General features: G+C 60.6%; 101 protein-coding genes and 11 pseudogenes (1 of these 112 running past the window's edge). 57 read left to right on the forward strand and 55 right to left on the reverse strand.

Annotation, left to right across the window (positions count from 1 at the left end; genetic code table 11):
- Positions 1–657: 657 nt before the first annotated feature.
- The 5 genes from CXQ96_RS11945 to CXQ96_RS11960 all read right to left on the reverse strand — a co-directional run bounded on the left by CXQ96_RS11945 (position 658) and on the right by CXQ96_RS11960 (position 4700).
- Complete coding sequence (locus CXQ96_RS11945; RefSeq protein WP_051317669.1) at positions 658–1389, reverse strand: AraC family transcriptional regulator; 732 nt, start codon at positions 1387–1389, stop codon at positions 658–660.
- Positions 1390–1892: 503 nt separating this feature from the next.
- Positions 1893–2747, reverse strand: coding sequence for an AraC family transcriptional regulator (locus tag CXQ96_RS11950; protein ID WP_024476689.1), 855 nt, complete (start codon positions 2745–2747; stop codon positions 1893–1895).
- Positions 2748–2796: 49 nt separating this feature from the next.
- Positions 2797–3486 carry an NAD(P)-dependent oxidoreductase gene (locus tag CXQ96_RS11955; protein WP_024476688.1) on the reverse strand — a complete coding sequence of 230 codons (690 nt, stop codon included), beginning with the start codon at positions 3484–3486 and terminating at the stop codon, positions 2797–2799.
- Positions 3483–3710, reverse strand: a complete 228-nt coding sequence (locus CXQ96_RS18640; RefSeq protein WP_197425747.1) for a hypothetical protein — start codon at positions 3708–3710, stop codon at positions 3483–3485. Before CXQ96_RS18640 ends, CXQ96_RS11955 begins: the two co-directional genes overlap by 4 nt.
- Positions 3711–3740: 30 nt before the next feature.
- Positions 3741–4700, reverse strand: a complete 960-nt coding sequence (locus CXQ96_RS11960) for an MFS transporter (protein WP_199732620.1) — start codon at positions 4698–4700, stop codon at positions 3741–3743.
- Between the two features lie 105 nt (positions 4701–4805).
- Here CXQ96_RS11960 and CXQ96_RS11965 point away from each other — a divergent pair, with 105 nt between their 5' ends.
- The 5 genes from CXQ96_RS11965 (at position 4806) to CXQ96_RS11985 (ending at position 10197) form a co-directional block, all read left to right on the forward strand.
- The gene (locus tag CXQ96_RS11965; protein WP_024476687.1) at positions 4806–5390 is read left to right on the forward strand and encodes a TetR family transcriptional regulator; all 585 of its coding nucleotides are present in this window, start codon (positions 4806–4808) and stop codon (positions 5388–5390) included.
- Between the two features lie 227 nt (positions 5391–5617).
- Entirely contained in the window at positions 5618–9073 is a 3456-nt protein-coding gene (mobF, locus tag CXQ96_RS11970; RefSeq protein ID WP_024476686.1) for a MobF family relaxase, read from the forward strand.
- 103 nt (positions 9074–9176) lie between these two features.
- Positions 9177–9413, forward strand: a complete 237-nt coding sequence (locus CXQ96_RS11975) for an addiction module protein (RefSeq protein ID WP_024476685.1) — start codon at positions 9177–9179, stop codon at positions 9411–9413.
- Positions 9410–9727, forward strand: a complete 318-nt coding sequence (locus CXQ96_RS11980) for a type II toxin-antitoxin system RelE/ParE family toxin (RefSeq protein ID WP_024476684.1) — start codon at positions 9410–9412, stop codon at positions 9725–9727. Before CXQ96_RS11975 ends, CXQ96_RS11980 begins: the two co-directional genes overlap by 4 nt.
- 44 nt (positions 9728–9771) lie before the next feature.
- Complete coding sequence (locus tag CXQ96_RS11985; RefSeq protein ID WP_231734932.1) at positions 9772–10197, forward strand: hypothetical protein; 426 nt, start codon at positions 9772–9774, stop codon at positions 10195–10197.
- Positions 10198–10405: 208 nt separating this feature from the next.
- Here the strand turns inward: CXQ96_RS11985 and CXQ96_RS18995 are convergent.
- Together CXQ96_RS18995 and CXQ96_RS11995 are read right to left on the reverse strand one after the other, a co-directional pair.
- Positions 10406–10537: pseudogene (locus CXQ96_RS18995) on the reverse strand (hypothetical protein); the annotation flags it as partial.
- A 46-nt stretch (positions 10538–10583) separates the two neighbouring features.
- Positions 10584–11033, reverse strand: coding sequence for an aldo/keto reductase (locus CXQ96_RS11995; RefSeq protein WP_024476682.1), 450 nt, complete (start codon positions 11031–11033; stop codon positions 10584–10586).
- Here CXQ96_RS11995 and CXQ96_RS12000 point away from each other — a divergent pair.
- The 3 genes from CXQ96_RS12000 (at position 11011) to CXQ96_RS12010 (ending at position 13179) form a co-directional block, all read left to right on the forward strand.
- On the forward strand, positions 11011–11364 hold the full coding sequence (locus CXQ96_RS12000; RefSeq protein ID WP_229382131.1) for an IclR family transcriptional regulator: 354 nt from the start codon (positions 11011–11013) through the stop codon (positions 11362–11364). The two genes, CXQ96_RS11995 and CXQ96_RS12000, sit on opposite strands and share 23 nt — an antisense overlap.
- Before the next feature lie 161 nt (positions 11365–11525).
- Positions 11526–12248, forward strand: coding sequence for an alpha/beta fold hydrolase (locus CXQ96_RS12005; protein ID WP_024476681.1), 723 nt, complete (start codon positions 11526–11528; stop codon positions 12246–12248).
- Positions 12249–12264: 16 nt separating this feature from the next.
- Complete coding sequence (locus CXQ96_RS12010) at positions 12265–13179, forward strand: alpha/beta fold hydrolase (protein ID WP_024476680.1); 915 nt, start codon at positions 12265–12267, stop codon at positions 13177–13179.
- Between the two features lie 1037 nt (positions 13180–14216).
- On the opposite strand, the gene CXQ96_RS12015 is transcribed toward CXQ96_RS12010, so the two are convergent.
- Complete coding sequence (locus CXQ96_RS12015) at positions 14217–14567, reverse strand: helix-turn-helix domain-containing protein (protein WP_024476679.1); 351 nt, start codon at positions 14565–14567, stop codon at positions 14217–14219.
- 71 nt (positions 14568–14638) lie between these two features.
- On the opposite strand from CXQ96_RS12015, the gene CXQ96_RS12020 reads away from it, so the two are divergent.
- The 7 genes and pseudogenes from CXQ96_RS12020 to CXQ96_RS12050 all read left to right on the forward strand — a co-directional run bounded on the left by CXQ96_RS12020 (position 14639) and on the right by CXQ96_RS12050 (position 19886).
- On the forward strand, positions 14639–15646 hold the full coding sequence (locus tag CXQ96_RS12020) for a zinc-binding alcohol dehydrogenase family protein (RefSeq protein WP_024476678.1): 1008 nt from the start codon (positions 14639–14641) through the stop codon (positions 15644–15646).
- A 47-nt stretch (positions 15647–15693) separates the two neighbouring features.
- Positions 15694–15915 (forward strand): annotated as a pseudogene (locus CXQ96_RS12025) (arsenic resistance protein); the annotation flags it as partial.
- Between the two features lie 26 nt (positions 15916–15941).
- Entirely contained in the window at positions 15942–16364 is a 423-nt protein-coding gene (locus CXQ96_RS12030) for an arsenate reductase ArsC (RefSeq protein ID WP_104118282.1), read from the forward strand.
- 26 nt (positions 16365–16390) lie between these two features.
- Positions 16391–17368 carry a thioredoxin-disulfide reductase gene (gene trxB, locus CXQ96_RS12035; protein ID WP_104118283.1) on the forward strand — a complete coding sequence of 326 codons (978 nt, stop codon included), beginning with the start codon at positions 16391–16393 and terminating at the stop codon, positions 17366–17368.
- A gap of 39 nt (positions 17369–17407) precedes the next feature.
- On the forward strand, positions 17408–18781 hold the full coding sequence (locus tag CXQ96_RS12040) for an NAD(P)-binding protein (protein WP_104118364.1): 1374 nt from the start codon (positions 17408–17410) through the stop codon (positions 18779–18781).
- A gap of 14 nt (positions 18782–18795) precedes the next feature.
- Positions 18796–19455 carry an arsenate reductase ArsC gene (locus CXQ96_RS12045; protein ID WP_104118284.1) on the forward strand — a complete coding sequence of 220 codons (660 nt, stop codon included), beginning with the start codon at positions 18796–18798 and terminating at the stop codon, positions 19453–19455.
- The gene (locus tag CXQ96_RS12050) at positions 19452–19886 is read left to right on the forward strand and encodes a low molecular weight phosphatase family protein (RefSeq protein WP_104118285.1); all 435 of its coding nucleotides are present in this window, start codon (positions 19452–19454) and stop codon (positions 19884–19886) included. The genes CXQ96_RS12045 and CXQ96_RS12050 overlap by 4 nt, the downstream gene beginning before the upstream one ends.
- A gap of 25 nt (positions 19887–19911) precedes the next feature.
- Here the strand turns inward: CXQ96_RS12050 and CXQ96_RS12055 are convergent, their stop codons facing one another.
- From CXQ96_RS12055 to CXQ96_RS12110, 14 genes are all read right to left on the reverse strand, one after another.
- A complete protein-coding gene (locus tag CXQ96_RS12055; RefSeq protein ID WP_258059092.1) occupies positions 19912–21045 on the reverse strand; it encodes an IS110 family transposase in 1134 nt (377 codons plus the stop codon).
- Positions 21046–21385: 340 nt separating this feature from the next.
- On the reverse strand, positions 21386–22420 hold the full coding sequence (locus CXQ96_RS12060; protein ID WP_104118286.1) for a DUF4192 domain-containing protein: 1035 nt from the start codon (positions 22418–22420) through the stop codon (positions 21386–21388).
- Between the two features lie 433 nt (positions 22421–22853).
- On the reverse strand, positions 22854–24275 hold the full coding sequence (locus tag CXQ96_RS12065) for a ParB N-terminal domain-containing protein (protein ID WP_104118287.1): 1422 nt from the start codon (positions 24273–24275) through the stop codon (positions 22854–22856).
- 333 nt (positions 24276–24608) lie between these two features.
- Positions 24609–25037, reverse strand: coding sequence for a hypothetical protein (locus CXQ96_RS12070; RefSeq protein WP_104118288.1), 429 nt, complete (start codon positions 25035–25037; stop codon positions 24609–24611).
- A 364-nt stretch (positions 25038–25401) separates the two neighbouring features.
- On the reverse strand, positions 25402–25851 hold the full coding sequence (locus CXQ96_RS12075; protein WP_104118289.1) for a hypothetical protein: 450 nt from the start codon (positions 25849–25851) through the stop codon (positions 25402–25404).
- Between the two features lie 163 nt (positions 25852–26014).
- Entirely contained in the window at positions 26015–27220 is a 1206-nt protein-coding gene (locus CXQ96_RS12080) for an IS110 family transposase (protein ID WP_104118290.1), read from the reverse strand.
- 458 nt (positions 27221–27678) lie between these two features.
- Positions 27679–28242, reverse strand: a complete 564-nt coding sequence (locus CXQ96_RS19060; RefSeq protein ID WP_219816130.1) for a hypothetical protein — start codon at positions 28240–28242, stop codon at positions 27679–27681.
- A complete protein-coding gene (locus CXQ96_RS12085) occupies positions 28239–29066 on the reverse strand; it encodes a ParA family protein (protein ID WP_104118291.1) in 828 nt (275 codons plus the stop codon). Before CXQ96_RS12085 ends, CXQ96_RS19060 begins: the two co-directional genes overlap by 4 nt.
- Before the next feature lie 1194 nt (positions 29067–30260).
- On the reverse strand, positions 30261–31937 hold the full coding sequence (locus tag CXQ96_RS12090) for a MarR family transcriptional regulator (RefSeq protein ID WP_258059093.1): 1677 nt from the start codon (positions 31935–31937) through the stop codon (positions 30261–30263).
- 371 nt (positions 31938–32308) lie between these two features.
- The gene (locus CXQ96_RS18440) at positions 32309–32455 is read right to left on the reverse strand and encodes a hypothetical protein (RefSeq protein ID WP_181036444.1); all 147 of its coding nucleotides are present in this window, start codon (positions 32453–32455) and stop codon (positions 32309–32311) included.
- A 725-nt stretch (positions 32456–33180) separates the two neighbouring features.
- Positions 33181–33552, reverse strand: coding sequence for a hypothetical protein (locus CXQ96_RS18890; protein ID WP_258059094.1), 372 nt, complete (start codon positions 33550–33552; stop codon positions 33181–33183).
- 227 nt (positions 33553–33779) lie between these two features.
- The gene (locus CXQ96_RS12100; RefSeq protein ID WP_104118294.1) at positions 33780–34883 is read right to left on the reverse strand and encodes a transglycosylase SLT domain-containing protein; all 1104 of its coding nucleotides are present in this window, start codon (positions 34881–34883) and stop codon (positions 33780–33782) included.
- A 47-nt stretch (positions 34884–34930) separates the two neighbouring features.
- Entirely contained in the window at positions 34931–36253 is a 1323-nt protein-coding gene (locus tag CXQ96_RS12105) for a hypothetical protein (protein ID WP_146070874.1), read from the reverse strand.
- A 110-nt stretch (positions 36254–36363) separates the two neighbouring features.
- Complete coding sequence (locus tag CXQ96_RS12110; protein ID WP_104118296.1) at positions 36364–36642, reverse strand: helix-turn-helix domain-containing protein; 279 nt, start codon at positions 36640–36642, stop codon at positions 36364–36366.
- A gap of 184 nt (positions 36643–36826) precedes the next feature.
- Here CXQ96_RS12110 and CXQ96_RS12115 point away from each other — a divergent pair, with 184 nt between their 5' ends.
- From CXQ96_RS12115 to CXQ96_RS12150, 8 genes are read left to right on the forward strand one after another with little or no spacing between them, the layout of a single operon-like run.
- Positions 36827–37399 (forward strand): DUF6668 family protein, encoded by a 573-nt coding sequence (locus CXQ96_RS12115; protein ID WP_104118297.1) that lies wholly within the window; start codon positions 36827–36829, stop codon positions 37397–37399.
- A 4-nt stretch (positions 37400–37403) separates the two neighbouring features.
- The gene (locus tag CXQ96_RS12120; protein WP_104118298.1) at positions 37404–37697 is read left to right on the forward strand and encodes a hypothetical protein; all 294 of its coding nucleotides are present in this window, start codon (positions 37404–37406) and stop codon (positions 37695–37697) included.
- 36 nt (positions 37698–37733) lie between these two features.
- A complete protein-coding gene (locus tag CXQ96_RS12125) occupies positions 37734–38501 on the forward strand; it encodes a hypothetical protein (RefSeq protein ID WP_104118299.1) in 768 nt (255 codons plus the stop codon).
- The gene (locus tag CXQ96_RS12130) at positions 38434–40266 is read left to right on the forward strand and encodes a type IV secretion system protein (RefSeq protein WP_146070875.1); all 1833 of its coding nucleotides are present in this window, start codon (positions 38434–38436) and stop codon (positions 40264–40266) included. The genes CXQ96_RS12125 and CXQ96_RS12130 overlap by 68 nt, the downstream gene beginning before the upstream one ends.
- Positions 40247–41764, forward strand: coding sequence for an SCO6880 family protein (locus CXQ96_RS12135; protein WP_181036447.1), 1518 nt, complete (start codon positions 40247–40249; stop codon positions 41762–41764). The genes CXQ96_RS12130 and CXQ96_RS12135 overlap by 20 nt, the downstream gene beginning before the upstream one ends.
- A complete protein-coding gene (locus CXQ96_RS12140) occupies positions 41764–43470 on the forward strand; it encodes an ATP/GTP-binding protein (RefSeq protein ID WP_181036448.1) in 1707 nt (568 codons plus the stop codon). Before CXQ96_RS12135 ends, CXQ96_RS12140 begins: the two co-directional genes overlap by 1 nt.
- The gene (locus CXQ96_RS12145) at positions 43467–45257 is read left to right on the forward strand and encodes a type IV secretory system conjugative DNA transfer family protein (protein ID WP_104118301.1); all 1791 of its coding nucleotides are present in this window, start codon (positions 43467–43469) and stop codon (positions 45255–45257) included. Before CXQ96_RS12140 ends, CXQ96_RS12145 begins: the two co-directional genes overlap by 4 nt.
- Positions 45258–45260: 3 nt before the next feature.
- On the forward strand, positions 45261–45665 hold the full coding sequence (locus tag CXQ96_RS12150; RefSeq protein WP_104118302.1) for a DUF4913 domain-containing protein: 405 nt from the start codon (positions 45261–45263) through the stop codon (positions 45663–45665).
- Here the strand turns inward: CXQ96_RS12150 and CXQ96_RS19065 are convergent.
- The 4 genes and pseudogenes from CXQ96_RS19065 to CXQ96_RS18895 all read right to left on the reverse strand — a co-directional run.
- A complete protein-coding gene (locus CXQ96_RS19065; protein ID WP_368783640.1) occupies positions 45662–46066 on the reverse strand; it encodes a DUF6640 family protein in 405 nt (134 codons plus the stop codon). The genes CXQ96_RS12150 and CXQ96_RS19065 overlap by 4 nt on opposite strands.
- A gap of 232 nt (positions 46067–46298) precedes the next feature.
- Positions 46299–46799: a flavin reductase family protein gene (locus tag CXQ96_RS12160; RefSeq protein ID WP_104118303.1), complete on the reverse strand. Its 501-nt coding sequence runs from the start codon at positions 46797–46799 to the stop codon at positions 46299–46301.
- Entirely contained in the window at positions 46796–47446 is a 651-nt protein-coding gene (locus CXQ96_RS12165; RefSeq protein WP_146070876.1) for a hypothetical protein, read from the reverse strand. Before CXQ96_RS12165 ends, CXQ96_RS12160 begins: the two co-directional genes overlap by 4 nt.
- A 564-nt stretch (positions 47447–48010) precedes the next feature.
- Positions 48011–48144, reverse strand: a pseudogene (locus tag CXQ96_RS18895) (Fe-Mn family superoxide dismutase); the annotation flags it as partial.
- Here CXQ96_RS18895 and fdxA point away from each other — a divergent pair.
- From fdxA to CXQ96_RS12195, 5 genes and pseudogenes are all read left to right on the forward strand, one after another.
- A pseudogene (gene fdxA / locus CXQ96_RS18900) lies at positions 48106–48395 on the forward strand (ferredoxin); the annotation flags it as partial. The pseudogenes CXQ96_RS18895 and fdxA sit on opposite strands and share 39 nt — an antisense overlap.
- A 455-nt stretch (positions 48396–48850) precedes the next feature.
- Positions 48851–49480 (forward strand): annotated as a pseudogene (locus tag CXQ96_RS12180) (leucine zipper domain-containing protein); the annotation flags it as partial.
- A gap of 773 nt (positions 49481–50253) precedes the next feature.
- Positions 50254–51708, forward strand: a complete 1455-nt coding sequence (locus CXQ96_RS12185) for an aldehyde dehydrogenase family protein (RefSeq protein ID WP_104118305.1) — start codon at positions 50254–50256, stop codon at positions 51706–51708.
- 194 nt (positions 51709–51902) lie between these two features.
- Complete coding sequence (locus CXQ96_RS12190; protein WP_104118306.1) at positions 51903–52907, forward strand: aldo/keto reductase; 1005 nt, start codon at positions 51903–51905, stop codon at positions 52905–52907.
- Between the two features lie 4 nt (positions 52908–52911).
- Positions 52912–53691 (forward strand): NAD(P)-dependent oxidoreductase, encoded by a 780-nt coding sequence (locus tag CXQ96_RS12195; protein WP_104118307.1) that lies wholly within the window; start codon positions 52912–52914, stop codon positions 53689–53691.
- 9 nt (positions 53692–53700) lie between these two features.
- On the opposite strand, the gene CXQ96_RS12200 is transcribed toward CXQ96_RS12195, so the two are convergent.
- From CXQ96_RS12200 to CXQ96_RS19070, 8 genes are all read right to left on the reverse strand, one after another.
- A complete protein-coding gene (locus CXQ96_RS12200) occupies positions 53701–54651 on the reverse strand; it encodes a Gfo/Idh/MocA family oxidoreductase (protein WP_104118308.1) in 951 nt (316 codons plus the stop codon).
- Positions 54648–55496, reverse strand: a complete 849-nt coding sequence (locus tag CXQ96_RS12205) for a class III extradiol dioxygenase subunit beta (protein WP_104118309.1) — start codon at positions 55494–55496, stop codon at positions 54648–54650. The genes CXQ96_RS12200 and CXQ96_RS12205 overlap by 4 nt, the downstream gene beginning before the upstream one ends.
- The gene (gene ligA, locus CXQ96_RS18905; RefSeq protein ID WP_104118310.1) at positions 55496–55894 is read right to left on the reverse strand and encodes a protocatechuate 4,5-dioxygenase subunit alpha; all 399 of its coding nucleotides are present in this window, start codon (positions 55892–55894) and stop codon (positions 55496–55498) included. The genes CXQ96_RS12205 and ligA overlap by 1 nt, the downstream gene beginning before the upstream one ends.
- Before the next feature lie 2 nt (positions 55895–55896).
- Positions 55897–56790, reverse strand: coding sequence for an amidohydrolase family protein (locus CXQ96_RS12215; RefSeq protein WP_104118311.1), 894 nt, complete (start codon positions 56788–56790; stop codon positions 55897–55899).
- The gene (locus CXQ96_RS12220) at positions 56787–57806 is read right to left on the reverse strand and encodes an amidohydrolase family protein (protein ID WP_104118312.1); all 1020 of its coding nucleotides are present in this window, start codon (positions 57804–57806) and stop codon (positions 56787–56789) included. The genes CXQ96_RS12215 and CXQ96_RS12220 overlap by 4 nt, the downstream gene beginning before the upstream one ends.
- Complete coding sequence (locus CXQ96_RS12225; protein WP_258059095.1) at positions 57803–58915, reverse strand: 4-oxalomesaconate tautomerase; 1113 nt, start codon at positions 58913–58915, stop codon at positions 57803–57805. The genes CXQ96_RS12220 and CXQ96_RS12225 overlap by 4 nt, the downstream gene beginning before the upstream one ends.
- On the reverse strand, positions 58912–59592 hold the full coding sequence (locus tag CXQ96_RS12230; RefSeq protein WP_104118313.1) for a 4-carboxy-4-hydroxy-2-oxoadipate aldolase/oxaloacetate decarboxylase: 681 nt from the start codon (positions 59590–59592) through the stop codon (positions 58912–58914). The genes CXQ96_RS12225 and CXQ96_RS12230 overlap by 4 nt, the downstream gene beginning before the upstream one ends.
- A 109-nt stretch (positions 59593–59701) precedes the next feature.
- Entirely contained in the window at positions 59702–60514 is an 813-nt protein-coding gene (locus tag CXQ96_RS19070) for an IclR family transcriptional regulator (protein ID WP_104118314.1), read from the reverse strand.
- Between the two features lie 381 nt (positions 60515–60895).
- Between CXQ96_RS19070 and CXQ96_RS12240 the strand changes: the two genes are divergently transcribed.
- The 14 genes from CXQ96_RS12240 (at position 60896) to CXQ96_RS12305 (ending at position 72801) form a co-directional block, all read left to right on the forward strand.
- Complete coding sequence (locus CXQ96_RS12240; protein ID WP_181036449.1) at positions 60896–61900, forward strand: ABC transporter substrate-binding protein; 1005 nt, start codon at positions 60896–60898, stop codon at positions 61898–61900.
- Positions 61897–62724, forward strand: coding sequence for an ABC transporter ATP-binding protein (locus CXQ96_RS12245; RefSeq protein ID WP_104118315.1), 828 nt, complete (start codon positions 61897–61899; stop codon positions 62722–62724). Before CXQ96_RS12240 ends, CXQ96_RS12245 begins: the two co-directional genes overlap by 4 nt.
- Positions 62721–63521: an ABC transporter permease gene (locus CXQ96_RS12250; protein WP_181036450.1), complete on the forward strand. Its 801-nt coding sequence runs from the start codon at positions 62721–62723 to the stop codon at positions 63519–63521. Before CXQ96_RS12245 ends, CXQ96_RS12250 begins: the two co-directional genes overlap by 4 nt.
- 182 nt (positions 63522–63703) lie before the next feature.
- Positions 63704–64321, forward strand: a complete 618-nt coding sequence (locus CXQ96_RS12255) for an ABC transporter permease (protein WP_258059096.1) — start codon at positions 63704–63706, stop codon at positions 64319–64321.
- An 82-nt stretch (positions 64322–64403) separates the two neighbouring features.
- Positions 64404–65060 (forward strand): N-carbamoylsarcosine amidohydrolase, encoded by a 657-nt coding sequence (locus tag CXQ96_RS12260; protein ID WP_104118317.1) that lies wholly within the window; start codon positions 64404–64406, stop codon positions 65058–65060.
- An 89-nt stretch (positions 65061–65149) separates the two neighbouring features.
- Entirely contained in the window at positions 65150–66295 is a 1146-nt protein-coding gene (locus CXQ96_RS12265) for an MFS transporter (RefSeq protein ID WP_258059097.1), read from the forward strand.
- Positions 66296–66370: 75 nt separating this feature from the next.
- Positions 66371–67234 (forward strand): aldo/keto reductase, encoded by an 864-nt coding sequence (locus CXQ96_RS12270; RefSeq protein ID WP_104118318.1) that lies wholly within the window; start codon positions 66371–66373, stop codon positions 67232–67234.
- Positions 67235–67365: 131 nt separating this feature from the next.
- A complete protein-coding gene (locus CXQ96_RS12275) occupies positions 67366–68826 on the forward strand; it encodes a Rieske 2Fe-2S domain-containing protein (protein ID WP_104118319.1) in 1461 nt (486 codons plus the stop codon).
- 2 nt (positions 68827–68828) lie between these two features.
- Entirely contained in the window at positions 68829–69428 is a 600-nt protein-coding gene (locus tag CXQ96_RS12280; RefSeq protein ID WP_104118320.1) for a 3-phenylpropionate/cinnamic acid dioxygenase subunit beta, read from the forward strand.
- Positions 69425–69763 carry a hypothetical protein gene (locus CXQ96_RS12285; protein ID WP_104118321.1) on the forward strand — a complete coding sequence of 113 codons (339 nt, stop codon included), beginning with the start codon at positions 69425–69427 and terminating at the stop codon, positions 69761–69763. The genes CXQ96_RS12280 and CXQ96_RS12285 overlap by 4 nt, the downstream gene beginning before the upstream one ends.
- Positions 69764–69779: 16 nt before the next feature.
- Positions 69780–69974: a ferredoxin gene (locus tag CXQ96_RS12290; RefSeq protein WP_104118322.1), complete on the forward strand. Its 195-nt coding sequence runs from the start codon at positions 69780–69782 to the stop codon at positions 69972–69974.
- A complete protein-coding gene (locus CXQ96_RS12295) occupies positions 69975–71207 on the forward strand; it encodes an NAD(P)/FAD-dependent oxidoreductase (RefSeq protein ID WP_104118323.1) in 1233 nt (410 codons plus the stop codon).
- The gene (locus tag CXQ96_RS12300; RefSeq protein ID WP_104118324.1) at positions 71207–71953 is read left to right on the forward strand and encodes a class II aldolase/adducin family protein; all 747 of its coding nucleotides are present in this window, start codon (positions 71207–71209) and stop codon (positions 71951–71953) included. Before CXQ96_RS12295 ends, CXQ96_RS12300 begins: the two co-directional genes overlap by 1 nt.
- Positions 71950–72801, forward strand: a complete 852-nt coding sequence (locus CXQ96_RS12305; RefSeq protein ID WP_258059098.1) for an IclR family transcriptional regulator — start codon at positions 71950–71952, stop codon at positions 72799–72801. The genes CXQ96_RS12300 and CXQ96_RS12305 overlap by 4 nt, the downstream gene beginning before the upstream one ends.
- A gap of 307 nt (positions 72802–73108) precedes the next feature.
- Here CXQ96_RS12305 and CXQ96_RS12310 read toward each other — a convergent pair.
- Both CXQ96_RS12310 and CXQ96_RS19075 read right to left on the reverse strand, forming a co-directional pair.
- Positions 73109–74256, reverse strand: a protein-coding gene (locus CXQ96_RS12310) for an IS3 family transposase (protein ID WP_104118370.1) whose coding sequence is annotated in 2 segments (ribosomal slippage) — positions 73109–73977 and positions 73977–74256 — 1149 coding nt in all. Because the reading frame shifts where the segments join, the coding sequence is not laid out codon by codon here.
- A 58-nt stretch (positions 74257–74314) separates the two neighbouring features.
- Positions 74315–75097: a hypothetical protein gene (locus CXQ96_RS19075; protein ID WP_368783641.1), complete on the reverse strand. Its 783-nt coding sequence runs from the start codon at positions 75095–75097 to the stop codon at positions 74315–74317.
- Between the two features lie 35 nt (positions 75098–75132).
- On the opposite strand from CXQ96_RS19075, the gene CXQ96_RS12315 reads away from it, so the two are divergent.
- From CXQ96_RS12315 to CXQ96_RS12325, 3 genes are all read left to right on the forward strand, one after another.
- Complete coding sequence (locus tag CXQ96_RS12315; protein WP_104118325.1) at positions 75133–76767, forward strand: FAD-dependent oxidoreductase; 1635 nt, start codon at positions 75133–75135, stop codon at positions 76765–76767.
- Between the two features lie 216 nt (positions 76768–76983).
- Positions 76984–77316 (forward strand): DUF485 domain-containing protein, encoded by a 333-nt coding sequence (locus CXQ96_RS12320; protein ID WP_104118326.1) that lies wholly within the window; start codon positions 76984–76986, stop codon positions 77314–77316.
- 2 nt (positions 77317–77318) lie between these two features.
- Positions 77319–78836 carry a cation acetate symporter gene (locus CXQ96_RS12325; RefSeq protein WP_181036452.1) on the forward strand — a complete coding sequence of 506 codons (1518 nt, stop codon included), beginning with the start codon at positions 77319–77321 and terminating at the stop codon, positions 78834–78836.
- 985 nt (positions 78837–79821) lie between these two features.
- Here the strand turns inward: CXQ96_RS12325 and CXQ96_RS12330 are convergent.
- A complete protein-coding gene (locus CXQ96_RS12330) occupies positions 79822–80313 on the reverse strand; it encodes a MarR family winged helix-turn-helix transcriptional regulator (protein ID WP_104118328.1) in 492 nt (163 codons plus the stop codon).
- Positions 80314–80502: 189 nt separating this feature from the next.
- Between CXQ96_RS12330 and CXQ96_RS12335 the strand changes: the two genes are divergently transcribed.
- Entirely contained in the window at positions 80503–81297 is a 795-nt protein-coding gene (locus tag CXQ96_RS12335; RefSeq protein ID WP_258059099.1) for an IclR family transcriptional regulator, read from the forward strand.
- Between the two features lie 670 nt (positions 81298–81967).
- On the opposite strand, the gene CXQ96_RS19080 is transcribed toward CXQ96_RS12335, so the two are convergent.
- The 5 genes and pseudogenes from CXQ96_RS19080 to CXQ96_RS18910 all read right to left on the reverse strand — a co-directional run.
- Positions 81968–82711 carry a class II aldolase/adducin family protein gene (locus tag CXQ96_RS19080; protein WP_104118330.1) on the reverse strand — a complete coding sequence of 248 codons (744 nt, stop codon included), beginning with the start codon at positions 82709–82711 and terminating at the stop codon, positions 81968–81970.
- A 644-nt stretch (positions 82712–83355) separates the two neighbouring features.
- Positions 83356–83538, reverse strand: a pseudogene (locus tag CXQ96_RS12345) (leucine zipper domain-containing protein); the annotation flags it as partial.
- A 519-nt stretch (positions 83539–84057) separates the two neighbouring features.
- Positions 84058–84440 (reverse strand): annotated as a pseudogene (locus tag CXQ96_RS12350) (IS982 family transposase); the annotation flags it as partial.
- Between the two features lie 268 nt (positions 84441–84708).
- Positions 84709–85677, reverse strand: a complete 969-nt coding sequence (locus CXQ96_RS12355) for a hypothetical protein (RefSeq protein WP_219816134.1) — start codon at positions 85675–85677, stop codon at positions 84709–84711.
- Positions 85678–87520: 1843 nt separating this feature from the next.
- Positions 87521–87980 (reverse strand): annotated as a pseudogene (locus CXQ96_RS18910) (IS30 family transposase); the annotation flags it as partial.
- A 238-nt stretch (positions 87981–88218) separates the two neighbouring features.
- On the opposite strand from CXQ96_RS18910, the gene CXQ96_RS19000 reads away from it, so the two are divergent.
- The 4 genes from CXQ96_RS19000 to CXQ96_RS12380 all read left to right on the forward strand — a co-directional run bounded on the left by CXQ96_RS19000 (position 88219) and on the right by CXQ96_RS12380 (position 91757).
- Positions 88219–89589 (forward strand): transposase, encoded by a 1371-nt coding sequence (locus CXQ96_RS19000; protein WP_104118333.1) that lies wholly within the window; start codon positions 88219–88221, stop codon positions 89587–89589.
- 54 nt (positions 89590–89643) lie between these two features.
- Entirely contained in the window at positions 89644–90117 is a 474-nt protein-coding gene (locus CXQ96_RS12370; RefSeq protein WP_104118334.1) for a VOC family protein, read from the forward strand.
- Between the two features lie 84 nt (positions 90118–90201).
- Positions 90202–90846 (forward strand): class II aldolase/adducin family protein, encoded by a 645-nt coding sequence (locus tag CXQ96_RS19085; RefSeq protein ID WP_104118335.1) that lies wholly within the window; start codon positions 90202–90204, stop codon positions 90844–90846.
- Positions 90834–91757: a fumarylacetoacetate hydrolase family protein gene (locus tag CXQ96_RS12380; RefSeq protein WP_258059101.1), complete on the forward strand. Its 924-nt coding sequence runs from the start codon at positions 90834–90836 to the stop codon at positions 91755–91757. The genes CXQ96_RS19085 and CXQ96_RS12380 overlap by 13 nt, the downstream gene beginning before the upstream one ends.
- Before the next feature lie 8 nt (positions 91758–91765).
- Here CXQ96_RS12380 and CXQ96_RS18930 read toward each other — a convergent pair.
- Positions 91766–91888 (reverse strand): annotated as a pseudogene (locus CXQ96_RS18930) (IS110 family transposase); the annotation flags it as partial.
- Between the two features lie 398 nt (positions 91889–92286).
- Between CXQ96_RS18930 and CXQ96_RS12385 the strand changes: the two are divergent.
- A complete protein-coding gene (locus CXQ96_RS12385; RefSeq protein WP_219816136.1) occupies positions 92287–93648 on the forward strand; it encodes an IS1634 family transposase in 1362 nt (453 codons plus the stop codon).
- A 22-nt stretch (positions 93649–93670) separates the two neighbouring features.
- Here CXQ96_RS12385 and CXQ96_RS12390 read toward each other — a convergent pair.
- The 7 genes and pseudogenes from CXQ96_RS12390 to CXQ96_RS12420 all read right to left on the reverse strand — a co-directional run.
- Positions 93671–93877: pseudogene (locus CXQ96_RS12390) on the reverse strand (IS110 family transposase); the annotation flags it as partial.
- Between the two features lie 452 nt (positions 93878–94329).
- Positions 94330–95367 carry an ABC transporter ATP-binding protein gene (locus CXQ96_RS12395; RefSeq protein ID WP_104118337.1) on the reverse strand — a complete coding sequence of 346 codons (1038 nt, stop codon included), beginning with the start codon at positions 95365–95367 and terminating at the stop codon, positions 94330–94332.
- Entirely contained in the window at positions 95364–96323 is a 960-nt protein-coding gene (locus CXQ96_RS12400) for an ABC transporter ATP-binding protein (RefSeq protein WP_219816137.1), read from the reverse strand. Before CXQ96_RS12400 ends, CXQ96_RS12395 begins: the two co-directional genes overlap by 4 nt.
- Positions 96324–96435: 112 nt before the next feature.
- Positions 96436–97287 carry an ABC transporter permease gene (locus tag CXQ96_RS12405; protein ID WP_104118339.1) on the reverse strand — a complete coding sequence of 284 codons (852 nt, stop codon included), beginning with the start codon at positions 97285–97287 and terminating at the stop codon, positions 96436–96438.
- Between the two features lie 42 nt (positions 97288–97329).
- Positions 97330–98283 (reverse strand): ABC transporter permease, encoded by a 954-nt coding sequence (locus CXQ96_RS12410; protein WP_104118340.1) that lies wholly within the window; start codon positions 98281–98283, stop codon positions 97330–97332.
- Positions 98284–98342: 59 nt separating this feature from the next.
- Positions 98343–99875 carry an ABC transporter substrate-binding protein gene (locus CXQ96_RS12415; protein ID WP_181036455.1) on the reverse strand — a complete coding sequence of 511 codons (1533 nt, stop codon included), beginning with the start codon at positions 99873–99875 and terminating at the stop codon, positions 98343–98345.
- A 90-nt stretch (positions 99876–99965) separates the two neighbouring features.
- On the reverse strand, positions 99966–100820 hold the full coding sequence (locus CXQ96_RS12420) for an alpha/beta fold hydrolase (RefSeq protein ID WP_104118342.1): 855 nt from the start codon (positions 100818–100820) through the stop codon (positions 99966–99968).
- Between the two features lie 73 nt (positions 100821–100893).
- On the opposite strand from CXQ96_RS12420, the gene CXQ96_RS12425 reads away from it, so the two are divergent.
- Positions 100894–101946 (forward strand): AsnC family transcriptional regulator, encoded by a 1053-nt coding sequence (locus CXQ96_RS12425; RefSeq protein ID WP_104118343.1) that lies wholly within the window; start codon positions 100894–100896, stop codon positions 101944–101946.
- 762 nt (positions 101947–102708) lie between these two features.
- Here CXQ96_RS12425 and CXQ96_RS12430 read toward each other — a convergent pair.
- Positions 102709–103189 (reverse strand): annotated as a pseudogene (locus CXQ96_RS12430) (IS3 family transposase); the annotation flags it as partial.
- A gap of 631 nt (positions 103190–103820) precedes the next feature.
- On the opposite strand from CXQ96_RS12430, the gene CXQ96_RS12440 reads away from it, so the two are divergent.
- Positions 103821–104015, forward strand: coding sequence for a hypothetical protein (locus CXQ96_RS12440; RefSeq protein ID WP_146070879.1), 195 nt, complete (start codon positions 103821–103823; stop codon positions 104013–104015).
- Positions 104016–104030: 15 nt separating this feature from the next.
- Positions 104031–105257 (forward strand): MFS transporter, encoded by a 1227-nt coding sequence (locus CXQ96_RS12445; protein ID WP_104118345.1) that lies wholly within the window; start codon positions 104031–104033, stop codon positions 105255–105257.
- A 334-nt stretch (positions 105258–105591) separates the two neighbouring features.
- On the opposite strand, the gene CXQ96_RS12450 is transcribed toward CXQ96_RS12445, so the two are convergent.
- From CXQ96_RS12450 to CXQ96_RS12460, 3 genes are read right to left on the reverse strand one after another with little or no spacing between them, the layout of a single operon-like run.
- Complete coding sequence (locus CXQ96_RS12450) at positions 105592–106356, reverse strand: hypothetical protein (protein WP_146070880.1); 765 nt, start codon at positions 106354–106356, stop codon at positions 105592–105594.
- Positions 106357–106358: 2 nt separating this feature from the next.
- Complete coding sequence (locus CXQ96_RS12455) at positions 106359–107900, reverse strand: relaxase/mobilization nuclease domain-containing protein (RefSeq protein ID WP_104118347.1); 1542 nt, start codon at positions 107898–107900, stop codon at positions 106359–106361.
- Complete coding sequence (locus tag CXQ96_RS12460; protein ID WP_104118348.1) at positions 107897–108316, reverse strand: plasmid mobilization relaxosome protein MobC; 420 nt, start codon at positions 108314–108316, stop codon at positions 107897–107899. Before CXQ96_RS12460 ends, CXQ96_RS12455 begins: the two co-directional genes overlap by 4 nt.
- 403 nt (positions 108317–108719) lie before the next feature.
- Here CXQ96_RS12460 and CXQ96_RS12465 point away from each other — a divergent pair, with 403 nt between their 5' ends.
- The 3 genes from CXQ96_RS12465 to CXQ96_RS12475 all read left to right on the forward strand — a co-directional run bounded on the left by CXQ96_RS12465 (position 108720) and on the right by CXQ96_RS12475 (position 110696).
- Complete coding sequence (locus CXQ96_RS12465; protein ID WP_104118349.1) at positions 108720–108941, forward strand: AlpA family transcriptional regulator; 222 nt, start codon at positions 108720–108722, stop codon at positions 108939–108941.
- 83 nt (positions 108942–109024) lie between these two features.
- Positions 109025–109309: a hypothetical protein gene (locus CXQ96_RS12470; RefSeq protein WP_104118350.1), complete on the forward strand. Its 285-nt coding sequence runs from the start codon at positions 109025–109027 to the stop codon at positions 109307–109309.
- Positions 109310–109361: 52 nt separating this feature from the next.
- Positions 109362–110696, forward strand: a complete 1335-nt coding sequence (locus CXQ96_RS12475) for a hypothetical protein (protein WP_146070881.1) — start codon at positions 109362–109364, stop codon at positions 110694–110696.
- A 47-nt stretch (positions 110697–110743) separates the two neighbouring features.
- Here the strand turns inward: CXQ96_RS12475 and CXQ96_RS12480 are convergent, their stop codons facing one another.
- On the reverse strand, positions 110744–115343 hold the 3' portion of the coding sequence (locus CXQ96_RS12480; RefSeq protein WP_181036456.1) for an SNF2-related protein. The gene runs 314 nt beyond the window's last position; only the last 4600 of its 4914 coding nucleotides appear in the window; its start codon lies beyond the right edge, outside the window; the stop codon is at positions 110744–110746.

The raw sequence follows: 115343 nt of genomic DNA on the forward strand, positions 1-115343 counted from the left end.
TCAGACATCTCCACTAAGCCCGGAGGTTCTCCCCTTTCACAAGACCGGAAACGCCACCAACCTCATGGCCGGGTACATCTAGTACCTGGCATCGAGTTGAGGTACTATATGCAGACTTATCCACAGGGAGCTACCTGCGACCGACCCCAAACGGGGTATGTCACGGGGGTGCCGATTCGGTACCCTCGTGAACCGGCTCAACGGTGCCGCAAATTTTGCGGCACCGTTCGCGCCCGTGACGGCCAGCCGAGCGGAGCGAAAGCGCAGGTCCGACGGTGGTGGCGATTCGACACCACCGTGAACGGTCGCGGTGAGGTCGCAGCGGATGCGGCTTGGTTCGCGGGGGCAACGGCGAAACTCCTGGTCGGACGGTGGTGCCAATTTGCCACCACCGTCACGAGAACCACAACGAGCAGCACAGCGGGCCGAGGTCGCAGGCTGGACGGTGTGGGAAATTTTCCCCGACCGTCGCCCCGCGAGTGTGGTGCCGCCGATTCGACGGAACCACCCCGGCCGGGAGTAAAAGCCCTGGTCGCACGGTTCCGGCAATTTGCCGGAACCGTCACCCCCACCCCGACATGCAGGCGCGCCGGAGCGTATCGCGGTCGCGTGGTGGCGGTGCTCATCGTCGGGTTCCTCCGGTCGTGTGGGCAGGTGTCAGTAGGTAGGTGCGCACCCGTTCCCACGGGAGTCGTCGGCGCGTGCGGTGGCGATGCCGACGCCCGGCCCCGCCCGGCTCGCGGACGGTGGGCCGTAGCGCCGGTACTCGATGGGGGTCACGCCCATGTAGCGGCGGAAGATGCGCGAGGCTTGCCCGCAGTGGTGGCACCAGCCGACCCGTTCGGTGATCGTGCCGATGAGCAGATCGGTTTCGCGGATCAGGCGCGCCATCTCCTGTACGCGCAGGATCGACAGGTACACCGGCGGCGTCACCCCGAACGAGTCCTTGAACACCCGATTGAGCTGACTCGGCGACAGGCAGGCGTGCGCGTCCAGTTCGGTGAGCGGCCACTGCCTGGCGATGTTGCTCTGCATGAGCGCCGCCGTGCGCATAATCTCGCGGCGCACCGGCTTGAACTCCCGCCACCGGGGAGGCGCGACCCGCACGGCCCGCTGCCGAGAGGTCAGCGGCGGCACCTCCACCGGCGCGTGACGAACCAGCGGCGCGATGGCGGCGAGCACCGTGAACAGCAGCGCATACGCACGGAAGTAGCCGCGCGGCGATTGGTCTTCGCCGGTGAGTGTGGCGAGTTCATCGAGGATCGGCCCGAGCCGTTCGGCCTGCGATTCTCCGACGCGCAGCACCTGCACCGGATCGGGATACAGGTGAGTTGCGAGGTCGCGTGCGGCTTCGCCGTCCGCGAGCACGTCGAGGTGCTGCCAGAACAACTGCTCGACCAGTAATCGGTATCCACTGCCACTGTCCTCACCGTGACGGTGCCCTCGGGTTCGTACCCGAACTCGACGTTCGGGGCGACCAGCACCACATCACCCACCGACGCCGACCCGCCCGCATCGGCATCGGCATCGGCATCGGTGAGGATGATCGAGCCGTCGCGCACGACCACGAAGCGCACACAGTCATAGGCGGTCGCCGCCAATATGCGACGGTGACGGATGCTGGTGACATAGACGCAACTCCACGGCTCGACCGGCTGCACTATCGCGGGGTGCGGCGACTGCGGCGTCCTTGTAGGCTCATGACCGGTCGGCGTGGTCGCCGGGCGTTCGAGTAGCAGCGACATGACGACCTCCCTTCTCTGACCACCCCCGAGCAACCAGGGGGAAGAACCGGCCTACCAAGCACCGGCGGTCGCGGCGAAGCAGGAGACGAGCAGGCCGGGCGTTTCCCGGTCACTCCGGCACTTTGCCGGGCAGCGCGACCGGCTCGGTCATGGGAGGTCGGTCATGAGCGGGCGCATGTCTCGGTAGCGGCTCGGTGTCACTCCGGTGTGCGCTGTGGATGCTTCTACCGCGCGCGACCGGCTCCGCCACCCCACCCGCTGCCCGGTGGCGGTGACGGTGATGTTCGTCTCGCGTAGGAGCCGCGCCATCTCTTGCACGCGGAGCATCACCAGGTAGGCGGTCGGGGTCTTCCCGAACGTGTCCGTGAACACGCGCACCAGGTGCTTCGGAGAGAGCCGCACCAGGGCTGCCAGTTCCGCGAGCGTCCACGGGTGCGTGATCCGGCTGTGCAGCGCGTCGCGCACCAGCATCGCCTCACGACGCAACGGTTCAGGCACCCGACTTCGAGCGGAGAACGGGCGAGCGCGGGCACGTTGCAGCCGGGTCAGCCGCACCGTCGAGACGCGGATGCACGGCGCGATCACATCGGTGATGAGGAACCAGAGCGCCTGCATCCGATGGAACCGTTCCAGGTACTTGCCCTCGACGGTGAGGGCGACCAGCTCGTCCAGCCACGGCAACAACCGCCCGGCTCGATCCCGGCCCAGGTGCAGTACCTGGGCAGGTTCGGTGTACACCTTTCCCGCGAAGTCGTGGGCGTCGAGGCGGTCGTGCAAGATCGCGGAGTGTTGCCAGAAGAACTGATCCAGCGCCATGTCGGTGTCGATGTAGACCGTCGTATAGGTGACCCGCCCCTCGGGTTCGACGCCGAACAGCACGCTCGGCCCCAGCAGCACCGCGTCGCCAAAGCTGACGGGTTGCTGTCCGAACTCGCTGAACACGATGGCCGTGCCGTCACGGATCACAACGAGCCGGACAACGTTGTACGCCGCCAGGCCCACAGGTCGATGCGTCGTCCGTGTCCGAGCCGACAACGGCGGGGAGATGCGCCTATCCACTCATCGGGTGCTTTTCTGTCAGTTCACTGGGCCATGCGATGAGTTGCGTGCGAGTGTCGTCCTTGGTGGAAGTCTCCGCGACTGCCGCTCCGAAGTCGGCATAACTGATCGCTTGTCGGGTGAACGCAGTCTCGTCTGTGGAAGGGGAGACTCGTTCCCAGCGTGCTGTCGTCGGCCCCTCCGGTTCGTAGACGGGCGGCGGGATCAGATACGCCCATTCTGATCCTGCGTTGCCCGCTTCGAGGTGGTCGCGCAGCATGGCGTGTGCTCTCCCGCGCGGCAGTGTGGGTTCTGGGAACCGGGGGTCTTGCCAGAACCGTCTGTCTCCAGGGAGTCGGAGTGCTCCTGCTCCGCCGACCGTGACGATCCGGGCCGGAGCGCCGTTGGCCTTGGTGCTTGCCTCGATGAGTCGATCATGTACGGCCACGAGTTCGGTCGGGGCGATGTCCTCACGCAGTCGGATCGCGTTCATGACGACGTCGATGCCGTGCATTGCTTGCGTGAGACTGGCGTTCTCAGCGATGTTCACGACCGTGGAGGTCAGCGATGCAGCAGTCTTGGCGAGCCGCGTGGTGTCTGCCGGATCGCGCAGCGCAGCGGTCGCCTCGATGCCTGCGGGGAGATGAGCGAGGATGGCGGCTCCGGTGCGCCCGGTCGCGCCGAGAATCAGGATGCGAGTCATACAGGTACCTCCGAAGCGGGCGTGCGGGTGAGTCGGGCGAACCCGGTGAGGCTGGCGACGGCGAGCACCATGAGCGCGGCGAGACTGACGAGCAGGATCGGGAAGTCCAAGCCCAGGTAGGCAGTGAGTGGGCCGACGCTGGCACCGAGGAACAGCACGAATCCGTTGAGCGCCATCCCACCGGCCCGGTTCGGGGCGGCGGTCTCGCCGAACAGGGTGATCATCGCGGGCACCGCGAGCGCGACCCCAGTGACTCACACGAGACTCGCCAGCGCCGTGCCCGCGAGGGATGCCGAGAGTGCGGCTTCGATCAGCAGCCCAATCGCGGCGAGGGCGAACCCGGCACGTGCAACCCCCGCGCCGCCGAGACGCTTCGCAATAGCGCCCGCGAAGAGGGAGGCGAACATGCCCGGCAGCCCGACGAGGCGGAGCCAGATCACCTGCGATGAGTCCAGGCAGAGGTCGGTCAGGTGCGGGCCGAGGCCGGTGTACATGCCGACGAACGACAACAGCAGCGTTAGGTGCGCGAGGCTCAGTAGCAGCACCGAGGGGCGTGTGGCGACCCTCCCGACTACGGCGAAGCGACGCACCAGGCTCGCATCGTCTCTGCGACTGTGCGGCTCGGTGACGAGCACGGCGACGCCGATCATGCCGAGGCCGAGCATGATGCCGGAGAGGATGAACACCCACTGCCAGCCCAACGTCAGGCTGAGCGCGGAGGCGAGTACTTGGCCTGCGATCCCGGCAACGAGGAATGCCGTCGACATGGCCCCGATCGCCGTTGCCCGACGCTTCAGCGGGGTCGCTTCGGCCAGATACGCGAGCGCAACCGGCGCGAAACTCGACGCCATCACCCCCTGCACCCCGCGCAGCGCAGCAAGCATCGGCACCGTGGAGGCGAAGCCGCAGGCGATGGTCGCGACGGTGAGATACACCAGGCCGATGAGCATGATCCGCTTCCGCCCGTACTGATCGGCCAACGGCCCCCAGATCAGGAACCCGACCGCATAGCACACGCTGAACACCGTCGAGAGCGCGAACGTCACATCAGAGCCGAGTTCCGCACCGATCGGGGCGATCAGCGGGATTGCCGCGTACAACTGCGTGAGCACCAGCAGCGCCGTGACCACGAGCAGCACGACCACGCCGTTCCCTGCCGGGTGCTCGCGCGCCTCGCCTGCTCCCGCTATCTGTTCCGTCGAGTTCGCAGACACCACCACTCCAAATCCAACGTTTCCGTTGGATTTGACTGTAGTAGGCTAACCGCGAAGACGCAACGTGAGCGTTGGGTTTACCGCACGAGACGGGAGGTGGGAACGATGGGCTGGGATGTTGAGGGCAGGAAGCGCCGCATCCTCGACGCGGCGGTGGCCGAGTTCGCCGCGCACGGGCCGCACGGCACGACCATCGAGCGCATCGCCAAGGCCGCCGGGGTGAACAAGGAGCGCGTCTACACGCACTTCGGGGGCAAGGACAGACTTTTCGCCACCGTACTGCGCGAGGAACTGGCGAAGGTAGCCCGCGACGTGCCCGTCGAATCATTCGCAACCGAGGACGTGGGCGACTACGCCGGGCGCGTCTACGACTACCACCGCGAGCACCCCGAACTCGGCAGGCTCATGCGCTGGGAAGGGCTCGTCTTCGACACCGAAGTACCCGACGAGGCCGAGCGGCGCGAATACTACGGATACAAAGTCGCCGCCATGACCGACGGACAGGCCAAGGGCACAGTAACGAGCGACCTCGACGCCGACCACCTGATGTTCCTCGTGCTCTCACTCGCCGGATGGTGGTCAGCGGTACCGCAGGTCGCCCGCATGATCACCGGAGCCGAGAGCGACGCCGAACACGCACGCCGCCGTGCCTCCGTCGTCACCGCTGCCCGAAGACTCATCGGGCAGTAATCAGGTCACGAAGTTCGCCGAGAAGACTAGTCACTTCATCGAACCGAACTCCGAAAGTTCCCTCGAACTTTGTGACGCCAACTCTTGCCAGCGACACTCTGTGCGACGCTCTCGCGCTGACGCTCGGCTCCATCAGTCATCTGCCCCCTATCTCAGTGAGGCACGTATTTTACGGCGGGGCCGTAGTGCGCACCTCTCTCACGAGACGACTCGTGAGGGAGGCCAGAGTGAAGGGTGGAGTGAAGCTGTTCCACGGCAGCGGTGCTGCCGCGCGCGCCTATGTCGAGGCCGACCGCTCCCGCGCTGACGAGTACTACCTCGGCGCAGACCAGGCCGTGGCCGAGTACGCCGTGATCGACGCGACCGGCGAGGTCACCGCTGCTCGGTCGCTGTCGGCGGATGAGTACGAAGCCTGGGTCGATTGGGTGAACCCGGACACCGGGGAGTCGATGGGTACCCCGCGCAAGCCGGGCAAGGTGCGTCGGGGGTCGCCGTTGTTCGCGGAGATGACGATCAACGCGCCGAAGAGCCTGTCGGTCGCCGCCGCACTCCACCCGGACGTGTCCGAGGCGTTGGACGCGACGCAGCGGGATGCGGCGCGGGAGATTCAGCACTTCCTTGGTCAGCATTCGGTCACGTTGGCGGGGCCGCGCGGCGCGCAGGAGGTGCTGCCGGTCGAGCACATGCAGACCGTCGCGATCACGCACAAGACGAGTCGTGCGGGTGATCCGCACCGGCATATCCATTTCCAGATTGGCACGAGGGTGTGGGCGGGCGGGAAGTGGCGGGCGCTGACCACGGCGGCGTTGTTCCAGCAGCAGGGCGCGATCCGTGCTCTCGGTACGGCGGTGATCGCCGCGCACCCCCAGCTCGCCGCCACGCTCTCCGAGCATGGCCTGACCCTCGACCCCGTAAGCGGTGAGGTTGTGGAGTTGGAGCCGTTCAACGCCGTCATGTCGAAGCGGTCGGCGCAGATCAGACGCAACCTGGAACGCATGGAGGCCGAGTGGCAAGCGAAGCATCCCGGCGAGACGCCCGGCCCGGTGTTGACCGCTCGGATGCAGGACGCGGCGTGGGCGTTCCAGCGGCCCGGCAAGAAACCGGCGGACTTGAAGAACGAGCAGTGGTGGCAGCAGGAACTCCGAGACGCCGGCTACCACCCCGAGAGCTTGCAGCACCCCGACACCGTTGCGCCGGCATCGCTGGATGACCTCAGCGTGCAACAGGTCGCCAGTCGTGCGCTGGATCGCTGCGCGGCGGCTGCATCGACCTGGACACCGCACACCGTGCGAGAGCACGTCACCCGCATCACCACCGAGGCAGGCGTGCAAGCGACCCCGGCGGAGTTGCGCGAGTTCATCGACCTCGCCACCGGACTCGCCGCCTCGGATTGTTTCTCGGTGCTGCCGCCGGGCATGGTGCAACCCGAGCACGTCGCCCACCTCACCAGCCTTGGCGTCGTCGCCGCCGAGACCGCACTCCGCGACCAACTCACCGCCGCGACGCCGGAACGGGAGCCGAAGCACCCCGACGTGACCGACGCTGCGCAAGCCGCCGGACTCGACACCGGGCAGACCGTGGCCGCCGCTGCCGTCGCCTCGACCAACCCGCTCGTGATTGTCGAGGGCGCGGCGGGCGCAGGCAAGACCACCATGCTCGGCGTCGCCATCGAGGTTGCAGCCGAGCACGGGCGATCCTCGCGGGTGGTTGCGCCGACGTTGCGTGCGGCGCAGGTCGCCCACGAAGAACTCGGCGTGCCCGCAACCTCCGTCGCGGCGCTCGTGTATGCGCATGGGTGGCGGTGGAACGAGGACGGCGTATGGACACGCCTCGCACCCGGCGACACCGACCCTGCAACCGGGAACATCTACACCGGCCCACCAAACGACGCCGTGCTGTCGCGGGGTGAGCGGGTGATCGTGGACGAAGCGGGGATGCTCGACCAGGACACCGCCCTCGCTCTGCTGACCGTCACCGCCGAGGCAGGCGCGTCGGTCGCGTTCGTGGGCGACCGGGCGCAGCTCCCGGCGGTCGGGCGCGGCGGGGTGCTCGACATGGCCGCCCAGATTCGTGGCCGTACCTACGACATGACCGAACTCCACAGGTTCACCGATGCCGAGTATGCGGCGTTGACGTTGGTCATGCGTGACCGGGAGCACCCCGGCGACGTGTTCGACCGACTCGCCACGATGGGCCTCGTGACCTTGCATGCCGACGAGGAAGCGGCCCGCGAGCACATCACCGCCCACGCCCACGACGGCGAAGCGATCACCGTCGCCACCAACGACGAGGCCACCGAGCTGAACGAGCACATCCGCGCCGGGCGGGTCGAGCGCGGCGAGGTCGACGACACTATGACGACGACCGGCAGCGACGGGCTGAGCATCGGCGCTGGCGACCTGATCCAGACCCGGAAGAACAGCAGCGACCTCGGCGTGGCAAACCGGCAGCAATGGATCGTGCAGCATGTGACCGACGAGGGCAGCGTCTACGCCCGCGAAGTCAGCGGCGGAGGCAAGCACAGCCGCACCGTCGCCCTCCCCGCCGAGTACGTGAGCGAGTGGGCGCACCTGTCGTATGCCGCGACCGCCTACGGCGTCCAAGGCGCAACCGTCGATGCCTCCCACACGGCCTTGTCGGAGGCGACGAGCGCGGCAGGCGTCTACGTCGGCATGACGAGAGGCCGCCAACAGAACCAACTCCACGTCGTCGCCGCTGATATGGCGGATGCGCGGGCGCGGTTCGTTGAGGCGATGGAACGCGACCCGGCAGACCGTGGCCTCGACCACGCCACCGCCCAAGCCATCGACGCCGTGCAAGGCCTCGTCAGCGATGGCCCCGTGCAGCTCATCACCGAAGAACTCGCCCGCCTCACCGCCGAAGCCGAACGAGCCGAACGTGCGGCGGAACGCTGGGAGCAGACCGCTGCCAGGTTCGACGCCCAGCGCGCAACACACAAGACCGAGGACGACGAGCACGCCGACGTGCTCCGCCACGCCGAGGACGAGGCGGCGCGCATCCGTGCCGAAATCGCGGAACCGTTGACGGTGCAGGCCGAGGCAGACGGCACCACCTATCTCGATGCTGTCGAGCGCGAGGCCGCCGCAAGCAGCCGACTCGCCACCGTCGGCAGGCTCGGCAGGCGCAAGGCCCGCGCGGAGCACCGCCAGACGAGCGAGCACACCCGGACGGTTCGGGCACGGGTGCGCGAAACATGGGGCGAACCACCCCGCACCACCGACACCCTGCCCGAGTGGGCGGCACGACAGGCCGAGCGTCGCGCCGAGGCCGATCCCCGCGTGATCGACGCCGCCCAGCACGTCGAGGCCGCGCGAGCCGACCGTGACGAGTTGCGGCAGCGGCACGAGCAGGAACGCCGGGCGTTGCTGGTCAGCGAGTACGGGCCGCAGGCGGTGATGCGCCACCGGGTCGGGATGCGCCTGCCGAACCCAGCACAGCAAGCAGGACAGGCGCACCAGCAAGCCACCGCGCTCCGAGCCGAGGCCGACTACCTCCGCGCGCTACCGATCCGCGACGCCGCCGCACGGATCGAAACCACCCGCGCCGAGCACGAAGCAAGGCAGCAAGCACTCGCCGAACGCGAACGGCAACTCCGCGAGCCGACCGAACGCGACCCGCGGCGCAACGACCCGCGACATGACGGGCCAGCACGCGGCCTATGAGCATCAGCAGCACGTCGCGTCGGCGTGACGTTCACAGCAGCCCCGCAACCCGAGCCACAGACGCCCAGCGCGATTGTCGGCCGTTCGACGTACACTTGAATACATGACACCCGACACCGCAACTCTGATCCGAGACGGCCTCGCGCTCGACGCCGATCAGCGCGCGGTCGTCGCTAACGCCCTGCTCGAAAGCCTCCATGATGCAGACGACGAGAGCGAGGTCGATGCAGCCTGGCGTGCCGAGGCTACCCGGCGACTGGCCGAGGTGCGTGAGGGTGCGGTCGATCTGGTGGATGCCGACGAGCACTACGAGCGTTTGCGCGCCTTGCTCACCGCATGACCTTGGCCCAGCGAGAGCACCCCGAGGCCGTCGCGGAGTTCGACGCCGCCGTGCGCTGGTACGAAGACCAGGAGCCAGGGATCGGCCTTGCGCTCATCGACCGAGCAAGGCAAGCCCGGAAAGACCTCGACCAATGGCCGAACGCCGCCCCACCATTCACGACCGCTGACGATGGCACCGTGATCCGCAGCAAGGCCGTTCGCGGATACCCGTACCGCATCGTCTACACGGTGGAGCCGGACACGATCCTGATCCTCGCCTACGCCCACGAGCGCCGCGAACCCGGCTACTGGCTCCACCGGCTGAACGACTGAACAGCACGCCGCCGGGCTCATGGCTCGGATCGGGTCTCGCGTACATTTCTGGCGCCGTCGAACCCGGTGGTGAGGTCAGCGAGGAGCAGCTCCGCCGTCTCATGGGGCACGGCCAGGACCCCAACACGAGCGAACAGTTGGGTCGTCCGTACCGCCGATTCGCAAGCACTGCCGAGCGAGTTGCCCGTCGGCTTGAGAAGCTTCCCGAGACCCTCGCTCCCGCTGATAGGGGTGCACAGGTGGCGTTGATCGAGGCGGAAGAGGCAGGGAAACCGACGGGTGTGTTCGGCGAAGTCGGTGAGGCGGGCGAGGTTCTGTCGGGTCTTGACGGCGAGGTAGCGGCCGTTGACTTTCCGGTCTTCGTTGATCTCAAGCAGGGCTTCGGCGGCATGCTGGCGGACGTAGGGGTCTTCGGCGTCGTCGGCGGCGATCTGTGGCCCAGACTTCGCGAATTCGGGCAGGGGTACTAAAGCCCACCCCCTGTTCCCGATCGGGCACACTGCAGAACTTACTCTCTCCCTCGCCGCCATCTGCAGTGCACGCGACTTCGCGATGGTTTGGACGCGGCTGTCGAGCGAGCCGAAGGTGAGGCGAGCAAGGCAGATCGCGCCTACGTTCGAGCCATCACCTTCGCCGCCGGTCAGTTGCTTCGCGCAGTCGCCGAAGTCCACCGGGCAAGCCTGGCGAGCCGTATTCGTCGGCGGTCTCGAGGCAGCGGTCGTGTGTGCAGCGCATGATGGCGGAGAGCCGGTCCTGCGTGTAGTCGAATGTCCAGGAGCCGCGCGAGGCGTTCTGCTGCGTCTCCAGAGCGCGCTGAATTTACCAGATCGGTGACGATTTTGGTGTTCTTGGTGGACTAATGACCGTTCTCGGGCAGGTCAGAGTCCCGCGCGGCGGCTTCGCCGTTGTCGAGGGACGCAAGCGTGGCCATCTGGTCGGTGCTAAGGCGGAAGTCGAAGACCGAGAGGTTCTCGACCAGGCGTTTGGGGTCTGACGATCTCGGCACCGGCACGAGGCCCTGCTGCACGTGCCAGCGGAGCACCACCTGTGCCGCCGTTCGTCCGACGTCCGCCGCGATCTGCACGATCGTCGGGTTCTCCCGCAGCTCGGGCCCGCGGCCGAGCGGGCTCCAGCTCTCGGTCACGATACCGAGCACCTCGTGCGCGCGTCGAGGAACGGTACGGGCGATGTCGGGGCTGAGCTGGATCTGGTTCACGTCGGGCACGACCCCGGTCGCGGAACCGACGACGGCGGTGCGAGTCGCTTCACGGTTGGGCAAGGAGATGCCGGCCCATTGCACCTCCACGGGAAAGGTTCTCCTGGCGCAGCTCCCGCGAGAACAATTGGACCGTCTCTACCCCGACGAGCAACTCTCACAGGTGACTCCGCAGTCGATCCGTACCAAGACCGAGCTCCTCGCACAACTGGATCTTGTCGCGAAGCAGGGCTATGCAACGAACCGGGAGGAGAGCGAGGAGGGCGTGGCCTCGGTGGCCGTGGCCGTTCCCTCGGCGAGCGGGCTGCGGTTGGCGATCAACGCATCTGCCCCGGTGTTCCGCTTGCCTCCCCGCAAGGTGAAGACCCTCGTCGCACTCCTCGATGAGGCAGCCGTACGTCTGGCCGACCTGACCTCCTGAAGGCTCGTCGTCTCTTTCCCCTGCGACCTGGTGCAGGGGTCGTTCGGCGCGTTCTGAAGAGAGCTCGAGCCATGCTGGACTGTTGGCGCCGCGCAAGCTATTGTGTCTTCTAGTTAGGAACAAGTTCTGCTCAGCAGATAAATATGCGAAGAGGATGATCAATGCAGATCGTACTGGTGCACGGCGGATGGGTAGGCGGCTGGGCGTGGGACGGCGTCGCCGACGAATTGCGCAGAATGGGGCACGAGGTGATCGCGCCGACGCTGCGCGGTCTCGAAGACGGTGACGTGGACCGCTCCGGCGTCACGATGAGCATGATGGCGCGCGATCTGATCGATCAGGTAAGAGAGCTCACCCAGCTCGACATCGTGCTCGTCGGTCATAGCGGCGGAGGTCCGCTCATCCAACTCGTCGCTGAGGCGATGCCCGAGCGCATCGGCCGGGTCGTCTTCGTCGACGCCTGGGTGCTGCGCGACGGCGAGACCATTAACGACGTGCTCCCCGATCCGTTGGTCGCAGCGATGAAGGCGCTTGCGAGTCAGTCCGACGACAACACCATCGTCATGCCGCCTGAGCTCTGGGCCGCGTCTATGCAGGACATGTCCCCGTTCGAGCAGCAGCAGCTCGCCGCGCTCGAGCCGAGGCTCGTCCCAACGCCGGCAGGCTGGTCCAATGAGCCGATCCGCCTCGACCAGTTCTGGGCGAGCAGCATCCCGTCAAGTTATGTGTTCCTCGCTCAGGACCAGGCCGTTCCCGCTGAGATCTACCAGGCCGCGGCCGGGCGGCTTGATAGTCCGCGCACGATCGAGATCGACGGAAGCCATTTGGTGATGCTCACGCATCCGGAGAGGCTCGCACGGGCCCTCGACGCCGTCATTGCCTAACAGGCCTGGGGAAGCTATGGATTCGATTTCACGCCCAGACGACGTCGCGCCGATCTCGTACACCGAACTGGCGCCGTCGGGTGCGCCTGCTCGGTGGATCGTCCTCGTGCACGGGGGTGGTGTCTCGAAGGAGTGCTATCTCGAGACGCCCGACGGCCGACAGGGCTGGGCGGCACGATTGGTATCGCTTGGCTACGGTGTGCTGGTGGTGGACTGGCTGGGGTTGTCCTATGAGGCGGCCCAACACGTCGATGATCGTGCGGCGTCTGCGCGGCTGGACTATGAGAGCGTGTGCCGAGGGATGGGCGTGTTCCTCTCTGGTCTCGGCCGGAACGTCGTGCTGGTCGTGCACTCGATGGCAGGTCCGATTGGCTTCCGCCTCCTAGAGACGCATGGCGATCTCATCGACGGGCTCGTAGCCGTCGCTCCGGGCCCGCCTGGAAATGTACAGGCGGTGCCCGAGATCGTGAGGGAGTCCGACCAGGAGGTCTCCATCCGTGGAGCGGCCATCGACTGGACCATCCCGAAGATGGGTTTCTGGGAACCCACAAGCGCCTTCGTGAACGACAAGGCCATCGGACCCAGCCGGCGGTTCCCCCGCGAGTGCATCGAGGTGTTCCGCCGCACCCTTCGGCCGATCCCGGCCCGGATGCTTTATCAGCGTCAGAACATCGGTGGGAGCCAAATGAGGATCGGGCCGACCGACGCGTTCACGAACAAGCCGATTCTCGTCTTCACGGGTGGAGCCGATACCGACCACCCCTCGCAGCTGGATCAGGACATCGTGGCCTGGCTCACCGATCAGGGCGCCGCCGTCACCTTCTGGTCGTCCGAACTGCCTGTTCTCGCTGGGAACGGCCACATGCTGATGGTCGAAGACAATAGCGACGAGCTCGCTGACGAGATCGCGCGGTGGATCACGGCGCTCTGACTCGCCACCGTATCGTCCCGGCCATTATTTCAGCCGACCCGACGTCCCCAACAGCGGAGGAGAACGCCAGTCGTTTCCTTCGTGTCACTCGAGGGAACGCTGTGCCAGCTCGTTGCCGACTACGACTTGGTCGATCGGGCCCTTGCTCGAACTCCTCATTTCATACGTCTGGCGATGGACTCAAGGGAGATGTTCGCCGACGGCCGCGTGCAACTCCAGGTCATCGGTGGACAGCTGAGGCGTCTGCCACGACGCATCGAGACGATCGGTTCGCAGCTCGAACGGAACGTTCGGGCTGAGCATAAGGATGTTCCGAGACCTCCAGGAACGCGGATGGATCGGTTCGTTGGTCGGGGAGCTGACGACCACCCTGGTTGGCGTGGCGCTTATCGTCGCTGCGGTGCTACTTTCGGTCTCGGGGGGTGGCCCCCAGCTCGCCCCGACGTCGCACTCCTACCGTTCCTAGGGGCGGGGTGGTCGGCCTCGCGGGCAGGCTCCTCGTGCTGAGGCCGCTGCGCACCTCCTTGATGCGCACCACGCTGATCGCCGGATCCTGGCAAACTATCCCGCGACGCGAATTCGCAGGGGGTGTCGGCGCGACTTTCGATCGACGTACAGTGCCGTCCGTTAACAAACGATCGGTTCGTGCGACCGAACTGTCGAACGCCTGTGCATCGCTGCGGCGAGTTCCTCATGGCGCAGTACCTGGGTTTCGCTTCCGGAAGAAGATTTCACGAACCCCAGCGACACGGTGTTGCGGTGACGTTCGACGAAAGAGAAGAAGGATGGCCCGGCGAATCCCAATCGCGCGAAGTCTCGCCTTCGAAATGACAGAAGCGCTCCTGTGCTCGCGCGTCGGTTACTTCGCACCTTCTAGGTGTGACGTTATCAATTAGGGTGATGACGACCGGTGACGGGTACCGGTACCTGCTGAACTCTGTCGTGTCCGGTGACGGCGACCGCGACGCCTCGTCTGTGTTGACGCGGTATTACGCGGAGGCCGGGACTCCTGGCTCGATGTAGCGCCGAGGGGGTCGCTACTGGTCGGTTCCGACGTTGTGTTCAACCCAGTCGCGCAGATGCTTCAACGGGGCGGCTGCGCTGTGTCCGAGGTCAGTAAGTTCGTACTCCACGCGAGCGGGAACCTCGGGGTAGACGGTGCGAGTGAGCAGGCCGTGGTCTTCGAGACGCTTGAGGGTCTGGGACAGCACCTTGGGGCTGACGCCTTCCAAGCGTCGTTTGAGTTGCCCGTTGCGTTGCGGCCCGTCTTCGAGCGCACCGATGGCCAGGGCGCTCCACTTGTTGGCGAGCAGGTCGAGCATGTCGCGGCACGGACACATGGCCGCGTACACGTCGTTCCGGTCGCACTCATCCACGGTCTGACTCATACGTTCATGGTATCCGATGGGTACTAGGTTGCCTTGACGGTAACCAGTAGGTCTGGGGAACCATAATTGGCATGACGGCTACGACTGCGATCGGATACGAGAAGAACCTCCCCGCCACCGACCCCGAGGCGCTGACCGCCCGCGAGGTCGAGGTGCCCGAACTTGGACCGCATGACTTGTTGGTCGAGGTCGAGGCGGTCTCGGTGAACCCGGTCGATGTGAAACTGCGGGAAGGCGCTCCTGCGAACGGGTTCAAGGTGCTCGGCTTCGACGCCGCCGGTACGGTGCGCGAGGTCGGCTCAGCGGTGACGCTGTTCGCTCCGGGTGACGAGGTGTACTACGCGGGCAGCATCGACCGGCCAGGTACGAACCAGCGCCTGCATGTTGTGGATGAGCGGATTACGGGGCGCAAGCCGCAGGTGCTGTCGTTTGCCGACGCTGCTGCGCTGCCGCTGACGGCGATCACCGCCTGGGAGACCCTGTTCGAGCGGCTCGCCCTTACCGAGGACTCGACCGGCACCCTGCTGGTGATCGGCGCGACCGGCGGAGTCGGATCGATCATGCTGGCACTGGCCGACGCGCTCCTGCCGAACGTCACCGTGATCGCCACCGCCTCCGACGATGAACGCTCCGCCTGGGTGCGCAACCTGGGCGCGGAGCATGTGGTGAACCACCGCGACGACCTGGCTGAGCAGGTGCTCGCCGTCGCGCAGGATGGCGTGGACTGGCTGTTCACCGCGCATTCCGCGGGGCAGATCGAAACCTATGCGCGGATCGTTCGAGCGTTCGGGCATATTGTCGCCATTGACGACGGTCCGCGCGACGTGTTCCCGCTCAAGGGCAAGAGCATCGCTTGGCACTGGGAACTGATGTTCACCCGCCCGCTCAGGCAGACCCCGGACATGATTGAACAGCACCAGCTCCTGAACACTGTCGCTGACCTTGTAGATCAGGGCCGCATCCGCACCACGGCCACAACGACACTCGCGCCGATCTCACCGACCACACTCCGCGAGGCGCACGAGTTGGTCGAGAACGGCCGCACAGTCGGCAAGGTCACCGTCCACAGATGGGAGTAGACTGAAACCGCGCGCACGCGCATGTTCACAGGCGAGTGCGTTTGCAGAACCTCGGCTACGCACGGACGACGACGCTGGCCTTCACCGCCGCAGGAAACAACTTCGAGCTGGCCATCGCGGTGGCGATCGGCACCTTCGGTGTCACCTCCGGCCAGGCTCTGGCCGGCGTCGTCGGACCGCTCATCGAAGTCCCAGTCCTCGTCGCCCTGGTCTACGTCGCCCTCTGGGCACGCAAACGCTTTTTCTCGACCTCTCCCCTATCCGTCTAGTTCACTTCCTCTTTCAGGAGACTCCCATGACTACAGAAGCCACCAAGAAGCCCTCCGTCCTGTTCGTCTGCGTGCACAACGCCGGCCGCTCCCAGATGGCCGCAGCCTTCCTCACCACCCTCTCCCAGGGCGCCATCGAGGTCCGTTCCGCCGGATCGCAGCCTGCCGAGAAGATCAACCCGTCCGCGGTCGAGGCCATGGCAGAAGTCGGCATCGACATGTCCCATGAGATCCCGAAGGTCCTCACCACCGAGGCAGTCAAGGAATCCGACGTCGTCATCACCATGGGCTGCGGCGATGAGTGCCCCTACTTCCCCGGCAAGCGCTACGAAGACTGGGTCCTCGAGGACCCGGCAGGCAAGGGCGTGGAATCCGTCCGCCCCATCCGGGACGAAATCAAGTCCCGCATCGAAGGACTCATCGAGTCCCTGACCCCCGCCGCTAAGTAACCCACCGGATATCGAGGAGACTGCCAGTGAGCACCGAACAGCTGATCATCATCGGATCCGGCCCTGCCGGATACACGGCCGCGATCTACGCCGCCCGAGCCGGATTGAGCCCGTTGGTCCTGGCCGGGTCCGTCACGGCCGGCGGTGCACTGATGAACACCACAGAGGTTGAGAACTTTCCAGGCTTCCCGGCCGGGGTGCAGGGCCCGGAGTTGATGGAAGGCCTGCAACAGCAGGCCGAGAAGTTCGGTGCCAAGGTCGTCTTCGACGACGTCACCGAAGTGGACCTGACCGGTCACCTGAAGCGGGTCACCACCGGTGCCGGCGAATCCCATGAAGCGCCTGCGGTGATTCTGGCGACCGGATCCGCGTACAAGGAGCTCGGCCTGCCCGAGGAGAAGAAGTTCAGCGGGCATGGGGTGTCCTGGTGCGCGACCTGTGACGGGTTCTTCTTCCGCGATCAGGACATCATCGTCGTCGGCGGCGGGGATTCGGCGATGGAGGAAGCGACGTTCCTGACCCGTTTCGCCCGGTCGGTGACCGTGGTGGTGCGCCGTGACGAGTTGCGGGCCTCACGCATCATGGCCCAACGGGCGAAGGACAACCCGAAGATCAGTTTCGCCTGGCACTCCGCGATCACCGCCATTCATGGGGAGGCCAAGGTTTCCGGCGTGACGCTGACCGATACCCGCACCGGCGAAACCCGCCATCAGGCCGCGACCGGGATCTTCGTCGCGATCGGTCACCTGCCCCGGACCGAGCTCGTCGCCGGGCAGGTCGACCTGGATGAGGAGGGCTACATCAAGGTCGACTCCCCCACAACGGTTACAAACCTCACCGGAGTCTTCGCCTGCGGAGACGCGGTCGACCATAGGTACCGTCAGGCCATCACCGCAGCCGGCACCGGCTGCGCGGCCGCACTGGACGCCGAACGGTATCTCGCCGCGCTGGAGGATGCCGACAGCATCGCGACCGCCCTGGTCGAGGAACCCACCCACGCCTAGACACATTCATTGCCCATGCCATTGCTGAAAGAGGACACCATGGATTCGCTGACGAACCTCCCGGTTGCCGTGATCGGTGCCGGACCCATCGGGCTGGCCGCGGCTGCCCACCTGCTCGAACAAGGCCTGGAGCCGGTCATTTTCGAGGCCGGGCCCACCGCTGGTGCCGCGATTGAGCAGTGGCGGCACATCCGCCTGTTCTCCCCGTGGCGATACAACATCGACGCGGCCGCAACACGGCTGCTCGAAAGCACGGGGTGGGAGTCTCCGCGTCCGACGGCGCTGCCCTACGGCGGGGAACTGATCGACCAGTACCTGACCCCACTGGCCACGACAGAGCCAATTGCTTCCCGCCTGCACACCGGTGCGCGGGTCGTCGCCGTCACCCGTCAGGGCATGGACAGAACCCATACCAGGAACCGGGAGAACACGCCCTTTCTGGTCCGGGTCGAACACACCACAGGGCAGACCAGCGACCATGTGGTGGCAGGGGTCATTGACGCGTCCGGGACCTGGTCGACGCGTAATCCGCTGGGCGTCTCCGGCCTGCCGGCCATCGGCGAAGACGCGGCCACCAGCCGGGTGTCCTCCCCGCTGCCGGACGTGAAGGACAGGGACCGGGCAGCTTTCGCCGGCCGCCGTGTTCTGGTCGTCGGTGCCGGCCACTCCGCGGCCAATACCCTGATCAGCCTCAGCGAACTGGCCAAGGACGAGCCCAACACCCGGATCCTCTGGGTAGTCCGCGGACCCTCCGCAGCCAAGGTGTATGGCGGTGGGGACCTCGACGGGCTGCCGGCCCGCGGGCAGCTCGGCTCGCGGCTGCGCCGACTTGTTGAATCCGGGGCCATCGAACTGCACACCGGATTCAGCATCAAAGCCCTCCACGACGGAACGAACGGTGTGACGGTGGAGTCGGTGGACGGCCGCACGGTGCTGGCCGATGTCATCGTGCCCTGCACCGGGTTCCGGCCCGATCTGGGCATCTTGCAGGAACTGCGCCTCGACCTGGACCCTGCCGTGGACGCGCCACGTGAGCTCGGCCCGCTCATCGACCCGGAATTCCACTCCTGCGGAACCGTCGCCCCGCACGGGGCGAAGCTGCTGGCCCACCCCGATCAGGACTTCTACATCGTCGGGATGAAGTCCTACGGTCGGGCACCCACCTTCCTCCTGGCCACCGGTTATGAGCAGGTCCGCTCCGTCGCGGCCGCGCTGGCCGGAGACCGGGAAGCCGCGGACACGGTGCATCTGGAACTACCCGAGACTGGCGTCTGCTCCTCCGACGCCGGCACCAGTTGCGATGCCCCGGCGCCGGCTGCGGAAAGAGAGTCTTCCTGCTGCGGGGCCCCGGAACCGGTCCTCATCGGCATCCCGACCGGACTGGCCCATGGCCGCTCCGCGGACAACAACTAGATCAGGAGCATGTCATGACTCATTCCTCCCGGGGCCTCGGGTTGCAGGACCATACCGAGGTCCTGCACCGGATCAGTGAACGCCTCGCTGAGCGTTTCACCGGAGTCTTCGCCGCCGAGACGGTCGAACGGTACGTCTTCGAGTCCTACACGGCACTTGCCAGGACCGCGACTATCACCACGTATCTCCCAGCCACCACCGAGCATTTCGCCGCTGACAGGCTCACCGCCCTGGCCACCTCAAAGGGCATCTCGGTGTCCGAAGCCCCGGAAGTGCTTTTCGTCTGCGTGCAGAACGCGGGACGCTCTCAAATGGCGGCGGCGCTGCTGACAGTGGAGTCCAAGGGCAGTATTCGTGTCCGCTCCGCCGGGTCCATGCCCGCAGCGGAAGTCGACCCGAACGTCGTCACCGTCATGTCGGAGATGGGCCTGGACCTGACCAGGAACTATCCCAAGCCCCTCACCGATGACGTCGTGCGTGCCTCCGATGTTGTGATCACCATGGGTTGCGGTGATTCCTGCCCCATCTACCCAGGCAAACACTACGAGGACTGGGACCTCCCCGATCCCGCAGGAGAATCCCTTGACCGTATCCGTGGAATCCGTGACGCTATCCACGAAAGGGTCAAAGCCCTCACCACTTCTCTCCTGGAAAAGGATCAATCGCCGGCATGAACCAGACACCCACTCCCCCGAGCGTGCTGTTCGTCTGCAGCAAGAACGGCGGCAAATCCCAGATGGCCGCCGCCCTCATGCGCCAACTCGCCCACGGCGGCATGACAGTTCACTCCGCGGGAACGAAGCCCGGGAAGGCGCTCAACCCGCAGTCCGTGGAATCCCTGCACGAGCTCGGTGCCGACGTGGAAGGGGAATACCCCAAACCCGTCACCAAAGAGCTGCTTGAGAACGTGGATACCGTCATCGTCCTCGGAACAGAAGCGAAAGTTGAACCACTCCCTGGACAACGCTTCGAAATATGGGAAACCGACGAACCCTCAATGCGCGGCATCGAAGGAATGGAACGAATGCGACTGGTCCGCGACGACATCAAACACCGCGTAGAGCAGCTACACACCGAACTGACCTCCCACGGCCAGGATGCTTAACCGCTCCTAGTGTCACCCCAATAAGTCAATTCCCATTCCCTCCTGCGAGATCCACCTCGCCAGCTTTAGATAGGATGCGGGTTGTTGCACTAGGGGTGAGATCGCGTTTCAGTGCGTAGTAAAGCTCGCGAGTGACGAACCGTTTGAGGCTGCGAATGGCGTCCGCGGAAGAGTGCCCCTGGGCGCGTTTACGGTCGCGATATGCCTGGGATCGCTGGTCGTAGCGCAACCGACAGATGGTCACGAGGTAGATCGCACGGTTGGCACGGCGGTTCCCGCCACGGTGCAGTCTCATCCGGTGAGTTTTGCCGGAAGACACGGGTATCGGGGCGACTCCGCAGAGCCGGGCGAAGGCTGCCTCGCTCGGGAAGCGGTCGATGTTCTGCCCCGCAGTGACCAGGAGTTGAGCCACGGTGACGGGTCCGACTTGAGGCAACGCTGCCGTTGTTGGGGCGACCGCTTCAACAAGTTTGGTGATGTGCTTCTCGGTTGCGTTGATTTCAGCGGTCAGGTTGAAGATGCGCCGACCGAGTTCTCGGAGCGTGTATTTCACCGCATGATTGGGCTCGTCCAGACGGGTACTGTCTGGGCGTAGCGCGCGGGCTTGAGTGGCTTTACCCTCGAGGGTCTTAGCGTCGAGCTGCTCACGCATGCCATTCGGAGCGGTGATCAGCACGTCGCGTAACTGCACAAGGGCCGCCGACCGTGATTTCACGGCTGAGTCTCGCAGCAGGTGCAGGTTACGGATAGCTTCGACCGCGCCGGTAGTGTCCTTCGCCGGTGAGGAGCATTCGCCCGACATGACTTTTCGCGCCGCGGCTTCAGCGTCGATGGCATCGTTCTTGCCTGAGCGGCTTCGGGTAAGGCGGTGTCCCCGATTCACTTCGACAACATCTATGCCGGCGGCTAACAAATGACGAGTAAGACCTGCCCCGTAGGAGCCGGTGCACTCAACGCCAGCGGCGTTGATGATGCCGTAACCGGCCGCCCAGTCCAGAAGCTGCTGGTAACCGGGAAGGTCAGTGGTGAATTGCTTGTCACCCAGGAGGACGCCGTGCTGGTCCAGCACGGCAGCGTGATGCAGCTGCGAGTGGGTATCCACGCCAATCGTGACGGCGGTTACCGGCTGGGTAGTCGTTTCAGTCGTTGCAAGGCTCATGCGTACTCGTTCCTGTCCATGAAAAACTTCGGCGAACACGGATGACCGGGCCGGGCGGACAAAGCACTGAAGAGCCCTAATTCGCCACGTTCCTATCAAGTCACACCCCGTCCGGCCCGGTCGCCATAGGTGGGCGGCAGGGAAGGCGAGCCGACAGCTCTCCACCTGGACAGTTCCGGCACCGATGGTGCCGGTCGTCAGCTAGCGGGTAAGTCAGGAACGCTCCCTGCCACCTGTCACCCATCCTGCCTCAGTGCGCTAGCGGGGGAGGCCGCCGCGCCAACTCGGACACCGGCCGGGGCAGGGAACCCTGTGCGGTCCCCTGCCCCATACTCGTTGCTTACGGTCGGTAGGCGGTCTTTTCGTTTTTGACGCATTCAGCGAGCTGGCCGGTGTTCACCAGTTGGGTGAGTAGGTAGGCGAGCTTGCTCGTGGGGTCAGCTTTGCGGGCTTTGGTGAGGTACTGGGCGGCGATGGAGGACCGGCCTTTGTACCAGTTGATCCAGCCGAGGAACGCGAACAGGGGTGCGCGGGCTCCGGAAGGGGTATGCCGGAGCAGTTCGATGATGAGTTCCTGGACGGCATCCACACGGTTCCAGTCCGGGGTTCCTGTGTACTTGCCGAGGAACACGTCAGCGAAGGTGCCCAGGTCATCGTCTGCGCTGATGGTGTCTGCAATGATCCGGTCCCGCAGCGCTGGAGTGTGCAGGGCGGCGATGAGCTGCAGGGCGGTTTCTTTGTCCGGTTCGGCACCGAGGCTTTCCTGCCACAGTGCCCGGTTCTCGGTCATGACCGGGGCGGTCCAGTCTGTGGGGTCCTCGATCACCCATCCGGTGATGATGTCCGCGACCCGGTCAACGTTCGTGTCGTCGCCGGTGTAGTCGGGATTCGCGGCTGTTTCCCGTGTGGTCGTGGAGCCTTCGAACACCATGTGAGCGCTGAGTGCGCTGTCGGTGATTTCTTCCAGCGAGCGGGAGGTGCAGCAGTCGTCGTCGTCGCAGAAGTAGGTCATCCACTCGGTGGAGGTCACGAGCCAGCTGTCTCTGATGGGCATCCCGGCGGTGTCCAGCAGCTCGTCAATCACATTGGCGTGGTCGCCGTAGGGTTTGGTGCCGTCGATGGTCGCTCGGTCGGTGTAGACAGCGAGCAGGACACCGTCAGCGTGGACGTCGTGGGACAGGTAGCCGAGGACCGTCTGGGCGAACAGTGCCGGGTCTGTGTCCTGCTGGGGTACGTCAATCCGCATGGTGGCACCGACCTGCTTACCGCGCAGGGTCAGGAACACGAACGAATCTGCGGGGGTGAACCCGAGGTGGTGCGGGATGTAGGCCAGAATGTCGGCTGCGGATGAGACGGAGATGGGTGTCTTGCGCATGATGTGTTGCTCCTTTTCGCGGTGGGGTGAGGTGCTTGTGGTGGTCCAGCAGTTGGTCTCTCCCCCGTTGTTTTTGCCTGCTGGCAAGCTTGCTTGCTTGGTCCCGACGGAGCCGGGTCAACCCCGCAGGGGCAAGGAAACAGAAAGTCCGGCAAGGAAATAAGCGACGTAGGAGCGCCGTCCGGAGATTCTGGGGCCGCAGCAGCGCAGCTGTTGACCTGGTGGAGCGGGGCCACATAATCCGTAGGACAGCAGCAAAAAACGCCGTAGGCAGATCAGCGGGGACGGACGCAACCGCCAGGGAGCGGCCGGCACCGTACACAGTCCGGAGCGCCAGCGCAGGACCGTTTGGGTGGGAGGGCAGGTGAGGCCTGCTACTGTCTTCGTCGGGTAGTGCCCCGTCCGTTTGGGCGGGGCGCCCTTCCCTTGTTGGTTAGCCGGCTTCGGCGTACTGGGTTTCCTCGGCGATCAGGTCTTCCTCGTCCAGGTGCACGTCCTCGAAGGTTTCCGTGTCTTCTTTTGCGGTGTTTGCTTTGTCGGTGGCCATGGCGTGGTCGGTGATGATGCTTTCGACCTCGCTGAGGGTGTAGCCCCAGTCCTGGAGTTGGAACAGGTAGTAGGCGGCCTGTTGACCGGGGCGACGCCATGAGTCGCGGCTCAGGTCGGATTCGTGGGCGGCGAGCATCATGGCCAGCACCATGGTGTCGGGGTTGGTGCTGGTCTTGTCTGTGAGTTCTTTGTAGGAGCGGTAGCTGGGCTCTTTGACTCCGGCTAGCCCTGCTGCCAGTTCCTGCTTCTGCGCGGTGGCTTTGGCAACACTGTTGCCGTAGTTGGCCAGCGTGGTCGCGGTGAACCGTGCCCAGCCTGTGGGTGGGTTCTTCCGGCTCAGCAGGATCATCAGCCACTGCTGGCGTACCTCGGTCGAAGCGTCCCAGAGCTTGTTGTTCTTAATGACCTGTCGTCGTTCTTCCTTCTGTTCCTCGGTCATCGGCCCTGACTGGGTGCTGCTGCTCGGCCCACCGTAATACGGCTGCAACGTGTACCCGCTGGCTTCCCAGTTGGCGATGACCTTCCGAACGCTGACGGCGTTGTTGTTGTAGGTGACGGTGAGGACAACAGCGTTCGCGTCCTCCTCCGTTGCCGGGGTTCCATCTGGGCGGATTAGTGCGTGGGGGTACTGGTGTTCTGGCATCTGGTAGCCAGCTGCTTCGACCACTATCGTCCCGGCCTCTCTGTGCTCGACCGTGGCTTCGGCGAGCAACCGGAAGGTTTCGCGTTCATTGCGCAGGTACTGCACGGTGTGATCGAACCGGGCGGGTTCTTGATCGAGGGTCTCCTGCAGGCGCTCCAGGGCTTCGGTGTCGTCGCTGAACTCCTCGAGCGCAGCTGACTGTTCCAGCGTCCAGCCCTGGGCCAGAGCTCTCGTGGCGGTCTCGTTGGCGCGAACCTTCAACGCGGTTTCCACGGTGGTTTTCTTCGCCCCGGTTTTCCGGGCGATCTGGGTTGCTGAGACGCCGAGCAGGGACAGCTGGTGGAACGCTTCGGCGCGGTCGTGGTCGGTGAGGGCTTGCCGGTGATCGTTCTCTACAACCTGCTTGGCGAGCCTGTCAGCCTCTGTGAGGCTCTCCCCCACGTAGACGGGGATCAGTGGCAGCTTGACCTCCACGGAGCCGATGGTGCGCCTCTGCCCGTACAGGACGTGCACTCCCCCGCTCTCGGTGCGGTACGCGACGACGGGCTGGAGGACGCCGTGCTCTTTCAGTGAGGCGAGGAACGGCTTGTCGAGCTGCATGTCAGCGCGGACGTTCGCGTCAACGGTCAGAGTGGCTGGGTCGAGCATTTCAAGGACAGTCACGATGTTGCTCCTTTTCGCGGTGGTGGTGAGGTGCCTGTGGTGGTCCAGCAGTGGCCCTCTCCCCCGTCGTTGTTTGCCTGCTGGCGGAGCTTGCGGAGCTGTGCCTGACGGAGCAGTGCTCAACGCCGTAGGTGCAAGGAGACTGGGAATGATGGAGGGAACAAGCGACGCAGGAGCGCCGGAATCATTAGTGGGCTCCGTAGCCGGCGTAGCCGGTTGACGCTGTGGAGCAGGCACGTACGATCCGAAGGAATCTCAATGATGTTGTCAACGCACTATTGGCCTGCCGGCGAGGTGTCCCGACCGGTTGTAGCCGGGACACCCTCAGAGTTGTTAGCTGGTCCAACCGGGGTATGGTCTGCGGTCCGCGGCACCCAGCTCGGCTGCCGTGGCTGGGAGGTTTCCGGGACCGTCGGACTGGCCTGCCTTCCAGTGGAAGAACACTTCCTCGGTGATGGCTTCAAAGCACGCATCTTGGGAGCGGAACCAGTGCGCGTTTGTGTCGCCCTCTACATAGGTTCCGTAACCGAACAGCTCTCCAGACTCGTCACGGGTGCGGGCCACAGCGAAGACGATCAGCGGCCAGGCGCCGGCATCCCAGCCGTCGGATCCCCAGTTCGGCAGGGCTGACCAGCCGGTGCCTTCGAGGGTTTCCATCCAGTCGTACCCGTCCCCCATCCGGTCATCGGCGGGAAGCCCAGGGGCGGCGACGGTTTCGTTGGTGTCTATGGTGGTCGTGCGGGTCATTGCTGCAACGCTCATGGGTTCGCTCCTTCGGTTCATAGGCAGGGCGGGAAACCTTTGGTGATCAGCGGTTCTGGTTCCCTCTCCCCCACCATGTTTTTTGCCTGCTGGCGGAGCATCGCGGAGCTGTGCCCGACGGAGGCGGAGCCAACCCGTGAGGGCAAGCGGGCAGAAGTTCGGTAAGGAAATAAGCGACGTAGGAGCGCCGAACCGAAGTCCTGGACGCGCAGCCGGCCGCAGGCCGGTTGAACCGCCGGAGCGGGCACGTATGATCCAACGGACAGCAGCAAAAGACAAAGAACGCTTTACTGTCCGAGCGGACGCGAGGCCCGTATTAGTACAGGCAGGCACCGTGCCGAGCAATAGCCGGCTTCTCGGCCTCTTACATCATTTGGGTGCTGTTCTCCGCCAGCTCACGCTTCAATCGTTTGTTCGCGCCGTAGGCTGCGAAAGTCGCTAGAAGGGGCAATGCGGTCAGCGACACCAACCCGATGTTGCCGTGGAATATCGCAGCGGCAATGACGATCCAGCTCAGAGCCGCCGCATAGTAGACCGGAACGACAGCAGTCCGCCCCAGCACAGACTCGGACGCAGCTTCGCTCCCCCGCGTTCCATGAACTTGTTTCCGGCTGTAACGTGCAGCCCAGGTTGCCAGGGCGGTAATGATGAGTGGGAAGCTCAGCAAAAGAAGGGCTCCGTCGGTAATGATTCCCAGCGTGGCAAGTACACCGAGCCAACACAACGCCGCAACGAAGCGCGTAATGACGACCAGTTGCGCGGCCATGTTTAGTCGGGTCGGCAGCGGAATCGTGAGGTCACCGGTCTCGGCCATGACAGCTCCTTCACCACACGAGTTCCCCCAGATAGGAAAACTCCGTGGACCCATGAGAACACGAATACCCCGGACACACTAGCCCGCAGAACCCCCAGTGTGAAACCGCTATGAAGCCCGAGGCTCTGCTTCATCGAAAGGGGGAAATTCCTCCTCCGATAGCTCACGCCACCCGCGCAGGTGGTGCGGGTTTGAGCTCATATGTAGTTCCGTCGCGGAGCATGGCCCAAAGGACGTTGAGCCGACGTCTGGCCAGGGAGAGTAGCGATTGAGTGTGGGTTTTGCCCTCTGCCCGTTTGCGGTCGTAGTACGCCCGTGACGCGGTGGAACTTTTGAGGCTGGACATGGCCGCCATGTAGCAGGCCCGCAGGAGCCGACGGTCGTATCTTTGCGGTCGGTGGTGGTTGCCCCTGATTCTGCCGGAATCCTTGGGCGCCGGAGCCAGACCAGCGACGCCGGCGAGCCGGTTCACGCTTTCAAAGATGGTCAGATCCCCACCTGTAGCGCCGAGAAACTCCGCACCGAGCAGTGGGCCGAAGCCGGGCATGCTCAGCATGATCTCGGCTTGGTGATGTTCACGGAAGCGCTCCGCGATTTGTATGTCGAGGGCATCGATCTGGCTCTGAAGCTCGAGCACCTCCTGCGCGAGCTCAGCGACCATCGGTGCACCAACACGCTGAGCCGGCACCGTCGTGTACTGCGATTTCGCTGCATTGATGGCTCTTTCGGCCACATCGGCGCTGCTACGGGTTCCCTGGCTCCTGAGCCAGCTGTGCAAACGCTTCTGCCCGAGCCGGCGCAAGGCGTCGGGGGTCTGATACCGGGTGAGCAGCAACAGTCCGGCTTTGGACCTGCTGTAATCGAAGGCCTGTTCCAGGGCTGGGAAGTATTCCAGCAGCTGTGCCCGTAACCGGTTGATCGCGCGGGTGCGGTCGCAGGCCTTGTCCGTGCGTCGGGCTGTGAGGATCCGCAGGTCAACACTGATGTCATCTCCAGTACGAACTGGTTGCAGATCCCGGCGCATGCGGGCCTGGTCGGCGATGACTGCGGCGTCCTTCGCATCAGTCTTGCCGTCCCCTCGGTAGGTCCTTGAGGCGTGATGTACCGTACGGCCCGGGATATAGAGCAGGTGTTGGTCGTGGGCTGCGAGCAGGGCAATCAGCAGTGCGGCTCCGCCGTGGTTCAGATCGACGGCCCAAACCACCTCTCCCCCGTCACCGAGCGCAGCAACGGTGCAGATCAGTTCCAGCAGGTCCGACTCGTCATTGGCAATTCGCTGAGACAACACACGGTTTCCCTGATCATCAATGACGACACAGTGGTGATGGGTTTTACCGGCATCGATCCCGGCCCACAATTTCGGCAACATGGTCTCCCTTCATCGGCGGATGTGAAACCCAGCAGATAACCGCGCCGTCGTGTCCTTATCCAGCGATCACTTGGTGTCGCGTCTCTCAATCAGCGGTCGAGTCATCATGGAAGCGACGGGCGGCCAATCCTTCGAAGCCATAACAACCGTCTGGCACAGCAGCAAGAGCCATACCCATCACCCCTGGGTAGCCAAGACACTACAACTGCCCTGCGAACTACCTGCTCAACAACATAAGGACAGCAGCAAAACAGAACAGGTTTCCTGTCAGCCCGAACGCAATGAGGTCCTAATCAGTGGCGCAAGAGCCCCCATCCGTGATGGGGGCTCGGGAACTTACCTGGTCACACGTTCTTCTGCGGAAGAGCGTGTGATGTGCCCTCGCGCACGAGGCAATGGAGCTGGCCATACCCGCCAGTTCCTCGCCCTTGGTGGTTGATGCAGTCGGCTTCAGCAAATCAGCTGCCCACGGGCCGCCCTCGGCGCACTCCGCGGGTACCCTTCCTGTACCGCTCACCACCGTTGTACTTCTCCTCCAAGCGTTCAACTTCACGCTCCAGCACGGCGCAGATGAAAGCCGAGAGAGATTCGTGGCCTTCGGCTGCGGACGTATCTACGAATGCAGCACGCATCCTCTCGCCGAATTCTGGCGGCTCCCAGTACCCAGTCTTCTTTAGCTTCTTTTGAGCATTCTCGGAGACAGGCGCGGCGAGCGGCTGTTGTGCAACCTCCGGCTCCGGATCTGGTCTGCCCGGTGGCTCAGGTGCTGCAATAGGCTGCACAGGCTGTCCGTGCTGCTGCGTCAACCTCTCCGGTTCAGCCGCCGGTTCAGGGACAACCTCTGGCTCGTCCCTGGTACTTCGCACAGCGTGGAGGGTGGGTGCCGGCGGTGGCGGTTCGGCAGCTGCACCCATCTCTTCGACAACACTGCGGGAGGGCGCCTTCTTCATACCTTTGGGGCGCAGCTTCGCCAGCGGGTCCACCTCCCCTCCCCTTCTGGGGGCGGGATCAGGGCGGCTCATTCCCCACTCCCCTTCCAGATCAGCTGTGCAAGCTGCTCAAGATCGGACCTGAGGATGTTCGCTGCGGACCCGAATGATCTGAGGGGCTGGGATGCTGCTTGGGACCTGGCGAAGATTTCGCGGTCGGGCAGCGGCGGATCCAGCACGAGGTCGCCGAAGTCGCTGCGCACCTTGTTGATCCAGTAGGTCTGATCGGACCGGCCCTTGCGCTCCTTGTTGATGATGACGCCGACCAGCTCGATGTCCTCGTTCAGGTTCTCCTGCACCTCGGCAATGGTCGTCACGATCTCCGACAGTCCTTCGACTGAGGAGACGCGCGGTTCGGTGACCAGCACTGCATGGCTGGCGGCGGTCAGCGCGTTCACGGTGAGGAGGCCCAATGACGGCGGGCAGTCGATCAACACGATGTCGTACTCGTCGGCCACTCCCTTCAGTGCGATACGCAGACGGTGCTCGCGGGCCATCATGGAATCGCGCTCCCGCGACGCCAGGTTCCGCTCAGAAGCTATGAGGTCAACCGTGGGGTAGTCCTCTCCCCTGTCCGCTCTGGCTTGCCATTCCTCACCGGCCGGGATGATGGCATCTCCGGCTACGCCAGGGGCAATCTTTTGGTTGTTGTCCGGATCCCCATAGAGGACATCGTTCAGGGTGAACTCTGGCTCCGTTACCCCCATCGCCGACGTGGTGTTCCGTTGCGGATCAGCGTCGATCACTAGGACGGATTTGCCGAGCTTCTGGGAGAATGACTCGGCGAGCCCGGTGACGACGGTGGTCTTACCGACCCCGCCTTTCTGGTTGCAAACTGCAATGATTCTCGCCGGCATCTGCCAGTACCTTCCGTAGTCGCGCTGCGGTCGAGCCGAGACTGACAGGAAGCGTCCTGGTCAGGGACGAACCGGGCCGGCAAGACCGATTTTTCTTCACAGTAGCGGTGGCCGGCTGTTCCCAGTTCGCGCCACGCGGGACGAGGGAGTAATGGTAGTCGAACTTCCATTACTCCCACCGGTAGCTTTGGAAGTGTTAGTACCGTTACTACCATTGGAAGTCTCGGGGGTAACGGATGCAATGTACCCGTTTTTCTATTGGAAGCCTTACTTCCAATGTTCTTTACTTCCATTACTACCGTTGGTGGCTCGCACCCTCGACGAGAATGGAACCAATGCTTCCAACGGTCACTTCGCTGCCAATACTTCCATTGCTACCGGGACCCGCTCCGGTTGGCGACAGTGAAACGGTAGCTATGGTTCCATTACGTGAAACACTTGGAATAGTGCGGATTGGGTCGTTCCAAGGCCGCCACTTCTGGCAAGGAATCCGGGGCATACGGACGCAAAACTTCCATTACTTCCTGCGGCGACTCGCGAAGCCATTTTGCCAACCTGGCTTGAGTCCCGCCCCCTGCATCCTCACCTCGAAGCAAGCAGGTGGTGCGGTCCAATTACTTCCGATACTTCTATGACTACCTTTACTACCGCCGGAAGTTTTGGAAGTTCCGGGAGTATTACTACCGCAACTTCTATTACTGGCTGCAACCACTACCAATGTGAGTAATGGAACCATTACTCCTCTCTGGTCACCCATCCGGCCAGCTGTTCAGACCGTACCTCGGCCCTTCATCAAGATTCCTGAAGGTGGCCGGCTGGAGGCTGGCGACAATCCGCGCTGGGCTCGTCCGGTCCACGATGAGCTTGGCCGGCATGTGCAGCGCGTGGCGTTTCACTGACCAGGCGTTGCCTCAGTGAAACGCTCATCCGGATCTTCGGTAGTAATGGAAGTCTCGGTGACAACCTTAAATAGGTGTAACGGGACCGTTGGTGCCAAAACTTCCATTTCACCGAATGGTTCCATTGGGTGCCGTAGCTCCATGTGGAAGCTATGTTCAGTTTCGGAAGCTTCCGAAGTAGTGGAAGTTTTCCGCCGGTTTCATCAGGCACGGTGCCACATCGCGAAGGCATAGTGGGGGAGTGGAACCAATGTCACCGTTGTCAACAATGGTGGTATCGGAAGTAACGGTAGTTTTATCCGGTCAGACGGAACGCCATCTCCGAGAGCTCCCAATCATCGGGAGGAGGCTCAGCGAGATGCCAAGGATAGGAGTCGCCGGGGGAGAGGAGCGGTTGACCTTCGATGGCGCGTCCAGCAAGCCAGGAATGCCAGGCTGCACGTTCCTCCCGGTAGTGGGTGATTTGGGCAGTCACGGCGTCGATGACGCCCAAGTACTCGGCGAGCCAGGCCAGACTGCCGGACGGGTCGATTAACCAGCCGCGGTTGTCTGGACCGCCCCGGGATATCAGCTTCCAGGAGGCGAGGATCTCCAGCGCCTCAGTAACCGCGGTCCGGCTCAGCGCCGTTGCCTCCACCAACTGCGTGGTCGATAGGGGAGTGGGGGAGTGCTCGAGCGCCTCGTACACGAACGCGGACGGTAAGCCGAGTTCTCTGAAGGCTGGCCGGAGCGAGTGGAGTTTGCCGGCACGCCAGGACATCGCTTCTGCAGCGCTCTGAAGATCTGTCGGAAGCGTGAGCATGTACTGATCGGCATGGGTTCCCTTGGCTTCGACGACCTGAGTGATGAGCGGTTCGGGTTCGTGGCGGAGTGCCCTGAGATGGGAGGCCACCGTGGTGTGGTCCATACCGGTAGCTACAGCGATCGAGCGAACACCGAATTCAATGAACCTGCTGCCTGTCATATGCGCTGCGGCGCCCATGGCACGAAGGACCATCCTGCGTGCCATTCCCTGACGGCTGCCTCGGTAACGTACTTCGGCAATAGCCAGGGCATTGCGCCAGACCCGGATGAATCTGTGCTCGTGATCTGAACCAACGATAGAAGAACCCAGTACCCCCCCCCGCTGTGTATTTGGCTGGCTTGTGGGGTATTTACGGACATTGTTATCACCGTCCTTGTGGAGCTTCTGATTTGCTCTGACGTGTCCGATGGCTTTGTCCCAGTCGCGCTTGAGCGCCGTCGACCGGTGGGACGGCGCGTACCGAGCAAAGAACTGCGCAAGCCCTGGCCAGAGCCCCTGCTTCATCCGTCGGTCAACGTCCGTCATGGACAGCCCAGCGGCCGCAGCCGCGACCAGTACGGCCTGGCGCGCCTCGGAGGGTGAGTTGTACCGCGCGGTGTCGTACATCCCCTTGGTGGCGATGTCGAGCATCCGACGAGACATCCGGTTACGCGGACCGTCGATCTTCGCTCCGTCGTCGTCGGGCCTCTCATAGGTCTGTTCGAGCCGGAGCGCGCGCACACCGGCTATCTCCGCCCGAAGGTTGTCCCTGAGCGACTGGATCAACGGAGCAGCGTTGGGCCGGCGTGCGATGTCGTAGGCCATGGACAGGCTCATATCGAGAATCTGGTGCCCGCCGCGCTTGTGTACGGCACCAGGGGTGCGCATACAGCCGCGGTCAATGCTCTGGTGGGGCGACTTATCCAGGCTTCGGTATCGGGTGCCTATGGCTTCGACAAGCTCTCGGGCCTCATGGAAGGGCAAGCGTTCAGCGAGCGGGACGTAGATGTGGCGGCCGCCGTTGGGGGAATGGTCGGCGATCCAGCGGATACCGTGCTTGTATAGCCAGCTGGTGAAGAGGTGAACCTCGGCGTCCACCCGGTCAATGCCATCTACGGATGAGTCGAAATCGAAAAAGAGCGCTCGGCAGGTCCCGTCCTTGCCGAAGATGCGTACCGCTGCCGGCATAGTAGGTGCTTTATCGGTTAGGTCCCGCTCGTTGTGCAGGGGGTAACTCCGGCCTCCGTCTTTGGAGATGCGGACGCGCGGTTGCCCGGCCAAGAGTGGCGCGAGTGCTGCAAAGACGGTCGCGGGGTCATCTTTGACCAAGGCGACACGCGGGGCGCCCGTTTCTGAATGTTCTGGGCGCTCGAAGATGCGCTGCTGTACGATGAGGATGTTCCTTCCGATGAGGGGGGAACAGATAAGCCCTCGGACTTATCTGACGCAAATCCCGTGAGGGATCTGTACTGGCTTTTCACCTGGTCGCCGGCAAGCATTTAGGTGAAAGGCTGCAACTTCGTCATAAGAGGCCCGCCATGTGCGGGCCTCTTCATGCGTTAAGAGGCCACTGCGATAGGCAGTTCCTCCTGGTTATCCCGTGCGGTCAGATCGACATGCTGCAGGCGCATAGCCAAAGCAGACTCTATGAAGTCGGTGATGGTCAGACCCTCGAGCTCGGCTGCTTGTGCAACCTGCTCAGCCATACGCGTGGGAATTTTGCCACCCACGAACTGACGAGGTCCCTTGCTTGGGCGCCCGCCTCCGCGGGGATGTCCTGATGTGGCCATCGTCCATCTGTCCTTTACGTCAGTGCGTCCCGCCGACCTGTAGCTGGCCGGTGATTCGCGGGGCGGATCCTCATGAGTTGAGCCCCGTATTGCATTCCCTAGAAGGGCTGAACCAATTACTGTTTTCAACTCATGAGCAAAGTACCAAAGTCTTTCGCCATTGTGTGGGACCTTCGACAGCTTCTCGTGTCCGGATACTCCTGACCCCCCTTCCCAGTGGTGGCGCGGTAGCACGGGCCTGCTTCCAGCAGGAACCGTATACCTGCCCGCAGGCTCGAGCGAGGTTCCAATGTTAGTAATGGAACCAATACTGAAAACAGATAAAGAAACCTGCTGGCGTCCTGTTATCCGCCGGGGAAGTCGTGAAGTGGAAGTAATGGAACCCTTCTCACCTCGCCTCACAGGTTCGGCGCGCAACTCAGGCACCGATCCTGACCAACATCTCGGAACGACGGATCCTCTCCCAAAATATTGCCGTCTTCGGCGTGTCGCCATCTGGATGGTCTCAGTACTTACAATCCGTTCGCGAGTGCAGCCACTGGTGCGAACGATGGTTGGGAATGGGAAGGCTTCGCCGCGGATATTGCTGGCTGCCTCGCAGGTCAGCTTCGTTTCAAGCAGTACTGCCCCAGATGCATAAGTCATTGGCTCATGTCCTGAAATTGGTGTCCTACGACGTACCAACGTTCGTCGTGTTTTTCTAGGTAGATTGTGACGATTCGCTGGCCGGTGGCGGTCAGCTTTTCTCCGTCTCGGCTTTCCCACCGCCAGCTGACGTCATAGGCGCGGATTGCTTTGTCCTCGGTGACGTCTTCGGAGACGTCGCCCGGCGCCGGAACGATGGAGGGGGAGCTGTATGCCTGGTGTTGGGCCGGTTCGAGCCAGGAACCTTGGGCTGCGTTACGTTCGGGTTCAACCTGCTGGGCGGCCCAGTCCTCACTCATCAGTGGTTTGGCGCGGACGGCAGCTGCCGTCTGGGTGCGGTCGTTAGTGGTGTCCCAGGAATGGAGCATCAGCGCTGCAATCTCTGCCGTTGAATCAGCGTCGGTGCGGTCTGCGTCCGACGCTTCTATGAAGCTCCCCCCGCCCGGTGTGGGCTGGGCAGTCGCCGGATCGGAGGTGGCCGGGGCAGAGGTCTCGGGGGTTGCTCCGGCGCGGTCCTCGCTGGCACCGCAGGCGGTGAGTGTGAGGGGCAGGGCTAGGCAGATACCGGCGGCCGATCGGTATGCGCGGGAGCCTCTCACTGGGGCCACGCTCCTTTTTCTTTGAGGATCGGTTCGGGGTCGATGTTGTAGCCCTCGTAGGGGAAGACGAGGTCGGGAGCGTCCGGCGCGTAGATCTCTAGGTGAAGATGCGTCGGGACGGCTCCGAGATCGGCTTTGTTGCCCTCGGTCCCGATGACGGCGCCCCGTGTGAGCTCGTCTCCTTTGTGGACGGCGTAATCGTTGAGATGGCAGAAGGCGAATCCGAAGTCTGGGTCGTCGCCGTTTTCTTTGGCGATGACGCATCCGTCTTTGTGGTTGATTCCGGTGATGCGTAGGTCGGTTGGGGCGATGACGGTTCCTCCGTCGCCATGTCCGGCGCCGGGTGTGGCGATGTCCACTCCGACGTGGTTCTGTGCCCAGTCCGGGAGCCCTGCTACGTTGCGTTGCCCGTACCCCGACGTGAATTTCCCTCCGGGCAGGGGAGTGGTCCACTCTCCGTCGCCGAGGTCGCCGTCCCATGTTCTTGCTCCGATGGGTGCCTTGCATTCCGCCGAGAAGCTGCCTTGCGCAGTGTCCAGAATGCTGTTGACGTACTGCTGGGTCTCCTGAAAGGGGGGAATTCCCTGGTGTTCTCGTACCGCGCCGGGGCCGGCGTTGTACGCGGCGAGGGTAAGACGCACGAGGAGGTCAGCGTCGCCCCCGGCCAACGTCTGGACGTCGTTCATCAGGGCGGCCATGTAGCGGCCGTAGGTGGGTATCGCATCACGTGCTGAGAATGGATCTCCGCCGTTGCCGTAGCTGGCCCAGGTTGCGGGCATGAATTGCGCGACGCCTTGTGCGCCGGCGGGGCTGCGGGCGTCCTCGCGCCACCCTGACTCCAGAGCCAGCTGCGCGGCGACCACGCTGGAGGGAAGGCCAGCCGTTTCGGCGGCATCTTCAACGAGGGGACCCCACCCGTTGGGCACTGTCGGAACGGAGCCGTTCCCCTCATCGGCGACAACGCACGAGGCGCGCTCCAGCTTCTGTGCTTCTTCCTCCTCGGCGACGCTTGTGGTGAGGAGGACAATCGCCATGACTGCGGACACGGGCGCAGCTACCAGTGCGACCGCACCGCAGCCGAGAGCTTTCCCCCTGGACATGACTTCCTAACCCGTTGAGACCGTTGAGTTGTGGCTTGTGCTCGGCTTTACAGCTGATCGGTGAGGTCAGCGGTGGCTGACTCGTACGCGTGCCGGGTGGCGGGGTTGAGGATGTCGTAGTTGAAGGCCATGCCTTCCTGGAGGGACCGGTCGAACGGGACGACGGCGATTGCGGCGAGGCCGATCGCTTTGCCGTACTCCTGGAGCCACGCCAGACGTTCAGCGTTGGGCTGCGCCGTGTTGGTGACCACGAGAATGGACCGGGAGAGTTTGTCGCCGTGTCCTTCTGCTTGGACTCCCTCGACGGTTGCCTCGAGGAGCCGGCAGTCGTCGGCTTTGTTCTGCGCGACGAAGACGAGGGAATCGGCGACGTCGACGGCGGCGCGCCAGGTCGATGCTTGGGCTGAGTTGCCGGTGTCGAGCAGGATCAGGCTGTACAGCGAGAGTAGGACATCATGTGCGGCCTTGACGGAGTTACCGTCGACCCGTCGCCTGTCGGCTCCTTCTGGTGGGGATGCGAGGACGTGGATCCTGTCATCGCCCTGTGGCCGGACATAGCGGACGAGGTCGCTGGTACGTCGGGTTACCGATCCCAGGTTTCGGATCAGGTCCAGCGTTGTCCGGTCGTGGGAGCCGGCGAGAGCTCGTTCCCCGAGTGTTCCTTGGTTCTCGTTGAATTCACCGGCGAGGATGTTGCCGCCCCGGATCCGCCCGTAGGTCGCCGCAAGGTGGTAGGCGACGGTTGTCTTGGTGGCCCCGCCCTTGAGTTGGACGACCGCGACTGTGCGGTGCGAGTCGAGGGGACGCTGGATGCGGCAGCGCCGGTCGCGGTTGGCCTGTTCCGCGGCCGTAGGTGCCAGGTTGGTCTTGAACGCCGCGTTCATCCAGCCACGCCATCCCTCTCGGGCAGGGGTGAGCGCTTTCTCTGCAGGAATCTCCGGCCGCAACCGGATGCGAGGGTCGCCGGGTTCGACCTGAATGGCAGCGGGCACAGCGGCTGGTGTCACTGATGGAAGTGGTTCGTGTTCAGTTTCGGCGGCGGCCACCATTGGTTCGTTTCGCGCCGGGTCCTCAACAGTGCCCTGCTTGGCGGTGGGGTACTCATCAGGGGTAGCCACGTCCACGGCGACGCTGCCTGCAGAGGAAGTGTCCGAGTATCTGGCGGGTGCCCCTGATTTGGCCGCCTGCGGCGTGCCGCGCCGCGCTGCGCGCTTGGCCCGCACGGAAGAGTCTTCCACCACTGAACCGTCGACGTCGACGATCAGGAAAGACTCCGGGTTGGTGGGGGAGGAAGGGTCGATGGCTGTCACTTTGAGGGGCCGGCCGAGGTCCTTGGCCGTATCGGCGAGGTAGGTGATCGCTTCAGGCATGGAATCGCACTGTCGTTCGACTCCATCGATCACCACCATGACGGTGTCATCGTCACCGATCGTTGCCGTGCATACTGGCCTACTCAAAGCTTCCGCCATCGCCTTTTCCCCTAAACGTCGTCTGGTGGAGTTCCTTCGATCGCCGCCGGTGCGCCTGATCGTGGAATGTTGTAGTGGCTGTTGAGGTGCTCTTTGACGTCGTCCCGCAGGATCAACCATGAACCGCCCAGCTTGATAGCCGGGACCCTGCCTTCTCGCAGCCACCGATATGTCACTTGCTTATCGGAGAGCCCGAGAAGGTCGGTGAGCTGTTCGATACTGAGCCGTGGCGGCAAAGAATCGAAGAGGTCGTCCAGTGCCTTAGACACTATGACCACCCCAACCTCCATGGTCAGGACAATACACGATATGATGTGGAAGTAAAGTAAAGTACTGTAAAGTAAACATTTAGTAGTAATCCGCCTCAGATCCTGTCTACTATGGTCAGGGTCGAGTCTATGGTCGATATGGGGGCAAAAGTAGATGGTTAATCGCTGGGGCGATTACGTGACGCAGGAGCCTGCTATCGCTCCGATGGTCACGGAAACCGAAATCCGAGACGCTGCAGAGGTACTCAGAGGTGTCGCCGGTCCGCAACAAGGCCTTCTCGGACTGGCCGCCGGCGAAGGTATGGCCAGATTCCTGACGGACAGTTTGGAGGTGTTCTGGCTCGGCGCACATGGCGGAGCCGGTGAGAACACTCTGGCCGATCTGCTTGGGGGAGTGCCGTGTCACCATCGCTGGCCCTCCCGCTCCGCTGCTGATCCGTCGGTCCAGCCTGCCCACGTCTTTCTGGTGGCCCGCCAGAACCACCGTGGCCTCAAAGCCGCCCAGCTTGCTGCCCGTGACTGGGCTGCCGGATCGCACCCGACCATCACATTGCACGGGCTTGTGGTGATTGCAGATGCCCCGGGCAAGACACCCAAAGCCCTGCACAACCAAACACGCATCACAGCCGGCGGTGTCCCACAGACATGGGTCGTGCCCTGGATAGAAGAGCTTCGCCTCGCAGGATCAGTTGACCCCGAGTCGCTGGCCCGCGAGCCAAGAAAAGTCCTCACCAATCTTCGTGAGGTCATCAACACCATCAAGACCAAAGGGGACTAGATCTATGGAACTGCTTTTTATGACCCAGGACGCCATCATCAACGCGGGCATCCTGCCCGACTCTGACCCGCTGGCACCTCCGGGCATCGGTGAAGCCTGGAACCGCATGGTGGGTGTCGGAAAGTGGATAGCGCTGGGCGTCTGCGTTCTTGGCTTGCTCGTCGTGGGCGGGAAGATGGCCTTCGACGCACGCCGCGGTGAAACCACGGAGGAAATATCCAGTGTCATCAAGATCGTCCTCGCAGTCTCGATGGTCACCGGTGGAGCCTCACTCATAACCTTCATCTCGGGCGCCTGAACAACCGACAACCAGTCTCACTAACAGGAGTACGCCATGGCGGGAACAGAAGAAGAAACCCACAATGCTTGGTGGACCAAACCCACCTTCATCATCTCCGCAATAGCCGTTGTCCTCTTGATCGGAATGGGCATCATCCTCTTCACCTTCCTAGGCAATAAAGAGGGACCAGAAGCTGCACCTCCGGTACAACCACAGACGAACTCACCCACCGCGACGGCATCGGAGTCAGTCCCCGGCGAGTCCGTGTGCGGCTTGGAAGCCACCGGGGGAACAACCCTGACCTCTGCGCCTGATGACGTGGAGTGGGAGTTTCTGGGCGGTGTGGCGGCCCCAAAGTCGGTCGAGCACGGGCCCGGGCTCGTCGACGAACAAACGGGAGTTCGCTCGTGCTACTCCCACACACCAGAAGGCGCTCTCCTCTCCGTAACCGGCATGCTCGCAGCAAGTGGAGATCCCGAGCTGCTGGTCGCAACTGCCAGGGCCCTGTCTCTGGAAGGGCCGGGTAAAGACTTGAACATGGAGCGGTATGAGCGACAGATCAATTCGACTGGCAGTGCTGCTCCGCCGATTAAATTTGAGGGTTTCCGTCTACTTTCCTACGACGAGGACCAGGCGACAGTCGAGGTTGTCGTCTCGGGCGACAGCGGTTCTGAACTCCTCTACCTCACAAGCTCTTTGATTGTGGAATGGCATCAGGGTGACTGGCATGTGAAGTACAAGGACGATGGGACCAGTGGCCCTGTGCAAGGTCAAATTTCGGACCTGTCCGGATATGCACCGTGGGGTCCTGACAATGGCTGAGGTTCCCGCGGACGAGAACTGCGGACCCGCCAGCATTGTCTGCGGAGTTCAAGACATCGTCGGCAACGCCGTTTCGGGCGCAGCGGGTAATGCACTGGAGGCTATTGCCGATGCTGTGACAGCTGCGCTCATTTCGACGATCGCCGAGCTTGGTGCTCTGTGGACGACGATTGAAGCTCCGGACCTGACAACGGCGGCCACAGGGCCGGCCGCGGTCCCCGCAGGTGGTGCCTTCAATGACCAAGTTGGGGCCTTCCTCGGATACGTGACGTGGATTGGCATGGGGATCAGTGCGATCGCCATCATCCTGCTGGCCATCACTCTGGTAACAAACGCCCGTCGTGGCGATGGTTCAGACCTCGTCAACAGGGCAACTCTTCTCTTCGGGGCGACGGCCCTCGTTGGTGGAGCTACTTCGCTCGCGGGGTTTGTCGTTCCGCAACGGGCAGCGTCTTCCGCTCCTGCCGTGGGCTTCATTCAGGATCAGACGTTCTATCTGACCCTCGCTTTAGCCGCGTTAAGCATGGTCGTTGCCGGCGTACGGATCGTATGGACCCAGCGCGGTGAGCCGGCGCAGGACCTTCTGAAGGGGCTGCTGACGCTAGCAATCGTGACGGCCTCCGGTGTTGCCTTACTGAACGTTCTGCTCGAGGCAACCGACGCACTCGCGGAGCAAATCATCGACGCAGGCATCGGCGATGACTTTCAAGCTGATGTCCAGCTGCTTCTCGGAATCATGCCGGGCGCAGGCGAGGCCGCCGTGTTTCTAGGCGGAAACCAGATGCTCATCATCATCGGTGGCATCATCGCGGTGTGCATCAACATCGCGCAAATCATGCTGATGGTGCTTCGGACAGCGATGCTGTTCCTGATCGCCGGGGTTCTTCCGCTCTCGGCGGCATTCATGAATACCGAAACAGGGAAAACCTGGTTCAGCAAGATCGTTGCGTGGACCCTCGCCTTTGCCTTCTACAAGCCCGCCGCCGCGTTGATATATGCAACCGGTGTCACTCTGACCACCTCCGGGCTTTTCTCCGGTCAGGGGCTTCTGCAGTTCTCCGCGGGGCTGATCCTGATTGCCGCGTCCGTCATTGCGCTCCCGGTACTCATTGGCTTCCTCAGCCCCGCCCTTGGGGCGATGTCGTCCTCGGGCGGTGGTGCCGGTGCGATGGGAATGGCCGCTCTCGGTGCAGCGATTCCTCAAGGTGCATCACGGCTGGCACGCAGCCGCCAAGGCTTCGGAAGTACCCCAACCCCGCAGCAAGGACCATCTTCACCGGAGGGATCGTCCTCGCAGGATGGGTCGCCCTCTGGCGAAGCCGAAGGGGCCTCCTCAACTGATGCCGCAGGCACAGGCGCTGGAGCTGGTGGCGCAGCTAAAGCAGTTCCCGCTGCTGGAGCCGCCGTAGCTGCCGCTGAGACAGCCGAGAAGGGCGGCGAAGCTGTCGCTGGAGCTGTCCAGGAAGGGGCTCAGCAAGGTTCTTCTGGCGGGGCCCAGGGCAGTTCGGGGAACCCAGCACCATCATCACCTCCGGCAGATGCCGGAACGTCAGGAACTGACGGGTTCGGGCCGGGGGTTGCGCCGCCCGGTGGAAGCGGTGCAAGCCCGTCTGGCGCGACGGCCGCTGGTGGTGCCGCGGGGATCGCTGGTGCTGCCTTGCAGCAAGGCGCCGCACAGATTCAGAAGCAGGCACAGCAGATGCAGAAGGAAATCTCGAGCAACACCGGAAACGAGGATCATCCCAATGGCGCAAACCGAAGCTGACACACTCAACGCTCGCCCGCGCGTCTATGGCAATTACCGGGTGCCGACCAGCAAGGGCCTTGCTGGCCTGTCGACTGCTGGGACCGTTGTCCTGGTCCTCGGCGTGATCGGCGGAGTCATTCTGATGATGCTCAACATGTGGGCGGCTGCTCTCCTGTTCGAAGCCATCATCGCCGTGGTTCTCCTGCTGTCATTGCAGAAGAACAAGCACGGCCGGACGCTGGTTGAGCGTATCTTCCGCCGTTTCGGGTGGATGAACGCCCAGTACACCGGAGCCGATGTTTATCGTGCCGGCCCTGTCAGCCGGGTACCGAGCGGGACGACCACACTGCCGGGCATCTCGGCGCGATCGACCATCAGCGAGCACGCCGACGCGTACGGGCGGCCCTTCGCCCTCCTGCACGTCCCACAGCGGAACCACTACACGGTCATTCTGGGCTCCGAACCGGATGGTGGCGGCATGGTCGATCAGGAGCAGATCAACCGGTGGGTGGACCGTTGGTCGCACTGGCTCGGCCTTCTCACCGACGAACCGGGTCTGACCGCGGCCTCGGTCACGATCGAGACAGCACCAGACTCCGGGTTCCGTCTCGCCCGCAAGGTCGAGAGCCGTATTGATCCGGACGCACCGGCGTTCGCCCGGGCCGTTATTCAGGAAACCGTCGCCGCGCTGCCTACCGGTGCGACGGTGACCCGGGCGTACATCGCGGTGACGTTCCGTGCCACACTGCGGTCCGGTGGGCGGATCCGGAAGGCCGAGGAGGTAGCAAACGATCTGGCGGCACGGCTGCCGAATATCACCGCGAGTCTGAGCAATACCGGCGCCGGCGTCGCAACGCCGCTCACGGCGCAGGAACTCTGCGAGACCATCCGGGTGGCCTATGACCCGGCCGAGGCGGTCCTGTTCGATCGCTCCCATGCGGAAGGCAAAGCGCCGCTGTTGAACTGGAGCGAGGTCGGCCCGCAGGCCGCCGATACGTTCTGGGACCGTTACCACCACAACAACGCGTGGTCGAAGTCCTGGGCGATGTCCGTCCCGCCCCGCTCCACAGTGCAGGCGAATGTCCTGCAGGCTTTGGTCGCGCCGAGCCCTGAGGTCGTTCGCAAGCGTGTCACCATGCTGTACCGGCCCATTGATGCAGCCCGTGCCGCCCAACTGGTGGAAAACGACGTGAACACGGCCACCTTCAACGCGTCCTCACGCAACCGTGCCACCTCACGCGATACCCGAGAGACCAGGGCCGCCCGCGCCACCGCCGAAGAGGAAGCCGATGGAGCGGGCCTGCTCAACTTCGCGATGATCGTCACCGCGACCGTCCGCTCTAAACAGGACCTGCCCGAGGCTGAAGCCGCCATCGAAAACCTCGGGGCATCCGCCCGGATTCGCCTCGAGGAGGCCTATGGCGCCCAGGACTCGACCTTCGCTGCCGGTCTCCCGCTGGGCATCGTCATCCCGGATCACCTGGCACTACCCAAGACCGTGAGGGACGCACTCTGATGACCGTTGATAAAGCAGCCCCCGCACAGGCAAGGTCTACCGATCCCCAGAACCCTGTCAAGAATGCCGGGAAGAAGCGTGTCCGCCGGAGCACGTCATCGGTGGTGAAGCGGCCGGGTCCGAGGGGTTTCAAGGGCAGGGGACTCGGTGAGGCGCAGCTGCTGCATCCTGTGCGGGAGATGCGCGGAACGAACTACCAGGTGTGTGGCCTGTACCCGTTCCCTATGGGCGGGGGAGCGCCGCTTGAGGGTGTGCCGCTTGGCCGGAATCTCCTGTCCAATGAACCGGTCTGCTGTGATCCGATCTCGTGGTTCAAGAACGTGCGGTTGATTTCGAATCCTTCCGCGTTCGTCATGGCCAATCCCGGACTGGGTAAGTCCTCTCTCTTGCGGCGTATGGCTATCGGTCTGTGCGCGTTCGGGGTGAATCCACTGATTCTGGGGGACATCAAGGGCGAGCACGTGGGCATGATCGAGGAGCTCGGAGGATCCGTCTTGCCGTTGGGGCGCGGGGTCGGGCACATCAACCCGCTCGATGACGCGGGCGCACTGGCGGCAACCGAGCTTCTGTCGCCGGCCAAGCGTGAGGAGCTATTGACGGAGTTGCATGCACGTCGGCGGGGAACCATCGCTGCATTGATCGCGATCCTCCGCAAGACCCCGCTCGATGAGCGTGAGGGGGCGATCCTCGACCGGTGCCTGCTCGTCCTGGAATCCCGGCACAATGCCGCTGGGACCATCCCGCTCATGTCGGACCTCCGCCAGGTCCTCAAAGACCGGCCCGTCGAAGTGCGGGAGGTCGCCCTGGACCGGGGCAACGACGAACGCTACGACTCCATCACCGAAGGACTCGAATCCTCACTGAACAGCCTCTGCGGTGCCGGCGCGTTCGGTGACATGTTCTCCCGGCCCTCAACACACCGGATCGACGCCAGCAAACCCATGGTGTTCGACCTGTCCAGGATCTCCCAAACGGAAACCGACCTGCGGGCGGCGACCCTCATGGCCTGTTGGGCGGCCGGCATCGGAACCGTCACCACCTCGAACATGCTCGCCGACGACGGTGTGATCGAACGCCAACGGTTCCTCATCATCCTTGACGAGCTGTGGAACACCCTCGCCGCCGGGCCCGGCATCGTCGACCAGGTCAACGCCCTCACCCGACTGAACCGCGAGTGGGGCGTCGGCCAGATCATGGCCTCCCACACACCCTCGGACCTCCAGGCAGTGAAAGACGAAGCCGACCGGCACAAAGCCAAAGGCATCATGGACCGCTGCGGCATCAAGATCCTCGGCGGACTCGCCCGCTCGGAAATGCCGCTGCTGACCCAGTCCGTCGAGCTCAGCATCCGCGAACAGGAGCAACTGGCAACCTGGCAGGACCCGCCGGCGTGGAACCGTTCCAAGGACGACAAGACGCACTACACCAACGACGACGTCTTCCAGCGCACCACCGAAGAAGCGTTCACGGATGAGGAGCTGACCGCGTGGTTGCAGGACGCCGATAATGCTGCCTGGTACTACGACGACCGCTCGACGGAGCCGCCGCCCGGCCAGGGGAAGTTCTTCATCAAGGTCGGCTCCCGCGCAGGCATCCCCTTCAGGATGGAATTCACGCCGAGTGAGCGCCTATCCCGCGTGCACGACACCGAAAAGAAGTGGCACGACGCCAAGCGCACCGCCGCGCAGGAGCGGGGTGAACTGTGAGCTCACTGGACCGCAAGCACAAGGGCGGATCCGCCGGAGAAACAGCACTGCTGGCCCTGCTCGTCGCCGCCCTCCTCGGCGTCCCCGCCGCCCTGTACGGGCTCAACACGCTCGGCCACCAGCTGGCACCACGGCCCGAGGGGATCCCCGCTGACTTTTGGGCACGGGCGCTGGGAACCTTCACCGGTGCCTTGCCGTGGCGCAGCACGGAATTCACCCTCCTAGCCGCGGTCGGCATCCTGCTGTGTGCACTGTTTGTTCTCTTCGTCGCCCGGAGCATTCGCAAAGGGACCAAGGCCGTCAAACACGATCGAGCCGCGATACGCATGGCCTCCCTTCGAGACGTCGGCCCCTTCACGGAGAAGCAGGTCCGCGCCAAAGCGGCCCGTTTCGGCGTCGAGACTCCCGGCGTGATGATCGGGCGCATGGTCCGCGGTGGAAACACACTGTACGCATCATGGGAGGACACCCTCCTGCACATCTGGGGCACCCGCACCGGCAAAACCACCACACAGGCCGCACCATCCATCATCGAAGCCCCCGGACCCGTCATCGCGACCTCGAACAAGCGCGACCTCTCCGACCTCACACGCGACATCCGCGCCGAAGAAGGACAGGTGTGGATCTTCGACCCGCAAGGTGTCGCCAACGAGGAACCCACCTGGTGGTGGAACCCGCTGACCTACGTCACCGACAGCGAACGCGCCGCCGAAATGGCGAACAACTTCGCGCTCGGCTCACGCGCCGTCGAAGCGAAAGGAGGCGACGCGTACTTCGACACCGCCGGCAAGGACCTCCTCGCCGGTCTACTGCTCGCCGCCGCCGTCGGCAAACAGCCCATCGAACGCGTACACACCTGGCTATCCCGCCCAACCAACGATGAAGCCGTCCGGCTGCTCGACCAAGCCGGATGGATCAAGGAAGCCGACTCAGTCGGCGGCGTCATCGCGGCCCCCGACAAGCAGCGCGAAGGCGTCTACGGCACCGCACGGCAGATGGCGTCCTGCCTCAAGAACGAGAAGATCGCCGCCTGGGTGAACCCCACCGGCCCCGGGGACCGCAGACCCCAATTCGTCCCGGAAGACTTCGTCCGGGGAAAGAACACGCTCTACGCGCTCTCGAAGGAAGGCGCCGGCACCGCCGGACCCCTCGTCACCTCGTTGACGGTCGCTACCGCGACTGCTGCCGAAGAATACGCCGTCACCCAGCGCGGCGGCCGACTCGCCCTCCCCATGGTTTGCGTGCTGGACGAGGCGGCGAACGTCTGCCGGTGGGGGAACCTGCCCGACCTGTACAGCCACTACGGATCCCGCGGCATCGTCGTCTCCACCTTCCTCCAGTCCTGGTCCCAAGGCGTCGACGTATGGGGCGAATCCGGCATGAAGAAACTCTTCTCCACAGCGAACGTCTTCACCTACGGCGGCAACGTAAAAGAGGAACAGTTCCTGAAAATGCTCTCAGACCTCATCGGCCAGTACCGGTACACATCCGTGTCCACCTCACGCCAAAAAGGTGGCAGCTCCAGCAGCCGTCAGGACTCCACCGACGACATCCTCTCGGTGGCCGACCTCGCCGCTCTCCCCAAGGGCAGGGCCGTGATGCTCGGATCCGGCGCCAGGTCCGTCCTGCTCCGCACCGTACCCATCAGTGAGCGTCCCTACGCCGACGAGGTCGCTGCATCAGAAGCCGCCCATAACAGCCCGCAACCAGTCACGGCAGGCGCGACGGAGCCGGCTGCTGCTGCGGCCGGTGGCTGCAATCGGTGGTCCGCGATGGTGGGGGAGTAGTCGGTGGACATCGGCATCGCCGACGAGGCGAACAACGACGTGACGGAGGAGGAACCGCGCCTGTACTACGCGAACGTGGAACAGTTCGTCACCCAGATGCTCGCCCAGCAATACCGCAGGCCCGTCGACCTTGCAGGCCGCGGCAACACCTTCACCTGGTGCAGCAAATGGTGGCTCCACGCCGAAGCCGTCAGCCGGCTCACCGCACTATGGCGGGCATGGGAAGCCTCACGGCTCGACCCGACCACAGGAATGATCGTCTGGTGGCGAGACCACGCCGACGCCACCATGCGCATACTCTTCGCCCAGGACGGACCCTTCGCCGGGTGCACACCCCGCGAACACAAACCCACAGGCATCCCGTTACCCCTTACTCCACCGCCAGCAGGGCTATTCGACCTGGACTAGCTGAACCCATGCTGCGGGTCATCCGCCTGTGGGCGGGTGGAGCCCGAAGGACAAAGCTCAAAGCCGTCCACCCTCGAGTAGTGCTGGCCACCGGGGGTGACGTTCCAGCTCAGCTCGCTGCCTTGGGCGTAACTGTTCCGGATGCTACTCCTGCCGCCTTCGTGCTGTTCACCGATCCGATCGATATGAATATAAAAACCGTGCTCAACACCCCGCGCGTCGCCGTGCGCCCACACTGGACGGCCGACTTGTACTGAGGTTATCGACATAGCATCGTGAAACCGAGCATGGGGCGGCCATTGTGGGTTGAAGAGATGAGTGCGGTTCCAATCCGCGATAAATCCTCCGACTGCGGTGGCTACAGCGATGGTGCGTAGGACAGTGCGTGCCGGTTTCATCATTCATCCACCTTTTCATTATCCGAACTGCCGACGTGGGTTCTTACCGCTCCCTTAACACGACCACGATGGGCTGTATCAAGGGGCGGGCCTTTCCTCGTACATCCGTTAACAAGGTTCTGCCACATTGTTCGGGGGGTGATTTGGCCAAGAGTAGTGGATCCGTCTCCGAAGGTCTCGACCACACCAAGTGGGTCCACCTTGATATTGCCGGTGAGGCGGACCTGGTGTTTTCTCAGACTGAGGTGATCTCGGTGGTGGTGTGGAAGTTGCGATTCCATCGCATCAGAGGTTGTGCTTCTGCTGAGCTGACAGCTTGAATGACGTCGCCGATAACCAGGACTTGATCGTGCACTTTGGTGGTGCTGTTTGTGGTGCACCAGTAGGTTGCCAGTGCATCTGGCAGCCATAGTGCGCCGGATGGGGACGGTTTTGCTCCCGCGCTGGTGAGTGCTGCTAGTCGCTGCTGTTGGGTGGTCGGTCCGGTGAGTTGTTTGACCAGCGGTAGATGTGCATTGGTGAGAACGGAGACAGCCCAGGGAGCGCCGGAGGTGATGGCTGGCAGGGCGGCTCGGTCCTGGCCTATCGAGATGGCCAGGGTGAAGGGGTTCACCGATGCTGTGAGGACGGAAGCGGCGATGAAGAAGTGGTCGTGGTCACCGCTGCGGACTGCGACCAGCGTGACGCCGCTGCCGTAGCGGGCGAAGGCCTCATAGTGCGAGGGATGACTACTCATACTGCCACCGCCTTTCCAAGAGCGAGAGCGGCCAGTTCCTCACGGTGATAGACATTGATTTTGTCGCGACCGATGTCCGCGCCGGTGTCCTTCTCATACTGATCTACTCGCAGCCATCCTTCCCAACCGATCCTTTCCGCCGATGTGGTGGAAAGAACCCTCTCGAGTGGGTCGCCGTTTGGGGGCGCGACGTGGTTCGAAGGCGATGCGTCTGTCTGGGCGATATTCGCCATCAGTTGGATTGACTGTCCCTTTACGGTTCTGCGTTGAGAATCGAACGGGACCCCGGGTATTGGTGAACTGGCGTACCCGACCGCGCGGTAAACCTGTCCGACTGGGTAGTGGCGCAACTCGCCTCTGCTTTCAACCGTTCCGTTGACCAAATGGCGGGTGCCGTCAACGGTGAGCCCTTCAACGTGGGTGACCTCTTCGAGGCGGGCCGGTGCTTGCATGAAGTGCAGATGGATCCGTCGGGATGCCGTTAGGGAAGGCATCTTCCGTTCTGAGAACTCCATCAGTGTTTCAGCGACCAGTTTGCGCTGCTTGGAACTGTTCATAATCTCCTTTGAGGAGCGGTCGAATACCATGTCCAAAGCATCGACGATGATGTCAACATCGCGTACATTATCCAGTTCCCGCATTTCCATCGGAGAGAATTAAGCCTCTGCCGGACCCGGTTGGGCGAATACATGGATGTCTGTGATGCGGCTACCGCGAAGCGCCTCGTAGACGTGATCGGGAATGTCAGTTGTCAGCAGGTCATGGGCGTGCTTTGCTAACATCCGTGCCACGTCCAGCGCGACGTTCCCAGCCCCGAGGATAGCAACATGCTCGGCGTCGAAGGACCACGGCTGCGGAACATCCGGATGCGCATCATACCACGAGACAAACCCGGAGGCACTAACTGCCTGCTATATCGACTCCCGGAATCGGCAGTGGCACATCGGCGTTGGCCCCGGTTGCCAGAATAACCGCGTCGTATGCAGCGCGGAGGTTTTCAACGCTAACGTAAATGTCGACGTCGACACCGGCAACCAGCCGGTGAAGATCCCGGCCGGTCCGGCGCCGACGCCGATACTGACACGGCGAGTGGTACTCACGTAAATTTCTCCATTCACCGTGGTCGGCTCCCTCACCCTGCATGAGGGCGACCGCCCATCCGGTCTGTTACTGGGGTCTCTTGTTACTGGGCCGGCTTCGGAGTTGCTGCCTGCTGCAAACCGGGAGGCGACGTTATCCCAGTTGACGATGTTCCAGAAGGCCTCCACATAGTCAGGCGCACGTTCTGGCAATCGAGGTAAAAGGCCTGCTCCCACATATCCAGCATCAGCAGCGGGGTAGTAGCGCCTGTATCGACGAATGCCCGGTGGACTGCATTTATGAGGGTGAACGCACGCTCTATATTCATCCGGATGAATGCGTCGACTGTGGGGCCTGGGAGCCGGTCTGCCCGGTGGAGGCCATTTACTATGAAGACGACGTGCCCGATGAGTTCCAAGACTACTGCCGGGCAAATGTGGAATTCTTCGACCAGGTCGGGGCGCCGGGAGGGCAACCAAAGTAGGGTCGCTGTCTTTCGACCATCCCCTGGTAGCGCCCTCCCGCCCCAGACATAAGATGACTGAGGCTAGTCATGGAACCTTTGACATCGGGAGATCCATCGGAGTTCAGCGATGCTGTCCTGCTGTGCCCCGCCGGCACGCCACGGTGCACGACGGGCGCCACTGAAAATTTGGATGGGCATTGGGCTAACTCGACCTGCTTGATGTCCTCGCCACTCCCAGCCACGAGAGCTACGCCGATCTGAAGGCCTGGGTGGGCTGGACCACCGGGCCATGGCAAGATTTCGACCCAGAACAGCTCGATATCGACTCCGTGAACAACGAACGCATGACGACACCTGCTTCTGGGTTTACGCCGTGGTAGAGCATCGCTCCAAGTTGTATTGACCACAGAGGTCGGTGACGGTGTGCGTGGCTGGGCGACATGAAGAAGACCTCCGGGTGGAGTGGGGCTTGTCTAGAGTCCATTTCGCACGCACGGAGGTCTTCATGTCCCTGCTCACTCCGAAGGGCCGGCTGTTATTGGCCCAGTGCGTTGTCGATGATGGTGGCCGTTGCGCCGGGCAGCAGAACGGTTCCACGTCTCGGTAACCACTGCTGCACGCTGAGCTCGCCGGTATCGCCAGCACGGATGCGCGGCGATGATGGACGCCTCCAGCCGACCACATCATTGCCCGCTTCGCACGCCGGCCAGGGCGGAGCGGCGGATTATCGGGATGCGAATCAACCGGCGTTGGGGACCGGTCCGGATCGGGTACCACCTCGGGGTGCATCCCTCGACGGTGCACCGAGTTCTGGCACGGTACGGACTGGCCAGGCTATGTTGGCTGGACCGTGCCACCGTCCGGGTGATCCGACGCTACGAGCACACCAAGCCGGGGGACCTGGTGCATGTGGACATCAAGAAACTCGGCCGGATCCTGACGGCGGCGGTCACCGCGCCGTCGGCAGGGGCGCCGGGACGGCAAACAAGACCCGCACCGCCGCCAACCGGCGGCCCGGCTATCACTACCTGCACAACGCGGTCGATGGCTATTCCCGGCTTTTCTACACGGAGATCCTCAGCGACGAACGCAAGACACCGCAGCAGGGTTCTGGGAACGGGCCGGAGCGTACTTTGCATCCTGCGGATCACCTGCGCAACGTGGCACAGGGCCTTGCATGGTGAAGATATGTAGCAACGTTCAGCAGCATTTGCGTTCACCTCGTGCAGTACCCCCGCTTCCGCTGTCGACGGTGAAGCACGCCGCATCAGGGTTAGCGCCGCGCAAGCATAACTTCTGCTCTGCAGAGTAATAAAAAAAAGTTCTATGAAAATCTCCGGAGATATTCTGTTAGGCAGAGAACTCGCTGGTAGACTTGGTACAAAGGAACACGAAGCCGTGAGAAGGAGGAGTTGCTGATGCTGTCCGGTCAATGGGCATGCCCGTGAGCAAGCTATCAATCCTGCTGCTCTGTAGAGGTCCGAGAGGGCGCTGCCTGAAGTGCAGTCGTAATCTTCTGGACCGTCTTCCGTCCCAGCTGAACTGCGCTTCATGGCAAATCACGCGACCACGGTCGATGTTGTAACGCATTCCACCGCTGTTGTAGGCAACGACACTTGTTCAACGGCATATCCGTCGGATAACTGGCGCACATAAAATTCATGTACCGCTCCCGGACTTTCGGTGAAATAGGACGATTCCAGGCCTTAGAGGTCGTGCTGTACGCATTGGGCGTTCTTGCCGCCGGTTATGTTCCCTCCGCCTGCCAGCCCTCAGGTCCATTCTCACAGGGGATGCCGACTTCGTCCGCTCCGGCCCTGCCTGACCTTAGCCAGTCTTGGTAGCAACTTGCGCAGTTTGGATCTCCTTGAAAGCGAATGACTTTGATCCCCAACCAGAGAAAGAATTATGAACCTGCAGGACATAAGTGCTAGAGCTTGGAACGTTCTTGTCGATGGCGAGGCACTTCCAGTTACCAAGAGCTATGAAATCGAGGATCCGTCTACAGGCCGGAGTCTTGCCAGCATCCCTGATTGTTCAGCGGACGACATTGATCGGGCGGTTCAAGCAGCGAAGACAGCGCAGCCAGATTGGGCTGGGTTGCCTCCACGCCAACGGGCGGTTACGCTGCGTGCGCTTGCCGCGCACGTGAAGGCTCATCGTGAGGAATTGGCGACCCTCGACGCTATTGACGGGGGCTTCACACTAGAGATGATGCGTCGCGACATCGATGGGGCTTTGGAGCTCATCGACATTTTCGCGGACATGGCCTTGGAACTAGGTGGAAGGACCATACCCGCAAGCGAGAACCTGCATTACACGACCCATGAACCTTTTGGAGTTGTAGCGCGTATCGGGGCTTTCAACCATCCCATTTTCTTTGCCCTGTCGAAAATCGCAGCACCCCTTATGGCGGGCAATGCTGTGATCTTGAAAGCCCCAGACCAGGCTCCGCTCTCATCACTAAGGCTTGCCGAAATCGCGGCCGAAGTACTCCCGAAAAATCTCCTCATAACCATTTCTGGGCGAGGATCCGTCGCAGGACGGGCGATCGTGAGGCACCCAGACATCCGCCGGATCGGGTTCATCGGTTCAACGGAAACGGGACGGATGATTCAGCGCGACGCTGCAGAAATAGGTGTGAAGCACATTTCTTTGGAACTCGGAGGAAAGAACGCTCAGATCGTTTTCGCCGATGCCGACATCGAAAAAGCCGCCCAGGGCGCGGTCATGGGGATGAACTTCACCTGGACAGCCGGACAGAGCTGTGGATCGACCAGCCGCCTACTCGTGCATTCCTCCATCGCCGCCGAGCTCACCGCGCGGGTGTGCGAACTAGTCGGGGACATCAAAGTGGGCCACCCCTTGGATGAATCCACTCAAATGGGACCGCTGGTCTCCGAAGCCCAGTACCGAAAATCCGAACAGGCAATCAGCAAAGCGACGACCGAAGGGGCCAGAATTGTTACCGGCGGGGGTAGGCCGACAACCGTCGGCAATTCAGGCTGGTACATCGCGCCAACCGTCTTGGTCGACGTAGCCCCTGGCTCCTACATTGAACAAACTGAGATCTTCGGCCCGATCCTGTCAGTCATTCAGTTCGACTCAGACGAAGAAGCCCTACAGATCGCCAATGGCGTTGAATACGGGCTCACCGCAACAGTATGGAGCTCGAATATCACACGTGCTTTAACCACCGCCAACAAGGTCGAAGCAGGATACGTCGTCGTCAACGGCGGCAGCCGCCACTATTGGGGACTGCCCTTCGGCGGCGTAAAATCCTCCGGCGTCGGTCGGGAAGAATCGCTCGAAGAACTGCTCTCCTACGCTGAAATAAAAACAACAACCGTACTCCTCACGTAACCCCAACCACCACAACAACACGGCTTACCTAGTCAGCATCAGAGGAGGCCATCATCGATGGCCGATGGTGACTGCGAAGTTGGAAAGGCGTAGATTCCTGCGGTGAAGTGTGTTCCCTCTTCGGCCGGGCGGTGGAATCCGACAGAATTGTAAGCAGTAGACCGGAGAAAGTTTCTGCAACCGAAAGGGTTCCTTTGCGATATATCAATCTTCGTGACCTCACCGTATCCGCAATCGGTTTAGGTTGCATGGGCATGTCCCACATCTACACCGGCCACAGGCAAGCTGAGAAGGACTCGATCCGTACGATTCATCGTGCAGTGGAATTGGGGGTAACGCACTTCGACAGCGCGGAGCTCTACGGTCCGTACAAGAACGAAGTGCTTCTCGGTAAAGCTCTGAAGGGTCGGCGTGACCAGGTCGTTGTAACGTCTAAATTCGGCATGGTTTCTCACGTCGGGAACCCTGGGCCTTTGGACAGCTCCGCCGAAAACATCCGGGCGGCGGTAGACGGCTCCCTCACCCGTCTGGATACCGACTACATTGATCTCTATTACCAGCATCGCGTCGACAGAGTCGTGCCTATTGAAGAGGTCATCGGCACGTTGAAAGAACTGATTAGCGAGGGCAAAATCCGTCACATCGGGCTCTCTGAAGCCGGGCCCGACACCATTCGCCGGGCGAACGCGGTTCACCCGATAACAGCGCTTCAGTCTGAATACTCACTATGGACGCGTGATGGTGACGACGGAACGTTGGAACTGCTGGAAGAGCTGGGCATCGGTTTTGTGCCGTACTCGCCGCTCGGTAGGGGCCTCCTCACGGGTAGGATCCGATCCCTTGATCAGCTGGATCAGGACGACTGGCGGTTGGGAAACCCCCGGTTCATGAACGGTGCACTGGAGAAGAATCTCCATGCGTTGAAGGATGTGCAAGCTGTAGCCGAAGAAACAGGAGCTACTCTTTCGCAGGTCGCGCTGGCTTGGTTGCTCAGTAAGGGTGATGACTGGGCGCCAATTCCTGGCACCATCCGTATCTCCCACCTTGAAGAAGATCTCCTCGCCGTGGATGTGAAACTCACCGCCGAGCAGATCGTGGCGCTTGATAACGTCACGCAACCCGTGGGTGGCCACCACACCGTGGCCCAGATGAAGCTTTTCGACCGTACGAATACGCATAAAGACCGACGTGGGAGCTAAGGTCATGGCAGCGCGTCCCAACATCACCATCATCGGTAAAAAGGGGGCCGGATCCCAGATTACCAATGGGCTCACGGAGGCCGGATACACGGTCAGCCTGTTCGATCCCGCTTCAAAGGGACCTGCCGATGGCCTGGAGCTGGCTGTGTCAAATGCCGACTTGGTCTTCGCCCTCGGTTCTTCGGCAGGTCCATCAAGAATCGCGGAGCGGCTTGTCGCCCTACTAAGGGAAGATGCGCTCTATGCGGATTTGAGCACCGGTACACCCGCAACCAAAAGGCAGCTCGCGGCACTCTTTCCCGATGGTATGTTTGCAGACGCGGTCATCGTGCAGCAGGATCCCGTGTCGGCCGATGGGCTCATTATGGACCTCGCCGGTCCCGCAGCCAGGCGGATGATAGAGCTACTCGAACCGTCTGGGCTGACCCTCAGGTATGTTTCCGAGGTACCGGGTGAAGCAACGGCGCGTAATCTCATCCGCAGTCTGCTGGCCAAAGGAATTGCCGCTGCTGTCATTGACTGTTTGTGGGCGGCCGAAAGCATGGGCATGCAGAGTTGGGCTTACCAGCAAATACTGGAAGAGTTCGAAGGCGGCTCAGCGGAGAGAGCCCAGCAGCACCTGTCCGGTACCGCTGAGCATATTAAGCGCCGCCAGATTGAAATCATGGATGTTGTAGCCATGCTCAACGAGTCCGGGTATGAGAGCACCATGCTTCCCGGGATCGAGTTCAACTACGGGCGCATCCTGCACGGAAAGAAGATTCCGTTCAGCAAGCGCCCGTAGTCCGGCGTTCTAGTACTCAAGCTGCTGCTGCAGGGCGTCGAGCACCACATAACAGGGTAGAACCTGTGCAACGCTCGAGTTAGGCTCGCGCTGTTCCTGGATGGCGGCCACGAACTCGCGGTCCTGTAGCTCGATGCCGTTCATCGATACCGCGACCTTGGAGACGTCGATGGCTGTTTCTTTGCCGTCAACGAGATCGTCATACCGGGCGATGTACGTGCCGGTGTCCCCGATGTAGCGGAAAAAGGTCCCGATGGGGCCGTCGTTGTTGAAAGACAGCGAGAGCGTGCAAATTTTGCCCTTCTCGCTCTGCAGCTGGATAGACATGTCCATTGCTATGCCAAGTTCAGGATGCTTCGGCCCCTGAACGGCATTGGCCTTTACGATCGTCTCGCCCGTCTGGTACTGGAACAGGTCGACCGTGTGGGCGGCATGGTGCCACAGCAAATGGTCTGTCCAGGACCGGGCTTGGCCTAAGGCATTGGTGTTGGTCCGACGGAAAAAATACGTCTGCACATCCATTTGTTGGATGGAAAACTCGCCCGTCTTGATCCGGTTATGGATGTACTGGTGTGACGGGTTGAAACGCCGGGTGTGGCCGGCCATCGCGATGAGGCCTGTTTCCTTCTGGGCCTCTACGATCTCCTGTACGCCGGCCAGTGAGTCTCCCATAGGGATTTCCACCATGACATTTTTACCCGCGCGTAGAGCTTCCAGGGTCTGAGCGTGGTGCATCTGAGTGGGAGTAGCGAGGATGACACCGTCGAGGTCATCCTGATCCAACAGCTCGGAGTAGCTGCTGAAGGCGCCTTCCGCCCCGTACTTATCGGCTACCTCCTTGGCTTTTTCCAGCGTGCTGTGGGCAACATACTGAATTTTGGCGTCAGGAATCTGAGTGATGGCATCAAGGTGCTTATGGCCGAAGGCACCCAGACCTACGACTGCGAGCTTGACGGTCATGCTACGTCCTTAGGTGTCAGGATCAGGTGTCCTACAGAGGTGTTGGAAGCCGGCACGTGGTTGAAGCGGTAGACCTCTTCGACTTGGTCGCCGAGTGCGCCGCGCATGATGAGCCACATAATAAGTTCAACGCCTTCGGAGCCCGCTTCCCTCATGTACTCGAGATGGGGCTTGTACTGGAGTACCTCGGGCTCGTTGATTAAGTCGTCCATAAACTTCTGGTCCCAGGGCAGATTTATAAGGCCTGCGCGGGCACCCTGGATCTGATGGCTCATGCCGCCGGTGCCCCAGATCTGAACATTGAGGCCTTCGTCAAACTCTGCCACCGCCCTTCCGATGGCTTTGCCGATGGAGAGGCAACGTTCGCCGGAGGGCTGGGGATACATCACGACATTTACGGCTAGTGGGATGACTTTGGTGGGCCATTTGTCCGGGGTACCGAACATGAGCGACATTGGCACGGTTAACCCGTGGTCCACTTCCAGCACGTTCAACACTGTCAGGTCGAAGTCATCAAGGATGAGTGAGGCCGCCAGATGGGTGGCCAGCTCCGGTGCACCTTCTACGGAAGGGACCGGCCGCGGCCCGTATCCCTCGTCGCAGATCTCGAACGATTCGGCCACTCCTACGGCGAAGGTGGGCATGATCTCCATGCCGAAGTAGGAGGCGTGGTCGTTGTAGACGATGATCGCCACGTCCGGGTTGTTGTCCTTGATCCAGTTCTTTGAGAACTCGTACCCCTCGAACATGGGCTTCCAGTAGTCCTCTTCTGTACGGCCCATGTCGATAGCTGCCCCTACTGCGGGCACGTGGCTGGTCGCGATGCCAGCGGTGATCTTTGCCATTACGCTTCGCCTCTTTCTTTCTTGGAGCGCCAGCCTTCGATGTTGCGGCCACCACTTAGCATCATTGCCTGGTACTCCTTGACGTCCATGTCGGTCATGGTGCTCACGGCCTGGACATACGACAGTCCTTCCGCCGCGAAGATTTTGGATAGGAAGTAGACGTTGCCGCCGCTATCGAGCATCTTCTGGAAGTCACGGGTGAGGACAGCTTGCTTCTGGTCTTCCGTCATCTCCCACTCGTCCAGGTAGGAGCGCTCGTCGGCAAGAAACCTTTTACGGTTTTCTTCCTTGCGGAGGCTCATGCAGAATTCGTTGAAATGAAAACCCTCACGGGCTTTTTCAATGGTGAAGATGGTCGTGCCGGGGAGGTCCTCGAATTGGTCGAAATCGGGCTTCATAATCAGCTCCAGTAGATATTGTTGGGGTTGGTGACGAGCAGTTTCTCCTGCAGGGCCGGAGTTGTTGCTACCGAGGGGACGTAGTCGACGAGGAGGCCGTCGTCGGGCATCTCTTGTTTCATGTTGGGGTGAGGCCAGTCGGTCCCCCACAGAACTCGATCAGGGAATTCCTCAACCACAGTTCGCGCGAACGGCACTACATCTGCATAATCGGGGGATCCGCTGTTCGTGATGCGGTCCGGGCAGCTGACCTTGGATGTGACGTTCGGGTTCTCCCGCATGAAGCGCAGGAATTCCGCAAATTCAGGGCCGTCTACGGGTTTGGCGACATCGGGGCGGCCTATGTGGTCAATGACAATAGGAACGTTCAAGGATGTGAAGAAGTCCCACCTTTCCCGAAGATCGGCTGGTTCGAAGTAGAGCACGACATGCCATCCCAGTGGACGGATTTTTTCGATGATTTCGCGGTAATACGCGTCGGGTTTGGGATCAACGAGACGCTTGACGTAGTTGAACCGAACGCCGCGTACGCCGAGTTCGTGCATCCCTGCCAGCTGTCCCGAAGAAACATCGGGTTTGACGGTGACCACGCCGCGGGCCTTGTCGTTCGAGTGCTCCAGGACATCCAGGAGAGCCGAATTGTCCGAACCGTGGCAAGTTGCCTGAACCACGACGTTCTTTTCGAAGCCGAGGAAGTCCCGCAGCGCGAACAGTTGATCCCTGCTGGCATCGCACGGAGTGTACTTGCGTTCGGGGGCGAAAGGGAAGATGCTGCCGGGACCGAAAACGTGGCAGTGCGCATCGACGGCGCCGTCCGGAACCCGGAACGTGGGCTTGCTCGGGTTGGGGTGCCAGTCGAGCCAGTCGGCATCTTTCACAAAGGTGGGTGTGTTCATCGGACCAAGGCCTCCAGCTTTTGCTTGAGGCGCGGAAAGACCGTCTGGGCATTGGTGGCGAAGATTCGCTCGCGCTCCTGATCGGTGATTCCGGCCGCGTCAATATAGCGCTTCGTGTCATCAAAGTACTGGTTGGTCTGAGGATCAATACCGCGGACGGCGCCGATCATTTCGGAACCGAACAGGATGTTTTTGTTGTCGATGACGTCAAGGAGGAGGTTGATGCCTGGCTGGTGGTACACGCAGGTGTCGAAGAAGACGTTGTTCATGAGGTGCGTATCGAGGTTGGGTTGCTTGAGCATGTCGGCTAGACCGCGGTATCGCCCCCAGTGGTAGGGCACAGCACCACCGCCGTGCGGGATGATGAACCGCAGTGCCGGGAAATCACCGAACAGATCGCCTTGGAGCAGCTGCATGAACGCTGTGGTGTCCGCATTCATATAGTGCGCCCCGGTCGCATGGAAGTTGGGATTACAGGAGGCCGAGACGTGGATCATGGCGGGAACGTCGAGTTCCACCATTTTTTCGTAGAGGGGATACCAGTACTTGTCGGTCAGTGGCAGTGAGTCCCATTTCCCGCCGCTGGGGTCGGGGTTGAGGTTGCATCCGATGAAACCGAGCTCGGTGACGCACCGTTCGAGTTCTTTGATCGATTCAGTCAGGTCTGCTCCCGGGGACTGCGGGAGCTGGCATACCCCGACGAATGTTTCGGGGAAGAGGTCTACGACGCGTTTGATCAGGTTGTTGCAGGCCGTAGTCCATTCGAGGCTGATCCGCTGATCACCCTCGTGGTGGCCCATGGCGGATGCCCGCGGGGAAAAGATGGTGAGGTCGATGCCGCGATCGTTGATGAGGCGCAGCTGGTTGGACGTGACGGAGTCGATGATGGTCTCGTCGGAGATATCAGGGTAGGCGGGGCTGGGATGACCTGACTTGAAGGCTGTCAGTTGATCAATCCGCCACTGGTTGTGGAGATCCGGGGCGGTTGTGTAGTGGCCGTGGCAGTCGAGAATCATGTGATCTCCCAGGATGATTGCGGGACGAAGATGGAGCCCGACATGAGCATTCGGGCGGTGCGAAGCAACGCGGATTTGGTGATGACGGGTTCGCCGGATGAGGTGTCGACGTCCATGTGGACCGTGAAAACGCCGGAGGGGTGCTCGACTTCAATTTCTACGCCGGCACCGGAATTGCTGAGACGTGCAGCCGGATCACCAGTCCGGGCAGCAACGCTGCCTTCGAGCATGCAGGCGGTGGCGACCGAAACGGCACCCAGCACACCGATTGATTCATGGACCCGATGGGGAATGAACGTGCGGGTGCTGACGAACGCGCCTCCCATGGCCGGTGCCAACAGGCTCATCTTGGGAACCGTCTTGTTGGTGACATCGCCCAGATTCATCAAGTGCCCCACGTCCAGACGAATCTCTTCAAGTCGTGCTTTAAGCCCGGGATTCGCCTCGAGTTCGGCCGGTGTCTCATAACCCGTGACGCCAAAGTCGGAGGCATTGAGACAAACCACCGGCATGCCGTTGTCGATACAGGTCACCTCCACGCCCTTGACGACGTCCACCACATTGCCGGTGGGCAGAAGCGACCCACAACTTGACCCTGCGACATCTTCAAAATTGATCATGACCGGTGCGTGCGTTCCAGGAACGCCGTCGATACGGGCCGACCCAGCGTAGTTAACGACCCCGCCCGGGGTCTCCACGAAGGCCGTAGCCTTCGAATCGGTGTTCACCATGTAGATAGAGACCGCCGTGATGCCATCAACGGCAAGAAGAAGACCCTGTTCCAAGGCGAACGGACCGACGCCTGCCAGAATGTTGCCGCAGTTCTGCTGGTCGCTGACCTCGGCGCGGTCGGGCCAGACCTGCAGAAAAAGATAGTTCACGTCGATCCCCGGGCGGCTGGAGCGGCTGACGACTGCCACTTTTGAGGTGAGCGGATGTCCTCCCCCCATGCCGTCAATTTCGCGTGGGTCCGGTGAGCCCATGGCCGCGAGAAGGAAAGCGTCCCGTACACCGGGGTCCTCGGGCAGATCCTCTGCTAGGAAGTACAGCCCCTTCGAGGTACCACCACGCATCACCGTACAGGGCACTGCCACCTGGGTACTGGTCACTTCGCGTAGTCCTCGTATACCAGACCCTTGGCAGCGAGCCTGTCGCGCATGTCGTAAATGTCAAGGCCCAGCTCGCCCGCTCGAAGACGGACCCGCTTCGCGGTCTCATTCGCTTCACGCTCACGGCCCTTAGCGAGCACAGTTGCCGCGTCCTCGCGTTGGACAACGCAAACACCATCAATGTCGGCCACGATCACGTCGCCGGGTCGAATGAGCTGGTTGGCAATGACGATGGGAACCTGTACGTTACCGACGGTTTCTTTGACCGTTCCCTGCGCGCCGATGACCTTTGACCAAACCGGAAATTTCATGTCGGTTAACGTGTCCACGTCGCGAACACCAGCATCAATGACAAGGCCACGCACGTCATGTGCAACCAGACTTTCTGCGAGCAAGTCGCCTAAATATCCATCGTTACAAGGGCTGGTTGGAGTCACCACAAGAACGTCCCCGGCCTGGGCCTGCTCAACAGCAACATGGATGGACCAGTTATCCCCCGGAGCCACCTCACAGGTGAGCGCATTCCCTGCGATTCTCGCCGGGAAGATGGGCCGAAGGCGGATGTCCAGCAGACCAGAGCGGCCTTGGGACTCATGAACTGTGGCGACACCCAAGTCAGCAAGCCCATCGACGATGTCGAGAGGGGTACGTGGGGTACCGCGAACTACTCGTGCCATAATTCTCCTTCGAATACTGCGGATAGCGCTGTAACCAGAGAACTTCATGCGGGCACGTTTCTCCAAGGGGAATTCCGGATACCGGAAGACGAGTAGAGGAGCGAGCTAGTCAGTGCTTTACGCGCGTTGTGTCACCTAGACCGCTCTCAACCAACTTTTTGGAAAGGGCAGCGGCTGTCACCTGCATCGTTGGGATCATAAGTGCTACATCTTTAGTTCGACTGGGGACAACAATGCCAAGAGCAGCGATGACCCTGCCGTCCTTGCCCCGCAAAGGCACAGCGAGAGACGTCGCGCCGTAGACAAGCTCTTCATCAGTTCGTGCAAATCCCTGCGCTTTGATCGTCTGCAACTGAGAGCTCAATCTTTGAGCATCTACTATCGTCTGGTCAGTGAAACGATCCAGCGAGTTAAGAACAGCTTCGTGCAAGTCTTTCGTTCCGAAAGCCAATAGCACCTTCCCCACCCCCGTAGCGTGTAGGGGAAGGCGGGAGCCTGGCTTACTTAGCACGGACAACGTTCGGGAACCAGCTATGCGCTCAACCACGAGGCACCTAAGGCCATCGAGTACCGCAATCTGCACAGCCCCATTGCATTGTTCGTAAACGTCTTCCATGTAGGGAAGCGCCACTTCACGAAGGTCAGCATGCACCGAGGCTAAGATCCCTAGGCGCCAGATTCTGCTGCCTATTTCGTAGTCTCCATCCCGACCCCGGATCAAGGCCGAATGCTCCTCTAGTTCGTGAACGAGACGGTGAACTGTGGTTAAAGGCAAATTAGATCTGCGCGATATGGAGGTAAGAGACTGCCTGCGGTGCTTCGTATCGAACGTGGCCAGAACGGCGATGACACGACCGCTTACCGATTTCACCACAGGCTCCTTCTTCGCCAGAGGGGCAGAGTTTACCGTACTACTAAACACTTGCAGCGATCCGGAATTCTCATAGAGAAGTTACCTTTTCCACGGGACGCGCCGTCTCGGTGGGTCTACCACGCCGGCGTTCCGAGGCCGGCGCCCGTATACATGATGCCTAACTGGTCTTGTCCCCATCCAACCAAGAAATGCCCAATTTTTGCAGCTCCGTTGTGGTGCCGGAGCCGGAGCCATGACGGTCGGCTTCTGCTGCTTTCGGCGCAAGCACTCCATGGTTACGACTGTTGCGGTGCCTCCTACAAGCCACTAAAGACCCGCAAGCCACTAAAGGCCCGGATGCTCTGTCTTCCAGAATATGAATCTGGACAGCAGCGATGTGATGTGCTTCACTGGGTCAACGGATCTGACACGAAGATGAGGGAGAACCGAATGAAGTTTGAAACGATAGGGCGCCGCGGATTTCTAAAAATCACGGCCGCCGCTGGTGGGACTTTATTTCTCGGAGGGTTGACCGGTTGCGGTCAAGACGGAGGGGCCAACGGTGGGGGTGATGGGGGATATTCGGGCGACGTAGCAGTCACCGGGCTGGCCAGCCTTATCCATTCCGCGCCTTTCTTCATCGCACAGGCGGAGGGCTATTACGAGGAAGAGGGACTGACCCTCGAACACATTCAGTTCCCGGGAGGACTGGACACTGTGCGAGGGATCGAATCGGGAATTGGCTTCGGCACCTCCTCCACTATCCCGGTCTTTATCGCGGCCGAAAAGGGTATGGATGTGAGAACCTTCGGTAACGTCTATACTGCGGCTTCCGTCGACTTCATTGCGCTGCCGACATCGCCAATTACATCTATTGAAGATGTTAGGGGGAAGAAGGTCGCGGTTAGCACGCCAGGGTCAAATTCCTCGTATTTCGCCGACCGCACGTTACGGGAGGCGGGCATAATTCCCGGCGAAGACGTTGAACTTATCAGCGTCGGATCAGCCAGCGATTCCTGGACTGCCGTCTCCCAAAACGTCGTTGACGTAGCTTGGACGGCTTCACCGCTCTCGGAGAAAATCGCTTCGGAAAGCGGGGCGAAGGTAATTTGGCGTTCCCGCGACTTCGTGACGGACTGGTCGGACACGTGCTTGGTGGCTACGGGATCATTCATAGATGAAAATACCGATGCACTCAAGGGCTGGGGCCGGGCGCTTAAGAAAGCGATGGACCTGATCACCAACGACCTCGAAAAGGCGGCCGAAGTCTATGGGAAGGCCATCGATTACCAGCCCGCGGTGGCGCTTGAGGCACTCAAGAACTCGCAAAACTTTTACAGCCTGGATTTCACGGACGCCCAGCTGGCGGCCGTCGTGGCTGCCGGTAAGGAACAAGGTCAGATTACGAAAGAGCCGGACATTGATGCCATCGTTATGAGGAACTTTTTTTCATGAGCCATATATCCCCGATCGATTCAGTGGGACACGACAGTGATGTCGTTTTCGACAATATTGGAATGACTTTCGGTACCGGGACAGGAAGCACTCAAGCAGTCGCTAACGTTTCAGGAGCGATACCTGAGGGGAAGTTCGTTTCAGTCGTTGGCCCCAGTGGTTGCGGGAAAAGTACGTTGCTTGACATGGTCGGCGGCCTGCTCAAACCCACGCAAGGCACGGTCAGCATAAACGGTGAGACTGTAACCGGCCCTCGGAAGGACACTGCCATGGTGTTTCAAGAGGACTCCACCCTGCACTGGCGCACGGTGCTGGATAACGTAGCGTTCGGCCTTGAGGTCAAAGGCCTCCCGAAGACCGAGCGCTATGAGAGCGCGCGTCGAATGATCGAGCTCGTTGGCCTCTCCGGTTTCGAGGACCACCGCCCGGGCCAGCTCTCTGGAGGAATGAAGCAGCGTGTTGCTATCGCTCGGGCCTTGGCAATGGAGCCCCGAGTTCTTCTTATGGATGAACCTTTCGGTGCTTTGGACCAGCAGACAAGGCAATTCATTGGCCGGGAACTGCTGCACATCTGGGAAAAGACACGCAATCGCGTGCTGTTCATCACTCACGATATTCAGGAAGCCGTTTACCTTTCCGATGAGGTTTGGGTCATGTCAGCCAGGCCGTCCGTTGTCAAGGAAGTGGTGACCATCGACCTGCCGCGGCCCCGACCCGAAGGAACCCATTCGCTGCCCAGATTCCGCGAATTGGAAGACCACTTGTGGGCGCTGGTAAAGGTTGAGGCGGAGAAAACGTTGGGACCAGGGGCGCGGTTAGCGTGAACGTCTTGACAAAGCCCGCGCTTGGGCAGCCCAAGCGGAAATTCGCTGATCTGCAGCGCGCTTCGATGGTCCGCTGGGCCATCATTGTTGCACTTGTTGCTGTTCTCGAGCTCACCACCCGGACAGGCATGATCAGTCAGTCGCTCATGGTGCCACCATCGGTGATTCTGGCTGAGTTAGCTTCCATCGTACCGACTGAACAGTTTGGGCAGGACGCTGCCCGGACTTTGACTACAATTCTGACAGCGTTCAGCATCGGACTTGTGTTGGGAGTCCCGCTTGGAGTTTTCTTATGGCGGGTACCGGCTGCAGGGCGCATCCTTGAGCCATTCATCGTCACGGGCTACGCAATGCCTACGTTGTTGTTCTATCCGGTTCTTTTGGCCGTGATGGGACTCAACGCTGGACCGATCATCGTCATAGCCGCATCTATGTCTTTGATTCCCATTGCCCTGACCACGATGGTTGCCCTTAACGCCATTAGGCCGATTCTTCATAAGCTCGCCAATTCTGTCAGCGCTTCCCCTCAGCAATATTATTTGAAGGTTCTCTTTCCGGCGGCGACGCCGCTTATCTTCCCTGGAGTAAAGCTGGGTTTTATTTATGCTGTTATTGGCACCGTTGCCATGGAGTTCATCCTTGCGTCCCAAGGAGTTGGTTTCCGGGCAGGCTTCTACTACCGGGAGCTGAATACGGCTGACATGTGGGCCTATATTGCTGTTGTCATCGTTCTTAGTGTCCTGGTCAATAGCGTTCTTACCTGGCTAGAGAAACGCATTAGAAGGGACATGCTGTGAGTACCGATGTAACGACTCCTTCGTCGCCCAGAGTTGCCCCGCCCCAAGGAGCAGGCAGATCCAGGGTTGTCTGGGATAATGTCTGGCGTGCTGCTGTGTTGGTAGCCCTGATACTTCTGTGGGCGCTGCTGTCTACGATGAGTGACCTCGTCGCTTCGCCCGCGGAATCCCTTAGTGCCCTTATGGACAGGTTCGCTGATGGCTCCATCTATCGGCACCTCAACGCAACCATGCAGGCCGTGGCTATCGGGTTCTTAATTGCGGCTGCCGTGGGCTTTCCGCTGGGTTACGCCATCGGGCGGAGCAAGTTTCTCGGCGCTGTTTTCGACCCCCTCGTGGCAGGCGCCTTCGCCATCCCACGCGTGATCTTCTTCCCCATTCTTTTGCAAATATTTGGAGTAGGCGTTGGAGCGCAGTCCGCAATGGCGGCACTGGCCGCAGTATTCCCGATCATGGTCTCAACGACAGCAGGCGTCCGCGCGATCAACCCGCTTCTGCCTAAGCTGGCACGCTCGCTTAGCCTGTCGCCCCTGCAAACCGTGACAAAGATATATGTACCGGCCATGGCACCATCGCTCATGGTCGGCATTCGTATCGGCTTCAGCATCGCGTTCATCAACGTGATCATCGCTGAATTTTTCGCTGCCCGCGCCGGGCTCGGGCTCTTGGCTCTGCGCGCATACGGCATGCTGGACCTGCCGACCATGTACGGCATCATCGTGCTCCTTGCCGCAATTGCACTGATTGGCAACCTGGCCCTGTGGGCAGTTGAACGGAGACTAGGGAACAAACAACTATAGCCCCTTGCCGAAAGGGGGCCCGTAGGTACGCCTGATTACCCACAGGTGTGTGACTACTAAACGTTCTAGGGAAGGGGAATGGATGTCTGAGACTGCTGCCCGAGAGGAGTATCAGAAGTTGAGATCTCAGTTCAGGGAAAAGGGATTGGGTGGGAGGATCGGGTTCGGAAGTCGGCCGGCATTGTTAGTAGTGGACCTGATTCGTGGGTTCACAGACGCGCGGTCACCATTGGCTGGAGATCTTGATGAACAGGTAAAAGCAACTCAGGAACTTCTGGAGCGCGCACGGACCGCGCACGTCCCGGTGATCTTTTCTACGGTTGCCTACGATTCCGACCTGCAGGAGGCTGGCAAGTGGATCCAAAAAATCCCGTCCAACAGTTGGCTGGTTGAGGGAAGTGAATGGGTCGAGCTCGACGAAAGACTAGCCCGTCAGGGCAAAGAGATGCTGCTCGTGAAAAAGTATGCATCCTGCTTTTTTGGTACTGATCTTGCGGCCCGACTGGTATCCAAAGGTATCGACACGCTGCTCCTTGTCGGATGCACCACCAGCGGGTGCATCCGGGCTACGGCGGTGGATTCCTGCTCATACGGATTTCACACGATCGTGATTGAAGATGGCGTGGGTGACCGGGCCGAGCTGCCGCACCTTGCGAGCCTTTTCGATATTGACAACAAGTACGGTGATGTTGTGGGACTGGAAGAGGCAAAAACTTACCTCGAACATGTCCGTGGTTAGGATCAGCGAGTCGAAGATCTCGCCGCACCAGCTCTATAAGCAGGCTCTGGTTCATTTGCAGCGCGTCCTAGCCCAGCAGAGGCAAGACTATGGGCTCGTCAGGGGCTGACCGATCCCTTGGCATTGCCGCAACTGCGTTGTTTTCTTTTGCCCTCGGAATCCTGGCAGTGGTGGTGCCAATACTGGCCATTGCTGTGGGATATGGCCCTGTCGAAGTCGGAATGATTGTTGCACTGGCAGCTGTCTCGCAGTTGGTGACGCGAGTATTCCTGGGGTTACTGATGCGCAAATTTCCCGACAAAACTTTTCTCGTGGCAGCGGCGTTCATGATCGCCATATCATGCGCTCTGATTGTCGTCTCGCATGCGCTGGTGGTATTCGTAGTGTCCCAGCTGGTCCAGGGCTCGGCCCGGGCCCTCTTCTGGACCAGCAGCCAAACGCATGCCATCCGGACGTCACCTTCGTCCGTCAAGGGATCAACTGATGTGAACCTCGCCGCCGGCCTAGGAGCGCTGTTGGGGCCAGCAATCGCAGGTTATCTGTGGCAACTTTCAGCTTCGCTGCCGTTGCTTGTGGCAGCATCGGCAGCATCGGCCGCCATTCTTCCTGCAGCCCTTCTCCGCAAACTCCCGGTCTTCGCTCCGGTTCATTCCGCTAATGGAATAATGGCTGAAGGCCTGTGGCGGCGCCGTGGAGTTGATTCCGCTTGCTGGATGAACGCTGGAGCGGGCGTTTGGAGGAGTCTCTTAGACTCCTACATTCCCATCGTGCTCGCCCTGGCCGGGCAATCCGCCATTGTCATCGGCATCCTAGTATCCGTAGCTAATTCTGCCGTTCTAGCCGGAAGCATGTCGGCAAGCTGGTTGCGCAAACAGGGAAACACGACCTCCCTCATCACGGGCCTCCTGGCAACGGGAGTCGGGGTGGCCGTGGCAGGGCCACTGGCCGGCACAGCAGCTGCCGTTGCCGTCGCCCTTGCTGTTTCCGGCATCGGTGCAGGGATCCTTCAGACTGTCGGACCAGCGATAGCGGCCGATACAGTGTGCCCCGAAGAACGTGGCGACGCTCTTGCGTTGACTGGGACTGTCCGGGCATCGGCGCTCTTTGTAACCCCCGTTGTGATGGCCCTACTCGTTACGGCGGTTCCTGTTGCCGCCGCGCTGGCTACGGTAGGTGTCCTCATTACTCTTCCGGCAGCCGCGAAAGGTACGCGCAGAAAAGAGCGCCCTGCGTAGGCAGGCCCAACGGAATCGGGGCCAGCCATGCCGCTCCAACAGATAACCATGAAATCTCAGAGAAAAAGGTATCAGATGACAACCAAGCCGATTGATACGACTGTTTCGGAGGTTCCCCGGCTGAAGTTGCTGCATGGGCACGCTATTCCGCGCATGGGTCTGGGAACCTGGCCCATGGTGGAGGATGAGTGTGAAACTGCGGTACGTTTCGCTCTGCAGAGCGGGTACCGATTGATCGATACAGCGTTCCAGTACGGGAACGAAGAAGCGGTCGGGCGGGGCATCCGAACTGCAGGCGTCCCTCGGTCCGAATTGTTCATCTCAAGCAAGTTCAACAAGGAATCGCACAGCGTTGATGGAGTGCAACGGGCCTATGACGAGAGCCTGCGAAAATTCGGCCTCGACCATTTAGACATGTTTATGTGCCACTGGCCGGTTCCTTCCTTGGGTAAGTATGTGGACGCATGGAAGGGGCTCGTGAAGCTACTAGAGGAAGGCCGCGTAAACGCTATCGGGGTTTCCAACTTCAAACCTGCGCACTTGAAGGAAATCATTGATGCTACCGGAGTGGTTCCTGACGTAAACCAAATCCAACTGAGCCCCGATCTTGCACGGAGGGAGCCGCGCGCCGTCCACAAATTATTGGGAACTGTCACTGAAGCTTGGAGTCCCATCGGCAGGTCCTCCGGCCTGCGGACGAACCCAACCATCGTCCATATCGCTCAACGACTGGAGAAGTCACCTGCCCAAGTCCTGCTGCGGTGGCATGTCCAACAGGACATTGTGCCCATTCCACAAGCTTCTAACCCGTTGTGGCTCAGAGAGAACCTTGCCGTGTTCGATTTCTCGCTCAGCGCCGAGGAAATGGCCGAGATCCGGCGTTTGGACAAGGGCGAGGAAGCCGCTCGAGACTCTGATCTGCCCGAAAACGGCCATTAAGTGCCATGGACGCCTCCTTGCAGAGCTTGCAAGGGTTGACGAACCTCACAAACTGAGGCATTCTCTTGAATACAGAAATATTCTCTGCCCAACAGAGAATCGACATGCGGGCCCAATGAAGGAGACCTTTCATGACAGACCAGACCAGCGTCATCCAGGACGTGCAGCGCGGCATGATTCCTGCGCACATTTACAACGACAAAGACATCTTTGAGCTCGAAAAGGAGCGCCTCTTCGGACGGAGCTGGCTCTTCGTTGCTCACGAGTCCGAGGTGCCGGAAGCCGGGGACTACGTGGTGCGGCGGGTGTTGGAAGACTCATTCATCATTTCCAGAGACGAAAAAGGCGAAATCCGCGCTCTCTTCAACATGTGTCTTCACCGCGGAATGCAGGTCTGTCGCGCGGAGATGGGAAACGCTTCACATTTCCGCTGCCCCTACCACGGCTGGTCCTACCGTAACGATGGGCGCATCGTGGGCCTGCCCTTCCACCAGGAGGCCTACGGCGGGGAAGAGGGATTCAAGAAAAAGGGCCAGACCCTGCTGCCCGCCCCATCCCTAGGCGTATACAACGGTCTCATTTTCATCAGCCTTGACCCTGACGCGGAGCCTCTTGAAGACTTCCTCGGCGAATTCAAGTTCTATATGGACTACTACACGAAGCAAAGTGCTGACGGAATAGAGCTACGAGGCCCCCAACGGTGGCGCGTCAAAGCGAACTGGAAGATCGGCGCGGAGAACTTCGCAGGCGACATGTACCACACTCCCCAGACTCATACATCTGTTGTTGAAATCGGCCTGTTCCGCGAACCCAAGGCCGAGAAGCGTAAGGACGGCACCACATACTGGGCCGGCAGCGGCGGCGGGACAACTTATAAGCTCCCAGAAGGAACTTTGGAGGAGCGGCTTCGCTATGTCGGATATCCGGACGACATGATTGAGCGAATGAAGGAACAGTGGAGCCAGGAACAGCTGGACGTGGTCGGCAAGGACGGTTTTATGGTGTCCGCTGCATCGGTCTTCCCGAATATGAGCTTCGTTCACAACTGGCCTCGAGTAGAAGAAGATTCCGACGAAGTTCTCCCCTTCATCTCCATTCGCCAGTGGCAGCCGATCAGCGAAGACGAGACGGAAATCGTTTCATGGTTCGCAGTGGACAAGAACGCGTCAGAGGAATTCAAGGCGCTCTCTTACAAGGCCTACCTAATGTGCTTCGGCAGCGGTGGCATGTTCGAGCAGGACGACGTTGAAAACTGGGTCTCGTTGACCAGCACGGCGGGCGGGCCGATGGCCCGCCGTCTACTGCTCAACAGTCGCATGGGTATGCTCGAAAACGGGCAAAACGTGGTCGAACCTTTATCGGCTGAGGAATATTCAGGACCAGGTTCCACCCGGGTGGGCTACAGCGAATATAACCAGCGTGAACTCCTGCTGAGGTGGGCCGACCACCTTGAACGCCCGATGGAGAAGGCCGCTCAGCTGCGCGTCGGAACCGACCCGATTCAGCCGCCCCCGGCCGCCGGCGCGGACCCATCACGGGCCGCCGGAAGCACCGCCATCGCAGCTGCCCAGATCACTTCTCAGGAGGCCTAGCCATGAGTGTTGAAGCCGACCGCAACGGAAAGACGCTTTCCGAACAATCCGTTCTGGGTGGGCACGCCCCACGTACACAGAGAACAGGAGAATCCCTCCCGTTCGATGACAGGCTCCATCTTGACGCACACCGCTGGCTAGTTGACGAAGCCTACCTCTTGGACGCTCAGGACTATGATGCATGGATGGCACGGATCGCCGAAGACGTGCACTATCTCATGCCCGTCCGCGTCACGACCGCCCTCGGCGCCGGTTACAGCACATCCCCAGGCATGGCTCACCTCGACGAAAACAAGTACTCGCTCAGCCGACGCGTAGCCCGGTTCGCCACAGAGCATGCCTGGACAGAAGACCCCCCCTCACGATTGCGCCACTATGTTACGAACGTTCGAACATTCCGCACAGACAAGCAAGACGAAATTATCGTGGATTCAGCAGTCCTGCTGTTCCGGAGCCGTGGTGATGTGCGTGAAGCTGCCACAGTGTCGGCCGGTCGGGAAGATCTTCTGCGCCGTACCGGGACAGGATGGGCACTCGCACGCCGAACAATCATGGTGGACGAATCGGTCATCCGAATGCAGAATCTGGCCATATTCCTATGAAAATTGGATGGGAAGGCGAGGAAGAAGACCGCCTTGCCGCGATTCGCGCGGCAGAGGAACGCGACCGGCTGGAATCACACACCACCGGCGAGCCGATCATCATTGCCAATGAGTTTTCCGAGGTCCATATCATAAGGGTGGAAACCCGCAATGGTTCCAGGCTGATGATCAAGTCCCCGCGCTCGGGCCAGTGGGTTTCTTTGTGCCCGCTGGAACTCGAGTCGCTGACCTGGCAGGCGCCGGCAACCTTTTCGGCGATGATCGGAAAACCCTTCGGCCCGCTCATCGCCGAGGACGAGCAAATGTCTCAATTCAAGAAGAACAGCAATATTTAGGTCAAGGAGTTTGATCATGCCTGTCGTAAAAGCAGACTTAGCAGCCTGCCAAGGTTACGCCAACTGCGTTGTCGGGGCAGCCGACTACTTTGATCTCGATGATGACGGGATCGTAGTCCTGCTCAAAACTGAAGTACCCGAGGCTGAGCGCGCGCGCGTCGTTGAGGCGGCCCGCAGCTGCCCCGTTTCCGCCCTGATAGTGGAGGACTAATTGGATACAGTAACGGTCATCGTTGGGTCCTCCATCGGGGGCGTACGGACGGCACAATCCTTACGACTGGAGGGATACGAAGGACGCATCGTCCTCGTCGGTGAAGAAGAGGAACTGCCGTACGATAAACCTCCGTTGTCCAAGTCCGTTCTGGCCGGTACAGCGACTGAAGCGTCCATCTGCTTGCTGAACCGTGACCAGGCGGAGGAATCTGGAATTGAGCTGGAGCTTGGCCATCCCGCTATCGGGATAGACATCGCAGGAAACTTGCTGCAGCGGCAGGGACGGGAGGCCCTGCACTTCGACAACCTGGTCATAGCCACAGGCGCTTCTGCCCGCCCCTCCCCATGGGGGCACCGGTCCGGTATCCATGTTCTCCGTACCCTCGGTGATGGCCGCAGCCTGCGCGCCGACCTCGCTAAGGGCGGACAGTTAGCTGTTGTCGGCGCAGGTTTCATCGGTGCAGAAGCCGCCGCGACGGCCCGGGCGCTTGGTCTGGAGGTGACGGTCGTTGACCCCCTCCCGATTCCTATGAGCCGCATTTTCAACGCTGAAGTCGGGCAATGGTTCGGAGACCTTCATCGCAGCAACGGCGTGACCACAATATTTGGTACTGGAGTCGAAGCCATCGACGGCGAACAGGGTTCCTTCACGCTGCGGCTCACCAATGGTCAGAATCTGGAGGCCGCCACAGTTCTGGTCGGTATCGGGGCCGTTCCCAACGACGCCTGGATCAGTTCATCGGGTTTGCTCGTGGACAATGGACTTGTACTTGACGAATACTGTCGCGCTGTGGATGCCGCGCACATATACGGCGTCGGCGACGTTGCAAGGTGGCGGCACCAAAAATATGGCGAGGATATGCGGATTGAGCACTGGACCAACGCCGTCGAGCAGGCCGCGTGCGTGGCCTACAACATCACCCATCCGGAGAACCCCCGCGCCTACACTCCGGTGGAGTACGTCTGGAGCGACCAACACGACTGGAAAATCCAAGTAGTAGGCCGGGTCGGTGGAAAAGCTGAGCATGCTATCATCGGGCATCCTGAGGTGCACGGACGATTTGCCGCGCTATACACCGTCGACGGTACCAATTTGAGCGGTGCGGCGATCGTCAACTGGCCTAAGGCCCTTCTTGCGTGCCGGCGCGGAATGGGCGCGGGAATAACGGTGCAAGAACTGCGGCAGAAACTCGAACCGATGCTCACCCCGCAGCCCCTAAGGACATCATGATGGGACAGGCACAGCAACCCCTTGAACACCCAGAGGAAAGGGAAGCGATTGCTCTAGCCTGCCGCGTACTAGCCCACCGGGGCTTGGCAGACGGAATACTCGGCCACATCAGCCTTCGTACGGCAGAAAACAGGCTGCTGATTCGGTGCCGAGGTCCTCAGGAGCGAGGGCTGGCATTCACCGAAGCCGCCGACATCCGTCTGGTGGACCTGGAAGGCAACCCTGCCGCTGATGGTGAGCTCGAAGGGGGATACACCGTCCCCAATGAACTGCCCCTTCACACCGAAGTATTACGACGACGCCCGAGTATTAACGCCGTCGTCCACGCGCACCCCCCGCTAGTTGTCGCTGCTGACCTTGCCGGGCTTCGCATACGTCCAATCGTCGGAGCATTTGATATCCCCGGCGCACGCCTCGCATCAGATGGCGTACCCGTATACCCCCGAGGAGTATTGGTAAGGAACAGGGAACTGGCGGCGGAAATGCTCGTCGCCATGGGCGATCGTCCTGTGGTGCTGCTCCGCGGTCATGGCCTTACCAGCGCTGCGAAGACCGTAGAACAAGCAGTACTTCAAGCGATCAGCGTAGATACCCTTGCACGGCTATCACTGCAGGTGACGGCAGCAGGAGGAGCACTGAAAGACCTTCCAGACTCAGACATGGCTGAACTACCCGATCTAGGTGGCTCCTTCAACACTCAGACGGCCTGGAGACACGAACTCGCTCGGATAAAGGCTGCGAGGTGAAGCTGGCCAGTAAGGGCATGCCGGACTTCATGCCCCGGGCGGGGAAGAAGTCCGGCATGCAGCCGATAGATACCGGCACCCCGTCCAAATACGCTCCGCCACCGCAGTACCCTATCGAATCCGTTGACAACGCATTGCGGCTGCTCCTGTTGTTTGAAACCCAGCCCAGCCTCCGTTTAACAGACGCAAGCAATTATCTCGGTGTCGCATCATCGACGGCACATAGGCTCATGGGTATGTTGCTCTACCGGGGCTTCGTGCGGCAGAATCCGACTACTCGCGCCTATGAGCCGGGGCAGGCGCTCAGCTCCATCGCCTTCGCCATAAGGCGCCAAACGGACATTAGAACCCTTGCTCGCCCTGTCCTTGAACAGCTGTTTCAGCAGACAGGAGAGACCGTCCACTTCGCTTGGCTTGAGGGACCAAACGCCCAATTCATTGATGCTATCGAAAGCTCAAGAGCAGTGCGGGTGGGTTCTCGTCAAGGCATTACTTTGCCGGCCAATTGCACTGCTACAGGAAAAGCGATGCTGAGCCGGCTCTCACAGGTGCAACTACGGGCGCTCTACACGAATAAAGAGCTTCCCGGTTTGACGGAGAATTCAATCGCTTCACGGGATGCTCTGGAAGGCGAACTTGATGAAATCCGCCAGGCTGGATATGCCACCAGCAGGGAAGAAAGTGAAGATGGCGTCACCTCGGTCGCAGCAGCGATCACAGGTCCGAGCGGAACCCTATACGGAATTAACGTTTCGGTGCCGGCCCACCGGATGTCGGATGGACTGCGAGTCGAACTCAGCGACATAGTTCGCGCAGCCGCAAAAAAACTGCAAAAACTGCTCCTCTAGCCTGTCGCAACCTCATGTTCGGCCCGGTGGCTGGCCAGTAACTCCCGGAAGGGCAGAGTCGCGGCCATGGGATTCCTCGGATGTGCCGGAAAGGCCCGAAAAGGGGACCGGAGCTCCGGAATAACACCTCAACCACGCATATGTGAAGGACCGAATTATGTTTCCTGGAAGCCAGGGAACATACCGTTTAGCGATAAAGTCCGGGCAATGTTCCATAGGGTCGCCGTGTGAGATGTGACAACTGGAGTCTGCAGACGTTTCGCTAGGGACTGCCCACGTTTTGGTTGACTCGTGGGGTTGATAGTTTTTAGGCGGCTAGCGCCATGTTGTTGATTGTCTCAAACTCGATCGGGGTTAGTTTACCGAGGGCTTTCTGCCGTCGCCGGCGGTGGTAGGTTCTCTCGATCCAGGTGATGATGGCCAGGCGTAGTTCTTGGCGGGTTTCCCACCGTTTCCGGTTAAGCACGTTCTTCTGCAACAGGGCGAAGAACGATTCCATGGCGGCATTATCGCCGCACGCGCCGACCCTGCCCATCGAGCCTTTCAGCCCGCTGGCGTGCAGTGCGGAGACGAACTTACGGGACCGGAACTGGCTACCCCTGTCGGAGTGCACCACGGTCCCGGACGGGCTCCTGAGCGCGACGGCATGAGCCAACGCGGCCACGGCCAGGGAGGCTTTCATCCGCCCGTCGATGGAGTAGCCCACAATCCGGTTCGAATACAGGTCCTTGATCGCGCACAGGTAGAGCTTGCCCTCCGCGGTGGGGTGCTCGGTGATGTCCGTGACCCACTTCGTATCCGGTGCCTCGGCGCTGAAGTCCCGCTCGAGCAGGTCATCGTGGACCGGCGGTCCTGCCTGGCGCCCTCCGACCCGTTTACGGTGGATGACCGAGAGGATCCCGTTCGCCGAACAGAGCCGCCAGATCCTGCGTTCGCTGGCCACCGGTGCAGTGCCGGCGTTGAGTTCATCGGCGATGAACCGGTACCCGAACGCGGGGTCATCGGCGTGCACGTCAATCGCGGCGTTGATCAGGTGCGCTTCCTCCCAATCCCGGGCCGAGACAGGGTTTGCCTTCCACTTGTAGAAGGCCTGTTTGGAGAAGTTCAGTATCCGGCAGGTCACCGTGACGGGAACACCGTCAGCGGCAAGGTCAAGGACCAGCGGAAACATCATTTTGGGTTGACATCCCGCGACAGATACGCGACGGCCCGGCGCATGACTTCGGCTTCCTGTTCCAAAAGCTTGATACGCTTTTTCGCTTCCCGCAGCTCCGCGGATTCTTCCTTTGCCGCCCTGGTTTTGGGGTCGTCTTCCTCGTCGGCTTTCTTCAACCAGCGGTGCAGCGCAGCCGGTGAAACGCCGAAGTCCTTGGCGATGGTGGTCAGGGGCGCTTCGCCCCTGCGGGCAACCGCGACCACGTCACGGCGGAACTCTTCGGGAAAGGCCTTGGGCATGATGAACATCCTTCCACCCGCGAGGTTCATCCTCACAGGTCAGGAGTCAACCAAACCTTCAGCAGTCCCCTAGCTTAGGCGCGGCTTCTGCGGCACGCCAATTCATACACGACAGGAGTAGCGCGTCACTCTCATGATGCCACACATTCTCTGCAAATTGTGCGACTTCTTGCGGGCTGACCCTTGATATAGCGAAGCCGTCGTCAATGGCCTGAGATGCATCCGAAAGGACGGTGAATCCTCTCGTCGAAAGATATTCCACTTCAGCTAAATGTAACTCCTCCAAATATGGTGTGACTAAAGTTATGGCTCTAGCCTCAACTTCATTTAAAGATTCGACGATTGATAGCATAGTGGAAATCGCCGGAATTCCCGTGGAGCGCTCCACTTCAGCGCAGAGCGCTCGATCTGCCTGGAGCCCCATGAGCGCGCCGGAAGCTGTGCAGCAAGAGACGATTAGGTCCACTCGCGCTGATTGAAGCTCTTCAACAGCCCGAGGCATCTGGTTATCCATCGAATGTAGGTGAGTCACCCCAGCGCCCTGCAAGAGCAGTCTTGTAGCTACAAAATCTACGTACTCGCCTGCAGCAGCATTGAATAAGGGCTCGGTCACGATTTGAACACTCGGCAAGATGAGACCTACTCGCGGCTTCAACTGGCGACCTCCAAACGTTGAACACGCAGCTCGCCACGACTCGCCCCCACGCAGAGTGCATCTTCTGCTAGCCAGAACGAGCAGTGGCCTGAAATACCAGATTATCACTCTGCAACAGACGTACACGCCATTGCGGCCGTTGGTGACTTGTGCCACACTGTGACAACCGGGGGGAGGCTCCTTCATCAGGCCTCTCGAGTCCACTTCTAGGAGAAATTTGTATGGATCATTGGGACGAAGAGTATGACGTTGTCATCATTGGCTCAGGGATAGCAGGCAGTTCAGCCGCACTGGCCGCCGCCGCAGAAGGCTTATCTGCACTCGTCCTGGAAAAGGCTGACAAGGCTGGCGGCGGAACAACGTACTCCTATGGAGGGCTGTGGATTGGCGCGAACCATCTGCAGGAGGAGGCAGGCATCGCAGATACGCGCGAGGATACTGCAGCCTATATGCGACACCTTGGCGGGGGGTACGAGGTACCCGAGCAGCAGGATATCTACATTGACCAAGCCCCTATTGCCCTGAAGTATTTCAGCGATTTAGGTATCCCCTTCCAGCTCGTGAAAGGGCTTCCAGACCACTACCATGGTCACGCCCCAGGATCACTACCCGAAGGGAGAATGATTGAAACCGCGCTCATCTCTGGCGACGATCTAGGTCAGTGGAAAGATAAGGTTTTAATCTCGCCAGAACTTCCCATGGGGGTCCGGTTCGAAGAGGCAATTGCTTGGGGTGGAATAGGGAACTCCAGGAATTACGACCAGCGCCTCATGTCAGAGAGACGCGAGCGGGATCTTCGGGGATTCGGGGCGGGGTTGGCGGCAAACTTCATCAAAGCGCTTCTTGATCGGGGAACACCGATCTACCTATCAACACCCGCTAGAAGTCTCATCTGCGAGGGTAGCCGTGTGGTGGGGGTAGTAGCAGAACGCGATGGAAAGGATTATAGAATCGCCGGCCGGCGCGGAGTTGTCCTCGCCGGAGGCGGCTATGAAGCCAACGCTGATCTAATTAACCGCTTTGAGGACGTGACCGGCTGGGAAAGCATGTTCCCGGACACTCTCACGGGGGATCCACTTCTTATGGCGAATGACATCGGCGCGGGAACACATGTGATTCGCCGACACATGGCTTTATTCTTGGGATTTCCGATGCCGCCGTCTGAAATCGGCGGAAAAGGATTTCTCCGGCTGGCGGGAATCCAGGAGCTTTCGAAGCCCCATACACTCGTGGTCAACCAGAACGGCATGAGGTTTGCCGATGAGTCTTACTTTCAAAGTATGCTGGACGCTCTGCGTGATTTCGACGTATGGGAACACAAGTACAAAAATTCACCCTGCTATCTAATCTTTGACAGTAACTTCACGATGAAGTACTCATTCGGGGGGTTTGAAGTTGGCCAAATACCGGATTGGGTTACGAGTGCAGAATCATTGGAGGGACTGGCTGAAAAACTTCAAATCAACGGCAAGAACCTCGTTGAGACGGTCAACCGACTGAACCAGTTTGCTGCGAACAGCGTCGATGAGGACTTCCAACGAGGCGAGAACCCGTGGGCTCAATACTATACCGGAGATCTTACGAGCCTCAATCCGAACCTGGGGGCTGTGGGGGAGGGCCCGTTCTACGGAATCGAACTGAAGCCGAGCGGCCTATCATCCGCTGGACTCATGACAAGCCCACATGCCGAAGTTTTGACGGCACGAAAAAATCGAATCCCAGGACTTTATGCGGTTGGTAACTGCTCAGCGTTTACAGACTACGGCGCAGGATACCAGGCGGGATATTCGTTGGCTCGCGCCATAACTTTCAGTAAACAGGCAATTGATCATATCGTGCAAGGCGTCGTCGAGTAAGAATCAGCTGAGCAAGCCTTTATCCTATGCTTTGAGCGGCCGTAAAAGAGCCACTGTTAATCGACGAACGCATCTCATGCATTCGCATCACTTGTATTCCGAAAATGAGCCCGTACCTGCACACAGCTTACTATTCGTAACGAAGTCGATTTACGCACAAACATTAGCAAAAACTAAACGCAGGCTCGTCAATGACGACGCAGAGTAGGATCAATTATGGTAAGTAATACTCATTCCAGTCTTGCAGAGGCGATCGGGGGACTCGCAAGGCGAAAGCGCCGGTTTGCCGCCATTACCTCTGTCACCTTCCTCGCATTCTTTACCGCACTCCCGGTATTGGCTTCTTCCACATCGGTCCTGGAAGTTCGAGCCTTCGGTGACATCTCCTGGGCCTACGTCTATGCAGCGTCCCTTTTTCCGATCGGCTGGGCTTTATCCCTCATTTATATGTTTATTTCTAGACGGACAGATGCTTCAGTGGATCAGATTGTTGGTTCTCACGACCTAAACATGACTGATAGATTTCAATCAGGCGGTGCAGTAAAATGAACATGACGGCAGTAATACTGTTCGCGATTACTATCGCGATCACACTCTTGTTAACATACTTCGCATCACGACGGATTACTTCGACCGCAGATCATTACGTAGCAGGTGGCAACATCGGCGGATGGCAAAACGGCCTGGCAATCACCGGAGATTTTGTCTCCGCAGCCGCATTCTTAGGAATATCCGGCGCGATTGCGCTGAGTGGATTCAACGGATATTACATCATGCTGGGTGTTCCAGTTGCCTTCGTGATTCTCCTTGTCGCATTAGCTGAACCGTTACGGAACCTTGGTCGATTTACAATTGCTGATGTTATCACTAGTCGATTTGATACCCGCCGTTTGCGGTCGGTCGCCGCCAGTAACACACTCGTCATCAGCATTTTTTATATGGTGGCACAGTTCGTGGGCGCTGGCGTGCTTATTCAAATGCTTTTCGGGATCGACTACGTATACGCGGTGCTAATTATAGGCGTCCTAATGACAGTGTATGTGGTGTTTGGCGGGATGTTGGCTACTACATGGATCCAAATCTTCCAGGGTGTGCTCCTTCTAATAGGTGCTTTCGGACTCGCGGCACTGGGTCTTCTTGCGCTCGGCGCTAACCCGTTTTCCTTTTTCAGTGAGGTGACAGACGCCGTCGGTTTCGAGACAGTGACATCGTCTGTGGCTCCGAAAGCTCTGGCAGGCCTTGACCTAGTGTCGATGTGCGTAGCCACAGCACTGGGCATAGCTGGCCTACCACATATGCTTATTCGCTTTCTAACCGTACGAGATCGTTCAGCGGCGCGCGTATCAGCCTTGAGTGCTGGCCTCTTTATTGGCCTCTTTGGCTTGACATTGCCTTTTATTGGACATTCCGCTGCAGTTCTAGTTGGCCAGGATGCCATAATTAGCGCCAATGCCGGTGGAAATCTTGCTGCTCCGCAGCTAGCGGCGCTTGTTGGGGGAGACTGGGCTTTGGGGTTCATCGCTGCGACAGCGTTCGTTGTCATTATCGCGACTCTCTCTGGTTTAGTTATAGCGTGCTCCGGCGCTTTCGCCAGTGACCTGTATGCGAACGTACTGAAGCGTGGGCAAGTTTCTGAAAAGGGTCAATTTCGAGCTGCTCGCCTATCCGCACTAGTCATCTCGGTAACTGCACTGATTCTGTCCCTAGGCGCCCAACGCATGAATTTGGGCTTTTTGATAACGCTTGGCCTGTGCTTGGCTGCAAGTGTTAACCTTCCTGTGCTCCTTTACACCATTTACTGGCGAAACTTCACGGAGATCGGCGCAACCTTCGGAACTCTTGCGAGTTTGGTAGTGACCATTTCAGCTGTGTTGCTAGGACCAAACTTTATGGGTCAGTCTGCACTGGTTCCGCTGTCTAATCCGGGGATCATAACGATCCCACTGGGTTTCTTTGCCTGTTGGCTCATAAGTGTGTTATCGCGCGGTCGACCGACACCGGGCTATTCCTTCGATGAATTGACTGTGTTGAGTACGATCGGAAGGAAAATAACTCCGGCCGACCCCTAAGCCGCAGGACTAGGCGAGGCCTGATTCTCCAAAAGGGGAGGGGTGAAGGTTTGAACTGCTCCCCGGAAGTTGGACTGAGAAATTCAGTTCCGATTCCCGGGGAGCAGTTTTTATGCATGCAAGTAGTTCGTTATCCAAGACCCAGCGTGAGGCTGCGGTAGCGTGGTTCGAGAAGGGCGTCGCGGATGGGGCGGCTGCCAGGTTGCTGGGCGTGTCCCAGAGATCGGTCAGTCACCTCTATCAGCGATGGAAGGATTCATGGTCGAGGAGCGCTGGAGCCAAAGCCGGCTAAACAGGTGTACTCGTTCGAATTTAAGCTCGCGTTGGTTGAACGGCTCCTCGATGGCGAGTCCGCTGAGGAGCTCCCACCAGAGGCCGGCCTTTCCTCGCCTCAATTGTTGAAGATGGGGCACGCAAGTATCGCCGCGAGGACACGGACGCATTACGCCTAAAGGCAAGCCACTGAAACCCGGTGGTCCGCGGAAGTCCCGTATCTGGGAAAATGGCGGGCCTTGAGGGCGCGGGACCGGCGGTGAAGGCCCAAGGCCCGTCATCGCCCTCAAGACCGATTTTCCGTTGCCGGTTCTGCTGCAGGTCGCAGGACTGGCCCGGTCCACCTTTTTCTACCAACGTCCAGGCCGCCGACCCACACCGGGAGATCAAGGAAACGGTCACGAGATCATTCACCAAACACCACGGCCGGTACGGGCACCGCCGGATCCATACCGAACTGGTCTAGCACGTGTGGACGGCCCCGCGAGGAAAACCGTGCTCAAGCTGATGCGCTCTCTGCAGTTGGTCTGCAACGTGCGCAGGAAAAAGCGTTACCCTCCTATCGGGGGCGAGCACGGCAAGGTCACGCGCAACATGCTGAACCGGGAGTTCAACGCCGATGCCCTTAACACGAAGTGGGTAACGGATGTGACCAAGTTCAGCGTCGGCGACCGGAAGCTTTACCTCCCACTCATCAACCAACCGGCCCCCGTCAGGTGGCCTCAGGACCCAACTCAACAAGCCGGGCAGTGCCGATGGATGCGATGCGTTCAAGCTCATTTTGTAAACGCACTAATGAGGGTAGCGCTTGTTCGATCTTCTGTTGATCGCTTAATGAAATTCCATTCAAAGCCTGAGAAAGAACTGCTGCACGATGCTCATTCCAGACTGCCAGTTCCTGGTCTGCAAGGGGAGTGAGATACAAGGCGCTCGACCGACGGTCACCATCTCTTTCCCGCCGCTCAATACGGCCCGAATCGACTAGCTTCCGCACGAGAGTTGATACGGTGTTTGGTGCGATTTGCAAGTATTCTGCCGCGCCCCGAACAGAAATTCCCGGCTCTGCTTCAACGGTAAGTAGCAATTCAGCTTGCGCGTAAGGCAGGAGCTGGAGCGGCGGGTGCGCCCGCACAGCTCTCCGCATCAAGCGATTGATCGGATTTAGCAGCAAAGGCAGTCTGTGCGCCACAGTTTGCGTCTTCAAGCCCTCATTATCTTATAAGGCACGGTTCACTACAAACCGGCAGAACGGGCACATCGAGTCTTTCAACGCCCGGCTCAGTGGAGAACAAATCGCGGAGAGATCATGAAACACCACGATGAAGCCACCCTTTCCTTGGGAATCCGACTTCATGTGTCGGTAGGACAGTCAGTAGCTGATAGGATTTCTGTTGTGCAGAAGATTTCACCGGACTCGTGCCCGCGGGACCCAGATGCTCCTCAGTACCCTATTGAGTCCGTCGACAACGCTCTCAAGCTGCTTTTGCTCCTGGGAGATACCGCCGAGCTACGACTGACTGACGTCAGTCGTCACCTAGGTGTTGCTTCATCTACGGCACATCGCCTTCTTGCAATGCTCCAATGGCGTGGCTTCGTACGTCAGGATAAAAGAACAAAGACGTATGGTCCCGGACCCTCCCTGACGAGCATCACTTTCTCAATTATGCAACGCATGGATGTGCCAAGGCTAGCTCAACCGATCCTCGACGAACTGAGTGCATCTCTGGGCGAGACCGTCCACCTTGGAAGCCTCGAAGGCGACCTCACTCGGTTCCTCGCTGTATCGGAGCCATCTGTTGCTGTCCGAGTTGCGTCGAGAATTGGAAAATCCCTACCTGCCCATTGCACGAGTACGGGAAAAGTGCTTTTAAGCGAACTAACCGATGAAGAGCTTCATCATATATACCCGACTGAGTCTCTTGCCCAGGTTACGTCTCACTCAATTAGCCGCCGCAGCGAACTGGAAAAGCATCTCGCCAAGATCCGCAAAGATGGGTATGCGGTGAACCGTGAGGAAAGCGAAGATGGGGTCGCGTCCGTCGCCGTAGTAGTTCCTACTTATACCGGGCATGCGCGTCTAGCACTCAATGCGTCCGTCCCCGTGCACCGGCTACCGGTCAAGGAAGTAAAGGCAATGGCTCGAAATCTTTCGGAGGCGGCCCGTCGTCTTTCAGATTTGATTGGTTAGCCAAGAACAGGGCTGTGGTGGGTTTCCAGGCTTTGGTGGGCCGGGCCGGGGAAGAATCGCACCGACCCGATAGCGATGTTTACAGCAGCCGCGGCTCTCCCGGAGAGGATAGCGACTGGCCATCAGAGCTTTACGGATCCGGGCGGGCGGACCTGCCCAGCGCGGGACCCTGAGTGGTTTCGTCAGTCAGTCCTGCCGGGCACAGGACTGACTCATCGCAGAAGGATCTTCCGCTTTGGCACTTCAACCGGCGTCGACGGGGATCATGCAGTCGTTTTGGCCTGCGCGAATGAACACGGTGTTGATCACACCGGAGGAACGGGCAGCCGGGCCTCGGCGCTCCGACATCCAAAGTCTCAAGAAGCGCAGAATCTTCCGCATACGCCTCAACGAGATCCGCCGAGGCTCTGACGCACTCAATGCGGTCGGCGATGATGTCTCTTTCCATGTCGATGGTGCCTTTGCCGCGCAGCTACCGCAGTGTCAGCATCTTCCAAGGCCGCGTCAGGTACCCTCGCAGGTGCTTGACGAATGTACCGGTCGAAGGTTTCGAAGACTGCTCCCCAAAGATGCCTACCGCAACTCTCCGTCTATAAGCATTTGAAATGGTCGTTGGATTGCGGCTGCAACATCCTGAGAGCGCCGATTACGTGCTTTCCAGTTCCAGTCCTCATTCCGTGCCTCCCTCACTTACTTGTGCTCGCCAAACGTCCCAGGCTCTGCGAGCCTGTCCGCCAACGGACTGATCCGCACTTTCAGCCTCGCCGATACTTAGGAGTCGTGGAACCCCCAGAATCGACGCTTCGAACAAGGCCCGGGCGTTTACCTCGGTGTAGACCGCCCGGTATACGGCTTCGGGCAATGACGACCCAACGACGATCGAACCGTGACCGCGCATAAGAGCAACCCTTCCTTCTCCGAGAACATCCGCGAGGTGAGATCCGAGCTGGCGGTTGGTTACCAGCAAATCACTACTATCGCCTGCGAAATCACTGATCTCGAAAACCGGAGTTCGTTCCACGTCGAGGAACCCTGCCATGTGAATAACTGGCCGGAAAGGTGCCTCGACCACGCTGAACGGTATGACGGCTGGCGAGTGGCTGTGCACCACCGACATAACGTGGGGGCGTCTTCGATAGATCTCCGAGTGAATGAACCGCTCGAGGTAGGGCGGACGATCATCGTCAAGCACAGCCCCATCTAAGTCATGCAGCAATAAGTCGCTGCGAGTGACGGATCCGGGAGCCAGGTTTCGGGATAACAGGAAAGTTGACGCACCGGGTGCCGACCGGACGCTCACGTGACCGAACGCATCCAACACACCTTGGCGGAGGAGTATTCGATTTGCTGCGACCAGGTCGGCCATTAGGGCTCCGCTGCTTGAATCGTGCTTCTGATTTTCAAATGGCGACATCGATATTCGCCTCCTCACTCTCTCGTACCAGTCCGACCACCATCGACGGCGCGTAGCCCAGATTGATTACAAACGCCATGACGATGCTCGCTTCCGCTTGAACCGGGCACCATGGACCCGCGCCCCCACAACAAGCGACTCCTCAACAATCCACTCAATTGCCCCGTTCACCGACGTGATCCGAACAGGGAAGTGACGCCGAGCAATAGAACAACCAGTGCCCCGGATACGAGTCGCAGAGGGCGTCATCGCCGTCTTCAGCGAAAAGCACACCACGATGCCACCACAAACCAATGCGATAGCTCCCAAGCTGATGCGCCGAGTAGCTCCCCTAATCTTAGAATCAGGGCGAGTAGCCTTATCCCTATTGAATGGGTTTCCATGTATTTGCAATTTTAAAACAGCACGAATGACAACAACTTACTGCTGGCCTCTATACGAGTCGCATCGGTTGAATGTGTCCGAAACTAAACAGAGCCAAATCCAGCCTCCAAGGCCTGCTGTCTGAAAGCGGGCAAGAACGGCTGCTACGCCGCTCATTGTTGTCAGTTGGTGATGCGCGTCACGAACACAGTCAAACATCATTGTTCACTGCTGTCCAGATGATTTCTCCGGGCTCCAGAAAGAGCGTACGGGTTGACCAACCGAGTGGGCATCGTGTGCGGCCGCGAAGACCGGGTCTCCAGACCGGTCTCGCCCTCGGCCCCGTACCGGATAATCCCGGTCCTGACGCACTTGCGGGAGATGCCTATGCCCGCAGCGATGTGGGGCTGCTTCCATCCGGCCTGGTGCCGCTCCATGATCAGCCTGCGGCCATGGACAGTCAGACGGCGTTACGGTGGAACACGAGAACCCCCGAGTTGCACTGGGCCTTAGACAAGCCACATTCCACTCGGAGGGTTCTCCTTGGTTCAACCAGACTCGCCGCTACCAATGTCCTGGCCGGGTACACCAGGCGGTAGTTACCGTCTTTCGTCCTTATTGCTGCCATGGCGTCCGCGACTCGGATCTGTCAGGTTACTTCGAGCAAGATGGCGCCCAAGAGCGCATCGAGTTCGAGCACGTCGAGCGCAAGCACATTGGCAACGTACTGGTCCGGGCGTAGCGATTACCAGCGCACCCGTAGTGCGATCGACTCGGCGTTCATCGGAAGTTTCCACACCGGCTTTGGTGTCCGGCGTGTAGGCCTTTTCATAGTCGCGCAGGCCCAGTCTGCCCCGTTTGGGGGTGCAGCACCTGCGGCCGATCGATGACATTACGATCCCGGTGCCCTTGCGGGAAAGTGGCCCGTACATCCAGTACTGCATCCATATCGGCGTCAGCAGGCGTGAACCGCGATAGCACGACACTGTCTCTCGTGATTTGCCGCATGGCAGCGGAGTGGAATCGATCAGCCTCGTGTTCTCGACCCACGACGGGCTGTCCCGGGCCAGCTCGGTGATCACAGCTGAGAGTAGGCCGCTGGCTTGCCGGACGCGTTTACCCCAGCCTGACTGTGCGGCAGGTTCGGGAACATCTCGCTCAGGTGCGTGCGGGCGTAACGGATCCATTTGCGGTCCGAAGCGATGCCCAGCATCTGTTGGGCGACGACGAGGCACAGCAGCTTGACATCGTTGAGAACAGGTGTGCGGCCGGGATGATTAGCCCGGGTAAATCCGAGTGCCGGGAGGATCCGATCATCGAGATGGACGTAAAGTGTGGTCAGGAGGGTGTTCAAATCTGTCTTCACACGCAGGGTTTAACACCCTCCGCCTTCGACTAACAGCGTCCACGCGGCGACCGCCTAATAGGACTCACTCATCTAGTGTGTAAGCGCCGAGAGCGGCCATCCTCCTGAAATTGCAAACAATTAACGCAGGCGGGGGGCGGAGACTGGCGGCCACCACAGCGACGGCCCAGCATCAGCGTTAGGTCCAAACTCGGCCACGAGCTTCCTAAAAGTGGCGTTCGCCTTTATGCGTCCCGAGCAAACGGAGAACAATCCGCCACTATCCTCTTTAGATGACGAATGAGCTGAGGGTACTGGGGGCGAAGATGTCTTCGGGCGCCCAGCGGCGGTGCGCGAGACCTTGTTCGTGCGAGTATCGCAGGAAAGCCTCGAGGACGTGGCGGTTGCCATCAATGCCGTAGGGCCAGAAGTCGTGGCCCATAGCCTCCAGCGTTTCCTCGAAGTGATCAGCGAGCCACGGCAGCATCACCTTCAGCGAACTACGGTACGCGAGGTCATTCACTGCTAGAACGCGCGCTTGCTCGAACGCCTTCATGAGCGACCGGGCGACCCATGGATGCGCTTCGAGGATCTCCGCCCGCACGACCATAAGGTGCATGATCGGGAAGATGCCAGTGCGCTTGAAGTAGTCCTTCTCGACGCTTTTGTACTCAGGAAACAAGCGCACGACGTTGGGGTCACTACCAAAGCATGCCGGCTCATGTGCGCTGAAGATGCCGTCAATCGAGCCGCTGGACAAGAGTTCAGACAATGTTTCTTCCGGGCCGATCTGTGACAGACGCACGTTCGCCGGTAGTTCGTATTGCAGTTTCTCGTGCCGGCCGGGCGCGTCGACGCCGCCCGCGACATATTCGATGTCGCCCAAGGCGATGCCGTACTCATCAGCGAGGATGCCTCGTTGCCAGACCCCGGCTGTGATTTGATACTCGGGGATGCCGATCCGCTTGCCCCTCAGCTGGCTGGGCTCGGTGATCCCTAACCGACGATGCACGAACATGCTTTGGTGCCGAAAATAACGGGACGGAAAGGCTGGAATCGCCGCGAACGGGGGCTTCTCGTCGTTGAGGGTAAGCACGTACGTCGACAGGCTCATCTCACTGACGTCGAACTCATGATACTTTGTTTGCCGGTAGAAGACTTCCTCGACCGGTATCGGAAGGAAATTGAGGTCGATGCCTTCTACGTTCACGCGTCCGTCCCACAGAGCAGCGAAGCGGTCGTAGTTGACTCCTGCCATTGTCAGTCGGAGGTTACTCATTATGTCTCTCTTTCTAGATCCTGATTGGGCCTGAACTTCGGGTCCGAAGTCGAAGAGCAGAGGAACGATGGAAGGCTAATTAGAAGCCCCACCACGAGGAAGGCTATCGACACCGGCGCGATGGCGACCACGCCCCTCCTTTTTGAAGAGCCGATAACCATCGTTATGTCAACCTGAACCCCGGCGAGTTCGCATTTGATGCGAGCTGGCCGGACTTTGACACCTGTCCCCTCTCGGTAAGCCGCATCGCAACGGCATTTCGTTGATTCTAAGCTCCTGACAGGCGAGCATGGTTGCTTGGGCGGGGAAGAACTCATTCAAGGTCGCGCTAGTGGGTGTGAGAATCCCCATGGTCGAAGGCACTCTGCCACTGTCTCGCATAATGTGCGAAAGTGTCGCGTGTTATGCGAGGAAAAGACTTGAGCAATCAGCGTCTTCCCACCGTCGAATACCCCTACCGGAAAGCTGAAACCAGACCCGCCCTGAACCAGAACGAGCGGCTCAGATTGCTCCGGCTGGCTGTCGCCGGCCGTGGTCCGAGAGGCAATGACCGCACTCGGCTGAGGAAAGGACTGGATCGGCAAAGCCAACCGAGAGGACCAGACTCTGCCGGTCCTCCAACTGCGCGAAAGCGCCCAGCGGCTCGGGCTCATCGGCAAAATGGTCATCACATCCGCTGCTAAGCGGATGCTCGATGGTCCCCCAGGCCTCTGGCTATTCCTCACTCGAGCGGTAGCCCATCGGCACCGTCATGACTCCGAGCGCGACGCCGCGCTGTTACTCCTCCCGAGATCGCCGCAGGGAAACGGGCCGCGTGGGACGACTACCTTGAAGCCGTTGCCTTCGGGCTCAGCGCACAGGGCTGGAGGACCGCCCTGGGGCCGAACTGGACCCGAAAACCGTCCAGAACTGCTCAGCAACACCCGAGAAGTCCTCCTAAACCTCAGCATGGTCGATGACCGCGTGGGGTCGAAATCAAACACTGCCACACCCCGAGGGCAAGCATTCGCCCGCGCCGCCCAACAGGCATAACCACTCACAACGCCCAAGCACCGAAACCGATCGCCAAGACTCAGCTGAGCGACCCAAGCAATAGCACTGGCAGGTCTCGAATACACCGGCTCACCAGCAATACTGCGTATCTCATCAGCTGAATCACCGGCGCCCTCTCCCGCCGATACTGAGCGAACAGGACCCGAGCTGGCTGCGGTAGCCCCAGCTTCTCGTGCGGCGACTTCGTGAGAATACCGCGGCGAGGTACTCCTTATGCGTCCAGCCTTTGTCGCGGCCTTACCGGCGAGCGTGCCCGCGGCTTCCGGGTAACGCAAGAGCTTCCATTTGCATGGGAATGGTACTCAACCTGGTTGATGTTTCCTTCCCTTCTAAAGCGAAGAAGTTCCGCATGTGCGGCGATGATCGTCTGGTTGCGACCCTGTTAGATTCTGATCATGACTGCACGCCAAGTTTTTGTTCGACATAACGTTGCTGGCGGACCGGTTCGTGAATGAAACTCGACGGCCCATCAAGTGGCGGCAGGCTGTCGTGACCTTCATCTGCGTGTATCCGACCAGCTTGTTGCTATCCGTCTATGTGCCACGATTGACTACCAATTGGCCCCACCCATTGAGTGCCGCCCTCACCGCAGGGCTACTAGTAGCAACTCTTACATGGGTTCTCATTCCTCTTTCCGGAAGGTTGGTTGGAAGATGGATTATGGGACACCCTCGCCGATGAAACGCAATAAGCGCCATCTGCCATGTCAGCGATGGTCGAAAAGCGAGCCATTTTGTGGGCGGCGGTATCCAGCGGTCGTTGCAACAATTTATGGTTCGGTCGAAGGTGAAATCAGTTTAGCCAAGAGCTCATGGGACTCTGCCAACCCAGGATTTCGCGTGGCCGATGGCTCAGTTCAGCGGCGACCATAACTAGGTGTTTGGGGCTATGGGGGCCCAGGTCTGTGCCTTTCGGGAAGTACTGGCGGAGCAAGCCATTTGTGTTCTCGTTTGAGCCGCGCTGCCAGGGGCTCGCGGGGTCACAAAAGTACACCGGGATAAGAGTCCGCCGCGTGAAACTTGGTGGCAGGCCATTTCAGTGCCCTGATCCCAGGTCAGGGAACGGCGCAGATGGGCTGGAAGCGGGCTCATCGATTCAGCAAGCCGGTCGCGCAGATTTTCAGCACCGCGATTACCTGCCAAGTGCACGAGGATGATGAAGCGCGTGGTTCGTTCGACCAGTGTCGCGATGGCCGAGCGGCCGGCCTTCCCAATTATTAAGTCCCCCTCCTTACGTTGTTGTTGTGGGTGATTTCGGGGCTGTCGTAGTGTTTCGATTACCCTCGGGTGGCGGGTATGGCACAGGTCTCCAAGCCGCTTGGACGGCTCACTGGGAATGGCCGCCCGCTACCCGCCGATGACTCGACCGCTGATTGAGAATTACGACATTGATCGTTGGGTAAGGACGTGCCGGCGCAGTTATCGACAGGGGCCAACGGAAATTGGAGCTGATCAAAGGGGATTGAATATGCCGGCATTCTGGGTAGGAATCGACTCAGGCAAAAGAGCTCATCATTGCGTCGTGATCGATCAGATAGGGACGGTGCTGCTCTCGAAACGGGTCGAGAACGACGAAACCGCGCTCCTCGAACTCATAGCCACGGTCGCGGAGATCGCGGAAGGTCGTGAGGTCAGTTGGGCCACGGATCTGAACGCCGGCGGCGCGGCCCTGTTGATCGAGTTGTTGGCCGCGCACGCCCAACAACTGCTCTATATCCCCGGACGCATAGTTCATCACGCCGCGGCGACCTACCGCGGAGATGGCAAGACCGACGCGAAAGACGCCAGGATCATCGCCGACCAGGCACGGATGCGCACCGACCTCCAACCAGTCCGCGGCGCGGACCAGATCAGCGTGGACCTGCGGCTCCTCACCGCCCGCCGCACGGATCTGATCTGCGACCGCGTCCGGTCGATCAACCGGCTCCGCGCCACCTTGCTGGAATACTTCCCTGCCCTCGAGCGCGCGTTCGACTACTCAAAGAAGGCGCCCCTGCTCCTCCTGGGCGGCTACCAGACCATGGGGAGCAAAAATTCGGACCTTCCCCAGCACGGGACCCGTGTTGCAGTGTCGCCTACTGTTAGCTGCGCCGTTTGTGATTTTTGCCGAATTGGGAGAGACAACTCTTGCCGGAACAAGAAAATTCTTGGAGTACATCGCTGGGGTGGATATGCTGAGTACGCAGCGGTCCCTACACGCAACTTAATCAACATCCCCGATGATGTTTCTTTCGAGGCAGCCGCATGCGCCGCCACTTCGTATGCGATAGCTTGGCACTTGGTCGTCACCCGGGGGCGAGTTGCCACCACTGATACTGTCCTAGTCGTCGGCGCCGCGGGCGCCGTTGGCATTGCGGCTGCTCAGATCGCAGCTCTCCATGGGGCCAGGGTGATTCTTAGTGGGCGAAGCGCATCGCGACTCAAGCCGGTTGCCGACCACGTCGGCGCATATGGCGTAGCAATTAGCAATACTTCCGACTATGAGACACAGATATCGGTGCTCGCGCCGGACGGGATCGATATGGTCGTCGAGACGGTTGGTTCAGCCACATGGGACTCCAGTCTGTCATTCATGCGTTCAGAAGGACGGATAGTATGTTGTGGAGCTTCAAGCGGACACGACGTAAAAATGTCCCTCCGCGACCTTTATCGTAAAAATCTCGCGATATTAACTGCATCTTCTGGCACCTTTAACGACCTGAGACAGGTCCTTTCCCTATTTGATCATGGACGACTTACGCCGATTATTGCCCAAACATATCCATTGAGCATGGCTCGGCAGGCACATGATGATCTAGCTCTACAGAAACATGTAGGTAAGCTGGTTTTGTTTCCATAGTAAATTCTTCGATCTAGTATATTTAACGAAAACAATAAACAGAAAGAAGCGCGTATGAAAAAGATTTCCGGGTGGCATCATATCGCCTATCCTGTTCCGAATATTGAAACGTCGACCGAATGGTACTGCCGCGCTTTACAAGGCGAGGTCGTTATGCGGCAGGGATTTAGCGAAATTGACCGGCGCGCCGGCCGGACTCCCCAGGTTTGGATTCGAGTAGGTGATGCAGTTATAAATCTCGCTGAGGGGTTGCCGCTAGATCGCCAGTCCCATTTCTATCACTATGCGCTGAATGCACCTTCGGACAGTCTAGACGGATGGATAGATGATCTTCGAAGGGAGGGTGTAAATGTTCTGGGGCCATACGGACATGGAGGAACAAGTATGTTGTCTCTGTACTTCGATGACCCTGACGGATATCGCCTAGAGATTGTATTTGATCTTGGGGATTATGAAACAGCCAAGACTGCTGCTCTGGCCAGAGGAGGCGCCCTCGGCAATCCGGAATCCCAATATAAATGGGAATAATAGTGGATGAAACTGCGGACGCTTCCTACATGTTCGATACACTTATAGCTGGGTACCGGATTCTCACTCAAGTAGGAGTCTTGGATGGCTCTGGTCACCTTAGCTTCAGAGTCCCCAACACGAACAGCTTCTTCGTTCCCGCTCGCGGGGGCTACCTGCCCTCATAGTCATCAGGGTTTGCTCCGGTTAGGGGAGACGGGAAACGTCCTAGCGGGAGAAGGGCGGCCACCGGTCGAATGGCCTATTCATTCGTCTATTTATCGCTCTCGACCCGATGTAAATGCAGTTTTGCATTCGCACTCACCAATGAGCAAAGTTTTCAGCTTAAGCTCACAGCCGCTACAGCCCGTTTACGGAATTTCGGCTCCCTGGCTCTCAAGAGACATACCAGTATGCCGTCTCCTGGGGATTGTTGCGACGGAGGATGCTGGGGCGCAAGTCGCGGCAGTCCTTGGGGATGGCCCCGCGGTCCTTCTGAGAGCGCACGGAAGCGTCGTTGTTGGAAGCTCCGTAGAGGATGTCACGGTTCGGGCGGTCGTTCTTGAACGAGCAGCGGCCGCTCTTCAGCAGATGCTTGCTATGGGAGGAGTACAGCATCTGACTCCTGAAGAGCTTACGAATTGGGCGGAAACAACACCAGAGGGTCATCAAAAGACATGGGAATTTTTACTTGAGGAGAGCCGCCTTCTTTCTAAGAGAGTGGCTAGGGAAAGGGAATGGAATCAATGAAGTTACTCAGCTTTTCCCGTCCGGATGGACGAATAGGTGCGGGCCTCCTAACCGGCGAAGGCGTCAGGGTGTTGGAGCAGAACCCCTTGAATGCAGAAGAAACCGGTTGGAGCCCAATGCGTCGACTCCTCCACAGTAGAGGAAGTAATCTACTCTCTTTAAACACATCGATAGATGACCTGGAACTGCTGCACTTAGACGACTTGCAAATTTTGGCACCTGTTCCGGACCCAAGCAAGATCATGGCCGCGCCGGTAAATTACCGAGATCATCAAGTAGAAATGGACGCTCACGCGCAGGTAGGGGCACTGGGCCTTTTCCTCAAAGCGCCCTCTTCGATTCTTGCACCAAATGGAACGGTGAAGCTGCCGTATCTCGATCGCAGGTTCGATCAAGAGGCAGAACTGGCAATCGTGATCGGTCGGGTAGCTTCCCATTTGCCCATCCAGGAGGCGGCTTCCGTAATCGCTGGGTACACTCTACTGCTAGACATGACAATGAGAGGTGATGAGGACCGATCAACTAGAAAGTCCTTCGATACGTTCACACCCATGGGACCATTCATCGTCACAACCGATGAAATAGATGATCTTGGTAGGCTGAGCCTTAAATGCTCGGTGGACGGTCGGATCCGCCAACACGTGAATCTGGCGGACCTAATATGGGGAGTTCCAGAGCTGGTCTCCTATGCCTCCTCGATAACGAAACTAATGCCGGGCGATATCATTTCTACTGGAACTCCTGCTGGTGTAGGACCAGTAATGGATTCTCAAACAATTGAAGTTGAGATTGCCGAAATCGGGAAGCTGGAAGTGAACGTCAGCTCTGTGGGATCCACCGCTTGCCCCACGACGGGCGTTGGTCGCTGGGAAATTAGCGAACGTCCGAGCACCGAAAACATCGTCTTGTAGTTCCGCAGCTCAACCTGGGCGGCGATGGCGTCGCGCTGGTGGCGCAGGGAGAGGAGCTGTTCTGCCAGTTTTGGCAGCACGATCCCGCCCGCGCTGGTGCCCACGACAACCACCGTCTGTTCGCCGAGCGCGGTGAAGACCGCGTCCGTGAGCCGTTCCGTGGCGCGGGGCGCGTGTTTCTTCAAACCTGACTCGTGCCATCTGTTAGGAGTTTCCGAAGGTGCATGGCTCTGACCTGCGGTTCGTTCTGGTCGAGGGTGTGAAATGGTCACTAAAAAGTCGGTGGGTGGGTAGCCTAGCTGGGTGGCTTCACGGTTCGTGCGGAAAGTGAGGACCGCGTCCGGGGCGGTCGCGGTCCAGATCGTCTCGCGCCAGGGCGGCAAGGTCATCGACATCGATCATGTCGGTTCCGCGCATACTGACGGGGATCTCGCGTTGCTGCTAGCGACGGCGCAAGCACCGGTTGTATCCAGGGCAGGAAGCGCTGGACCTTGGAGATGTGCCGCGGGTAGCAGCCAGTGTCGATGATGTGGCGGACTGGACCGCGCCCAGATCCCTGCCAGTGCCGGCTCCGACGGGGCGTCCGCGTGTGGTGCGCGGCGGTGGCCGGCTGGTTTCTACATCCTCGTTGGTGTTGTGGGATGTGCTGCGAAGCGCTTACACCCACTTGGGATTCGACGCCCTCGGCGATGAGGCGTTCACCGCCATGGTGCTGGCACGGATTATTGAGCCGACCTCCAAAGCGGACACCGTGCGGGTGCTGGAAGAAGTCGGTGTTCCGTGTCCGAGCCTGCGCTCGCTATTCCGTTCGCTGGCGCGGTGTCAGGAAGGCGATTACCGTGGCCAGCTGGCCACGGCGGCGTTGGCGCACTCGGCGCGCACCACGGGACGTCCCGCCCTTGTGCTTTATGACGTGACAACGCTGCACTTTGAGAACAAGGACGAAGATGACCTGCGCAAGGTCGGGATGAGCAAGGAACACCGTATCGACCCGCAGGTCCAGGTCGGGTTGCTCGTCGATCCGGGCGGGTTCCCGCTGGAAGTGCACCTGTTCGAGGGCAACAAAGCCGAAACCACAACGATCGTGCCCGTTCTAGAGCAGTTCCAGAAACGCCACGGGATCACTGACATGGTGGTCGTCGCCGATGCCGGGATGCTCTCGGCAGCGAATCTGAATGCTTTGGAGGACGCTGGCTTCTCCTTCATCGTCGGGTCTCGCCTGACCAAAGCTCCCTATGATCTGGCCGAGCATTTCCAGCGCCACGGCAATTACTTCGAGGACAGGCAAATCCTGGAATCCACCCGCTCAATGGGTACCGGGAAGGCCGAACGCGAGCGGCGGATCGTTTACCAGTGGTCGTTCAAACGGCAGAAGCGCGATGACCGGAATATCAACCTCATGATCGACAAAGCAGAACGGATCGCTGCCGGGAAAGCCCCGCTGAAGAAGGCCAGGTTCCTGAAGGTCACCGGCGCGGCCAAGGAACTCGACCAAGCCACGGTCGACCGGGCCAGGCAGCTCTCCGGGTTGAAAGGCTACGTCACGAACCTCGAGGCCACGAAGATGCCCGGCGTGGCCGTGATCAACGCGTACCACGACCTATGGCAGGTCGAAGCCTCGTTTCGGATGACCAAGAGCGACCTCAAAGCGCGTCCCGTCTTCCACCGCGAACGCGACGCGATCGAGTCCCACCTGACCATCGTTTTCGCTGCCCTGGCCATCAGCCGGCACCTGCAGGACCTCACGGGCATGTCGATCAAGAAGATCGTTCGGACCCTGCGAACCGCGCGATCAGCAACGATCGAAGTTGACGGCCACCGGATGACCCTCGACCCAGAACTCTCCACCCCAGCCCAAGAAATCCTCAACCGCCTCGAAAACGGTCACTAACCCAAGTGGCACGAGTCAGGGCGCGGGGCGCGTGTTTCTTCAAACGGGCCCGGACGTGTCCGCGGCCCGCGGTCCTGAGTGCGGCCGGTGTCGGATATCGGGTCAGCAGATCCGCCACGGCAGGGTGGTCAAGATGCGGGCCAAGTGCCCGTTCCAGGGCTGGATGGATCAGGGTGAGCAGCCCGCGGATCCGGTTCGAGACAGCGGTGATCTGGCCGGCGAGGTCGTCCGTCGAGGGCTGGCCGTCGAGCGTGCCCGCGGCTTCCCGTATGGGAGGAGCTTTCATTGCACGCGAGTAGTACTCAATCTGGTTGATGTTTCCTTTCGCTTCAGTCATGATCATGCGACCTGCCCGTCATCGACGATCACACAGAAAGCCCGGTCGTAATCGGTCAAGTCCGCAGCCCCGAGAAATCTGTGGCAGGTGCAGGGTGTTGGAAGAGCTGCGCAGAGCGCCAGCGCCTTCGACATGGTGAGGGTCGGCACGAGGCAACCACAGGCCGAGCTGAGCCCTGCTGTCGTTGCCTTTCCACGAAAGGTCGCGTGGTATTTAAAGCCCTCATAGTCATGGAGCAACGCCAAATAACATTAACGACGACGGCGGATCTGCGGATGTTGTCCGCGGTCGTCGTTCCTACCGGCAGATAGAGCCCTTATGGGGGTTGACTGTAACCACCGCCTCTATTTCCTGGAGCTGCCATCGGTTAGCTTGAGCGGAAAGTGGCACGCAACCTCTTGGAGGGACCCAATGTCCAGCAATTCTGGGCTATCGCTGGCGCATTCATCAGTTGCGTATGCACAGCGGGTGCGAAATCCGCAGCCGGACGGCGGGTTCTTCGGCGACGGGACCTCACCCGATGAGGGCAGGTTCTCAGTGAGGTCGATGCTGCCATCTGCCTCCAGCGCCTTGACCGCGCTGAGCAACGTCTGCGTGTAGGGGTGTCTCGGGGCTTCCAGGAGAGTTTCAGACTCTCCCAGCTCCACCAGCTTGCCGAGATACATGACACCGATCCGATCGCACACCTGCCTCACCACAGCGAGATCGTGTCCGATAAAGATATATGAGATTCCCATTCTGGCCCTGAGTTCGTTGAGCAAGTTCAGGATCTGGGCCTGGACCGACGTATCAAGCGCAGAGACGGGCTCATCAAGGACCAGGAGCTTCGGTTTCGGCGCGAGGGCGCGCGCAATCGCTATACGCTGGCGTTGACCTCCGGAGAATGTTGTTGGCCGACGATCTATTAGGCGTCTGTCAATGCCCACCGCATCGCACAGTTCTGCCACCCGCGACTGCTGTTCCTCGACTGTTCCGATCCGGTGAACCTGCATCGGTTCCCGGATGAGCTGCCGGACGGTCATCCGGGGGTTCAGGGACTGAAACGGGTCCTGGAAGACCATCTGGACGTCCCGACGCAACCGACGCAAATCTCCTCCGGCGGCAGCTGTGACATCACGGCCGTTGAACACGATGCTGCCGCCCGTTGGGGTCGTCAGGCGTACCACGGTCTCGGCAAGCGTCGACTTGCCACAGCCGGATTCGCCGACAATTCCCAAGGACTCGCCAGGGCTGATGGAGAAGCTGACCCCGCGGACAGCCTGTATCCACCCGATGGTCCGCCGGAGCAGAGCTGAGTGGAGGGGGAACTTCATCTCGAGGTCCTCGACCTTAAGGAGCGGTGTTGCCGCTACCGGCAACGTGTTGTCCGTCGTGGGTGTCATGAGATCGCCGCCTTCGGCTCTTCCGGTTGGTTGAAGCTCGTCTGCGCCCTCAGAAGTGAGTCATGTGGGAAGAAGCACCGCGCCTTTCGGCTATCGGTGATGCCGAATAATTCGGGGGCCGACTGGCAGATGTTAGCGGCGTGGGGACAACGGTCCGCGAAGCGACACCCCTGCGGGGGAGCAGTAAGGTTCGGCGGTTGGCCGGGAATCGCGGCCAGTTGTTCACCGCGTTCGCCGCCTAGGCGTGGCAGGGACTGGAAGAGTGCTTGTGTGTAAGGCATCTTCGGCGTCTTCAGGACATCTACCGCCGGGCCCAGTTCCACAATCTGGCCAGCGTACATGACGGCAACCCGGTCCGCCAACGCCCGGGCAACGTTGAGATCGTGAGTAATAATGATTATCGATGTGCCTATCTGAGCCGTCAGCCGCTTCAACAGCTGCAGGATCTGGACTTTGACTGTTACATCCAATGCCGACGTCGGCTCGTCGGCTATGAGCAGGCTTGGGTCCAGCGAAACCGCTAGGGCAATCATCACGCGTTGGCACATCCCTCCCGAAAGCTGATGCGGGTAGGCGCCCAGACGGGTGATTGGGTCAGAAATGCCGACCAGTTCAAACAACTCCAAGGCCCTGGCCCTGGCTCGGCTCGCCGACAAATCCTTGTCCCTGGTCTGGAGGGTTTCAAGGAGTTGGTCCCCCACGGTCCGCACGGGGTTCAGGGCCGCCCGCGCGTTCTGGAATATCATGGAGATTTCTTTACCTCGGAACTTGCGCAGGTCATGCGAGGGCAGCCGGGAAATCTCTTCGCCCTTGAACCATATGGAACCGCTGATGGTAGCGATTGACGCGGTGATCAATCCGGGGATAGCCAGGCCGACGCTGGATTTACCCGACCCGGACTCACCCACGACGGCGATGATCTCGCCCTCACCCACGGATAGCGACAGGTTATCCACGGCATGGACCCTTCCTGCGCTACTGGCGTAGTTGATGCTGAGGTCCTGTACTTGTAACAACATGGAGATCCTCCGAATAGGGTAAAACCTAATGGTTGGCGGCGAAGATCGATCAGGACACCACACCTTCCGCCGTTTCAGCGCCGGTCTTTGCGCCGCGCCCTTCGACTCGGTCGGAAATCTTATCTCCGAGCAGGCACAGGCCGAAGATCAACGACGCAATGGCCAGGCACGGGAACACCAGGACCCACCAGGCCACGCGCATGAAGGCCTGTCCCTCGCTGACCATGACTCCCCAGCTGGGATCCGGGGGTGCGAGGCCGGCTCCGATGAACCCGAGGCTCGCCTCCACGATTATTGCGGTGGCGCAGACAAACGTTGCCTGGACAATGAGTGATGGAATGAGGTTGGGCAGGATGTGCCGAACGATCACCCTGGGTGTAGTACAACCGACAGACACCGCGTTCCTGACGTAACCCGCGCCCTGCAGTGCCAGCACTTCCCCGTAGGTAATGCGGGCAAAGGTCGGGACAAACGTAACTGTCAGGGCGAAGACAATCTGCAGAAAGCCTTGTCCAAAAACGGCAACCAACACAATGGCAAATAGCGCCCCGGGAAAGGCCATCAGCCCGTCGGTCACCCGCATAAGGAGGCCGCCGAGGTACTTCACATAGCCGCCGATTAGCCCAATGGTGATACCGATGGCAGCGGCGAGGATCGTGGTGAATGCACCGACCTCTAGCGAGATCCGTGCCCCGGCGGCTATCCGGTCCAGCATGGACCGGCCGAATTGGTCAGTGCCGAGGAGGAACTCCGCACTGGGCGGGCTGAGCCTTTCGACGGGAAAGGTCGCCAACGGATCGAGGTCAACAAATATGGGCAATATGTAGGCGACGAACAGCCAGAATGCCACGATGCCGGCCCCGACGCCGCTGGGAATCTTCCGCAGACGTTTCTTCAGCATTGCCTTCCCCTCCTTGGATTTATGCAGTTCGTATCCACAGATTCAGAACGATACTTTTGGATTGACAGCGGCCTGGACCACATCGGTTAGAATATTCAGCAGGACGTAGGCCACCGTAATGACCAGCAGCAGGCCCTGGAGAATGGGAACGTCGCGGGATTCCACGGCACTGGTCAGCAGCCGGCCCAGCCCGGGAATGTTGAAGACAATCTCCACGACAATGGCACCGTTGATCAGTGTTGCGAAACTGACGCCAATGGCGCTGATCGTCGGTCCGATTCCTGCCCTGACCACGTGCTTTAAGACGATCCGCTTCTCGGAGAATCCACGCATGGTCGCTGCCAGAATGAAGTCGGAGGAGAAGACTTCCTTCATGGTGGAGCGGGTGATGCGCACGATGAATGCGGCCTGGGCCAGGCCCAGGGCTATCGCCGGCATGACCAGGCTTCCGAGCGACCCCAGCAGCCCGTCTTCCAGCCGCACATAACCAGTAGCGGGAAACAACGCGAGTACTACCGACAACAGCAGGATTAGACCGATACCCACCACAAAGGGGGGAACCGCGATGCCAGCTACGGCAAAGACATTCACGGCGCGGTCAAAACGCCCTCCATAGAATTTTCCGGCGAGAACGCCGAGCGGAACCGCCAGCGCCACGGCAATGACTTGGGCAAAAAGCGCCAGCATGATCGTCGGCTCCGCCCGGATGAGCAGGGCTTCCCCGACAGTCTGCGGCAGAACCAGGGAATTGCCAAGGTTGCCGGAGAAGAGGCCGACCAGCCATGTCAGGAATTGTTCCAGGAAGGGACGGTCGAGTCCCAGGGAGGACCGTACCTCCTGCACCTGTTCGGGTGTGGCGTCATCTCCGGCAAGGTAGACGGCGGCGTCTCCCGGCGTCAGGTAGGTCAGGGCGAACGTCAGGAAGACGACGATCAGAACCACCGGGACGCCGGCAACGATCCTACGAATGCTGTAGGCAAAAATGTTGCTACCCACCACTACTTCCTTTCGCTATGTCACCCTGGGGACCTGAATCAGCCAACGCCCCGTGCCTGCTAGTTGGATATCCAGGTATTCCAGAAGAACGGCTGCACTTCATTCGCGAAGCCTTCCAGATCCTCGTGCACCGCGTAGAGGTCCCAGAATTCCGTGGTCAGATACGCGGGCACGTACTCGTAGAATTCTTCCTGGATCTGGTTGTAGGCTTCCTGACGCTCTTCTTCGGTGACGCTGGAGGTGAAGTTGTCCATCGCCTGGTCAATGTCCTCTTCACAGATATAGCTATACCGGTTTCCGCAGAGCAGGAAGCTCGTTTGAGTAATATCGGTCTGGCCAGACACCTGCGAGGAGACCATGTTCCAGCCCGAGTCCGGCTCTCCACGGCGGGTCTGCATGACCGTCAGTTCCACTTCGTCGATCGTTGCCTCGACACCCATGTTCTGCAGCTGCTCTTGCATGATCACGGCCTGCGAGCGCGGTCCCGACAGTGCCGGCGTCATGATGCTGATCGGTGTTCCGTCATAGCCCGCTTCCTCCAACAGCCGCTTGGCTTCCTCAACATCGTCGCGGTTGTAGTCTTCAGCGCCGGCATCCGAGCTCAAGGGCACATCGCTGGGCAGCAGACTTGGCGAAGTATTCCAGTTTTCCTCGTCCCCAAGGACCTGGCCGAAGGCATCCGCGTCCAGTCCCACCTGGATGGCACGGCGGATGGCCGGGTCGTCCAGCGGCGGCAATGTGGTGTTGACGATCATCATCAGCTTGCCGAGCCGCATGCGGTTGGCTTCAAGGGTGGGCGACTGGTTGATCAGCTGCGCATCGTCGCCGCCGAAGCCTTCGCCGATATGGAACTGCCCCGACTCAATGGCGGCAATACGTGACGCCGAATCAGGCACGGCCGCGAAGCGGAGCTCATCAGCGTAGGCGATCTTCTTCCCAGCAACCCCGGACGCTTCCGCATCCACGGGCGCGTAGTCGTCGTACTCGGAAAGAATGATTTCCACACCGGGGGCCCAGTTCGTGTACTCGTACGGACCTGTGCCGATGATGTCCTCGGGAGGAAGCGGCCCCGGTTCGGCGGATTCAAGGACCGATGCCGGGTAGATCGGCGCTTGGCGGTCGGACAGGGCGCTGAGCAGATTCCCATTGGGCTGTTCAAAAGAGACGACGACGGTCTTGTCGTCGGGTGCGGAAACCTCGGAATTGGCCAGTGCGGTGGCCCCGACGCCCGTCAGTTCCTTGAACCGCGCCAGGGAAGCGACGACGTCGTCGCTGATGAGTTCATCGCCGTTGTGGAAGGTGACGTCGTCGCGCAGGTTGAAGGTGTAGACCGTTCCGTCCTCGCTCAGTTCATAGTCACTGACCAGCATGGGCTGCGGCTCGAAATTGGCGTCGAGCGCAAACAACTGTTCCATGATGTGCGTGCTGAAGATCTGGGTGAGGACTGACCGTGTGGTCATTGTGTCTAGCGTCGACGGCTCGTCGGAGAGTGCGATGTTAAGTGTACCGCCCTCCACCGGCTCGCCGGATTCCGCTTCCGGGGCATCTCCGCTGCTGCCGCTGCATGCGGTGAGCCAGAGGATGGCTCCCATGGAGACAGCCGTTGTCCACGAGCGCCGGGACTTCTTGTTCGTGCTTAGATGTTGCTTCATTTTCGATCTCAGTTCTCTAGTCTCTAGCACTTACTTCTGACTAATGAAATTGCGGATCTCTCGGCCCACCTCTTCCGGGTATTCCCGATGCGGCCAATGCCCGCTCCTGTTGATCAAATGGAAGCGAAGATGCTCAACATGGGGAGCGAAAATCTCGAACAGATCCATGCCGTCGCGTGCCGTTGTAGTCGGATCGCCGACGCCCCAAATTATGAGCGTTGGTTTGGTATGGCCACCACCAATGAACCACTTGAGCGTGTCATTTTTAAGGATTTCGAACTCCTCGAAGATGTCGTCCCAAAGGAACTTGAACTTCTCCTTCGCTTCGATCGATTTTGGCAGTTCCGCGACTTCCTTCCGCGAGGCCACCCATTGGTCAGTCATATGCTCAGTGGTGACCGACATCACCCGTGCGTCATGGTCCTCGTCGCCGTTGAAGGTTTTGTAGTAGGTCTCGTACGTCAGTGTTCCCGGCAGCGGCTCCACCGGAAACCGCACGGAGATAGACGCACTATTGATGATGACCAGCCGCTCCGTCAGCTCTGGATAGAGCTTGGACAGCCGCGAAGCAACAAACGCCCCCCGTGACTGGCCGACCATCGTAGCGCCTTTGACTCCCAGCGTCTTTAGAAGAGACGCTGCATGCTCGACAACGGTGGACATCCGGAAGGTCTCATCGGTCTTCGGATTGTCCGTGTGCCCCGAACTCAAACGGTCGAAGGCGATCACCCGGTGCTTTTCTGCGAGCTGGTTGATCATGGCATCCGGCCAGGTATCCGCGGTGCCAGAGCCCATCTCTCCGCCATGAATCAACACCACAGGAGTGCCTGTACCCGACTCCCGGTACCGCGTCCTGTATCCGTCGATGTCGACAAACTTCCACATATAACCACTCCTTGCTTGCTGAAACCTTAGGTTGTGCGGGGCAGATCTTAGTAGCCTAAGGTTTGAGTCAGAGATGGCAGGGAAAGTCCCGGAAAAAATCGCTATGGGTGTAAATATGCAGGTTTCTGCTCTTATCTCAGAAGAAGACCAGCAATTGGTTCATGCGCTTCAGGTGTCGCCACGCATCTCATGGACGCGACTGGCGCCGATCCTTGGAGTCGACGCTGGGACTCTAGCCCGGCGCTGGCAGCGGATTGCTGACGCCGGAATCGCCCGCGTCATAGCCCACAACTCCATGCCGCTATCCAACGACAATGTGCTGACGCATGTGCAGTTAGCCTGTGCGCTAAAGAAGGCCCCGATCATCGCCGAGACCTTGGCGAGAGACACGAACGTGTTCACTGTGCACCTCAGTTCCGGTGACTACCCGGTGACCCTGATTGTGGCTTCAAGCAATCTGGAGCACTTCACCACCTACCTGACTGAGCGCATCGGCACGGTACCCGGGGTAAGATCAGCGCGCACGCATCCACAAACAGCGCTGCATATCGATGGGTCATCATGGGAACTGGACGCGCTATCGAAGCAACAACGCGCCCTAATAGCCGCCACGCGCGCAAAGTCTGCCCCTCCCACCACTTCGTCCTCGCCCGACCTCGACTACCGGATCTACGACATCCTCCTTGCCGACGGCCGGACCAGTTATGCGGACATCGCCCGCCGTCTGGAACTGAGCCTGAGCACAGCACGCCGACGGGTTGACTCACTGATCTCGACTCGGAAACTCAGCTTGCGGTGCGACGTGGCACGGCACCCGTTTGGCTGGCCCGTCGCGGCCTACCTGTTCGGCAGTTTCCCCAACACGCTAAGTTCCTACGTGCCCCACCTGCGCCGTGAAATTCCCGAGATTCGCGTCCTCGCCTCGAGCGCCAGCGCGAATTCACAGCACTTTTACCTGTGGCTGAGAAACCTTACCGATTTGCCGCTGGTGGAACAGCGCATCATGAACACGGTTCCCGGTCTCGTCTTCGGTGAGCGATATGTTCTCCTGCGCACAGTCAAGCAAGTCGGTCATATTCAAGACACCCTCGGTCGCACCACGGAAATTATCCCCACGAAGCTTTAGCAAGGCCCTGCACCAGAGGGAGTGCGACGCTGAACACAAGGAAGGCGTGCTGTTCTCCAAAGGAAGCTCGCCCAAGTGCACACGCGCGGAGGCACGTGCACGAACCACTCCCCCACCGACGTGCCATTGGCCTACTCACAACACCTTGGGAGCACTTTCGGTGGTGCTCCCTGAGCATGCCAAAGGGATCTATACCCATGGGATGGGACAGTTCATGTCCGCGCGGCCGCAGGTGGACCGCGCTGAGCCAGGATGAAGCCGTCTCATTGATCTGCATAGTTCCACTTCAAATCGACCAGAGCCATTATCCGAAGAGGCACTTTGGTCGCGCTTGACCAAGGTAAGCCCATAAATGTCGTGTGGCGATCTCCGCTTCGCCGCTCCCACATCGGCCGGCCAGAGTGCCCTGCGAATGCTGGTTAACCTTCTGACCGATCGGTGGGCACAGTCTCCCGGATCACGGTGGCCTGCCTGAGGCCAAGCATCCGTCGTGGTGACAGTCTACGGAATCGCGAAGGCAATCGGGGCAATACCCCCAATGCTGGCCGCTCAGCCGCCGGAACAGAGCTTCGTCCTCGGCATTGGTCGTGTAGACGACGCCGACCTAACCATGGTCTTTCGTGACCGGTGAGGGGGTCTCGCGTGCACCACTTCCGATGACGGGGTGGACGTTGCTCTGCCCTTCGGTCCGTACCCGCGGCCAGGAACCCCTCGCCGCATGACCAAGAAAAAACCGAACTGTCTCAAAAACTTGACGTGCGCAGGGCGTCGGTAATCGAGTGCTGAGTGCCGGCGGCGGCTGTTGTAGAAGCCCTCGATATAGCCGATGACGTCCTGTTTTGCTTGTGATTTAGTCGCGTAGACGGTCCGGTAAACCCGCTCGTTTTTCAGCGCGGCGAAGAACGATTCTGCCAGGCTGTTGTCCCAGCACACCCTGGTGCGGTCTATCGAGGAGCGCATGCCGAGCCCAGTGACGAGAGCCCGGAAAGCGGTTGAGGTGTAAACGCTGCCGCGGTCCGAATGCCAGATCGCCTCTGGCTCAATGCGGGTGGTTTCAGCCGCGTTCTGCAGGGCATCGGTGACCAGTTCGGTGCGCATGTGATCGGCGATGGACCAGCCCACCACCTTCTTCGAGTAGCACCGATGACCGTGGCTAGATAAATCCCTGCCACGTGTGGATGTAGGTGATGTCCCCGACAAACTTCACCCCGGGCCGGTCCGCTGTGAAGTCACGTTTGACCACGGTGTTCAGGTCCACGATCGTCGTCATCCATGGATCGTAGCGTTTCCACGCCTTCGTGGCGGGGTCCTGGAAGAACCGCACGGACCGGTACCGGTGCCGGTGCTCATCGATGCCGAGCAGCCGCTGCGTCAGTGAGTCCACGTCCGGCAGGGTCAGTGCTGCCTCGTTCACGGCTTCCTGGACCAGCCACCACGAGACGCCGAACGCGGACGCGGTCTCGGACACGGCTCTGCCGGAGCCGATCACCGCGGACAACAACGCTTCCCAGAGCCGCCCGGTTGACCGGCGTAGCGGTACCTGTGAGGTGGCCTCCGTGAACGAGAGCCGCGGACACAACGCCTCTCCACAGAACCAGCGACGCTTGGCTAACAGTTCCACAGCGCTCTGACTGTATAGAGTTATCTCTACATCATGAGTATAAAATCACCATATGGCTCTGCGAGGTTCAGCGCCATTAGGATAAGCAATGACCAGTCCTGCGCAGACCACGTACGCACCTGAACGCAATGGGCGGACCAGAACGTTTGTAACTCCGGGCTGGGGATCTTACTACGCCGTGCGGGACATCGACCTTAAGGCGAAGCTCGGACGCTGCGTCTCCACTGAGCCGGGAAATTCCACCGTTATCAATATGGCAGCACGAATACTGAACGAGTCGTCGGGCACTGCCCACAGCTTGGGTGCCAATAGCGACCCCTCGATCATCTCCTGCGTAGACAGGGACGCGGATCTGCGGTTGGGGCTCGACTTCTCACCAGCCGAACGCGCAGTCCTCCTCGCTGGCGGGCTGCTCGCACAGGTGAGGACCGGCGGTCGCACCATTTAGTCGTAGCTGAGGCGCATGCGTCCTAGACTCCTGCCCGAGGCAAAGATCGACGGTGGCAAACATATGAACAAGAAGCGGCCCGGCCAGCGGGCTACCGGTATCTCGGCGCTGACAACCGTCGTCGCAGTCCTTCCTGCGTTCCTCGTCGGTGGGCTTGCCGTCCAGCTCGAAGGCGATCTTGGCATGACGGCCGCCGCGCTCGGCCTCTGCGTCGCGTCCTTCTGGGCGGTGTCCGCATTGCTTTCCGCGCCGGCCGGATTAGTTGCAAGCTCACTGGGCCTGCGGCGCGGAATGCTGCTCACCGTGGGGCTAGGTTTCACTGCCATGCTCGGCATCGCCGTCTTTACACCGCACTGGCCGTTCCTCATCCTTTGGCTCAGCATCGCGGGCGCCGCTAACGCGCTGAGCCACCCGCTCTCCAACGGTCTCATCGTCGACCAAGTGGGAACCCGCAACCGCGCCTTCGCGTTCGGGGTCAAGCAAGCCGCCATCCCTGCCGCCACCCTCACCGCCGGCCTCTCTGTGCCGATTTTCGCGCTCACCATCGGCTGGCAGTGGACGTTCGCGATGACAGCGTTGCTCGCTGTCGCGCTGATCCCAATCCTCCTCCGCGGACTGCCGCGCCGGGAACCGACGATGACGGCAGCCACCCGCGCGCCCCGCGCACACCTGCCCAAACGGCTCCGCCCATTCCTCTTCGCCACCGCAGTCGCGGGAGCGCTCGGTTCCGGGCAGGCGAACGTGGTCGGCGCATTCACCGTGGCGTCCGCCGTAGAAACCGGTTTTGATCCCGCTGCCGCCGGCCTGTTGCTCGGCGGAGCCAGTGCTGCCGGCATCCTCGCCCGGCCACTCGTCGGGGTCCTCGCCGACCGCGGCATCGGCGGGTCCATGGATACCGTCGCCATGATGATCGGCGCCGGCTGCCTTGGGCTGATCGGCATGGCGTCGGGAAACCCGGTCGCGTACGGTATCGGTGCCGTCGTCGCCTTCGGTCTAGGCTGGGGCTGGAATGGCTTGGTGCACTACCTCGTCTCCCACGCCGCTCACCCCTTCACTGCACAGGCCACGGGCATCACCCAGACGGGGAGCTACGTGGGTGGCGCCGTCGCTCCCCTCGTGTTCGGTCTGCTTTTTGCTGCCTACGACGACGGAGTGGTCTGGGGGATCGCCGCTGTCGTCGCCGCCGCTGGTGCTATCGCGGCCGCCGTCGCATTCCGGCTTGAGAAGGGCCTACGAAACTAGCTCGGGAACACACCTAGTGGCGGCCCCGCCATCCCAATCCGTTGCTCGGCATCGCTCACAGACACACCGTCATCGATGACCGCCGGTATGGTAAACGCGAAGTGCAAGCTGCCTGTAGCGCCTTTCAGCTAGTTCTGAACCTTAAGCGATTCTGACGTCGAATCCGGATTCAGGTAGTCCTGCCGCCCGCCCTTCAAAGAAATCATGCAAATAGAAATCAGGGTAAGACGTCCGCGCATCCGATGGCCATATGGGTTCCTTGTTGAATCTGAGTCTCCCAAACTCACTCCGGTAACGACACGGCACTGAACGCGGCGTCTTCATCTTTTGCTTCCTAGCCAAGTCCAACCTCACGTTCCCGGGTCGCACCTCGACTGAACTTCTTTCCCTTTACGAGCTTGTGCCCACCGCGGACGCTTTCACGGGGATGCGTGCCCTGGTCTCGGTCTGCGGCAAGAACAGCCGTGACGGCTTCCTTCCCTTCGTAAGTGTGCCCGAACGTGTCCATGAGCCGCTCGGCGAGCTGCGCGCGACGATCGCCGGAGTCCCATAGATCTTCAGTTACCGCGGCAGCGTTCCGCGTGTCGACGTAGTTCTGCAGGTCTCCTGTAGCGACGGCTGCAGACTGCTGTCCGGCTTCGGCATAGTCTTGTTGTGCTTCCTGCCCCTTGGCTGCTTTCTCCTGAGTTCCATCAACACTGGCCTCCGGTGGTGCTGCGTCCCCGTCGAGGAACTGTTTCGGCGTGAGGTTGTATCGGTTCTTGATTTCATCGTCCATGTGCTCCCGGGACAACCGCGCCATGTCATCGAAGGGTTCCCACTGCTGCGCGAGAGCGTATTGGGTGGCGATGTCCTGGGGCTGCGCGGATTCCCAGAATTGCGGCTCGTGTACTGCGGCTAACTGTGTGCGCATCACAGCGCGTTCGGCCTCGAATCGTTCCTCGAGCATGCGGCGTTCTTCGTTAGTGGCTCGATGCAGTTCTTGTTGCCGCTCGGCCCGCTGACGGGCGAGCATTTCCCCGAGCCTCCCAGCTACAGCTAGTGCGGCCTGCGCTTGCCCGCGCAGCAGGTCATTGGCTCCATCTGGTGTGTGATCCACGGTTATCGCTCCATCCCTTGATCGTGTGTAGCGTGTTGTTCGAACTGGCGTTGTCGTGCCGCGTACCCATCGACTTCGGTCAGGGCTTTAACCTGCCGGCTTGGTCCATCATGTGAGGGCTGCAGCTTCGGCTCGGGAATCTCCGGCAACGGTCCTGCGACAGCGGCTAGCTGGTTCCGGATTGTTTGGGTCAGGACGTTGGCTTCTCGAAGTTCTTTCCCGGCTTCGTGCATGGCGCGGATTGCGCCGAAGGTGCGGAGCATCTGCTGCATGATGAGTGCCTGGGCGACCGGTGACGGTGCGCTTGACGCGGCGAGGAGGAAGGCTGTGGTGCCGGCCATCCTCAACGGCGGATCAACAGGTTCGGTGATCTTCATACCGCTCCGGTGAGCGGACCGGGCCATCGCCCGCGAAGCTTCAGCGAGAGGCCCAGGAGTTGGTTCAGTCGCCCGCGACCAGGCTCCGAGTAGTCCGGAGGTCTCACGTGCCACATGCGCCCAAGTCTGGTGATCCCCGGGGGCGACCTTCGTCATTGCTCGCCGGGCTTCTGCGAGCTGCACAGCAAGCTTCCTGGCCAGGTCCTCATCGAACGCCCGACCAGCCACCGACGTCACAGGGGACCCTCGTTTCATGTCTGGGGCGTCCGGGTTGGCGATTCTGTGGTGGCGCTTCGCAGCCCACCATTCCTCGGCTGCTTCCTGCGCTTGCTGCGGCGTATCCGGCCAGTTGGTTCGAAGTGCGGGAAGGGTGAGGTCTTTGGCGAGTTTCCCTCCACCGAACCAGATGGGACGCATGCCCTTCGGAGGACGCTCCGCCACCGAGTAACCCGTGACAACACTCCGCCCGCCGTCCGCGAAACGGGCGCTGACCAGCAAGCCGCTGCGCCGAAGACGGCGCACGAACTCTGCCTCATGCTGTGAGGCGACCGCACTGGAACGGACGACGCGTTCCATCCGGAACCGTGCCGGCTCCTGCTCACGTCCAGCCCTTTGCTCGGCTGGTTTGAAGCCGCGCTCGGCGTACTGTCCCAGCTCCATCAACCCGTACTTCTTCTCGATGCCACGGGCAGCCCGCTGAGCCTTCGGATAGTCGGCACCGTCGTGCCACTTAGTGCCATCGGAACGCACGCGGGAAGCCACGATGTGTATGTGGTCATTTCCGGCGATGCTCTTCCCGTGGTGGACAGCGACCCACTGCACGGGCGCCTTACCGCTCGTCTCCGTGAAACCTATCTCGTCCATGAAGTCCTGGGCGATGTCGGCCCACTGCTGCCCGGTGACCGGCCTCTCATCGGCACGCACCGAGAGCGAACAATGCCATACATGGTTGGGGAGTTCCATGTCGAAAGTCCGCCGGTTCAGATCCAGCTCCTTCGCGACCATGACAGCGGAGCTCTCGTCCAGCTGCACGTCATCGAACCACGCCATGATCGTGGGACTACCTGTCACCAGATGCGGGTCGGTGTGCTCATTCCGCTTGCCCGGACCAACCAAATACTTCATCAGCCCGACCGGACGGTCACCCTTGGTGATGTTCGGGATCATGGCTTCAATTCCTCGATGACATCGACAATCCTCGCCATCACCTCACGGGCCTCCTGCACCACTGCCCGGCCATTCGAAGCCATCTCCCCCGTCGTGTTCTGGTGACGTGCCACCTGGTTCATGTTGTTCGCCGCTGTAGCAACCAAGTATCGGAGCTCAAGAAGTGCTGCAAGTTCCTGCTTACGCAGCTGCAAGGAAGCCGGGTCACCAGTACCCAAGGCCGCATCAACCAGAATCGCCGACGGTGACAAACCCGTTTGCGCCTCAAGCCTCAGCAATTTCGCACGCTCCATCTCCGACATGGAGACACGCACGTACTGGGTCTTCCCTTCAATGCGCTTGCGCCGGGAAGACCAAACCCGACGCGACGGCCTCACGGCAGCATCGGTGCCGCCGTTTTCATCGTTCTCGGTCACGTCCGTCCCCCTTTCCGGCCCAGCGCAGCGCCCCTCCCCCGGAGGCCCCACACCCCAGTGTGCCACGGCCGCCACCGCAGGCGCTAGGCCGAATTCGCATTTATGGCACATAAACGCATAGCTTGCTCCGCTGGCGGCCTATTTGCCTCTCGCCCGGCAGTTCGTGCGGGGTGGGGTATTCAAGCTCTCGGAAGACGCTTCGCTTCTGGATTGACCGACCGGCTGCGCCGTTCCGTTTCGACTTGTGAATGTACTGTCCGCCCTTCTCTTGGCAAGGCTCCGAGGACGGCTTTCGCGGCATATCCTCGCTTCGCTCCGGTATTCCACGGTCCGATCTCTCCACCTTGCCAATTCACTTCGCGTCCAAGTGATGACGGCGTTGCCGAAAGGAACGGGGGCAAAGATGAAAGAGGAACTCATGGTAGGCACGATGATGACACCGAAGGCCGTGGCTGAGTTGTACGGCGTGACAAGCCAAGAGCTTGCTCAGTGGCGCCGAGCCAACCTCGGACCGCCCTACTTCATGCTCGGAAGAAACACAGTCCGATACGACTCCGGCGACATTGAAGACTGGTTCAACGACCCCGCTAACGGGTACCTCCACGACTACCCAGCGGGACGGTAGTGATGGCAACCAGGGGCCACCATTTCTTGCACCTGATGGTACGTTCCCCGCCACAGTCTTAGGTGAGCGTTAGGGTGGTTCGTATGGCAACCATTGACCTTGAAACCACCAAAGACCAGGCACGAAAACTCCTCGATTCGCGCATCGCATCCGTCACCGATCTGGTGATCACACGTAAACGTGTGGACGAGCTGCGCGAGCAGCTCGCGGAAGCCGAACGCGAAGACAAGAAGGCATACGTCCGAGCAACGAAGGACGGATGGAGCGAGGACGAGCTGAAGAAGCTGGGACTCGACCAGGCGGTTGTCAAGCGGCGAAATCGGCGAACTTCTGACAGGGTGGCCTCGAGCGAGTCCGTTCAATCTTGATGTAGTCCGCCTCGTCCTCCAACGTTCTCCTAAGCTCAAGATTGGCGCCTCGTTGACTGACATCATCGTTCCCCGTTTCCGTCCCGTTACACCACTCGATGTGCTTCGGGAGTACTTTGGTGACTTGCCCACTGCCGCCGACCTTGACCATCTTTCTATTGAACAGATCGAGGAAATCGGGCACCTTCTCACCAGCAGCGCGCGCACCTCTGCCGGTAGCGCAGTGCCCGCTGGGACCTACTATCCCGGCGGATGGCTTGCGGGCAGTTGGAACTATCCAGCTTTTGGCCCTGAGCTAACGACTTCGCTCCTGTACTACCCGAGACTCCTTCTTCACGACCCCTTGGCGTCATTCTTCTTCGATGATTTTGATTCCCTTCCTGCAACGCGCGAGCTGCGTACAGAGGGAAACCTCCGGGGATCTCACATCGCTTCTATCCAATCCGGGCCGCAGCTGTTCGCCCGTCACGGCATGTTCAACCGTGAACCCGACCACGAGCACAGCTCTCGGGAATGGTTCAAGCACATCGTGCTGAACGTGACGAAGCTAGCGCCGCTCATCGATAGCCAGATCTTGATCCTGCGTGACCAATGGCCGGTGATCATCTCACGGAGGGAGTCACTCGAGACGAGTGTTCGGCACGATGTGCGTGCACCTCAGATGCAGGCAGCCGCGTCAGCGGGTGAAGCCATGGACCCACCGTCTGCGAGATGGGACAACATCCGCGGAATGAACGTTGCACCGGGCGGGATGAAGTTCCGGGCAGCAGATGAACCGTTCGTCCACCAGGACCAGTTCCTTTATCTCGCGAAGAGCCTCGCCCTGGCGGATGATGCGGAGGCCACCTACGCACCTCCGACCGACGCCGACTTCTCGCTGCTCCGTGCGAAGCTGGCGTTGGCAGTAGGGAAGCAATCAAGGGTGGGCCGTCACCCCAGCGAGGTTCTCACCGAGGTATCCAGATTGCTAATACCGGATCTCGAACTAGACCTGAGCACCACCGTAGAAGTCAGACGGGACGAGGACAGCTTCGACGACTGGAGGCGGTCGCTGTCGTCCCTCGCCCGCGATGCAAGGGACGATGACCCCGAGACCCTTGCTGCCCGTGTCGAGGACGCTCTCATACCGCGCATCCATGACATTAAGAAGGCGACAAGTAAGAGTGCCACCCTCCGACAGCACATTGTGCCTGATGGGTCCTCGATGGTCGTATCTGCAGCCGCCGGCGCTTTGACCGCGGGATTGCCGGGTGCTGCAATAGGCGCGGTGGTCGGAGCAGCAGCAACAGGGGTGGTTGGATGGCTTATGAAGGCTTACCAACCATCCGCACTCAGCGGGCGGGACACCGTGCTTGCTCGAATCGTCCGAGGCACAAAGGCACGTTAGCTGGGTGTAAGCTGCGCAACTGAATGATGTCTGCGCTGCCGCTCAACTTAGCGCCCCATGCCACTGTCCCGGCTGGTGGCCTTCGTCCGGAGCGTGGCGTCCGAATGCTGACCGGGTGGGAGCTGCACAGGCGATCCCGGCTGTTTCGGTGTCGGGGTGGCGAGCCGCATATCACGCCGTAGCTCCTCGAGCTCGGCCGTCAGTACGGTCTGCGCTCCGTCCTCGCCGTGCATCTCGCGGTTGATTCGCTCGACCTCCCACTTCGCCGTTTGCAACGCGTCCGTGTGCTTGAACGGTTGTTTCAGAGCGTTTGCTGCGTCCCGGTACTCTTGGCGTGATTCCTCCAGCTGACGCTCACGTTTCACCACTTCATTGGGCAGGCGCGTGACCTGGTTTTCGAGGCGCTGGATCACACCCACAGTCGGGAAGAGAGCGTCATTGCGTTTGAGCTCCACGGCCACGCCGGGCGCTCCCTCGATCTGCAACTCGACGTGGGACGCACCCATCTCAACCATGTTCGCTTGGCCCTGGACGAACCTGATGTCGTGACCGCCGATGGAGGCCATCACACCAAGGTCCTTCGACCCCTGGATAGGGGGTCGTCCTGCTGCGTTCCTGTCCGCCCATGTGCGCAGCGCTTCCACTGCGTCAGTGCGCTTGTCAACGGTCCTACCGTTGATGGTCATGCGGAAGGCATCACCGCCGACGTCTGCGGTTGTACGCGCAGCTGCTTCCTTCAGTACGGGTAGTTCCGCGGCGAGTGCTTTGCCTCGGACGATGGCGCTGTCCTTGCGCCGGCTGAGCGCTGCCTGGTTGCGGTGCCAGCCGCGCTCAAGGCGCTGCAGTCGGGTCAGTTCCTGATCGGCCTTGGACTTCTCCAAAATGAGCGGGTTGCCGCTGGAGATGGCTTTGACCTCCGCGAAGGACAGGGTGTTGTCACCGACGTCCTCGATCTCGCGGACGTCGAGTCGGCCGCGCATGATCTGGTCAATGAACTTGCTCTTGCGCTCCAACGTCTGCCACATGAAGGTGTCGAACGATCCCTTGGTGACCACCTGCGAGATGCCAACCTCGGGGTTTTGATTGCCTTGCCGGATGATGCGGCCGTGACGCTGGGAGACGTCGGCCGGCCGCCAAGGTGCGTCGAGGTCGACCAGGTGCACGGCGCGGGCCTGCATGTTCGTACCCGTACCCATCTTCTGCGTCGATCCGATGAGCACGGCGACGTCCCCTGTCCGGCAGGCCTCGAAGAGCCGACCTTTCTCGGCGTCGTTCTTCGCCTCGTGCGCGAAGCGCACCTTGTGCGCGGGCACGCCTCTCTGCACCAGGTCCTCACGCAGCTGCCTGTACACGTTCCACTTGTCCGAGGGCGTGCCGAGGTCGCAGAACACGATCTGCAGGGCGCCCGGCGTCGGGTGCGGGTCTCCCGTTTCCGGGTCAGCGTAGACGCGGTCCTTGTTCTCCTCGTACACCTTGGCCAAGAGGTCCGCGGTCGCACTGATCTTCGTGGCTCCGACGAGGGCGTCGAGGTCCGGGTCGACCAGGCGCATATCGAGGGCGGCTTTCCGTCCGTCGCTGGAAATCTTCAGCATGTTGTCCTCGGTCGGATCAACCAGACGTGCCTGGATCTTCTCGGCGCGGTCTGCGATGTCCGCGATGTACGCCTCGAGCTCGATGGACGGTTCGACGGTGACCATTCGGGGCAGGCGCCTGCCGTCCTCGCGTTCCTCGATGTCGGGCACAGGCAGCTGCAGGTCCTCGGCGGTCTTCACGTCCGCGAAGGTATGGAACATCTTCAGCAGCTCGGGCACGTTCTGGAACTTCGAGAACCGTTCCTTCATCTTGAAGCTGTCGCCGCCGGCGACGGTCATTTCCATCTCTGTCACGACCTGCCCGAAGGTCGCAGCCCACGTGTCGAAGTCGTTGATACCAGCCTTCTCGAGCAGGTCAGGGCGCAGGTAGCGCTGCATCACGTACATCTCGGTGACACTGTTGGCGATCGGCGTCGCCGTGGCGCCGGTGATCACCCTGTTACCGTGCACGCTGCGCAGGTACTCGACCTTCGCGTGGAGGTCTGATGCACGCTTGGACCCGTCGATCGCCGCATCCGAAATGTTCGAGGCGGTCGAGAGGTTCTTGAAGTCGTGCAGCTCGTCCACGACCAGATAGTCGATGCCTGTCTGCTCGAAGGTGATGCCCGGATCGGCCGGGGTTTCGCGGAGCCGTTTGATCTTCTCCTCATCGGCCTGCAGTCGCGACTCCAGCTTCTTGACGCTCATCGCCTTATTGCCGCTTTCAAGTGCCCGTTCCTTCGCGGCCAGGATTTCCTGACGCTTCCGGTCCACCTCACGGGTGAGATATTCGGCCTCGGATTCGGCAGAGAGCGGGATGCGCTCGAACGCGGTGCGGGTCATGATGACTGCGTCCCAGTCGTTCGCGGCCGCGCGGGCCACAAACTGCCGGCGCTTGTCGCCGGCGAGGTCGACAGACGACGCGGCGAGGATCTGCGCCTGGGGGTAGATCTGCAGCCACTCGCGGGCGAACTGGTCCAGCATGTGGTTCGGTACGACGATCGCGGGTTTGCGTGCCATGCCAAGGCGCCGCAGCTCCATCGACCCCATCACCATCTCAGCGGTCTTACCCGCCCCGACCTCGTGGAAGAGTCCCACCGACGGCTCGGAAATCATGCGTGCTACAGCGGCACGCTGGTGGGGTCTGGGTTTCCAGTCCTTAATGAGCCCGGGCAGGGTGAGTCGTTCACCTTCAACGGTGTAGTCGCGCAGCACAAGCGAATTGAATCTGCGGTTGTATTCGTCAGTAAGGGCGATGGCGCGGTCGGTGTCCTCCCACACCCACTCCCCGAAACGGTCCTGCATCAGCTGAGCCTTCTCCTGCGCTGAAGCTGTCTCCACAGGGTTGAGGATGCGCCGCTGACTCTCGGGATCAGGGTCCGGGTCGGTGACCTGCACACGCTTTTGCTCGAGCAGGTTCTTGAAGATTTCGCCCGCAGGCATCCGCTCGGTGCCCCAGTCATTACGGGCGGTGAAGCTGTTCCTGTTCGCCTGAACGTCCCAGTTCGCGCCGGTCACCCTGTCCACACGTGCCCGCGGGTCCCGGGTGATGTGCTGCAGGAACTCCTGGTGGATGTCGGCTGAGATCCAGATAGAGCCAATACGGGCTTCGATTTCATCCGCACCCAACGGCAGCGGCATAGCCGCTTTCAGGTCCTCGACGTTGCGCAGGAGTCGCTCGTCCTCGGCCGCAGCGACGGTGGCGACGTCGAGCTTCTCCCGAACGTTGCCGCTGAGGTACTCGGCTCGCGTCTCCATGATGCCGGTCTCCCCGGGAATGTCGTACACCAGCTCCCCCAGTGCGTCCCTGGCGGCTCCTGGGTCGACGCCGAGCAGATTGGCTATCTCGGTGAGGTCGACTTCGCCTCGGGCGTCCAGGGTGACGGCAAGGGCCTCAGCCGGGGTGTCGACACCTCGGATGGGTTGGCGTGGCTGGACCTGGCGGCCGCGCTGCAGGGCTGCCGGGGTCGCCTTCTGGCTGGCCTCGTCGAACCGCTCCAGAGCAGGAACGATCGGCCCGAAGGGGTCGTTGCGCAGCAGCGCCACCGCCTTCGGCGTCACCCTGGCCATGATGTCCTCGCCGACGTCGTTAACCTTGCCGGTGCGGCGCTCGGTGAACCGGTTGATCGGGCCAAAGGAATCCACGTAGGTGCGGTAGGACTCGCGCAGGTTGGCGCGTTCGGCTTCGAGCTCCGGGGTGTCCTCAACGTTGCTCGCCTCAAGCGTGAGCACGGAGCGGGCGAGGTCGCGGAGCTGTAGCAGGGACCGCAGTTCGCTTGCCTGGGTCGCGGGGACCTTCAACGGGGCGATTGATCCGTCGATGTCGACCTGTCGGAAGGTGCCGTCCGGCTCGGACATAATGTGACCGACCTGGAGCTGCTTACCTGCAGGGACGATGGCTACAGACTCGATGACCTGCCCCGCCTGACGCTCTGCCACTCCCCTGCCGGCGTCAACGGCTGTGAGGGCAAGGTCCTGCAACTGGTTGTGCAGCTGCTCTGGCACGGAGCGTAGGTCCTCGTTGCGCACGGTGAGGGTCGCTGACCCGTACATGCCGTTACCCACCACGGGCTCGCCCAGCACCCGCTGCGGGTTCTCAATGAAGTAGGCGTTCATCCGGGCCACGTCCTGGCTCGCGTCGAGCACCACATCCTGCGCGGCGTTCTGGTCGTCACCTACGGCCAGGACCCGTGACTCCAGCCACTGTGGGCTCAGTGGTTCCTCTCCCGGGAGTCGCTTGCGGAAGATCAGGACGTCTGTGAGGGCATCGGTGCCGGCGGCGCGACGGTGTGCGCCGGTTGGTAGGCGGACGGCGCCGAGCAGGTCGGCTGTCTCGTAGATTTCCCGGCGTGCTGCCGGGTTCTGGGCGTCCATGGTGAACGCGGAGGAAATGACGCCGACAACACCGCCGGATCGCGTGAGGTCGAGGGACTTGATGATGAAGTGGTTGTGCATCGAGTGGTTGCCCGCGTTGTGTCGCGGGTCGTGCAGCCTGGTCTTGGCGAACGGGACATTGCCGACGGCAGCGTCGAAGTAACCGGCAGGCAGGCGCGTGTCAGCGAAGGACTCGGCGCGG

Origin of the sequence: Arthrobacter sp. B1805, from assembly GCF_002929745.1 — a bacterium.
GTDB lineage: Bacteria > Actinomycetota > Actinomycetes > Actinomycetales > Micrococcaceae > Arthrobacter_D.

Coding starts and splice junctions, on each gene's coding strand:
- CXQ96_RS12205 (WP_104118309.1), bottom strand. CDS start 55,496: ATGGCAAAGATCACCGCTGGCATCGCGACCAGCCACGTGCCCGCAGTA.
- CXQ96_RS12100 (WP_104118294.1), bottom strand. CDS start 34,883: ATGTCCAGGGGGAAAGCTCTCGGCTGCGGTGCGGTCGCACTGGTAGCT.
- CXQ96_RS12315 (WP_104118325.1), top strand. CDS start 75,133: ATGGATCATTGGGACGAAGAGTATGACGTTGTCATCATTGGCTCAGGG.
- CXQ96_RS12045 (WP_104118284.1), top strand. CDS start 18,796: ATGACTCATTCCTCCCGGGGCCTCGGGTTGCAGGACCATACCGAGGTC.
- CXQ96_RS12395 (WP_104118337.1), bottom strand. CDS start 95,367: ATGACACCCACGACGGACAACACGTTGCCGGTAGCGGCAACACCGCTC.
- CXQ96_RS19065 (WP_368783640.1), bottom strand. CDS start 46,066: ATGATGAAACCGGCACGCACTGTCCTACGCACCATCGCTGTAGCCACC.
- CXQ96_RS12265 (WP_258059097.1), top strand. CDS start 65,150: ATGGGCTCGTCAGGGGCTGACCGATCCCTTGGCATTGCCGCAACTGCG.
- CXQ96_RS12070 (WP_104118288.1), bottom strand. CDS start 25,037: ATGAGCGTTGCAGCAATGACCCGCACGACCACCATAGACACCAACGAA.
- CXQ96_RS12245 (WP_104118315.1), top strand. CDS start 61,897: ATGAGCCATATATCCCCGATCGATTCAGTGGGACACGACAGTGATGTC.
- CXQ96_RS19075 (WP_368783641.1), bottom strand. CDS start 75,097: ATGAAGGAGCCTCCCCCCGGTTGTCACAGTGTGGCACAAGTCACCAAC.
- CXQ96_RS12000 (WP_229382131.1), top strand. CDS start 11,011: ATGCCGGCCCATTGCACCTCCACGGGAAAGGTTCTCCTGGCGCAGCTC.
- CXQ96_RS12110 (WP_104118296.1), bottom strand. CDS start 36,642: ATGGAGGTTGGGGTGGTCATAGTGTCTAAGGCACTGGACGACCTCTTC.
- CXQ96_RS12135 (WP_181036447.1), top strand. CDS start 40,247: ATGGCGCAAACCGAAGCTGACACACTCAACGCTCGCCCGCGCGTCTAT.
- CXQ96_RS12195 (WP_104118307.1), top strand. CDS start 52,912: ATGGCAGCGCGTCCCAACATCACCATCATCGGTAAAAAGGGGGCCGGA.
- CXQ96_RS18890 (WP_258059094.1), bottom strand. CDS start 33,552: ATGCTCCATTCCTGGGACACCACTAACGACCGCACCCAGACGGCAGCT.
- CXQ96_RS12370 (WP_104118334.1), top strand. CDS start 89,644: ATGAAAAAGATTTCCGGGTGGCATCATATCGCCTATCCTGTTCCGAAT.
- CXQ96_RS12080 (WP_104118290.1), bottom strand. CDS start 27,220: ATGTTGCCGAAATTGTGGGCCGGGATCGATGCCGGTAAAACCCATCAC.
- CXQ96_RS12185 (WP_104118305.1), top strand. CDS start 50,254: ATGAACCTGCAGGACATAAGTGCTAGAGCTTGGAACGTTCTTGTCGAT.
- CXQ96_RS12055 (WP_258059092.1), bottom strand. CDS start 21,045: ATGAGCCTTGCAACGACTGAAACGACTACCCAGCCGGTAACCGCCGTC.
- CXQ96_RS19085 (WP_104118335.1), top strand. CDS start 90,202: ATGGCTCTGGTCACCTTAGCTTCAGAGTCCCCAACACGAACAGCTTCT.
- CXQ96_RS12075 (WP_104118289.1), bottom strand. CDS start 25,851: ATGGCCGAGACCGGTGACCTCACGATTCCGCTGCCGACCCGACTAAAC.
- CXQ96_RS12290 (WP_104118322.1), top strand. CDS start 69,780: ATGCCTGTCGTAAAAGCAGACTTAGCAGCCTGCCAAGGTTACGCCAAC.
- CXQ96_RS12220 (WP_104118312.1), bottom strand. CDS start 57,806: ATGATTCTCGACTGCCACGGCCACTACACAACCGCCCCGGATCTCCAC.
- CXQ96_RS12200 (WP_104118308.1), bottom strand. CDS start 54,651: ATGACCGTCAAGCTCGCAGTCGTAGGTCTGGGTGCCTTCGGCCATAAG.
- CXQ96_RS12285 (WP_104118321.1), top strand. CDS start 69,425: ATGAAAATTGGATGGGAAGGCGAGGAAGAAGACCGCCTTGCCGCGATT.
- CXQ96_RS12040 (WP_104118364.1), top strand. CDS start 17,408: ATGGATTCGCTGACGAACCTCCCGGTTGCCGTGATCGGTGCCGGACCC.
- CXQ96_RS12455 (WP_104118347.1), bottom strand. CDS start 107,900: ATGATCCCGAACATCACCAAGGGTGACCGTCCGGTCGGGCTGATGAAG.
- CXQ96_RS12140 (WP_181036448.1), top strand. CDS start 41,764: ATGACCGTTGATAAAGCAGCCCCCGCACAGGCAAGGTCTACCGATCCC.
- CXQ96_RS11980 (WP_024476684.1), top strand. CDS start 9,410: ATGACCTTGGCCCAGCGAGAGCACCCCGAGGCCGTCGCGGAGTTCGAC.
- CXQ96_RS11965 (WP_024476687.1), top strand. CDS start 4,806: ATGGGCTGGGATGTTGAGGGCAGGAAGCGCCGCATCCTCGACGCGGCG.
- CXQ96_RS12125 (WP_104118299.1), top strand. CDS start 37,734: ATGGCGGGAACAGAAGAAGAAACCCACAATGCTTGGTGGACCAAACCC.
- CXQ96_RS12300 (WP_104118324.1), top strand. CDS start 71,207: ATGGGACAGGCACAGCAACCCCTTGAACACCCAGAGGAAAGGGAAGCG.
- CXQ96_RS12085 (WP_104118291.1), bottom strand. CDS start 29,066: ATGCCGGCGAGAATCATTGCAGTTTGCAACCAGAAAGGCGGGGTCGGT.
- CXQ96_RS12440 (WP_146070879.1), top strand. CDS start 103,821: ATGGCAGCACGAATACTGAACGAGTCGTCGGGCACTGCCCACAGCTTG.
- CXQ96_RS12115 (WP_104118297.1), top strand. CDS start 36,827: ATGGTCACGGAAACCGAAATCCGAGACGCTGCAGAGGTACTCAGAGGT.
- CXQ96_RS11975 (WP_024476685.1), top strand. CDS start 9,177: ATGACACCCGACACCGCAACTCTGATCCGAGACGGCCTCGCGCTCGAC.
- CXQ96_RS18440 (WP_181036444.1), bottom strand. CDS start 32,455: ATGGCTGAGCAGGTTGCACAAGCAGCCGAGCTCGAGGGTCTGACCATC.
- CXQ96_RS12030 (WP_104118282.1), top strand. CDS start 15,942: ATGACTACAGAAGCCACCAAGAAGCCCTCCGTCCTGTTCGTCTGCGTG.
- CXQ96_RS12120 (WP_104118298.1), top strand. CDS start 37,404: ATGGAACTGCTTTTTATGACCCAGGACGCCATCATCAACGCGGGCATC.
- CXQ96_RS12240 (WP_181036449.1), top strand. CDS start 60,896: ATGAAGTTTGAAACGATAGGGCGCCGCGGATTTCTAAAAATCACGGCC.
- CXQ96_RS12255 (WP_258059096.1), top strand. CDS start 63,704: ATGGACAGGTTCGCTGATGGCTCCATCTATCGGCACCTCAACGCAACC.
- CXQ96_RS12060 (WP_104118286.1), bottom strand. CDS start 22,420: ATGCGCAAGACACCCATCTCCGTCTCATCCGCAGCCGACATTCTGGCC.
- CXQ96_RS12090 (WP_258059093.1), bottom strand. CDS start 31,937: ATGCCGGCAGCGGTACGCATCTTCGGCAAGGACGGGACCTGCCGAGCG.
- CXQ96_RS12010 (WP_024476680.1), top strand. CDS start 12,265: ATGGATTCGATTTCACGCCCAGACGACGTCGCGCCGATCTCGTACACC.
- CXQ96_RS12420 (WP_104118342.1), bottom strand. CDS start 100,820: ATGTGGAAGTTTGTCGACATCGACGGATACAGGACGCGGTACCGGGAG.
- CXQ96_RS12280 (WP_104118320.1), top strand. CDS start 68,829: ATGAGTGTTGAAGCCGACCGCAACGGAAAGACGCTTTCCGAACAATCC.
- CXQ96_RS11955 (WP_024476688.1), bottom strand. CDS start 3,486: ATGACTCGCATCCTGATTCTCGGCGCGACCGGGCGCACCGGAGCCGCC.
- CXQ96_RS12260 (WP_104118317.1), top strand. CDS start 64,404: ATGTCTGAGACTGCTGCCCGAGAGGAGTATCAGAAGTTGAGATCTCAG.
- CXQ96_RS12160 (WP_104118303.1), bottom strand. CDS start 46,799: ATGAGTAGTCATCCCTCGCACTATGAGGCCTTCGCCCGCTACGGCAGC.
- CXQ96_RS12105 (WP_146070874.1), bottom strand. CDS start 36,253: ATGCCTGAAGCGATCACCTACCTCGCCGATACGGCCAAGGACCTCGGC.
- CXQ96_RS12050 (WP_104118285.1), top strand. CDS start 19,452: ATGAACCAGACACCCACTCCCCCGAGCGTGCTGTTCGTCTGCAGCAAG.
- CXQ96_RS12470 (WP_104118350.1), top strand. CDS start 109,025: ATGGCAACCATTGACCTTGAAACCACCAAAGACCAGGCACGAAAACTC.
- CXQ96_RS12320 (WP_104118326.1), top strand. CDS start 76,984: ATGGTAAGTAATACTCATTCCAGTCTTGCAGAGGCGATCGGGGGACTC.
- CXQ96_RS12020 (WP_024476678.1), top strand. CDS start 14,639: ATGACGGCTACGACTGCGATCGGATACGAGAAGAACCTCCCCGCCACC.
- CXQ96_RS12215 (WP_104118311.1), bottom strand. CDS start 56,790: ATGAACACACCCACCTTTGTGAAAGATGCCGACTGGCTCGACTGGCAC.
- CXQ96_RS12355 (WP_219816134.1), bottom strand. CDS start 85,677: ATGGCAGGAGTCAACTACGACCGCTTCGCTGCTCTGTGGGACGGACGC.
- CXQ96_RS12380 (WP_258059101.1), top strand. CDS start 90,834: ATGGAATCAATGAAGTTACTCAGCTTTTCCCGTCCGGATGGACGAATA.
- CXQ96_RS19080 (WP_104118330.1), bottom strand. CDS start 82,711: ATGTCGCCATTTGAAAATCAGAAGCACGATTCAAGCAGCGGAGCCCTA.
- ligA (WP_104118310.1), bottom strand. CDS start 55,894: ATGAAGCCCGATTTCGACCAATTCGAGGACCTCCCCGGCACGACCATC.
- CXQ96_RS12015 (WP_024476679.1), bottom strand. CDS start 14,567: ATGAGTCAGACCGTGGATGAGTGCGACCGGAACGACGTGTACGCGGCC.
- CXQ96_RS12445 (WP_104118345.1), top strand. CDS start 104,031: ATGCGTCCTAGACTCCTGCCCGAGGCAAAGATCGACGGTGGCAAACAT.
- CXQ96_RS12270 (WP_104118318.1), top strand. CDS start 66,371: ATGACAACCAAGCCGATTGATACGACTGTTTCGGAGGTTCCCCGGCTG.
- CXQ96_RS19060 (WP_219816130.1), bottom strand. CDS start 28,242: ATGAGCCGCCCTGATCCCGCCCCCAGAAGGGGAGGGGAGGTGGACCCG.
- CXQ96_RS12165 (WP_146070876.1), bottom strand. CDS start 47,446: ATGGAAATGCGGGAACTGGATAATGTACGCGATGTTGACATCATCGTC.
- CXQ96_RS12405 (WP_104118339.1), bottom strand. CDS start 97,287: ATGCTGAAGAAACGTCTGCGGAAGATTCCCAGCGGCGTCGGGGCCGGC.
- CXQ96_RS18640 (WP_197425747.1), bottom strand. CDS start 3,710: ATGATCACCCTGTTCGGCGAGACCGCCGCCCCGAACCGGGCCGGTGGG.
- CXQ96_RS12465 (WP_104118349.1), top strand. CDS start 108,720: ATGAAAGAGGAACTCATGGTAGGCACGATGATGACACCGAAGGCCGTG.
- CXQ96_RS12275 (WP_104118319.1), top strand. CDS start 67,366: ATGACAGACCAGACCAGCGTCATCCAGGACGTGCAGCGCGGCATGATT.
- CXQ96_RS12325 (WP_181036452.1), top strand. CDS start 77,319: ATGACGGCAGTAATACTGTTCGCGATTACTATCGCGATCACACTCTTG.
- CXQ96_RS12415 (WP_181036455.1), bottom strand. CDS start 99,875: ATGGGAGCCATCCTCTGGCTCACCGCATGCAGCGGCAGCAGCGGAGAT.
- CXQ96_RS19000 (WP_104118333.1), top strand. CDS start 88,219: ATGCCGGCATTCTGGGTAGGAATCGACTCAGGCAAAAGAGCTCATCAT.
- CXQ96_RS12425 (WP_104118343.1), top strand. CDS start 100,894: ATGGCAGGGAAAGTCCCGGAAAAAATCGCTATGGGTGTAAATATGCAG.
- CXQ96_RS12230 (WP_104118313.1), bottom strand. CDS start 59,592: ATGGCACGAGTAGTTCGCGGTACCCCACGTACCCCTCTCGACATCGTC.
- CXQ96_RS12005 (WP_024476681.1), top strand. CDS start 11,526: ATGCAGATCGTACTGGTGCACGGCGGATGGGTAGGCGGCTGGGCGTGG.